This is a genomic window from uncultured Pseudoteredinibacter sp., assembly GCF_947500695.1.
GTDB lineage: Bacteria > Pseudomonadota > Gammaproteobacteria > Pseudomonadales > Cellvibrionaceae > Pseudoteredinibacter.
Genome location: NZ_CANMSS010000005.1, coordinates 57,672 through 173,014, shown reverse-complemented (window position 1 = coordinate 173,014; position 115,343 = coordinate 57,672). Strand labels below are relative to the sequence as shown.

Annotated in this window: 110 protein-coding genes (2 of these 110 cut by a window edge); 50 read left to right on the top strand and 60 right to left on the bottom strand. The window is 46.3% G+C overall.

Annotated elements, in window-relative coordinates:
- Positions 1-219 carry the 3' portion of an amidohydrolase gene (locus Q1A08_RS11415; protein ID WP_299772926.1) on the top strand. It extends 1,503 nt beyond the left edge of the window, so 219 of the gene's 1,722 nt are visible here — the last part of the coding sequence; its start codon lies beyond the left edge, outside the window; it ends in the stop codon at positions 217-219.
- A 52-nt stretch (positions 220-271) separates the two neighbouring features.
- On the opposite strand, the gene rnhB is transcribed toward Q1A08_RS11415, so the two are convergent.
- The 15 genes from rnhB to rpsB form a co-directional block, all read right to left on the bottom strand.
- Positions 272-889, bottom strand: coding sequence for a ribonuclease HII (rnhB, locus tag Q1A08_RS11410; protein ID WP_299772924.1), 618 nt, complete (start codon positions 887-889; stop codon positions 272-274).
- Positions 890-942: 53 nt separating this feature from the next.
- Entirely contained in the window at positions 943-2,097 is a 1,155-nt protein-coding gene (lpxB, locus tag Q1A08_RS11405) for a lipid-A-disaccharide synthase (protein WP_299772922.1), read from the bottom strand.
- A gap of 6 nt (positions 2,098-2,103) precedes the next feature.
- Positions 2,104-2,889 carry an acyl-ACP--UDP-N-acetylglucosamine O-acyltransferase gene (gene lpxA / locus Q1A08_RS11400; RefSeq protein ID WP_299772920.1) on the bottom strand — a complete coding sequence of 262 codons (786 nt, stop codon included), beginning with the start codon at positions 2,887-2,889 and terminating at the stop codon, positions 2,104-2,106.
- Positions 2,890-2,926: 37 nt separating this feature from the next.
- Positions 2,927-3,367, bottom strand: a complete 441-nt coding sequence (gene fabZ, locus Q1A08_RS11395) for a 3-hydroxyacyl-ACP dehydratase FabZ (protein ID WP_299772918.1) — start codon at positions 3,365-3,367, stop codon at positions 2,927-2,929.
- Positions 3,368-3,465: 98 nt separating this feature from the next.
- Positions 3,466-4,515 (bottom strand): UDP-3-O-(3-hydroxymyristoyl)glucosamine N-acyltransferase, encoded by a 1,050-nt coding sequence (gene lpxD, locus Q1A08_RS11390; protein ID WP_299772916.1) that lies wholly within the window; start codon positions 4,513-4,515, stop codon positions 3,466-3,468.
- 211 nt (positions 4,516-4,726) lie between these two features.
- Entirely contained in the window at positions 4,727-5,230 is a 504-nt protein-coding gene (locus tag Q1A08_RS11385) for an OmpH family outer membrane protein (RefSeq protein ID WP_299773171.1), read from the bottom strand.
- Between the two features lie 95 nt (positions 5,231-5,325).
- Positions 5,326-7,932: an outer membrane protein assembly factor BamA gene (gene bamA, locus Q1A08_RS11380; RefSeq protein ID WP_299772914.1), complete on the bottom strand. Its 2,607-nt coding sequence runs from the start codon at positions 7,930-7,932 to the stop codon at positions 5,326-5,328.
- A gap of 125 nt (positions 7,933-8,057) precedes the next feature.
- On the bottom strand, positions 8,058-9,416 hold the full coding sequence (gene rseP / locus Q1A08_RS11375) for an RIP metalloprotease RseP (protein ID WP_299772912.1): 1,359 nt from the start codon (positions 9,414-9,416) through the stop codon (positions 8,058-8,060).
- 22 nt (positions 9,417-9,438) lie between these two features.
- A complete protein-coding gene (gene ispC, locus Q1A08_RS11370; RefSeq protein WP_299772910.1) occupies positions 9,439-10,620 on the bottom strand; it encodes a 1-deoxy-D-xylulose-5-phosphate reductoisomerase in 1,182 nt (393 codons plus the stop codon).
- A complete protein-coding gene (locus tag Q1A08_RS11365; protein WP_299772908.1) occupies positions 10,620-11,447 on the bottom strand; it encodes a phosphatidate cytidylyltransferase in 828 nt (275 codons plus the stop codon). The genes ispC and Q1A08_RS11365 overlap by 1 nt, the downstream gene beginning before the upstream one ends.
- A gap of 62 nt (positions 11,448-11,509) precedes the next feature.
- Positions 11,510-12,259, bottom strand: a complete 750-nt coding sequence (uppS, locus tag Q1A08_RS11360; protein WP_299772906.1) for a polyprenyl diphosphate synthase — start codon at positions 12,257-12,259, stop codon at positions 11,510-11,512.
- An 8-nt stretch (positions 12,260-12,267) separates the two neighbouring features.
- Positions 12,268-12,825 carry a ribosome recycling factor gene (gene frr, locus Q1A08_RS11355; protein WP_299773169.1) on the bottom strand — a complete coding sequence of 186 codons (558 nt, stop codon included), beginning with the start codon at positions 12,823-12,825 and terminating at the stop codon, positions 12,268-12,270.
- Positions 12,815-13,555: a UMP kinase gene (pyrH, locus tag Q1A08_RS11350; protein WP_299772905.1), complete on the bottom strand. Its 741-nt coding sequence runs from the start codon at positions 13,553-13,555 to the stop codon at positions 12,815-12,817. The genes frr and pyrH overlap by 11 nt, the downstream gene beginning before the upstream one ends.
- Positions 13,556-13,731: 176 nt before the next feature.
- Positions 13,732-14,607 (bottom strand): translation elongation factor Ts, encoded by an 876-nt coding sequence (gene tsf, locus Q1A08_RS11345; protein WP_299772903.1) that lies wholly within the window; start codon positions 14,605-14,607, stop codon positions 13,732-13,734.
- A gap of 117 nt (positions 14,608-14,724) precedes the next feature.
- Positions 14,725-15,462, bottom strand: a complete 738-nt coding sequence (gene rpsB, locus Q1A08_RS11340; protein ID WP_299772901.1) for a 30S ribosomal protein S2 — start codon at positions 15,460-15,462, stop codon at positions 14,725-14,727.
- Positions 15,463-16,203: 741 nt separating this feature from the next.
- Between rpsB and map the strand changes: the two genes are divergently transcribed.
- From map to Q1A08_RS11295, 9 genes are all read left to right on the top strand, one after another.
- Positions 16,204-16,974 (top strand): type I methionyl aminopeptidase, encoded by a 771-nt coding sequence (gene map / locus Q1A08_RS11335; RefSeq protein WP_299772899.1) that lies wholly within the window; start codon positions 16,204-16,206, stop codon positions 16,972-16,974.
- A 6-nt stretch (positions 16,975-16,980) separates the two neighbouring features.
- Positions 16,981-19,707 (top strand): [protein-PII] uridylyltransferase, encoded by a 2,727-nt coding sequence (locus Q1A08_RS11330; protein ID WP_299772897.1) that lies wholly within the window; start codon positions 16,981-16,983, stop codon positions 19,705-19,707.
- A gap of 80 nt (positions 19,708-19,787) precedes the next feature.
- Positions 19,788-20,984: a succinyldiaminopimelate transaminase gene (gene dapC, locus Q1A08_RS11325; RefSeq protein ID WP_299772895.1), complete on the top strand. Its 1,197-nt coding sequence runs from the start codon at positions 19,788-19,790 to the stop codon at positions 20,982-20,984.
- 22 nt (positions 20,985-21,006) lie between these two features.
- The gene (gene nth / locus Q1A08_RS11320; protein ID WP_299772893.1) at positions 21,007-21,660 is read left to right on the top strand and encodes an endonuclease III; all 654 of its coding nucleotides are present in this window, start codon (positions 21,007-21,009) and stop codon (positions 21,658-21,660) included.
- A 93-nt stretch (positions 21,661-21,753) separates the two neighbouring features.
- Positions 21,754-22,050 carry a DUF4190 domain-containing protein gene (locus tag Q1A08_RS11315; protein WP_299772891.1) on the top strand — a complete coding sequence of 99 codons (297 nt, stop codon included), beginning with the start codon at positions 21,754-21,756 and terminating at the stop codon, positions 22,048-22,050.
- 155 nt (positions 22,051-22,205) lie between these two features.
- Entirely contained in the window at positions 22,206-22,556 is a 351-nt protein-coding gene (locus tag Q1A08_RS11310; protein ID WP_299772889.1) for an ArsC family reductase, read from the top strand.
- A gap of 49 nt (positions 22,557-22,605) precedes the next feature.
- Complete coding sequence (dapD, locus tag Q1A08_RS11305) at positions 22,606-23,637, top strand: 2,3,4,5-tetrahydropyridine-2,6-dicarboxylate N-succinyltransferase (RefSeq protein ID WP_299772887.1); 1,032 nt, start codon at positions 22,606-22,608, stop codon at positions 23,635-23,637.
- Positions 23,638-23,741: 104 nt separating this feature from the next.
- Entirely contained in the window at positions 23,742-24,887 is a 1,146-nt protein-coding gene (gene dapE / locus Q1A08_RS11300) for a succinyl-diaminopimelate desuccinylase (RefSeq protein WP_299772885.1), read from the top strand.
- 241 nt (positions 24,888-25,128) lie between these two features.
- Complete coding sequence (locus tag Q1A08_RS11295; RefSeq protein ID WP_299772883.1) at positions 25,129-25,338, top strand: PA1571 family protein; 210 nt, start codon at positions 25,129-25,131, stop codon at positions 25,336-25,338.
- A gap of 64 nt (positions 25,339-25,402) precedes the next feature.
- Here the strand turns inward: Q1A08_RS11295 and Q1A08_RS11290 are convergent, their stop codons facing one another.
- Genes Q1A08_RS11290 through Q1A08_RS11275 form a run of 4 tightly spaced genes read right to left on the bottom strand, consistent with a single transcriptional unit; the run spans position 25,403 to position 28,504 of the window.
- The gene (locus Q1A08_RS11290; RefSeq protein WP_299772881.1) at positions 25,403-26,548 is read right to left on the bottom strand and encodes a 4-phosphoerythronate dehydrogenase; all 1,146 of its coding nucleotides are present in this window, start codon (positions 26,546-26,548) and stop codon (positions 25,403-25,405) included.
- A gap of 41 nt (positions 26,549-26,589) precedes the next feature.
- Positions 26,590-27,489, bottom strand: a complete 900-nt coding sequence (locus Q1A08_RS11285; RefSeq protein ID WP_299772879.1) for a 5'-3' exonuclease H3TH domain-containing protein — start codon at positions 27,487-27,489, stop codon at positions 26,590-26,592.
- Positions 27,486-28,052 carry an elongation factor P hydroxylase gene (locus tag Q1A08_RS11280; protein ID WP_299772877.1) on the bottom strand — a complete coding sequence of 189 codons (567 nt, stop codon included), beginning with the start codon at positions 28,050-28,052 and terminating at the stop codon, positions 27,486-27,488. Before Q1A08_RS11280 ends, Q1A08_RS11285 begins: the two co-directional genes overlap by 4 nt.
- Positions 28,049-28,504 (bottom strand): gamma-glutamylcyclotransferase family protein, encoded by a 456-nt coding sequence (locus Q1A08_RS11275; protein ID WP_299772876.1) that lies wholly within the window; start codon positions 28,502-28,504, stop codon positions 28,049-28,051. The genes Q1A08_RS11280 and Q1A08_RS11275 overlap by 4 nt, the downstream gene beginning before the upstream one ends.
- A gap of 258 nt (positions 28,505-28,762) precedes the next feature.
- Between Q1A08_RS11275 and Q1A08_RS11270 the strand changes: the two genes are divergently transcribed.
- Positions 28,763-29,467, top strand: coding sequence for a hypothetical protein (locus tag Q1A08_RS11270; protein WP_299772874.1), 705 nt, complete (start codon positions 28,763-28,765; stop codon positions 29,465-29,467).
- 97 nt (positions 29,468-29,564) lie between these two features.
- Here the strand turns inward: Q1A08_RS11270 and tusA are convergent, their stop codons facing one another.
- Positions 29,565-29,837, bottom strand: coding sequence for a sulfurtransferase TusA (gene tusA, locus Q1A08_RS11265; protein WP_299772872.1), 273 nt, complete (start codon positions 29,835-29,837; stop codon positions 29,565-29,567).
- Positions 29,838-29,971: 134 nt separating this feature from the next.
- On the opposite strand from tusA, the gene Q1A08_RS11260 reads away from it, so the two are divergent.
- The 4 genes from Q1A08_RS11260 to Q1A08_RS11245 all read left to right on the top strand — a co-directional run bounded on the left by Q1A08_RS11260 (position 29,972) and on the right by Q1A08_RS11245 (position 33,869).
- The gene (locus Q1A08_RS11260; RefSeq protein WP_299772870.1) at positions 29,972-30,376 is read left to right on the top strand and encodes a hypothetical protein; all 405 of its coding nucleotides are present in this window, start codon (positions 29,972-29,974) and stop codon (positions 30,374-30,376) included.
- A gap of 138 nt (positions 30,377-30,514) precedes the next feature.
- Entirely contained in the window at positions 30,515-31,612 is a 1,098-nt protein-coding gene (locus tag Q1A08_RS11255; protein ID WP_299772868.1) for a hypothetical protein, read from the top strand.
- Positions 31,605-33,506, top strand: coding sequence for a DUF3857 and transglutaminase domain-containing protein (locus Q1A08_RS11250; RefSeq protein ID WP_299772866.1), 1,902 nt, complete (start codon positions 31,605-31,607; stop codon positions 33,504-33,506). The genes Q1A08_RS11255 and Q1A08_RS11250 overlap by 8 nt, the downstream gene beginning before the upstream one ends.
- Before the next feature lie 81 nt (positions 33,507-33,587).
- Positions 33,588-33,869, top strand: coding sequence for an antibiotic biosynthesis monooxygenase (locus tag Q1A08_RS11245; protein ID WP_299772864.1), 282 nt, complete (start codon positions 33,588-33,590; stop codon positions 33,867-33,869).
- A gap of 74 nt (positions 33,870-33,943) precedes the next feature.
- Here the strand turns inward: Q1A08_RS11245 and Q1A08_RS11240 are convergent, their stop codons facing one another.
- Both Q1A08_RS11240 and Q1A08_RS11235 read right to left on the bottom strand, forming a co-directional pair.
- Positions 33,944-34,171, bottom strand: a complete 228-nt coding sequence (locus Q1A08_RS11240; protein WP_299772862.1) for a YheU family protein — start codon at positions 34,169-34,171, stop codon at positions 33,944-33,946.
- The gene (locus tag Q1A08_RS11235) at positions 34,168-34,989 is read right to left on the bottom strand and encodes a methyltransferase (RefSeq protein ID WP_299772860.1); all 822 of its coding nucleotides are present in this window, start codon (positions 34,987-34,989) and stop codon (positions 34,168-34,170) included. Before Q1A08_RS11235 ends, Q1A08_RS11240 begins: the two co-directional genes overlap by 4 nt.
- Before the next feature lie 75 nt (positions 34,990-35,064).
- Here Q1A08_RS11235 and Q1A08_RS11230 point away from each other — a divergent pair, with 75 nt between their 5' ends.
- Positions 35,065-35,592 carry an ACT domain-containing protein gene (locus Q1A08_RS11230; RefSeq protein WP_299772858.1) on the top strand — a complete coding sequence of 176 codons (528 nt, stop codon included), beginning with the start codon at positions 35,065-35,067 and terminating at the stop codon, positions 35,590-35,592.
- A gap of 39 nt (positions 35,593-35,631) precedes the next feature.
- Here the strand turns inward: Q1A08_RS11230 and Q1A08_RS11225 are convergent, their stop codons facing one another.
- The 16 genes from Q1A08_RS11225 to Q1A08_RS11150 all read right to left on the bottom strand — a co-directional run bounded on the left by Q1A08_RS11225 (position 35,632) and on the right by Q1A08_RS11150 (position 53,344).
- Positions 35,632-38,082, bottom strand: coding sequence for a DUF6701 domain-containing protein (locus Q1A08_RS11225; RefSeq protein WP_299772856.1), 2,451 nt, complete (start codon positions 38,080-38,082; stop codon positions 35,632-35,634).
- Between the two features lie 398 nt (positions 38,083-38,480).
- Positions 38,481-41,129, bottom strand: a complete 2,649-nt coding sequence (locus tag Q1A08_RS11220) for a DUF6701 domain-containing protein (RefSeq protein WP_299772854.1) — start codon at positions 41,127-41,129, stop codon at positions 38,481-38,483.
- 154 nt (positions 41,130-41,283) lie between these two features.
- Positions 41,284-41,691: a hypothetical protein gene (locus tag Q1A08_RS11215; RefSeq protein ID WP_299772852.1), complete on the bottom strand. Its 408-nt coding sequence runs from the start codon at positions 41,689-41,691 to the stop codon at positions 41,284-41,286.
- Positions 41,692-41,743: 52 nt separating this feature from the next.
- Entirely contained in the window at positions 41,744-42,529 is a 786-nt protein-coding gene (locus Q1A08_RS11210) for a prepilin-type N-terminal cleavage/methylation domain-containing protein (protein WP_299772850.1), read from the bottom strand.
- Positions 42,529-43,011: a type II secretion system protein gene (locus Q1A08_RS11205; RefSeq protein ID WP_299772848.1), complete on the bottom strand. Its 483-nt coding sequence runs from the start codon at positions 43,009-43,011 to the stop codon at positions 42,529-42,531. The genes Q1A08_RS11210 and Q1A08_RS11205 overlap by 1 nt, the downstream gene beginning before the upstream one ends.
- Positions 43,008-43,433, bottom strand: coding sequence for a hypothetical protein (locus tag Q1A08_RS11200; protein WP_299772846.1), 426 nt, complete (start codon positions 43,431-43,433; stop codon positions 43,008-43,010). Before Q1A08_RS11200 ends, Q1A08_RS11205 begins: the two co-directional genes overlap by 4 nt.
- Positions 43,434-43,448: 15 nt before the next feature.
- Positions 43,449-43,886: a type II secretion system protein gene (locus Q1A08_RS11195; RefSeq protein ID WP_299772845.1), complete on the bottom strand. Its 438-nt coding sequence runs from the start codon at positions 43,884-43,886 to the stop codon at positions 43,449-43,451.
- A 41-nt stretch (positions 43,887-43,927) separates the two neighbouring features.
- A complete protein-coding gene (locus Q1A08_RS11190) occupies positions 43,928-45,151 on the bottom strand; it encodes a type II secretion system F family protein (RefSeq protein WP_299772843.1) in 1,224 nt (407 codons plus the stop codon).
- Positions 45,152-45,153: 2 nt separating this feature from the next.
- The gene (locus tag Q1A08_RS11185; RefSeq protein ID WP_299772841.1) at positions 45,154-46,887 is read right to left on the bottom strand and encodes a GspE/PulE family protein; all 1,734 of its coding nucleotides are present in this window, start codon (positions 46,885-46,887) and stop codon (positions 45,154-45,156) included.
- Positions 46,884-48,152 carry a hypothetical protein gene (locus Q1A08_RS11180; RefSeq protein ID WP_299772839.1) on the bottom strand — a complete coding sequence of 423 codons (1,269 nt, stop codon included), beginning with the start codon at positions 48,150-48,152 and terminating at the stop codon, positions 46,884-46,886. The genes Q1A08_RS11185 and Q1A08_RS11180 overlap by 4 nt, the downstream gene beginning before the upstream one ends.
- Positions 48,143-49,042 (bottom strand): AAA family ATPase, encoded by a 900-nt coding sequence (locus tag Q1A08_RS11175; RefSeq protein ID WP_299772837.1) that lies wholly within the window; start codon positions 49,040-49,042, stop codon positions 48,143-48,145. The genes Q1A08_RS11180 and Q1A08_RS11175 overlap by 10 nt, the downstream gene beginning before the upstream one ends.
- Before the next feature lie 9 nt (positions 49,043-49,051).
- Positions 49,052-50,680 carry a pilus (MSHA type) biogenesis protein MshL gene (gene mshL / locus Q1A08_RS11170; protein WP_299772835.1) on the bottom strand — a complete coding sequence of 543 codons (1,629 nt, stop codon included), beginning with the start codon at positions 50,678-50,680 and terminating at the stop codon, positions 49,052-49,054.
- 21 nt (positions 50,681-50,701) lie between these two features.
- On the bottom strand, positions 50,702-50,923 hold the full coding sequence (locus tag Q1A08_RS11165; RefSeq protein ID WP_299772834.1) for a hypothetical protein: 222 nt from the start codon (positions 50,921-50,923) through the stop codon (positions 50,702-50,704).
- Positions 50,924-51,061: 138 nt separating this feature from the next.
- The gene (locus tag Q1A08_RS11160) at positions 51,062-51,772 is read right to left on the bottom strand and encodes a hypothetical protein (RefSeq protein WP_299772832.1); all 711 of its coding nucleotides are present in this window, start codon (positions 51,770-51,772) and stop codon (positions 51,062-51,064) included.
- Positions 51,762-52,376, bottom strand: a complete 615-nt coding sequence (locus tag Q1A08_RS11155; protein ID WP_299772830.1) for a PilN domain-containing protein — start codon at positions 52,374-52,376, stop codon at positions 51,762-51,764. Before Q1A08_RS11155 ends, Q1A08_RS11160 begins: the two co-directional genes overlap by 11 nt.
- Positions 52,376-53,344: a hypothetical protein gene (locus tag Q1A08_RS11150; protein WP_299772828.1), complete on the bottom strand. Its 969-nt coding sequence runs from the start codon at positions 53,342-53,344 to the stop codon at positions 52,376-52,378. Before Q1A08_RS11150 ends, Q1A08_RS11155 begins: the two co-directional genes overlap by 1 nt.
- 214 nt (positions 53,345-53,558) lie before the next feature.
- Here Q1A08_RS11150 and trmL point away from each other — a divergent pair, with 214 nt between their 5' ends.
- Genes trmL through Q1A08_RS11130 form a run of 4 tightly spaced genes read left to right on the top strand, consistent with a single transcriptional unit; the run spans position 53,559 to position 57,498 of the window.
- The gene (gene trmL, locus Q1A08_RS11145; protein ID WP_299772826.1) at positions 53,559-54,038 is read left to right on the top strand and encodes a tRNA (uridine(34)/cytosine(34)/5-carboxymethylaminomethyluridine(34)-2'-O)-methyltransferase TrmL; all 480 of its coding nucleotides are present in this window, start codon (positions 53,559-53,561) and stop codon (positions 54,036-54,038) included.
- Positions 54,039-54,045: 7 nt separating this feature from the next.
- Complete coding sequence (fldB, locus tag Q1A08_RS11140; protein WP_299772824.1) at positions 54,046-54,573, top strand: flavodoxin FldB; 528 nt, start codon at positions 54,046-54,048, stop codon at positions 54,571-54,573.
- Entirely contained in the window at positions 54,573-56,666 is a 2,094-nt protein-coding gene (gene mnmC, locus Q1A08_RS11135) for a bifunctional tRNA (5-methylaminomethyl-2-thiouridine)(34)-methyltransferase MnmD/FAD-dependent 5-carboxymethylaminomethyl-2-thiouridine(34) oxidoreductase MnmC (RefSeq protein ID WP_299772822.1), read from the top strand. Before fldB ends, mnmC begins: the two co-directional genes overlap by 1 nt.
- 16 nt (positions 56,667-56,682) lie before the next feature.
- A complete protein-coding gene (locus Q1A08_RS11130) occupies positions 56,683-57,498 on the top strand; it encodes a glutaminyl-peptide cyclotransferase (protein ID WP_299772820.1) in 816 nt (271 codons plus the stop codon).
- On the opposite strand, the gene Q1A08_RS11125 is transcribed toward Q1A08_RS11130, so the two are convergent.
- Positions 57,419-58,570, bottom strand: a complete 1,152-nt coding sequence (locus tag Q1A08_RS11125; protein ID WP_299772818.1) for a sensor domain-containing diguanylate cyclase — start codon at positions 58,568-58,570, stop codon at positions 57,419-57,421. The two genes, Q1A08_RS11130 and Q1A08_RS11125, sit on opposite strands and share 80 nt — an antisense overlap.
- 283 nt (positions 58,571-58,853) lie before the next feature.
- Between Q1A08_RS11125 and yegQ the strand changes: the two genes are divergently transcribed.
- Positions 58,854-60,254 (top strand): tRNA 5-hydroxyuridine modification protein YegQ, encoded by a 1,401-nt coding sequence (gene yegQ / locus Q1A08_RS11120; protein WP_299772816.1) that lies wholly within the window; start codon positions 58,854-58,856, stop codon positions 60,252-60,254.
- Positions 60,255-60,309: 55 nt separating this feature from the next.
- Here yegQ and Q1A08_RS11115 read toward each other — a convergent pair whose 3' ends face one another.
- Positions 60,310-60,870, bottom strand: coding sequence for a dienelactone hydrolase family protein (locus tag Q1A08_RS11115; protein ID WP_299772814.1), 561 nt, complete (start codon positions 60,868-60,870; stop codon positions 60,310-60,312).
- Between the two features lie 159 nt (positions 60,871-61,029).
- On the opposite strand from Q1A08_RS11115, the gene cobB reads away from it, so the two are divergent.
- From cobB to Q1A08_RS11100, 3 genes are all read left to right on the top strand, one after another.
- Positions 61,030-61,746, top strand: a complete 717-nt coding sequence (cobB, locus tag Q1A08_RS11110; protein WP_299772812.1) for a Sir2 family NAD+-dependent deacetylase — start codon at positions 61,030-61,032, stop codon at positions 61,744-61,746.
- Between the two features lie 80 nt (positions 61,747-61,826).
- Complete coding sequence (locus Q1A08_RS11105; RefSeq protein ID WP_299772810.1) at positions 61,827-62,405, top strand: CPBP family intramembrane glutamic endopeptidase; 579 nt, start codon at positions 61,827-61,829, stop codon at positions 62,403-62,405.
- A gap of 195 nt (positions 62,406-62,600) precedes the next feature.
- A complete protein-coding gene (locus Q1A08_RS11100) occupies positions 62,601-63,923 on the top strand; it encodes an aminotransferase class III-fold pyridoxal phosphate-dependent enzyme (protein WP_299772808.1) in 1,323 nt (440 codons plus the stop codon).
- 70 nt (positions 63,924-63,993) lie between these two features.
- On the opposite strand, the gene Q1A08_RS11095 is transcribed toward Q1A08_RS11100, so the two are convergent.
- The gene (locus tag Q1A08_RS11095) at positions 63,994-64,206 is read right to left on the bottom strand and encodes a carbon storage regulator (protein WP_299772806.1); all 213 of its coding nucleotides are present in this window, start codon (positions 64,204-64,206) and stop codon (positions 63,994-63,996) included.
- Between the two features lie 649 nt (positions 64,207-64,855).
- On the opposite strand from Q1A08_RS11095, the gene Q1A08_RS11090 reads away from it, so the two are divergent.
- Entirely contained in the window at positions 64,856-65,065 is a 210-nt protein-coding gene (locus Q1A08_RS11090; RefSeq protein WP_299772804.1) for a cold-shock protein, read from the top strand.
- Between the two features lie 87 nt (positions 65,066-65,152).
- Here the strand turns inward: Q1A08_RS11090 and purU are convergent, their stop codons facing one another.
- Entirely contained in the window at positions 65,153-66,028 is an 876-nt protein-coding gene (gene purU / locus Q1A08_RS11085; RefSeq protein ID WP_299772802.1) for a formyltetrahydrofolate deformylase, read from the bottom strand.
- A gap of 142 nt (positions 66,029-66,170) precedes the next feature.
- Here purU and Q1A08_RS11080 point away from each other — a divergent pair, with 142 nt between their 5' ends.
- From Q1A08_RS11080 to Q1A08_RS11065, 4 genes are all read left to right on the top strand, one after another.
- Positions 66,171-67,529 (top strand): hypothetical protein, encoded by a 1,359-nt coding sequence (locus Q1A08_RS11080; RefSeq protein WP_299772801.1) that lies wholly within the window; start codon positions 66,171-66,173, stop codon positions 67,527-67,529.
- Positions 67,530-67,667: 138 nt separating this feature from the next.
- The gene (locus Q1A08_RS11075) at positions 67,668-68,705 is read left to right on the top strand and encodes a hypothetical protein (RefSeq protein WP_299772799.1); all 1,038 of its coding nucleotides are present in this window, start codon (positions 67,668-67,670) and stop codon (positions 68,703-68,705) included.
- A 20-nt stretch (positions 68,706-68,725) separates the two neighbouring features.
- Positions 68,726-69,913, top strand: coding sequence for a hypothetical protein (locus Q1A08_RS11070; RefSeq protein WP_299772797.1), 1,188 nt, complete (start codon positions 68,726-68,728; stop codon positions 69,911-69,913).
- Between the two features lie 56 nt (positions 69,914-69,969).
- Positions 69,970-71,454 carry a hypothetical protein gene (locus Q1A08_RS11065; RefSeq protein WP_299772795.1) on the top strand — a complete coding sequence of 495 codons (1,485 nt, stop codon included), beginning with the start codon at positions 69,970-69,972 and terminating at the stop codon, positions 71,452-71,454.
- On the opposite strand, the gene Q1A08_RS11060 is transcribed toward Q1A08_RS11065, so the two are convergent.
- Complete coding sequence (locus tag Q1A08_RS11060; RefSeq protein ID WP_299772793.1) at positions 71,405-72,235, bottom strand: transporter substrate-binding domain-containing protein; 831 nt, start codon at positions 72,233-72,235, stop codon at positions 71,405-71,407. The two genes, Q1A08_RS11065 and Q1A08_RS11060, sit on opposite strands and share 50 nt — an antisense overlap.
- A 128-nt stretch (positions 72,236-72,363) precedes the next feature.
- On the opposite strand from Q1A08_RS11060, the gene Q1A08_RS11055 reads away from it, so the two are divergent.
- The 10 genes from Q1A08_RS11055 (at position 72,364) to Q1A08_RS11010 (ending at position 83,006) form a co-directional block, all read left to right on the top strand.
- Positions 72,364-74,451, top strand: coding sequence for an SUMF1/EgtB/PvdO family nonheme iron enzyme (locus tag Q1A08_RS11055; RefSeq protein WP_299772791.1), 2,088 nt, complete (start codon positions 72,364-72,366; stop codon positions 74,449-74,451).
- A 70-nt stretch (positions 74,452-74,521) separates the two neighbouring features.
- Positions 74,522-74,779, top strand: a complete 258-nt coding sequence (locus Q1A08_RS11050) for a hypothetical protein (RefSeq protein WP_299772789.1) — start codon at positions 74,522-74,524, stop codon at positions 74,777-74,779.
- A gap of 71 nt (positions 74,780-74,850) precedes the next feature.
- Positions 74,851-75,657: a MotA/TolQ/ExbB proton channel family protein gene (locus tag Q1A08_RS11045; RefSeq protein ID WP_299772788.1), complete on the top strand. Its 807-nt coding sequence runs from the start codon at positions 74,851-74,853 to the stop codon at positions 75,655-75,657.
- A gap of 14 nt (positions 75,658-75,671) precedes the next feature.
- Entirely contained in the window at positions 75,672-76,745 is a 1,074-nt protein-coding gene (locus Q1A08_RS11040; RefSeq protein WP_299772786.1) for a VWA domain-containing protein, read from the top strand.
- Positions 76,742-77,752, top strand: coding sequence for a VWA domain-containing protein (locus Q1A08_RS11035; RefSeq protein WP_299772785.1), 1,011 nt, complete (start codon positions 76,742-76,744; stop codon positions 77,750-77,752). Before Q1A08_RS11040 ends, Q1A08_RS11035 begins: the two co-directional genes overlap by 4 nt.
- A gap of 146 nt (positions 77,753-77,898) precedes the next feature.
- Complete coding sequence (locus Q1A08_RS11030) at positions 77,899-78,567, top strand: hypothetical protein (protein WP_299772783.1); 669 nt, start codon at positions 77,899-77,901, stop codon at positions 78,565-78,567.
- Positions 78,554-79,231, top strand: coding sequence for a hypothetical protein (locus tag Q1A08_RS11025; protein WP_299772781.1), 678 nt, complete (start codon positions 78,554-78,556; stop codon positions 79,229-79,231). The genes Q1A08_RS11030 and Q1A08_RS11025 overlap by 14 nt, the downstream gene beginning before the upstream one ends.
- Positions 79,232-79,236: 5 nt before the next feature.
- On the top strand, positions 79,237-80,721 hold the full coding sequence (locus Q1A08_RS11020; protein ID WP_299772779.1) for a M48 family metalloprotease: 1,485 nt from the start codon (positions 79,237-79,239) through the stop codon (positions 80,719-80,721).
- A 234-nt stretch (positions 80,722-80,955) separates the two neighbouring features.
- Positions 80,956-82,584 (top strand): long-chain-fatty-acid--CoA ligase, encoded by a 1,629-nt coding sequence (locus tag Q1A08_RS11015; protein WP_299773167.1) that lies wholly within the window; start codon positions 80,956-80,958, stop codon positions 82,582-82,584.
- 158 nt (positions 82,585-82,742) lie between these two features.
- The gene (locus Q1A08_RS11010) at positions 82,743-83,006 is read left to right on the top strand and encodes a hypothetical protein (RefSeq protein WP_299772777.1); all 264 of its coding nucleotides are present in this window, start codon (positions 82,743-82,745) and stop codon (positions 83,004-83,006) included.
- 80 nt (positions 83,007-83,086) lie between these two features.
- On the opposite strand, the gene Q1A08_RS11005 is transcribed toward Q1A08_RS11010, so the two are convergent.
- A complete protein-coding gene (locus tag Q1A08_RS11005) occupies positions 83,087-84,292 on the bottom strand; it encodes a styrene monooxygenase/indole monooxygenase family protein (RefSeq protein WP_299772775.1) in 1,206 nt (401 codons plus the stop codon).
- Positions 84,293-84,526: 234 nt separating this feature from the next.
- Between Q1A08_RS11005 and Q1A08_RS11000 the strand changes: the two genes are divergently transcribed.
- The gene (locus tag Q1A08_RS11000) at positions 84,527-86,107 is read left to right on the top strand and encodes an NAD(P)/FAD-dependent oxidoreductase (protein ID WP_299772773.1); all 1,581 of its coding nucleotides are present in this window, start codon (positions 84,527-84,529) and stop codon (positions 86,105-86,107) included.
- Positions 86,108-86,164: 57 nt separating this feature from the next.
- On the opposite strand, the gene Q1A08_RS10995 is transcribed toward Q1A08_RS11000, so the two are convergent.
- Positions 86,165-86,926, bottom strand: a complete 762-nt coding sequence (locus Q1A08_RS10995) for a head GIN domain-containing protein (protein ID WP_299772771.1) — start codon at positions 86,924-86,926, stop codon at positions 86,165-86,167.
- 240 nt (positions 86,927-87,166) lie between these two features.
- On the opposite strand from Q1A08_RS10995, the gene Q1A08_RS10990 reads away from it, so the two are divergent.
- The gene (locus tag Q1A08_RS10990; RefSeq protein WP_299772769.1) at positions 87,167-88,213 is read left to right on the top strand and encodes an AraC family transcriptional regulator; all 1,047 of its coding nucleotides are present in this window, start codon (positions 87,167-87,169) and stop codon (positions 88,211-88,213) included.
- Positions 88,214-88,492: 279 nt separating this feature from the next.
- Here the strand turns inward: Q1A08_RS10990 and Q1A08_RS10985 are convergent, their stop codons facing one another.
- Positions 88,493-89,299, bottom strand: a complete 807-nt coding sequence (locus Q1A08_RS10985) for an SDR family oxidoreductase (protein ID WP_299772768.1) — start codon at positions 89,297-89,299, stop codon at positions 88,493-88,495.
- 88 nt (positions 89,300-89,387) lie between these two features.
- On the bottom strand, positions 89,388-90,356 hold the full coding sequence (locus Q1A08_RS10980) for a flavin reductase (protein ID WP_299772766.1): 969 nt from the start codon (positions 90,354-90,356) through the stop codon (positions 89,388-89,390).
- A gap of 412 nt (positions 90,357-90,768) precedes the next feature.
- On the opposite strand from Q1A08_RS10980, the gene Q1A08_RS10975 reads away from it, so the two are divergent.
- The gene (locus tag Q1A08_RS10975; RefSeq protein ID WP_299772764.1) at positions 90,769-93,162 is read left to right on the top strand and encodes a TonB-dependent receptor; all 2,394 of its coding nucleotides are present in this window, start codon (positions 90,769-90,771) and stop codon (positions 93,160-93,162) included.
- 367 nt (positions 93,163-93,529) lie between these two features.
- On the opposite strand, the gene Q1A08_RS10970 is transcribed toward Q1A08_RS10975, so the two are convergent.
- The 10 genes from Q1A08_RS10970 to Q1A08_RS10925 form a co-directional block, all read right to left on the bottom strand.
- Entirely contained in the window at positions 93,530-93,979 is a 450-nt protein-coding gene (locus Q1A08_RS10970; RefSeq protein WP_299772762.1) for a hypothetical protein, read from the bottom strand.
- Between the two features lie 8 nt (positions 93,980-93,987).
- Positions 93,988-94,380, bottom strand: a complete 393-nt coding sequence (locus Q1A08_RS10965; RefSeq protein ID WP_299772760.1) for a hypothetical protein — start codon at positions 94,378-94,380, stop codon at positions 93,988-93,990.
- A gap of 96 nt (positions 94,381-94,476) precedes the next feature.
- A complete protein-coding gene (locus tag Q1A08_RS10960) occupies positions 94,477-94,866 on the bottom strand; it encodes a VOC family protein (protein WP_299772758.1) in 390 nt (129 codons plus the stop codon).
- A gap of 60 nt (positions 94,867-94,926) precedes the next feature.
- A complete protein-coding gene (locus Q1A08_RS10955; protein ID WP_299772756.1) occupies positions 94,927-95,331 on the bottom strand; it encodes an AraC family transcriptional regulator in 405 nt (134 codons plus the stop codon).
- A gap of 164 nt (positions 95,332-95,495) precedes the next feature.
- Positions 95,496-96,770 carry a Vi polysaccharide biosynthesis UDP-N-acetylglucosamine C-6 dehydrogenase TviB gene (gene tviB / locus Q1A08_RS10950; protein WP_299772754.1) on the bottom strand — a complete coding sequence of 425 codons (1,275 nt, stop codon included), beginning with the start codon at positions 96,768-96,770 and terminating at the stop codon, positions 95,496-95,498.
- Between the two features lie 11 nt (positions 96,771-96,781).
- On the bottom strand, positions 96,782-97,792 hold the full coding sequence (locus Q1A08_RS10945; RefSeq protein WP_299772752.1) for a glycosyltransferase family 9 protein: 1,011 nt from the start codon (positions 97,790-97,792) through the stop codon (positions 96,782-96,784).
- Positions 97,785-99,014: an O-antigen ligase family protein gene (locus tag Q1A08_RS10940; protein ID WP_299772750.1), complete on the bottom strand. Its 1,230-nt coding sequence runs from the start codon at positions 99,012-99,014 to the stop codon at positions 97,785-97,787. The genes Q1A08_RS10945 and Q1A08_RS10940 overlap by 8 nt, the downstream gene beginning before the upstream one ends.
- The gene (locus tag Q1A08_RS10935) at positions 99,011-100,048 is read right to left on the bottom strand and encodes a glycosyltransferase (protein ID WP_299772748.1); all 1,038 of its coding nucleotides are present in this window, start codon (positions 100,046-100,048) and stop codon (positions 99,011-99,013) included. Before Q1A08_RS10935 ends, Q1A08_RS10940 begins: the two co-directional genes overlap by 4 nt.
- Before the next feature lie 8 nt (positions 100,049-100,056).
- On the bottom strand, positions 100,057-101,169 hold the full coding sequence (locus Q1A08_RS10930) for a glycosyltransferase family 4 protein (RefSeq protein WP_299772746.1): 1,113 nt from the start codon (positions 101,167-101,169) through the stop codon (positions 100,057-100,059).
- A gap of 3 nt (positions 101,170-101,172) precedes the next feature.
- Entirely contained in the window at positions 101,173-102,174 is a 1,002-nt protein-coding gene (locus Q1A08_RS10925) for an ELM1/GtrOC1 family putative glycosyltransferase (RefSeq protein WP_299772744.1), read from the bottom strand.
- Between the two features lie 245 nt (positions 102,175-102,419).
- Here Q1A08_RS10925 and Q1A08_RS10920 point away from each other — a divergent pair, with 245 nt between their 5' ends.
- The gene (locus tag Q1A08_RS10920) at positions 102,420-103,151 is read left to right on the top strand and encodes an SGNH/GDSL hydrolase family protein (RefSeq protein WP_299772742.1); all 732 of its coding nucleotides are present in this window, start codon (positions 102,420-102,422) and stop codon (positions 103,149-103,151) included.
- Between the two features lie 74 nt (positions 103,152-103,225).
- Here Q1A08_RS10920 and Q1A08_RS10915 read toward each other — a convergent pair whose 3' ends face one another.
- On the bottom strand, positions 103,226-105,598 hold the full coding sequence (locus tag Q1A08_RS10915; RefSeq protein WP_299772740.1) for a bifunctional salicylyl-CoA 5-hydroxylase/oxidoreductase: 2,373 nt from the start codon (positions 105,596-105,598) through the stop codon (positions 103,226-103,228).
- A 239-nt stretch (positions 105,599-105,837) separates the two neighbouring features.
- On the opposite strand from Q1A08_RS10915, the gene Q1A08_RS10910 reads away from it, so the two are divergent.
- From Q1A08_RS10910 to Q1A08_RS10900, 3 genes are all read left to right on the top strand, one after another.
- Complete coding sequence (locus Q1A08_RS10910; protein ID WP_299772738.1) at positions 105,838-106,290, top strand: MarR family transcriptional regulator; 453 nt, start codon at positions 105,838-105,840, stop codon at positions 106,288-106,290.
- 27 nt (positions 106,291-106,317) lie between these two features.
- Positions 106,318-106,716 (top strand): VanZ family protein, encoded by a 399-nt coding sequence (locus Q1A08_RS10905; protein WP_299772736.1) that lies wholly within the window; start codon positions 106,318-106,320, stop codon positions 106,714-106,716.
- Positions 106,717-106,806: 90 nt separating this feature from the next.
- Positions 106,807-107,712: an ion channel gene (locus tag Q1A08_RS10900; protein ID WP_299772734.1), complete on the top strand. Its 906-nt coding sequence runs from the start codon at positions 106,807-106,809 to the stop codon at positions 107,710-107,712.
- 1 nt (position 107,713) lies between these two features.
- On the opposite strand, the gene Q1A08_RS10895 is transcribed toward Q1A08_RS10900, so the two are convergent.
- Both Q1A08_RS10895 and Q1A08_RS10890 read right to left on the bottom strand, forming a co-directional pair.
- Positions 107,714-108,046 carry a helix-turn-helix transcriptional regulator gene (locus Q1A08_RS10895; protein ID WP_299772732.1) on the bottom strand — a complete coding sequence of 111 codons (333 nt, stop codon included), beginning with the start codon at positions 108,044-108,046 and terminating at the stop codon, positions 107,714-107,716.
- Between the two features lie 284 nt (positions 108,047-108,330).
- Positions 108,331-109,107 carry an SDR family NAD(P)-dependent oxidoreductase gene (locus Q1A08_RS10890; protein WP_299772729.1) on the bottom strand — a complete coding sequence of 259 codons (777 nt, stop codon included), beginning with the start codon at positions 109,105-109,107 and terminating at the stop codon, positions 108,331-108,333.
- Between the two features lie 284 nt (positions 109,108-109,391).
- Between Q1A08_RS10890 and Q1A08_RS10885 the strand changes: the two genes are divergently transcribed.
- From Q1A08_RS10885 to Q1A08_RS10870, 4 genes are all read left to right on the top strand, one after another.
- Entirely contained in the window at positions 109,392-109,862 is a 471-nt protein-coding gene (locus tag Q1A08_RS10885; protein WP_299772727.1) for an Lrp/AsnC family transcriptional regulator, read from the top strand.
- Between the two features lie 361 nt (positions 109,863-110,223).
- Positions 110,224-110,832, top strand: coding sequence for a TetR/AcrR family transcriptional regulator (locus Q1A08_RS10880; RefSeq protein ID WP_299772725.1), 609 nt, complete (start codon positions 110,224-110,226; stop codon positions 110,830-110,832).
- Positions 110,833-110,853: 21 nt separating this feature from the next.
- The gene (locus tag Q1A08_RS10875) at positions 110,854-111,963 is read left to right on the top strand and encodes an NADH:flavin oxidoreductase (protein WP_299772723.1); all 1,110 of its coding nucleotides are present in this window, start codon (positions 110,854-110,856) and stop codon (positions 111,961-111,963) included.
- Positions 111,964-112,131: 168 nt separating this feature from the next.
- Positions 112,132-115,343, top strand: partial view of a sensor histidine kinase gene (locus tag Q1A08_RS10870; RefSeq protein ID WP_299772722.1) — the 5' portion only. 49 nt of this gene lie beyond the right edge of the window; only the first 3,212 of its 3,261 coding nucleotides appear in the window; it begins with the start codon at positions 112,132-112,134; its stop codon lies off the right edge, out of view.

Genomic DNA, 115,343 nt, shown 5'->3' with positions numbered 1-115,343 from the left:
AACGAACAAGCTATGACCGTTCACGAAGCTTTAAAAGCCATCACTATCGATGCCGCCTACGCTATCCAAATGGAATCAGAAATTGGCAGCATTGAAGTAGGAAAGGCCGCTGATTTCACAGTACTTGAGCAAGACCCCTATGAGATAGCGCCAGAAACACTAAAGGACATCCCTATTTGGGGAACCATCTTTGAAGGTAAAACCTACGCGCTGCAATAAGCCCTTATGGGCGCAGCAGACAATTAAGGGCGCAGCGGCTTTAACTGCGCCCTTAAAACAATTCAATTTGTTCTAGTTTGGCTTTGATTGGCCCATAAGACCGACGGTGAATTGGGCAAACCCCGAGTCGCTCTACAGCTTCCATATGCACCTTGGTTGGGTAGCCTTTGTGGCCAGCAAAGCCATAGCCCGGATACACCGCATCAAAGTCCGCCATCTCTCTATCTCGAGTGACCTTAGCTAATATCGATGCAGCTCCAATGCAAGTCACTCGGCCGTCACCTTTCACTACAGCCTCGGCTTGGTAGCTCCACTTAGGTATTTTGTTACCATCAACCAATACATGTTCTGGCTGTATATCTAAAGCCTCTACCGCACGCTTCATAGCCAATAAGCTAGCCTGCAAAATATTAAGCTCATCAATTTCTGCCACGCTGGCTCTAGCAATCGCCCACGACAATGCCTTTTCCTGAATTTCATCAAATAAAGCATTTCGTTTTTTTTCGCTCAACTTCTTCGAATCGTTCAATCCTTCGATTGGATTATCAGGGTCTAGAATCACAGCCGCGGTAACCACATCCCCCGCAAGAGGGCCACGCCCTACTTCATCAACCCCCGCCACAAGATGCCCTTGATACTGACTGATAAAAGGACCTAGTTCTTGGCTCATGATGCTATTCTCGGCGGTAGATGAAAATTAGTGGGTAAAATAATTTAAAAGGATTATCGTGAAGACAGCAGTTGCTGATCTATGGCCTTAGCAGCAAGTTCACCAGCTTGTTGTCGCAGCAGCTTATGAATATCGGTAAACCGTCGAACTAGTTGCTCACGATGGGCTTGATCTTGCAACTGTTGCCTCAAGGCTTGCACTAGGTTCTCAGCGGTACAGTCTTCCTGAAGAATTTCTGGCACTAACTCTTCACCTGCCAATAAGTTAGGCAACGAAATATACTTGGTTTTAATCAAACGACGAGTTAACCAAGCACTGAACCAATCTTTTTTATACGCAACAACCATCGGCTTCTTAAGCAGCAATGCCTCTAAACTAGTCGTACCAGAAGCCATTAGCACACCATCAGCGGCCGCCATTAATTGTTTGGAATTGCCCAGGTGAAGATCGATCGAGAAGTCCTGTCCAATCTCTCCAGTATTTTTTAGCTCAGCGATTATTTCTTTTAGTTGCTCTAAGCGGTCTTGATTCGCTGCGGGCAGTAAAAAGTGCGTATTATGAGTCTCAGCGTAGATAGCCGCTGCTTTTAGAAAAACTGGGGCCAAGTGTTTTACCTCAGCGCCGCGACTTCCGGGCATTATTGCCACGACATGCTCATCTAAATCCAAGCCCAGCTCTTGGCGCGCTGTTTTTACATCGGTTTCCAAATCAAAATCATCAGCCAGAGGATGGCCTACAAATTGGACAGGGATATCGTGTTGTTTATATATCTCGGTTTCAAAGGGCAGAATAGTTAGCATCAAATCGACTGAGCGCTTAATACCGTGAATCCGCCCTTGCCGCCAGGCCCATACCGAAGGGCTGACGTAGTGCACTGTCGGTATCCCAGCTTCTTTGAGTGTCTTTTCGATGGGCAAATTAAAATCTGGCGAATCAATACCGATAAAAACATCCGGTGGATTACTCAGGAAATGCTGGCGAAGAAACTTTCGAATACGCAGCAGTTCAGGCAGTCGCTTTAAGGGCTCAATAAAGCCCATAACCGCTAAACGATCTTGAGGGAAAAATGATTCAAAGCCTAGTGCCAGCATTCGCTCACCACCGATTCCAGAAAAGCTGGCATCGGGGAATCTCTGACGCAATGCCTGCATTAGATCTGCACCCAGAATATCTCCGGACATCTCACCGACGACAATTGCGATATGCATGATGTATTAGCGGATAATGCCGCGGGTAGACTTTTGTAAAGATTCGATTAAGGCTTCAACTTTACTGCTGTTTTGTTTGAGGGCATTGAGCTCCTCAAGTGCTTCATCAACAGTAAGCCCTCGACGGTAAACCAATTTATAAGCTTTGTTTACAGCGGCAATATCCTCTTTGCTAAAGCCTCGTCGACGTAAGCCTTCGGCATTGATGCTGCGCGCACTGGCAGGCGCACCAGAAACCATCACATAGGCCGGAACATCTTTTCCAATAGCCGACCCCATGCCTGTGAAACTATGAGCACCAATGCGACAAAATTGATGGACTAGGGTATAACCTCCCAAGATCGCCCAATCGTCAACATGAACATGGCCTGCTAGGCTAGCATTGTTGATCAAAACGCAGTTGTTACCGACAACGGAGTCATGGCCTATATGGGCATACGCCATAATCAGGTTATCGTTGCCAATCAGCGTCTCGCCGCGATCCTGAATGGTGCCACGATGAATCGTCACCCCTTCGCGAATAGTATTATTATCGCCAATGGTCAGGGTTGTTGGCTCGCCTTGATACTTTAGATCAGGGGTGTCTTCACCAATACTGGAAAACTGAAAGATTCGATTATTGCGACCTATCTTACTTGGACCCTTAATAATCACATGTGAATGCACTACAGTACCTGCAGCTATGCTCACACCTGGGCCAATGATTGACCAAGGGCCAATCTCAACATCATCAGCGATGTCCGCAGTAGGGTCGATTATGGCCCGGGGGTCAATAAGGCTTGCTTCAGTCAACAATTTCTCTCTCTTTGTATCTGTGACGCTGCGGTATTTATTTTACCGGTCGATCAGCGCACATTATAGAGGCAGATGCCGCTAAAACGCCATCAACACTAGCCTTACAATCGAATTTCCAGATGCCGCGTTTCTCTGAAACAATTTTGGCTTCTAGCTGTAAGCGATCGCCTGGAACAACTTGGCGCTTAAAGCGAACCTTGTCGGCACCGGCAAATAAGTAGATAGAGCCATCTGCTGGGGTTTTATCGAGAGTCTTAAAACCCAATATCCCTGCTGCCTGAGCCATCGCTTCAACAATCATCACACCTGGAAAAATAGGCATTTGGGGAAAGTGCCCATTAAAAACTTCTTCGTTAATGGTGATGTTTTTATAGGCCACAATATAATCCCCTTCCACTAGCTCGGTCACTCGATCGACCAGTAAAAAAGGGTAGCGATGGGGTAGATACTTGCGTATCTCTTGAATTTCCATCATGTATTCACTTCCTAAGGTACTCAGCTTAAAAGCAATGACAGCAATCGCTGTCAGTTTTGCAAGCCCATGCTATTGCCAGATTATGACAATTCGAGCTTTTACTTATCCTTGTTCAATGTCCTAACGGTTCCAGCCAATTTATCAAGCTGGGAAAACCGCACCGCACTGCGGCGCCATTTCTCTGTAGGCATCATTGGCGTCCCTGAAGAGTATGAGCCAGCTTCGGTAATAGACTTTGTCACCATCGTCATGCCGGTAATATGTACTTTATCCGCCAACTCGATATGCCCAACCAAGCCAACTCCGCCCGCTAAGGTGCAATGCTTGCCGATAACGGCGCTGCCGGAAATACCAACACAAGCAGCAATAGCGCTATGCTCTCCAATTCGAACATTATGCGCAATTTGCACCTGATTATCGATCTTTACACCATCACTAATGACGGTATTGTCCAAAGCCCCACGATCGATCGTCGTAGATGCACCGATTTCTACATCATCGCCAATTAGCACACTGCCTAACTGATGGACTTTTAACCAACCCTCACCGGTTGGAGCAAATCCAAATCCCTCTGATCCAATTACTGTGTTGTTATGGATCTCTACCCGATCGCCCATACAAACGGCGGCCTCGATACTGACATTGGAATGTAGGCGACAATCTTGGCCTATATGCACATCCTCGCCAATAAACACTCCCGCCTCCAAACAGCTATTAGCTCCAATTTGAGCACCAGCTTGCACGACACAATTTGGCCCAACCCAAGCACTGTTATCTACCTCAGCGCTCGCATCCACTACGGCACTAGAGTGGACACCCTGGCTCTGAGCCGGTGAGCGCTTGAATAGAGAGGTTAATACTGCAAAGGCGATATAGGGCTGTGCACAGACAATTTTAGGACCACTGAAATGCTCAACTTCATTGGGGTGCAATATAACGGCAGCGGCATCACTGCTGGCAAGATATTTACGATAGTTTGGGTTGGCTAAAAAGCTGATTTCATCCGCTTGGGCAGTCTGCAATGTAGCCATTGCTCTAATCTGCAAGCTTTGATCAGCCCCCTGCAGCTCCACGTACAAATTTTCCGGTAACACGCTCAGCAGGTGGTTAAGTAGCTCTTGCAAGGTGAAAGTTTGATTGTTCGCCACTGGGCTTTCCCTACTCTACTTAAATTTAATATTGAACCATAACAAATTAGGCTTGGCTTTACGATATTCTAGCATTCGACTGCTCAGTTTTAGCGGGAGCTAACGCCTTAACTATAAGCCCCAGAAGTCCGAGCCAAACAGCCATAAAAAAAGCCGCATGCAGCTTTTGCTGATGCAGCTTTTTTGGCCCTCATTTAAAAGGGCTTGGAGATTACTTAGCCTTGTTTAGGCGATCGGTAATCTGAGAGGTAATATCATAACCGGTATCAGCATGAAGTACAGACTGCGGGTTCAATACCAAACCATAACCGCCAGTTTTGATGATCTCTTTGGCAATATCGTTAGCCTGCTTACCATACTTACTGAATAGCTTTTGGTAGATCTCGTTTTGCTCTTGCTGCAACTTCTTAGCAAGCAACTGCTGATCTGCACGCTTGTATTCAATTTCCTTAGCCTGCTTTGCTTTACGCTCATCTGACCAGGTCAAACCTTTGGTTTGCATTTCTTCGTATAGCGCTTTCATTTCAGAGTTTAAAGTTTCAGCTTGTGAAGTCAGAGCCAAATACTCGGGCTTAGCACTTAACGCTTTAAGCTCTTTCTGAGCAGCTTCGCTGCGTAGGATTGCCGTCTGCAAATCCATTACACCAATTTTGCCTTGGGCCAGGGTCACGTTTGAGAACAATACGGCTGCGACAAAAGCCAAAGCGATCTTCATGTTTTTCACTATCTATCTCCAATATTTAACCGTTACGGTTAATCTATGCAGCACGGCTGCTGTTGTTATTGACTGGCAAATGCACAGCCGTGTGATTAAAACTGAGTACCCAATGAGAACTGGAAGAACTCGGTTTCATCAAATTCATTTTCGCGAATCGGCTTAGCGATACTAAAGGTTAAAGGACCAAAACCCGAAATCCAAGTAACACCGATACCGACTGAAGCACTTAGTTTGCTTATATCAACATCAAAGCAGTTTTGCTGACTTGAACCACATTCAGTATCAAATACGTTACCCGCATCAATAAAGAAGGCCGACTGCAATGAACGCTGATCCTTAATAAACGGCAGCGGGAACAAGACCTCTGCACTTCCCTCGATCAAAATATTACCACCAAAGGGGTTATTGCGATCAGAGTTGTTGTTTAATTGGGTAGTAATCAGCTCACCATCTGCATTAATAACGTATGCAAGATTGGAAACCTCATTGGTATTTCGAATACCATCGCCGTTTGTATCGTTCCAAGTTGCATATTGAGTTTGATACACCTCTGCAGGTGTACTCTGCGGACCAAGGGTATTACGTTTAAAGCCTCGAACCGAGCCAAAGCCACCAGCATAGTAATGTTGGAAGAATGGCAACTCAGTGGTGTCTCCGTAAGAATCCGCATAACCTAAACGAGTACGCAGGCGTAAAGTTAAGCTATTGGTAATCGGGCGATAATACTGCGCGGTATAGTTCAGCTTATAGTACTCAAGGTCACCACCTGGTAAGGATACTTCAAGAGACAATCTCTGAGAAACACCACGGGTAGCCAAACGACCTCGGTTTAAGGTGGACTTAGCCCAGTTTACCGAAGTGGTTACCAAATTAAATTCGTCACCATTTTCATCGATAAAACCGCTCGGTGATTGAGCATCCAATAGATCTGTAGCATCACTCAAGCTATTGGCATAGTCATACTCAACTAGAGGTGAGGTACTCAAAATCTCGGCAATCTTATCCGCATCAGCTTGTGTCAAATACTGATCCACTGCGTTGTTTACTCGACGCGGACTGCCAATAATTTCCTGTACAGCAAATGGCCCGGTCTCAATCGATAAGTTTTGATAACCAATATTAAAGCCAATTCTCTCGATCTCAGAAATTGGATAACCAAAGTTTACGCTGGCACCAAAGCTGTCAGTTGAGTAACTGGATACATTGATTCGAGAATAATCACGTGACTGATAAAAGACGTTAAAGCCACGGCTTACACCGTCTGGAGTGAAATATGGATCGGTATAGTTGAAGCTATACGCAGTCTGGTAACTACTGCGGCTAACATTAAAGCCAACACGCTTACCAGTACCTAACCAGTTATCCTGCTGGACATTGGCTCCTAAAACTAGGCCAGAACCCTGGGCATAACCAACACTCGCACCCACGCTACCAGAAGGCTGCTCTTCAACCGTGTACTCAACATCCACTAAGTCTGCCGAGCCAGGAACCTCTTTGGTATCCACTTTAACTTCTTTAAAGAAGCCTAAACGCTCAAGGCGAACCTTAGATTGCTCTATTCGAAGAGATGATGCAGAAGCACCTTCCATCTGGCGCATTTCACGACGTAGAACATTATCTGCCGTGGTGGTATTACCACGAAATTCGATTCGGTTAACGTAGGCACGTTTGCCTGGGTCGATAAAGAAGGTAATTTTTACTTTACCAGTGTCTTCGTCAATATCAGGCATGCCTTTAACTTCGGCGAATGTATAGCCTTCGTTACCTAAACGCTTGGTCATGTACTCTTCGGTAGTGGTCATTAATACCTGAGAGAACTTTTGACCTTGGCGCATCAATAATAGGCCGCGCATCTCTTCTTCAGGTAAAATTGGGTCACCCGCCAGCTCAACTTCACTGACTTCATAAACATCACCTTCATTGATGTTTACCGTAATGAATACGGCTTCTTTGTTGGGGCTCAAACTCACCTGAGTAGAGTCGATCTCAAACTTAAGATAACCGCGATCAAGATAGAAACTTTCTAGGCGCTCAATATCCCCACCCAGCTTCTCTTTGGCATAACGGTCGTCGCTGGTGATCCAAGAAAACCAGCCGGTGGTTTTCAACTCAAACAGATCCCTTAGCTCTTCATCATCAAATGCCGTGTTGCCTACGATATTGATATGCTTAATAGAGGCTACATCGCCTTCGTCCACATCAATTTGCAACTTAACTTGGTTACGAGGTAAATCGACAACCGTTGCCTCTACGTCGGCGCTGTATCGTCCTTGGGCAACATATTGGCGGCGCAACTCTTGGGTCAAACCTTCCAAAGTAGCTCGCTTGAAGATCTGGCCTTCCGCTAGGCCGTTATCATTTAAGCCCTTCATCAAATCTTCAGTTTTAATGGCTTTGTTACCCTCGATGGCAATCTCACTAATCGCAGGGCGCTCTACCACGCTTACCACGAGTACATTGCCATCACGACCAATTTGAATATCCGCAAAGTAGCCAGTTTTAAACAAGGCTCGGGTCGCATTTTGAATAGCCAAGCTGTCTAATTCTTCACCAATTTGAATAGGCAAGGAAGCAAATACAGTACCCGCTGAAACGCGCTGCAGCCCCTCTAGGCGAATGTCATTCACCCGAAATGCTTGGGCATATGCCAATGCTGGCAGTAAGGTGAAGATAAGAATAAGGTCTCTGATACGCTTCATATTATGCTTAATCATTAATTAGTGTTGAGCTTAGCTCTTTATATTTACACCAAAGCCAGTGCCCTAGCCTTAGTTCATGTACCCACTTGATTGGTCTTTAAACAATCGGTCTTTAACAAGCAATGTTAAAACAAACGCATAACGTCGTTGTACAACGCTACACACATGATGCAAAGCACCATAACCATGCCGATCTGGTAACCCCATAACTGCACTCGCTCTGGTAAAGGACTCCCTTTTACCAGCTCGATCACGTAATAGAGCAGATGGCCGCCATCCAGAACCGGAATCGGCAACAGGTTCATAACCCCGAGAAATACACTTAGCAATGCCAGCAAGGTGATAAATTGCTGCCAGCCCGCCTTGGCCGAATCGCCCGCCACTTTAGCAATGGTAAGAGGTCCGCTCAAGTTTTTCGTGGATATTTGCCCAACAATCAGCTTCTTCAAAGAGACAAGTACAAATTTGGATTGTTCCCAAGTTTTATCCACAGCCACGACAAAAGACTGCACAAAGCCATATTGGCGCTTGATAATCATGTCTTTGGGCCATGGAGTTTGACTGGCCCTAACCCCTACACGGCCAATTACGCTGCCGTCATCTAGAGTTATCGCCGCTGGTGTAATGCTTGTATCGATCAACTCACCGTCGCGTTCATAGCTCAGCCTAAAACGTTGATTGGCCCTGGCTTTTACATATTCAACCCACCAATCCCAATCTTCAACGGTCTTTCCGTCGGCCGCTACCAGCTTATCTCCCACCTTTAAGCCAGCTTTTGCCGCTGGGCTATCAGCTTGTATGTAACTTAGATCCATCGCTATCGGCGGGTAGAAAAGCGTTATCCCCAAACCAGCGATAGGGCTGGGCTCCGCATCACCGCGCAGCCACTCATTGAGTTCACCCACCGAGTCATAGCTTAGATCTGAATCTGGGTATTGGACACGGAACAGTATTTCACCGCTTTCCCCTAAGCGATTCAGCAGCTGCTGTACAAATTCTTGGCGGGTAGCGGTTGGCTGACTGTCTACAGCGATAATTCGCTGGCCTGGCTCAAGACCAGCCTCTGCAGCGACGGAACCAGGTTCGACCTTTCCAACCACGGCTGTTAGCTCGCTGTAACCCGGCAGAGTAAGAAACCAATACAATAAGATAGCCAAGATGAAGTTAGCGACTGGGCCGGCAACAACCACGGCAATTCGGCTTAAGACAGGCTTTTGAGTAAACGCTAGGTGCTTTTCATGCTCAGCAACTTCACCTTCACGCTCATCAAGCATTTTTACATAGCCACCGAGCGGCAATGCGGCCAAAGCAAACTCAGTGCCCTCTTTGTTGCGCCAGCTATACAAAACCTTGCCGAAACCAACTGAGAAGCGCAGAACCTTCACACCACAACGGCGAGCCACATAGTAGTGTCCGAACTCATGAACCGTTACCAGCACCCCGAGGGCCAAGATAAACCAAAATACGGTTGCAATAAAACTCAAGTGATTTTCCCCTCTAAGCGACCTAGCACGCCAAAGTTCGAATTAATTGCTGCGCACTTTGACGCGCCTGCGCATCGACAGCTAATACAGCATCTATACTGTGTACTTCGATTACCGAGTGTTGCTCCAAAACTTCACGGTTGATTCTTGCGATGTCAATAAAGCCTATTCGTTCGGACAAGAAAGCCTCGACAGCCTCTTCATTAGCAGCATTAAGACAAGCGGCTGCACTACCTCCAGCTTTACTGGCTTCAATAGCCAAGCCCAAGCAAGGGAAACGCTGCAGATCCGGGGCAGAAAAACTTAGCTCTCCCAGACAGGTAAAATCCAAGCTCTCTACGCCCGACTCAATGCGCTCTGGCCATGCCATGGCATGAGCGATAGGGGTGCGCATATCCGGCTGCCCTAGCTGAGCTAGCACCGAGCCATCGTTGTATTGCACCATAGAGTGCACCACACTTTGTGGATGCAATATCACATCAATATGCTCTGGATCCGCGGCAAATAACCAGCGGGCTTCGATGTATTCCAGCCCTTTGTTCATCATCGTTGCTGAATCGACAGAAATCTTTTGCCCCATCGACCAATTCGGATGAGCGCAGGCTTGCGCCACTGTAACCGACGATAAATCTTGAATAGGTGTTTCTCGAAAGGGACCGCCAGAGCCAGTTAATAAAATCTTACGAACCCCGGCTTCCGCTAGGCTACTCATATTTTCAGGCAAGCATTGGAAGATAGCATTGTGCTCACTATCGATGGGAAGCAGCAAAGCCTCGTGCTGTCGCACGGCGTCCATAAATAAACTGCCTGCCATTACCAAGCTTTCTTTGTTCGCCAATAAAACTTTATTGCCAGCCTTAACCGCAGCCAATGTAGGTAAAAGCCCAGCAGCCCCCACAATAGCGGCCATAACTGTGTCAGCTTCAGCGGAGACTTCGGCTAATGCGGCCCTACCGGCCAACACCTTGGTATTGAGTTTACGCTCTTCAACGGCGTCACGTAGCTGCCCTGCAGCCGACTCATCAGAGAGCACGGCAAGCTCAGGCTGATACTTGATCACCTGCTCTAAGAGAGCTTGCCAATTACGGTTTGCACAAAGTGCATAGATATGAAATTTTTCGGGATGACGTGCTGCAACATCTAAAGTGCTTTTACCAATGGAGCCCGTAGACCCCAATATCGTTAAACGTTCTGGTTTCGACATTATAGCGACCAGCCGCTCAAGCTCATTGCCAATGCGAACACTGGAGCTGCTGCCGTCAAGCTATCAACACGATCCAGCACCCCACCATGCCCCGGTAAAAGGCGTGAGCTATCTTTAATACCACGCTGGCGCTTTACCATACTTTCAAGCAGATCACCCAACACCGACGCTAATCCGGCTGGAATAATAATGGCCAAGGTCAGCAGCAAAGAAACATCAGCCATTAGCGCAACGGTTACAGCCAACAAAACACAGCTAAACATACCACCCCAAAAGCCCTCCCAAGACTTACCAGGGCTAACAGCTGGGGCCAACTTGTGTTTACCCAGTGCCTTCCCCGAAAAGTAAGCGCCGATATCCGCACAAGCCACAATTAAAACAACAATCAGGATCAACCATGCACCCGAGGTTTGAGCGCGCAAATAGGAAAATGCCAGCCATGTCGGCACTAAAACGGCCATCCCCATAATGGCTTTAAACCAACGGCTTCCCCATAGCGCCGCACTACCGGGGTAAGACTGAACCCATAGTAGCGCTATCGCCCACCATAGGCATCCTGCCATTAAAATAGCTTTGGATATATCGGCGTTATGGCCGTCAAAATTATGGGTAACAAAGGCTGACAGAGCTAAAATGGAAGCGATTAGGGCAACATAAGCAGTACGTTGCCAGATTTTGGAAAGACCCGAAAGATTGGCCCACTCCCAAGCCGCAATTAAAACGACTGTGGCTATAAAAGCCGAGAAGAGAGGCAAAGGCAGTTTAAACAAAGCCGCCAGAAACACTACAGCGAGAATAATAGCTGTGATGATACGTTGTTTTAGCACTCGGCCCCCAAATTCATTTAATCGATCTGTTATCGATCAGTTTTTATTATCAATGCCTGCAATCAGGCTTGTTCCGCCAGCACTTGTTCAGATGTTTTTCCAAAGCGACGCTGGCGTTGATAAAAGTCATTTACCGCAGCGTCTACTTGCTCAGGCCCAAAATCAGGCCACAAGCAATCACTGAAATACAATTCTGAATAAGAGCACTGCCAAAGTAGAAAGTTACTAATACGAATCTCTCCACCAGTGCGAATCAACAAATCCAACTCGGGCAAATCGGCCAAGCAAGTGTGCTGATGCAAGCTTTCTTCATCAATTTGATCAGCGCTAATCTCGCCCGCCTGCAGCTTTTCTGCCAGTTTTTTACTAGCTTGCGCGATATCCCAGCGACCACCGTAATCAGCAGCGATCACTAAGGTAGCCTCACCCTGATGGGCAATCGCCTCCGCTTCTGCAATCGCATCTTGCAGCTTAGGGCTAAAACGATCGCGACGCCCGATTACTCTCAGCGCCACCCCCTCCTCGCTAAGCTTACGTGCTTCGCGGCGCAGGTAGGAGTAAAACAAACTCATTAGCGCCTCTACCTCACGCGGAGGACGGCGCCAATTTTCACTACTAAAGGCAAACAAGGTCAGCACTTCTACCTTGTGCTCTCGGCAGGCTTTCAACACCGCACGAATCTTTTCGACTCCAGCCTTATGACCAGAGCCGCCGCCCATGCCACGCTGTTTAGCCCAGCGATTGTTCCCATCCATGATGATGCCAATATGGCGCGGAGACGCCGGCGGCAAATTTTGCTCACTCAAGTGCAATCGCCCTTTTAGATTTCCATCAAATCGGCTTCTTTCACTGATAGCGCCTTGTCCACCTCGGCTACAAACTTATCAGTGATCTTTTGAATATCATCCTGAGCGCGACGATCGTCATCTTCAGTGATTTCTTTTTCTTTCAACAGATCTTTAACATCCGCATTAGAATCGCGACGAATATTACGAATCGAAATACGAGCATTCTCCGCTTCAGCGCGAGCTTGCTTGATATAACCTTTACGAGTTTCTTCGGTCAAAGGTGGCATTGGAACACGAATCAACTCACCGGTAGTCACTGGGTTCAAACCCAAGTCAGACTTCATAATGGCCTTTTCGATTTCTGGAACCATCGGCTTTTCCCAAGGGCTTACAGAAAGCGTACGAGCATCCAAAACAGATACATTAGCCACTTGATTCAATGGTGTATCTGAGCCGTAGTAGTTAACAGATACAGAATCTAGAATACTTGGGTGGGCACGACCAGTACGGATCTTACCGAAATTACTGGCCAGTGCTTCTAAGCTTTTTTGCATGCGGCTTTCAGCATCCGCTTTAATATCATTGATCATCATCTAAAGTCTCTTGAATTAAAGTACCTTCATTGCCACCGCGAACAATGCTAACTAAGGCGCCAGCTTGATCCATACGGAAAACACGTACAGGCATATCATGTTCGCGACACAGACAAATTGCCGTTAGATCCATTACCCCAAGCTTCTTCTCTAAAGCCTCATCGTAGGTCAAGGCATCGTATTTGGTTGCCGTAGGATCTTTCATTGGGTCGGCCGTGTAAACACCGTCTACCTTGGTGGCTTTAAGCACCAATTCAGCCTCAACTTCGATTCCGCGCAAACACGCAGCAGAATCGGTTGTAAAGAATGGATTACCGGTACCCGCAGAGAATATTACCACTTCACCGGAATCTAGAAAGCGAATGGCTTTACGGCGATCATAGTGATCTACCACGCCACTCATTGGAATTGCAGACATAACTCGTGAGGAAATATCAGAGCGCTCTAGGGCGTCTCGCATCGCTAGGGCATTCATGACCGTTGCCAACATACCCATATGGTCGCCGGTTACACGATCAAGGCCAGCAGCACTTAGCGCTGCACCGCGGAATAGGTTGCCACCACCAATTACCAGACCAACTTGAACACCAATACCAACTAACTGACCAATTTCTAAGGCCATTTTATCCAGCACTTTGGGGTCTATACCAAAGCCCTCTTCTCCCATCAGCTCTTCGCCGCTGAGTTTAAGCAATATACGTTTGTATTTTTTGTCTTTGGTGGGCATGGAAGACTTCCTACATTGGCCGTGATTTGGGAGCTTGCACCCAGAATCGACACCTTATTGGCGCACAAGATTCTAAGCGGCTGAATTCTAACAAAAAAGGGGTGGAAGATGCGACTCCCACCCCTTTCTAATCGATGATTTTCATCAACGATGGCTGAAAATCAGCCTTTTAAGACTTATTCGCCTTTAGAAGCAGCTACCTGAGCGGCAACTTCTGCAGCAAAATCAGCTTCTTCAACTTCGATACCTTCACCTACCTCGAAGCGAGCAAAGCCAACAACCTCACCACCAGCTTCTTTAACTAGCTGAGCAACGGTTTGGTCTGGGTTCTTAACGAATGGCTGCTCAACCAAGCTAGCTTCTTTCAAGAACTTCTTAATACGACCAGTCATCATCTTCTCAACGATCTCGTCTGGCTTACCGGCCATATCTGGCTGAGCCTTGATGATGTCTTTTTCTTTCTGAAGTGCTTCTTCTGGCATATCTTCTGGACGGTTAACCTGTGGGTTAACAGCTGCTACGTGCATAGACACTTCTTTTGCAACTTCCATAGCACCAGCAGAAATAGTGGTGATTGCAGCGATACGGTTGTTAGAGTGGATGTAAGAACCCACAACGCCACCGTTAGCTTCAATAACAGCCACACGACGAACACCGATGTTTTCACCGATCTTCTGAACCAAAGCTTCACGAGCTGAATCCAACTCACCTTCCATTAGCTTGGCAACGTCTTCAGTCTTTTCAGCAAAAGCCTTATCAAGAACCTTAGCCGCAAAGCCAACGAAGTTTTCGTCGCGAGCGGCGAAATCAGTTTCAGAGTTAACTTCAACCAATACACCGTAAGAACCGTCTTCAGCAACTTTCGCCGCTACAACACCGTCAGCTGCAGTACGATCAGCCTTCTTAGCCGCTTTAAGACCAGAAGCTTTACGTAGGTTTTCAATCGCCTTGTCGATGTCACCATCAACTTCTTTAAGTGCTTTTTTGCACTCCATCATGCCGAGGCCAGTGCGCTCGCGCAGTTCTTTTACCAAAGATGCAGAAACCGCCATGATTTTTTCCTCATCAATATATTTGAAACATAAATACGAAAGGGGGCGAGCGCCCCCTTTTAGGCTAAGACCAGTAAAAACTAGTCTGCAGCCTTTGTGTTACAGCTGTGCGAGGGCTTAGCTAGCTTCGCCGTCAACCTCTACAAACTCGTCCTTGTTAGGAACGCTCTGGCCATTAGCTGCACCTTCTAGAACAGCGTCAGCTGCTGCAGTGGCGTATAACTTAATAGCGCGGATAGCATCATCGTTACCAGGGATAACGTGATCAACACCAGCAGGATCAGAGTTAGTATCAACAACACCAAATACTGGGATACCTAGCTTGTTAGCTTCTTGGATAGCGATGCGCTCGTGCTCAACGTCGATTACGAAGATCGCGTCAGGTAGACCACCCATATCCTTGATACCACCGATAGAGCGCTCTAGCTTCTCCATCAAACGAGTGCGCATCAGAGCTTCTTTCTTGGTTAACTTCTCAAAAGTGCCGTCTTGGCTCTGAGCTTCAAGATCACGGTAGCGCTTGATAGAAGCACGGATAGTTTTGTAGTTAGTTAGCATACCACCCAACCAGCGGTGGCTAACGTAAGGCTGGCCAGAACGCACAGCTTGTTCTTTGATCACTTTAGCGGCAGCGCGCTTAGTACCAACGAACAATACTTTTTTCTTCTGAGAACCAAGCTTAGTTAAAGCAGCTAGGGCTTCATTGAACGCAGGAACAGTGTGCTCCAGGTTAATGATATGAATTTTGTTACGTGCACCAAAGATGTATTGACCCATCTTTGGGTTCCAGTAGCGAGTCTGGTGACCGAAGTGAACACCAGCTTGCAGCATATCGCGCATGCTTACGGTAGGCATATGTCTATTTCCTTAGGGTTAGGCCTCCATATACCCCAGCCGCTCAACCCTTTCCTGCCAAAGGAAATTGGGCACCCAAACGGATGTGTCGGTATATGTGTGACGTTAAAATCATTAAATTTACCCTGCACTCTAGGTACAGGGGCGCGCTTTATACCATAGACAAGGGGGCGTTGCTAGTTTTTTCGACAACCAACCAAAAAACATGGAGATCTGACCGCCTGCCTTGGTTGTGAAGGAGCTTCCTGGGATCGCAAAAAGCGGCATGGACTCGCACCATCCAGGTGCTCGGCCTTTGGCCAAGCCCTAAACTCTTCCGGGAGTTTAGTCATGCCAGCTCGCGTTCGTTTCCATAACTCACCCGTCCCAGCAAGCCACTCCCCAACCAAGATATTCTGCAGAAAACTAGTACGAACCTAAGGGCGGGACCACCGAACGACCACTGAGCTACCTTAGTAGTTTGAGGGGTAGGTATTACTCTTGTAAGGGCATCTTCGACTTGGAGGAGAAGGTGAGCTTGGACGGACCCAGCTTTTTGCGTCCCGTCAAGAGTGATACCTACCCCTCAAACGGCCAGACCAAGACTTACACTTTATATCTAACAACTTGGAGAAGCACACCATGACGGTTTACAATAGCCGGTCTTTTGCTTGGCCGGCCAAATTGACCAAAACCCTGAACTTTGCAGGTAATTGCCGCCAAAAACGAACAGAATACATAAATGTAGGAAAATACTAGCCGATGTCTGTATCCATCAAGACCCCTGAAGAAATCGCCAAAATGCGCGTAGCCGGCCGCATGGCCGCCGAATGTCTAGAAATGATCGAAGACTATGTAAAGCCAGGGGTAAGCACGGCAGAATTAGATCGAATCATTCATAAACATATTGTCGAAGTGCAAGACGGTATTCCAGCCTGCTTGAACTACCGCGGTTTCCCCAAATCCATCTGCACCTCAGTGAACCACGTAATTTGTCACGGCATCCCCTCAGAAAAGAAAATTCTGAAAGATGGCGACATCATCAATATCGACGTGACCGTGATTAAAGATGGCTACTTCGGCGACACCAGCAAAATGTACTTTGTTGGCAAACGCAGCTCGCACATGGAGCGCCTAGTTCAAGTAACTCAAGAATGTCTATATAAGGGCATCGAACTTGTTAAGCCAGGCACTCGCCTAGGTGATATCGGCCACATTATCCAACAGCATGCCCAAGCCAATTACTACAGCGTAGTACGCGAATATTGCGGCCATGGAATCGGCAGCGAATTCCATGAAGACCCACAGGTACTACACTACGGCAAACCAGACACTGGCTTAGAGTTAAAAGAAGGCATGACCTTCACCATCGAGCCAATGATCAACGCCGGCAAAGCACACACCAAGCTAAAAAAAGATGGCTGGACAGTAGAAACCCGCGACGGCCGCCCTTCAGCACAGTGGGAACATACCTTAGCGGTAACCGCTACTGGTGTTGAAGTATTAACCGCCCGAACTGAAGAGAGCTTCTAAAGCACAATGAGCGATATCGAATCGATTCCCTACTTTGAAAAACCCATATTATTTTTTGAGCAGGGAGCGTTTCGCAAACAGCTACAAAAGCGCAACGCCATTGTCGTTTTTAAAGAAGCTATCACCGAGGTTAACGAACAATTCGACCTGCGCTTTCGTGAAGGCGAAAATATACGCCGCTTAATTTACGATCGCGCAATCTTTATCGATTGCTTATTACATTATGCTTGGCATCTCTTTCAGTGGAGCGACGGAATCGCCCTACTCGCCGTTGGTGGTTACGGCCGGGGCGAGCTGCATCCATATTCCGATATTGACATATTGGTACTCACCGAAAATGACGAGCTGCTGAACCAGGGCCCGCAAAGTAATATCGAGAGCATTCAAAACTTTGTTACCCTGCTCTGGGATTTTGGTTTGGCTATCGGCCATAGCGTACGGTCAATCCCCCAGTGCATTGAGCTTGCCAAAGACGACATCACTATAGCCACCAATTTAATGGAGTGCCGAACTTTAGCCGGTTCCGCCAAGTTGCAACTATTGCTGCAAGCCCACACCAGTGCCGACAAAATTTGGACAGCAGCCGATTTCTTTCGAGCTAAATACCAAGAACAGTATGAACGCCATAAGAAACACAACCATACCGAATACAATTTAGAACCCAATATTAAAAACGCCCCAGGCGGCCTACGCGATATTCAAACGATCAGCTGGGTAGCAAAGCGTTTTTTCGGCGTTAACAACTTCAAATTATTGGCCGGCCGCGGACTCTTTACTGATGAAGAGTACAATATTTTGCTGGCGGGCGAAGAAGACTTATGGAAGGTGCGTTACGCTTTACATATGCTAGCTGGCAGAGCAGAAGAACGCTTGCTATTTGATTACCAAAAAGAAATTGCCAAATTACTAGGCTACGAGGATGACGACTCGAAACTGGCCGTTGAAAGCTTTATGCGCTGGTATTACCGCACCGTTCTGGCTTTACGTGAAGTTAACGACGTCATGCTTCACTACTTGGATGAAGTCATCTTGCAAGCTGGCCAGCACAGCGAAGCCAAAGTAATCAATGACCGCTTCCAGCGAGTGGATAACTATATCGAAGTTACCCATGAAAACGTTTTTCGGGATAGCCCCTCGGCTTTATTAGAAATATTTGTACTACTGGGTCTAGACCGAAGCCTAGTAGGAGTGCGAGCCAGCACTATTCGCTTGATTCGAGAGCACCGTCATTTAATAGATGACGACTACCGCAGCGATCCAGACAATCAACACCTATTTCTAACACTATTGCGCTCCCCAGTTGGCCTAGTTACCCAGCTACGCCGGATGAAACGCTACGGCGTCCTCGGTTTATATCTGCCAGAATTTGGCCGCGTTACCGGGCAAATGCAGCATGACCTCTTTCACATATACACCGTAGATGCTCACACCTTATTGGTGATCAAATTTATGCGCCGCTTTAGACAAGCTGGCGCTGAAGAGCGCTTCCCCATTGCCAGCCATGTCATGAGGCGTCTACCCAAGCAAGAACTACTTTATATTGCCGGCCTATATCACGACATCGCCAAAGGCCGAGGCGGTGACCACTCAGAGCTAGGCGCTGTTGATGCAAGAGAGTTTTGCGAGCGACACGGTTTAAGTAAACGCGAAACCAATTTGATTGCCTGGCTGGTAGAAAAACACCTATTGATGTCGACGGTTTCTCAGAAACAAGATATTAGTGATCCAGATGTAATTCATAATTTTGCTTTGGAAGTCGGCGATCAGACCCGACTCGATTATCTGTACGCTTTGACTGTGGCCGACATGAATGCCACCAACCCAGATGTGTGGAATAGCTGGCGCGCCAGCCTAATGCGACAACTGTATATCGAGACTAAGCGCGCTCTTCGCCGCGGTCTAGAGAATCCAGTCGACGCACAAGATCTTATTGAAGAAACGCGCTACAACGCCCTAGCAAAACTCGAAGATAAAGGTATTGGCGAAGAGCAAGCCCGGAGCTTTTGGCAAGATATGGATGAAGAATACTTCCTCCGTGAAAACCATATTGATATCGCCTGGCAAACAGAAGCCATTCTGCAACACCGCCAGCAAGACAATGAAGACGAAGAACCTTTAATTTTAGTTAGCGAAACTACCAGCCATGGCTATGAAGGCGCCACGCAAGTATTTTTAAGGGTTAAAGACCAAGCCAATATTTTCGCTGCTGCCGCCAATGCCATTAGTCAGTTGGGATTGAACATTGTAGATGCAAGAATTTATACCGATTCCAGTGGCTATACCATCGATACCTTCTACATTCTCGATGAGAATGGCAACTCACTGGGTGATGACGATAGCAGCACCCAAAAGATCGAAGAAGCCCTGAAAGAAGAGCTGGCCTTGGTTGGCGAGTATTCCGACATCATAAAGCGTCGCACCGCTCGCGAGCTAAAGTACTTTGCCATGCCAACGCGCACATCTATCAATACCGACTTTCGCAGCGGCCATACCGTTCTAGAAGTGACAAGCCCAGACAGGCCAGGGTTTTTGGCTATTATCGCTGCAGCCTTTAGTGAATTCGGCATTCAGATTCAAAACGCTAAAATTACCACCTTGGGTGAGCGCGTTGAGGATGTTTTCTTTATTAGTGACGCCAACGGACAGCCATTAAGCGACCCCAAGATCTGTGAAGACCTGCAGGCTACAATTTGCCGGCGTCTTGATAGACAAGTACAAAAAGAAGCAGGCTAAATTTAACAAGCAAGACTGAGCATACTCGAACTTGAGTTTGCTAAAAAGAAAAACACAAAAGCAAATAGACCAGCATAGCTATGAACCCAGATCTCAATAAACTTCAGCCCTACCCGTTTGAAAAACTCGCAGAGTTAAAAGCGGCTGTTAGCCCAGCTAGCGACAAAAGCCATATTGCACTTTCAATTGGGGAGCCCAAACATCTACCTCCCCAGTTCGTGATAGAGACACTAAAAGATAATCTCCACAAGTTGGCAAACTACCCCGCCACCAAGGGTGTACCTGAGCTTCGCCAGGCCATCAGTCAATGGTTAGAAAGACGCTTTAAACTTAAGCCAGAAAGCCTAGACCCAGAGCGCCACGTTCTCCCCGTCATTGGCACACGTGAGGCCCTATTTGCTTTTGTGCAAGCGATCATTGACCGGCAGCAGAAAGCCCCTTTAGTTATGTGTCCCAACCCTTTTTATCAAATTTATGAAGGGGCTGCTCTATTGGCCGGTGCTGAGCCACACTTTCTGAACTGCCAAGCCGAGAACAGTTATATTCCAGATTTTGAGCAGGTCGCAGCAGAGCAGTGGGAGCGCTGCCAACTGCTATTTATATGCACCCCGGGCAATCCAACGGGCTCGGTGATGAGCAGTGAACAGCTACAGAAGCTGATTAAGCTGGCCGATCAATATGATTTTATTATTGCCAGTGATGAATGCTACAGCGAATTGTATTTTGATGAGGAAAACCCACCACCAGGCCTTCTGCAAGCATGTGCCGAGATGGGGCGTCATGACTATAAACGCTGCGTGGTGTTCCATAGCTTATCTAAGCGCTCTAACCTACCTGGCCTACGGTCTGGCTTCGTAGCCGGTGACGCCGAGGTCATGGCACAGTTTCTTCGCTATCGCACCTATCACGGCTGCGCCATGGCCCTTCCCAATCAGATCGCTAGTATTACCGCATGGAATGACGAGGAACATGTATTGCTAAATCGCAAAGCCTATCAAGAGAAGTTCTCTGCGGTGCTGGAGATCTTAGACGGAAAACTTGATGTTAAAAAACCCGATGCAGGCTTTTATTTATGGCCCAACGTGCAGGGCTGCGATAAAGACTTTGCTCAACGACTATTTGCAGAGCAACACATTACTGTTTTACCTGGTCAATTCCTGGCGCGAGATAGCCAAGGTGTCAATCCAGGCAGCGGCCATATACGTATGGCGCTTGTCGCCCCACTTGATGAATGTATTGTGGCTGCAAAAAGAATCGTCGATTTTGTTTCAAAATAAATTGCGAAAGAGTTATCGCTAAATGCTAAAAAAAGAAAGAGCCAATTACATTCTTGGCCGACTTCAAAAGGAATACCCAAAACCACCTATTCCTTTGGACCATAAAGACCCATATACGCTATTGGTGGCGGTCTTACTGTCGGCACAGTGCACCGATGAGCGTGTCAATCAAGTTACCCCAGCTTTATGGGAGCTCGCTGACAACCCATTTGATATGGCCAAGCAAACGGTTGAGGATATTCAAGCTATCATTCGCCCCTGCGGCCTATCACCACAAAAGTCTAAAGCTATCTCCAAGCTTTCGCAGATTTTAATTGAAGAGCATGGTGGTGAAGTGCCCGCCGACATGGAAGCCCTAGAAAAGCTACCCGGCGTGGGACATAAAACGGCCGGTGTAGTCATGGCACAGGCCTTCGATGTACCTAGCTTTCCAGTCGATACTCATATTCACCGTTTGGCACAACGTTGGGGCCTCACCAACGGACAAAACGTTGCGCAAACCGAAAAAGATTTAAAAAAACTCTTCCCCGAAGACTCTTGGAATGCATTGCATTTGCAGATCATCTACTGGGGGCGCGAGTTTTGCTCAGCAAGAGGCTGCGATGGCACGGTTTGTGAGATTTGCACGACTTGCTACCCCAAACGTAAAAACCCTAAAGTAACCTTAAAGCCCTAAGGCAATCCTAAAAAGTTAAGCCAAGCGCTTTCTTTTTAAAGGGCTTTAAAGACCAACAACCCACAAACAAAGCAGTAAAGACACAGTAAAAACATGGAAAACAATCAAAGCAACACCGAAGTAAGCACCCAAGCCATTCCAGCAAAAACATCAACACTGGCCATTGTAAGTTTAGTGTTCGGCATTTTAGGTCTATTCTTTCTGGGCTCCTTAGTCGGAATTATTACGGGTCATTTGGCACGCTCAGAGATTCGTAAAAGCGGCGGCCAACTGCAAGGCGATGCATTAGCCCTTACTGGCCTAGTTACCGGTTACATTGGCTTTATCCTGGCCTTTATCTGGGTTGTGGTATTGGGTGGCTTAGCGTTTTTAATGGCGTTCTTTGGCTAAAGACTGTTGCGCGTCCCAATCAAGAGACCCACTATTATACTGGCCGTAAGTATTTGCTATGCTTAGCGCCTTTTGCGGGCTTCTAAGCCAGTTATAAAACACGGTCTATTTCAGAGCCTAAGAGCAAACAGCAACGTCAAATAGCGAGAGAAATAATGAGCGTTACCCTATATGGCATCCCGAATTGCGATACCGTCAAAAAAGCTCGAACTTGGTTAGAGCAAGCCGATATCAGCTACGATTTCCACGACTTTCGAAAAGACGGCTTAGACAAAGAGCAAGTTGTCGCGTGGATAGATGAGTTGGGCTGGGAGGTGCTGCTGAACAAACGCAGCACCAGCTGGAAAGCTCTCGATGAAGGATTACGCGCGAATATGGACGCGAACTCTGCTCTAACGGCTATTTTAGAGAGCCCCACCCTGATTAAACGCCCCTTGCTTGATGACGGCAAGGCACGCAAAGTAGGCTTTAAAGCGGCCGACTACGAGAACATTTTTAAATCTTAAGGGCTTGCTAGCTAAGGCCCCCAATAACAAAATTGATAAAGGTATCACCATGAGCAATCTATACAGCGTCGGCCTAGGTGTCGGCACTCAGAATCAAAATGGCGAATGGCTAGAGGTATTTTACCCAGCCCCTCTTCTAAACGCCGATAGCACCATGTCACAAGCATTAACTACCGCTGGCTACACAGGCGGCAATGCGGCAATTGCGCTAGACAATGAGGCTATGAGCAAGCTAGCGGAAGCCCTGAACAATGCCGGCCAAACTGAACAAGCAGCTATTGCTAAGTCTTTAACGAGCAGTGAACGCCCCTTAGTGCTAACAGTTTTAGCTGAAGATGACGCTCCCAACAATACGCCAGAAGCGTATTTAAAATTACACTTAATCTCGCACCGCTTAGTAAAGCCACACGGCACGGATTTATCAGGCATCTTCGGTTTGCTACCCAATGTTGCCTGGACCAATGAAGGCGCGATCGACCTAAGTGAACTAGCTGAGCGTCAGCTAGCCGCACGCTTAAAAGGCCAAGTACTGGAAGTTTCTTGTGTCGACAAATTCCCTAAGATGACCAACTATGTTGTGCCTGCTGGTGTACGCATCGCTCACACCGCTCGTGTACGCTTGGGCGCCTATTTAGGTGAAGGCACCACCATCATGCACGAAGGTTTTGTTAACTTTAATGCGGGTACTGAAGGCCCAGGCATGATCGAAGGTCGTGTTTCCGCTGGCGTGATGATCGGCGCAGGCTCGGATCTTGGCGGTAGCGCCTCTACCATGGGTACCTTGTCCGGCGGCGGAAATATAATTATCTCAGTCGGTAAAGAATGTTTGCTTGGCGCAAACGCTGGCATCGGCATTCCTCTTGGCGATCGCTGCACCGTTGAAGCCGGTTTATATATTACGGCGGGAACTAAAGTTCAACTGCTTGATGATAAAGGCCAGCTAGTCGAAGAAGTAAAAGCTCGCGATTTAGCGGCTAAATCAGACTTACTGTTCCGTCGTAACTCAAGCAGCGGTGCCGTAGAGTGTAGAACCAATAAAAACGCGATTGCTCTAAACGAAGAGCTACACGCTAACAACTAAACGGCTTTTGAGCGTATTAGCTGCCACGTTATATCTAGCGTGGCAGCTTCTCGTAGAAAACCATGAAACACATTCCAGCCTGAAGTATCTAGCAAGAGATCATTATGAGCAGCGCCAGCAAGCTTTCACCAACCTTAGAATTAGCAATGGATTTAATTAGCCGCCCTTCAGTCACCCCTGAAGACGAAGGCTGCCAGGCACTAATGTGCGAACGACTTAAAGCGGTGGGCTTCGAGATCCACAATCTACGCTTTGGCGAAGTCGATAATTTCTGGGCAATACGAGGGGAAAAAGGGCCTATATTTGCCTTCGCAGGTCATACTGATGTTGTACCTACCGGCCCGGAAAGTAACTGGCAGCACCCACCTTTCGAGCCTATCATCGAAGACGGCATGCTCTACGGGCGAGGCGCCGCTGATATGAAGGGCAGTCTTGCGGCAATGTTAGTCGCCGTAGAAAATTTTGTAGCCGACTACCCAGATCATAACGGACGTATTGCCTTTCTGATTACTTCTGATGAGGAAGGGCCTGCGATTAACGGTACAGTCAAAGTTGTAGAATGGCTTGAAGAGCGTAATGAGAAAATCACTTGGTGCTTAGTCGGCGAGCCTTCCAGCACTAATGAAGTTGGCGATGTAATTAAAAATGGTCGTCGAGGCTCTTTAGGTTGCGAGCTCAAAGTCAAAGGCATTCAAGGCCACGTCGCTTACCCGCACTTGGCTCGTAACCCAATTCACCAAGCAGCTCCAGCTCTGGCTGAACTAGCGGCTGAAGAATGGGATCAAGGTAATGATTTCTTTCCAGCAACCAGCTTTCAAATTTCCAATATTAATGGCGGTACTGGCGCCACGAATGTTATTCCTGGCGATGTAGACGTAGTGTTTAACTTTCGCTTTTCCACTGAGCTTAGCGAAGCCATTTTACGCGAACGCAGTGAAGCCATCCTTAACAAGCATGGCTTGGAGTATGACATTAACTGGAAGTTGAGCGGCCACCCGTTCCTAACTGCTGAGGGTCCTTTGGTAGAAGCCGCCGTAAAAGCAATTAAAGACCATTGCAAAATTGACACTGAACTTTCCACCGCTGGTGGCACCTCTGATGGGCGCTTTATCGCACCAACTGGAGCGCAAGTCGTAGAGCTAGGCCCGGTCAACGCGACTATCCATAAAGTAGACGAGTGCGTAAATGCTGAAGATTTAGACAAATTACAGGATGTGTACCAAGGAATCTTGAAAAATTTACTGACCTAAAAGCTCTCGAGGTTCAGTGCGCCATCTTATCCATCGAATAGCTTAACAAGCACAAAATTAAACTCCCGGATAAGGTGGCGATAGATACTTTTCTAGATCACCTTTTAAACCGATACTGTCGACCGTCTATCTCCTCTTAAGCCTGGCGCATTAAAATATAGCCCCTAATTACACTTTGTAACATAGCAGTCATATTCCCAGACTATATTAGCCAGCATTGAAATTGAGACAGGAAAGTGAAATGTCTGAGCAAGCAGCCATACAGCCTTGCGCCAAGGTAATTCCCTTTCCTCGCCGCAATTTTCACGGTGCTGCCATCATTAACGATGACGGAACGGAAACGCCCATTACTGAAGAAATGGTTAATCAGGCGGTGGATCAAGCTATTGATCAGCTCATTAACTATTTACCTAATTGGCTACATCCGCTATCGGCACCGGCAAATTCTTAAACCTGATAAACGCAAGTTAGCAGGTTTAGATTTTAGCAGTATCAGTTTTAAACTCTCCTCATACTTATTGGGAAAATCCCAAAGCGGCTAGACTTTGTTCTAGCCGCTGCTTTTCTTTTTCTGTAAGCCCATCAACTTCAGCAAGACGATAATGAAAGAATTCTCGCCTTTTAGGATAGTTTTTCCTTAGAGCATCAAAGGCTTTGGCAAAATTGTCAGATTGCGTTTGCATAGCCTCGCGAAGATTCTTGTCATCCTGAGATATATCATAGCAAGATGGAATTAATTGGCGGAGAAATTCAAAGACCGAATCAGCAGCCAAGCCGGAGACTAACTCAGGCTCTTGCCGTAAGCCCCTAAGATTTATCCAATCCAATGACAAAAACTCAGACAATCGCTCCGCAATCATCCTTGTGCCAGTGACCTTACCATCATAACTATAACCCGCTATATGGGGCGTCGCGATATCGACGGCCGCTAACACATCCGCATGTAAATTAGGCTCGTCCTGCCAAACATCCAGTACCGTTAACAAATCACTTTCATTGTTAATTCGCTCTAGCAAAGCTCGATTATCCAAGCAATCACCCCGTCCACAGTTAAGCAGAACGGCACCTGGCTTGAGTCGCGCTATTTCGGCCTGCCCGATCATTTTATAACTTGGGTATGGCCCAGTACGAGTCAATGGGGCATGCATAGAAACAATATCAGCTGTCAGTACCTCCTCAAGAGAGGTCAAAATAGGGTATCGATCTTGTTCGATAAGCGGATCATAGCCAATGCACTCTATGCCTAGTTTTGAAGCACGTTTATAAAGCGCCGAGCCGACATTGCCCATACCAATGATGCCCAGACGTTTGCCCTGCCAATCGCAATTCAGCTGTGCCAAGGCCGCGAACACATACTCCACTACGGAGTTAGCATTACAAGCCGCCGCGTTTGAATGCACAATCCCTCTCTGATCCAAATAGGCGGTATCGATATGATCCATACCGATAGTGCAACTGCCTACAAATTTTACCGGGCTAGACTCCAGCAGGGATTTATCCACCTTACTCACAGAGCGAACTATTAAGGCATCAACATCCCTTACATCAGCAGCGACAATTTCGCGGCCAGCTTTAAATCGCAGCTCGCCACCGTTTTTTTCTACAAAACGTGAAAAATAACTCTCTGCTTCGGGAATGTTTTCATCCAACAGAATAATCAAGCCATACTCCTAAATTGATTTCGAACCAGCCCTGCCTCTAACTAAGAACCAGAAAACACTTTGTGCATCCGGCTCGCTAAGCGCGAAAAGCCCTGCTGTTGACAGAACTCGTCTAAAGCCAATAGATCGGCTGGCTGCCAATGTAGTTCATTGATTGAACTCACCAAGGGAACATCACAAACAATTGTGGCCAGTGTTTTTGCCATAGCAACCTGCTCCAGGTGCTCTTCTAGCTTAGCCGCCAAGCCTTTGGCTCCGCGAACTGGCAAGCTGTGTAGCTGATCTATATTGGCGTAAACACCTTTGACACTACCATGGGCTTGCAGCAAGGCAGCGGCCGTTTTAGCACCAACACCAGGCACACCAGGGATATCATCAATGGCATCCCCCACCAAGGCTAAGTAATCGGCCATCGCCTCTGCAGGTACTCCCCACTTTTCTTGAATATCCGAAGGGTAAGCACAGACATCCTTAGCAAAGTCCCAAAGATAATCTTGTTCTCTGCGAATTAGCTGTCCTAGATCTTTATCACGACTTAACACAGCGACCGGCTGCTTACTGCGCTTAGCCACAGTCATTAAGCTACCTATTAAATCATCAGCCTCGTAACGCGTCGATCCGAAACAGGGAATCCCCATTAACTCGGCGACCTCCCTACAAGCTTCTAATTGATAAGCTAGGGCTTCATCGGGTAATGCTCGGCTCGATTTATAATCAGGGTAAATCTCCTCACGAAAGCCCTGCCCTAAACTCTCGTCAAAGCACAGAGCAATACGCTCAGGTCCATATTGTTCTTTTAGCTTCAACAAGAAAGTAGAGAAACCATATACTGCTTCCGTTGAAAAGCCATTGCACGCTGTCCAATTTGGAGGCAAGGAAAAATAATATTGAAAAATGTAGATTGAAGCATCTACCAGGCAAGTCGCCGCCAGTGGTTTCATCGCACATCGCCCCTGCGGTAGCTAGTAAGATGATCGGCGCCTTCAGTGCCGTAATAGCTACGTAAGGCCTCAATCAACTTTTGACTACGCTCATTTAAAGCCCCTTCACAATAATTCTGTAGCTGCTTAAAAATAGCATGACAAAACTCTTCACTAGGCATTAATCCTGCTTCGGCATTATCTGCACTCACGCGAAATGGAAAAGCGGCTGCGCGAGATAAAATACACTCCAATGCCTGGGGCTTTGCTTCGACTTTTTCAAACTCGGCTTGCTGTTCTTCGCCTCGACCGTCTGGTGCGTACCAATAGCCATAATCTTCGAGTCGACGGCGCTCCTCACCTGCAACTAGCCAGTGGGCGATTTCATGTAGGCCGCTGGCATAATAGTCACGAGTGAAATAGATTCTGTTTTTTGAACAGTCTTGATCGGCCACCTGGTAGAGAGGCTCTTCAGCTCCAGCAATCAATACCGTATTGTGGCTTTGCTCGAAACACTCAGCGAAGATGTTTACCAAGTCCTGACAACGGTGCTCGATCTCAAGCTTGTTGTTTAAGCTACTCATTCGGCAACGCACTCTACTTGGGTCAATCGCTGATAATAGTCTTCACTGAGAAACTCACGCCCTGCCAGTAGGTGTTCCAAATACCAACGTGCTGGTTTTAAGTCGTCCTGCAACATGGCCTTATTTGCGACGTAGACCCAGGCCGCGATAGGGCCATCGCTACCGTGCACGGTAAATATATCGCGACTGTATAAACGCGGTGCCCCTTCAAAGGGGTCCATCTTCAAGATCTGCCGATGATCCTTAAGCCGGTAAGCCACCCCTTCCACTACCGAACTCTGATGAAAGCCGATATTGGCATAAGAACGGTGGGGAGCATCAGCTGCGCGCTTATTAAATAGCAGCTGCGCCTGAGGTAAGGTGGCAGAGACAGCCATATCAAACTCTAATCCCCGGGTGCGCATTCTATCTGGGTTCATATTAGAACCGTAAGCGAAATAATAACTGTTCAATTTTCAACCTAATCAATCAAAATAAAACCACTACATATAGTGATCATGGGCCCAATAAAAAATATTTTGTCAAAATGTTGTACTTATGCCAATCTAGCTATACTTTATATAGTAAGAATTTTAATGGCACCTCCCCTTCTGCTGTATTTTATGCGCCAAAGGGAATTTTACGCGAATTTGAGTGCCATATAATAATAAGCCTACTCTGAAACTGGGGTGGGCACCTAAGCTGCCAAAACCCAGAAGGGAGGTAGTCGCATGAAGACCATGGAAAACCGCTCTAAAAAGAGTAATGTCATTGATTTGTTCACGGGCCAGAAATACGCGCCTGAGGATGATACCCGCTTTATTCGCCTTGCACCTGAACTCGACGGCCTGGAGATGCTTTATAGCAACGATGCCAGTCCTGATAAGCTGTTCAGTCTTAAGGTGTTGTGCTGGGGTTTGCGTGCTAACGGCGATGTCGTCGGTCTAGTCCCCTGGCTCAATGACATTGTCGCCTGTATCGACATCAAGGACCCCCTCAACGGCCAATGGGAAGGTTATTACGACCCAGGCGTTGATGAAGTCTTTTATGATGCCCCGATTCACAAGGTGGTCGAGCTAGAAACCGCTGCTGAGTATTACGACTACGAGGCTGCCGAGCTCAACGGTGAATTCAGCATTCAGGAGATACCGGACACCATAGGTACCCACGCGGTACTGGCCGACAAAGCCTATGAAAACATTACCCTAACGGAAGTAATAAGCTGGCGCTTATACGGTGACGGTAAGATTTCAGGCATGGTGGCCGATGAGTCTGAGGTCGTCAGCACCCCTGTTTTACCAGGTGATGACTGCTTATATCAGGTACAAAGCCGAGAAGAATTCCGCTATTTCTTCCAGCACCAGATTGCTAATCGTATTAAAGCCGAAGATCCAGAAGCCCTAGCAGCCATCTCGATTTTGGTTGAAGAAAAGTAAGCCAGGAGCTTACTTTTCATTCACTCTAAGGCAGCTACTCAAGCTGCCTTCTGTCTACTTTTCTCTGTAAAAGACAATTTTTCGATGCCAAACAGCACTAGGCATCAGCCCCTTTACAAATCCAATAATGGAACTCATCAGCACTCTCACCCTGCCCATCTAACTGTTTTAACAGCTCATGACCAAGAAAGTTACAAAACTTAGGGATATCACGGGTGGTTGATGGGTCTGTCGCAAGCACCTGTAATACTTGGCCTTGCTGACATTCACGCACATGCTTATGGAGCATCATCACCGGTTCAGGGCATAGCAGCCCACGTGCATCTAGTGTCGAGTCAACGGCTATTGATTCATTGTTTATCGCTGTCATTTCCTGAACTGTGTACCTTTTGTTTGCTCTGTCATCCGATATACGGCAGCTATTTTAACAGCGAAAGCCATCTTGTGGACTACACTGTAACTGTGATTTGCAGCTGATGATTCAGCACAGAGCGAGGAAGTATTTTGTCTCTACTGAAAGATTTAACCATAAACCGTCCAGATATTTTTAGTCGCCATAGTTTGGAGCTTAGCTTCAAGCTTCTGCGCCACCGCGAGCCGAGACTTGCCCTTGAAGTGCAAAATATCCTTGCGGGTAAAACCAATGACGCCCCCTCAGCCAGAACCTTGCCACCTTACCTTAGCCGCAATTGTGAGTTTTTTATGGTGGCTATAGACCCCGTTATCGTCGGTCAGATTATTTCCTCTTTGACTCTTATAGGACGAAATATCATTGAACAAAGCGATGTTCGCCCTAGCCGCAAAGCCATTATCCTGTCTTTACTTGAAGAGTGGATGGGCTTAGTCGAATGGATGATCAGCGAGTCGGAACAGCATTTACCCGCTCCAAGCGCCACTAATTCTGCCTAAACTAAGCCAAGCCTGTATTTAACGCCCTTAACACAGGGACTTCAAGGCTTGGAGCGAAAACCATTTTGACGTATATTGATGCCTCTTTACCGAAACTCTCGGTATTTTAGACCATCGAACAAGGATTAGTATTACGCCATGGGGCCGCGCGAACCAGGAAGTCTTTCAGCAACCAGTGACCAACTCAGCAACGAACCAAGAAAGGACTCATTAGAAGATAAAACCGTTACCCTTAACAAACCCGACTCTACTCTTTTTCTCTTTTTTATCGTATTTTTTAGCCTTAGCTTTTACAGCTGCTTTTGGCTTGTGGCCCGCGCAAGAGATATTAATAAACTGCAGAAATCCAAGCTAACGCCATGGCTTTGGTTTTTTGTACCTCTGATTGCGCTTGCTCAACTTTTCGCCTGGCCAGGCCTTATTAAAAAGCTGCAAAGCACGCAGCAAGATCGAGGAGTCAAGCGCTGGAACGCTTGGAATGGTGGCTGGGTCGCGCTGGTATTTATTACAGCCTTAGTAATTTCTTCATCAGAGCGCGTATTCGGCAATATGAACATTACGTTTCTTGCTCTGCTTTTATGGTCGGGATTTATAGCTATTTTGCATCATCAATTTAGCTTACTGAAACTACAAGGGCATCATATAGATCTACGTAAACAACATATCGCAATCCGAATTGGCAAATGGCTAAGCTTTGTACTGTTTGCAATTATCAGCACATTCACAATTTACGAGCTATCTCTAAAGCCACTCTTTCAAGAAAGCTTACAGAAATTTCAATCCGGCGATGAATACAAAAGCAAAGAAATAGGTCTGCGTTTTCCTTTCACCCAAGATGGGTGGTCTCAGGTTCCTATTGGCAGCTATTCAGATGGTAGTGCAGCTTCAGAATTTTCAGGCCCTCTCGCTGGAAGCTATATTTTAGTATTTAATCATGACTCTAAAAGTAGTTTTGACAGTATCGCCAATTTTCGCCTGGACCAATTTAGTGAAAGTTATGGCCCTAACAAGTGCACACAACAACGTCAGCTACTGGAAGCCGAGCTCAAAGTTTTGCTCGTGGCGAACTGCGAAACAATAGATTTCGGCGAGCCAACAGGAGAGTTCTTTTCTGTCATCAGAAACGGCACAGGCTATGTAGAAGTTATATCCGAAGTTTCTGCCAGTAAGATTCCATTTAAAAGACATAAGGCAGAAATCCAGAATATGCTGTCTCAGGTACGCGCATATGAATAAAATTTCAGGTCTACTTCTTCTATTAAGCTGCTTCTTTTCTACATCCTCATGGTCAGAGCACAAAAATGTTGAGTGGCAATTAGAAAGCTCAGGAGAGCTCGTTGAGCAAGCCCAGAAGTTTATCAACAGATCTAGCAAACCTCAGGGCTTGGCTCAACATCTGTCAGAAATTTCAGCTGTCATTGATGATCACAAGGTTAAAACGAGAATTAAAGCTATTTGGTATTTGGGCGATGCGGATAGCGTTAGTAAATATGGTACAGAAATAATTTATTTCAATGAATTGACCGAATCCATTCGTTTTCACACAGCACTAACAATCGATTCAAATGGCAAGATTCACTCATTTTCACCCAGCTCTGCACAAGTTGTTGACTCAGACAGCTACACGACATTTTCAGATGATAAACAACTCGTTATGGCGATGCCTGGATTAGCCTCTGGAAGTGTGCTAGTTCTTGACTATGAAGTCATACTCGATCGCAGCCAACTAGAAATGAATTGGTCGGAGATAATATACGTTAATAATTTGTACCCAAAGGAAAACCTGCGACTTTCATATAGTTGGCCAGAAGGACAAGAACTCTACTGGCATAGTGATTCAGATCTGCTTCAATGTGAAACTCAGCCCACAGGAGTAATATGCGAAGCCAACAATCTATCAGCATTTAAAGAAGATAATTCAGTGCTTTGGCGCGATGTTTTACCTCAGTTCCAAATTTCAGAAATTAAATCCTGGGAACACGTGCGCAATCTAGCCTATAGAGAATTTCAAAAATCACAACATGACACTTCAGGCCTCAAAGAGCTATTAAGCAGCTTGAGTTTGGACAATTTAACCACTGAGCAGAAAATAAATTCAGTGCATCACTACAGTGCGAGGGATATACGTTACGTTTCTATGTCCGAACACGGCAATACTATCACTCCCCACTCAGTAGCTGAGGTTATCAGAAGAAAATATGGGGATTGTAAAGATAAATCTGCCTTATTGGTTGCACTCTTACGTCACTTAGGAATAGAAGCCCACCCAGTTCTGATTGCAACAGATAGAAAAAATAGCCATAAATTAGCGATTCCTAGCATGAGCTATTTCAACCATATGATTGTTTGCTTCAAACACAACGACCAACCTTTTTGTATCGATGCAACCGACCAAACGACCGGCTGGAAACATATATCAGCCTGGATTCAAGGCGCCGTAAGTTTAGCTCTTCATGAGCAAGCCCTTCCTTCTCAAATGGCTATCAATCCCTATCGCTGGGAGATTGAGCTCGATACTAACTTGGAGTTTGATGACAAAGGCGGTGTCAAGGAAGTCTTAGACCGCCGTTTCAAGGGTGAGTATTCCAGTTATGTTCGAAATCAAATGACAGGAAAGAGTTCGGACGAAAAACACACTTGGTTGACTGAATTATATCAAGAGTTGGTATCTTCAAAATCCCAGCCTCACTTCAAGATTCTTTCAGAAGAAAACATAAATAGTGATTTAAATATTCAATCGGAAACCTACTACCCTCCCTTTACGGACCCCGAAAAGAAATTATCATACACCGAGTATGACTACTGGCTAAAATCGGAGCTTAATTCCATTTACCTAAGCAATAAGCTCTATCCACAGCTAAATCAAGGACTTAAATACAGTTCAAAAATGACAATCAGCCTAGGTGACAATTGGAAGGTAACCCGCCAAACTTCAGAAGTTACATTTGAGCATCTCTTTGGTCGCATGTCCCGCACAGTCGACCTTAACAAACAAGACAAAATGGTAGTAGTCACTAAAATAGAGATCCCAAGTAGAGACCTTCCCGCAGAAGAGATTCCATTGTTTAACGATTTTTTATCGCTTCTATATAAGCACTCCAGCATTACTATTGGTGGAATTACAAAGTAAAGGATGACAAATTTAATCCAATGCTACCTATCTCTAGTAAAATTGATTAACATTTGAAAAACAGCAGTTAGAGTATGTAACATGATTCATGTATTAATCGAGCGCCATATCGGTGCTGACTTAGAATCAACCTATGAAGCTATGGCCCGCTCGACCCTACAGGGGGCGTATCAAGCGGTTGGCTTTATTAATGGCGAAACCTTTTACGATATGAATAACCCTAGGCATCATTATGTGCTTAGTAAATGGCGCACGCTAAGTGATTGGCAACGCTGGTTTCAAAGCGATGAGCGACGTAAAATGATAAGCCAATTGGGCGCGACCTTAGATGGCCCTGAAAAGATAACTTTTTTGGAAAACTGAACCTCAGAAAGTCATGCTTGCATGAAAGGGGCTTGATCAAGCCCCTTAGCACTAAAAATATTTCGGAAGCCTGACTATAACCCCATCTCTCGAGCTTGTAGGGGGGTAATGAGATTAATTGATTCGCTTGGCTCATCAAAACACAGCAACAATTCCCCGCGCTGCAGCTGCCCTTTAAGCTGCTCGAGCTTGCTCTCTAGCCCAACTTCCTGCTCACCATAATCGGTGCCCTCACGCAGCACAAAAGACTCTAAAACCGCGTTTAGAGTCTCGGGTGCTAATTGTTGAAAGGGAACGATCACTTAGCAGGCTTAACAAACTTGAGCGTCATGCGATCACTTTCACCGATGGCAAGATAGTGTTCGCGCTTTTCATCCCCCAAAGCTAGACGTGGCGGTAAGGTCCAAACACCTTTAGGGTGATTCGCGCTGTCTTTGGGATTACCGTTGATTTCACTCGCGGCCACCAATTTAAAGCCAGCTTTTTCAGCAAACTCAATAACCTTAAGCTCGGTGACATAACCCGATTTAATCATGGTGTCTAAATCAGTGCCCGCTTTCGCTCTATGCTCAACAACACCCAATAGGCCGCCAGGCTTTAACATTGCATAAAATTCGTCGAAGGCCTCTTGGGCAAAGTCAGATTTCATCCAATTGTGCACATTACGGAAAGTCAAAACGCGATCGGCGCTGCCTTTTACCGTATTAACCTTATTCGGTGGATAGAAAGCCGTTAACTTGGCTTTGCCATAAATATCGGGATTTGCGGCCATCTTTTCCGCAAATTTCTTTTGGTAACGGGTATAAAAATCAATGCCAGCATTAGGGTCAAAGTGGGCGGCGTAGTACTGCCCCTTATCCATGACATAAGGCGCTAGAATTTCGGCGTACCAACCACCACCTGGCCAAATTTCAACCACCGCTTGATCTTCAGCCAACTCGAAAAATTCCAAGGTTGCCACTGGATTGCGGTATTCATCACGGGCACTGTTTTTCTCGGCACGATGATCTGCAGATACGGCTTTTTCGATACTGTGATCGGCATGGCTCATGCTGTAGGTACTAAAACCGGCGCTAAAGGCTAGCACTAAGCTACTGATGATGGGTTTGGCTGCAAACATATTTTAATCCATACTTGACCTAAAAGAGGGCTAAAGCCTACCCTATATCAGTAGATGTTTAAACGGATAGTTACCATGGATACATGTTTAGTTTTAACCGTAATCAGTGATGATCGCCCGGGGGTGATTGAACAAATAGCCAATTGTGTTGATCAACATAAAGGCAGCTGGCAAGAAAGCCGCATGGCGCATTTAGATGGCAAATTTGCTGGTATTTTGCGGGTCAGCTGCGCTACCGAGCATGTAGAGGCTCTTAGCAAGGCCTTATCTGCGCTGGAATCACAGGGTATTCAAGTATTGCTAAGCCAGGGCCAAAGCAATCAAGCTGTTAATCAACAGAGTATTAACATTAGCGCAATAGGCCCAGATCGCCCAGGTATCGTACTAGAGCTTTCAAGGGCTTTTGCGCAGCGTTCAATAAACGTTGCTCAGCTTGATACCGATTGCAGCAGCATGCCGTGGTCTGGCGACCCACAGTTCGAAGCCCATTACCAACTGCATATGCAAGATGGCTGCAATATGGATGAGCTGCAAGAGCGCCTAGACAGTATTGCTGATGATCTTGCTCTTGATATTCAAATAATTGAAAGTGGCTCGGATTAAAAACGAGCCCCACCTTTTCACAAAACTTGGCGTGTACCACTAGTTGGTTTCACGCCAATAAACAACGCTATCGTGCCCTCTAACTCTGCCAAATTGAAATGCAGCCCTTGGTATCATTCTGTCATTGTGACTTCCGTCTTTATTCCAATCATTTTGCAACCACGGCTTGCGCTCTAAATCGATATCGACCTCAATTACACCACGATTTCCTACACCTGGCGCGGTAAAATATTGCCCAGCGTCACCATCTATAAAATGAATGTTATTCCTACCAAAGTCGCTATATTCACCCAAGCTTTGGCCGGAACCAATACTTACAACTCTATTTTGGTTTCGCGATAGACTACCCGTTTGCACATAGCTTATCCGCCCTCTGCGTATAGTCGTGCAAGAGTCCAAAGTGTTTCGCTGAAAACTGTTTCCCTGCCATGATTCAACGTACAATTTACTTATCAAACTCTCAGTTTCTGGCCCATGCGCACTAGTAAGGTTTAAACGCGAAAAGTAAAAATCATTGATCCCTAGTAAAGCGTGGTCATTATCGGCTCCATTACTCACCTCCAAATCAAGATCTAATTGTGAAGCCAAAATCTTCACGCCATCAAGATCTTCTAGAGCTAAAGCTATTTGAGCGTTGATTATAGGCGCGTCTGGCTGGGTGAGCTTTTCAATAAGTAAATCTGCATTCAACTGTGCCACACCAAGCTCAAACTCTAACTTCTCTTTGGTAATAGACAGCCGATCGTTTAAATTAACAACCTGTAAGCTTCGACCTCCTATAGAGTCGCTCAATTTAGTGTAATCAGCATGATACCCGTCAGTGAGCTGTCCCGACAGATTATGAGCTTCTATTCTTGCTGAAATAGTAAATTCCTGTCCAACATGAGTAAATGCGCCTGCTAGGCAAGCCGGAGTAACCTCTTCTAGCGAAATAGAAAAATGATCAGGTATAAATCGCCCAACGGTACCTGAACGCCCTTGTACCCTAGAGCTTACATTGGCATCAGCTCCAAGATAGGAAACACCCTGCAAACGAACAGAAAGCTCAATAATGCCTACGTTAGAATATGATATTGGTGCTTCAATACTCCGCCCGCCAGTAAAATCAGCGACCGTGGTACTGCCATTCAATTCTTGGTGGCTAATTCCTTCTGGGGCTACGCTCTGCGCACGGAGCTGCACAGCAGTGCGGGAAATAGGGTTAGAAAAACTCGGCAATAGAACGTTATCACTTAAATTAGCTTGATTCAGAGGGTCATCATCATCATGACCATCAGCGATACCGTCGCCATTAATATCATCCGCTGCCTGCCAGCCTACCGCTGACACTGTGACAGGAAAATCTGCGCCTGCCGCAATAAAAACATCCCCTTGTGAGTCTATAGCAGACGGATTTCCAGCTGCGCGAATAGAGAGAGCAAATGGCCTAGAGATCAAAGTGCCGCTATCACCATAGATATCTTGATCGGAAAAACTCTTCGAGCTATCAACTACAGATACGTTAAAGCGGCCTACATCCTTGCTGAGAATTTGAAACTCTGCAACACCGTTGCTAAATCTTAAGGGGACGCTGCTTGCTGTTAAGCTAGCTTCAACTACGCTTCCATTTATAAGCCATTGAGGCGGTATAGCCATACTGTCTGGCGTAATATTACTGAAATTCAATGAAACGCTACTGGACTGATAAGAAGTGGCTACACCGCACTCACCATTATTAGGATCACGCTTGATTAAACTCACTACAACAGTATGTGGCCGGTACGCAACAACATCCCGCCCTTGCTGCCCACCATAATCCAATACAAAACTATTTTCGCTGAACCTAATATCACCAGATATTCCGGACGCAGAACCAGAGTCCTGACTAACATTAACCTTTAGGGTTTCTGCATGCTCATTTGACAGAAGTAAGTCTACTCGCCCCTGATCATTTGCCTGAAATTGATAGCCTGCTTGCCCATTATCAGTTCGAGGGGTATTTAAGTTTCCATTTGGCGTAACCATCGACCAGTTACCATGCCCAGTACTGGTACTCAAGCTTATTCTACCTGTAAAATCACTAATGATATTATTATTAGCATCCCTGACCGCTATAGAAATCTGATTTTTGGTGCAAACACTGGCATTTGATTGTGCCGATTCGACTGAAAAATTATCTGGCCCGACATCCGCAACAACGGTTAGATCATCAATAAAATATCGGCTTATAGAGCCTGAGGTTTGGAAGTACACGTAGTGATCGGTGCCAATTTCATCACCTGAAAACTCAATGGTTCTGAAATTGGCTACCCCGGAATTTTGCTTACCTCGATCGATCGTCTGCTCACGCCAACCCAAAGTTGGGTGCTGCCATCGGAACTTTAAGCGGGCATTATTTGAAACACCAGGGGAAAAACTTTTTTGGCCGACCCGTAACCAGAATCGGATTGTTATTTTTCGTGTGCCGGGAGGAACAGTAAAGCGCTTTCTAGCGTAGGACTTTTCAACCATGCCAAGCCCGCGCCCAGTGTTGGCCTTCCTTCCGTCACGAAGGCCAACTGTTTTATTCTTTTCCCACTCTCTGTTAAAAGTACGATTACTATTAAAATTCGTACTATAAATCTCAACTGCATAACTGTACTGTGGTATCGCACTAAGTAAACAGGCTATTATGCAACTAAAGAATAATGATATCGCTGTAGACCATTGATTCCCCACCATATGCCGTCCCTACCTACTAAAAGTCTAGTTATCCTCTAAGTAATAGGTAGTAATACAGAAACTCTCCAGAAAGAAACGACAGTTGGTTACTTATATGGTTAAGTAGAGAGCGTAGTTGCATAGTCCATTTGGGCAAATTTTATTGCAAATTAGTTCGTCAAAGCACGAAGACCTCTCCCAGTGAGAAATCATCGAACATTCTCACGCCAATACACCACCCTGTCATGACCTCTTATGACACCAAAATTTGCAAAAAAATTGGGAATTTTCTCATCGTCATCAATAGCATTTTGGTTCCAATCATGTGATAACCAAGGGAGAGAGCTGTAATCAACAACTATTTCAACTTCCCCTCGATTTGCTATGCCTGGTGCAGAGAATTCTAATCCAGCTGATCCCGCGACAAAGTTAATATTTTGAATATCCATATCTAAAAAGCCAGCTGTCGTATAAGAACCGCCGATTGGTGCCGTAAGATTAGCAGGAGCATCTAAAGTGCCGGTACTAGAAAATTGAACATCCGCTCGGCTCAGCTGAGTACAATGATCAAATTCATTTTTTACAAATGAGTTTCCAGCCCAAGACTGAACTTCCAGCGGCAGCTGCAAATTTTCCGTCTCAGGGCCATGCCTACTCTCTGCAAATAGACGAGAGTAGTAAAAGTCCGAGCTACCAAGAAGTTTAGCATCGCTATGGCCATTTTCATTTACATCCAAATCCAGGCTGCCATCAGCTAAGCCTATTCCATCTGTATCAAACACGCGCAATGCCAACTGAATATCTTTTAGTGGCGGCTCTTTGTTCTCGGTTTTATTAATCCTCAAAGAAGCATTTAGGCTTGCCTGACCCTGTGTAAATGAAAGTAGCTCTGAGGCGACATCGACCCTTCCCAATAAAGTGGAGCTATTAAGAGGCTTGGCTTCATATTGACGTGAACCTTCGCTGTCACTGAGTTTGGCGAAGGCTCCGCTATAAGCATCTAAAACTCGCCCATCTCTACCACGGGCGGTAATATTGACTGAAACAGGAAATTCCTGGGACAAATGTGTCAGGCTACTGGCACTACAAAAAGGTTCCATGTTCGCGTCTTGCAGAACAAAATGATCGGCCGTAAATCTCCCAACAGGTCCAGAGCGTCCTACAATTCTGTTAGCAGCTTGAGCGGAGCCACCAAGATAACTTGCCCCAGCTAAACTCAAATCTAATTCCATTATTCCGGCGTTTGAGTAACTAAGATCCGCGCTCGCCCTACCATCGCTAAACCCACTGAGATTTATAGCTCCTGACAGTTCTTGATGAACCACATGCGCAGGGGCGACAGAACGGGACGCCAGTTGCACACTATAGCTAGGTGCTTCCGACCCAAAAGCGGGTAACACTGGGTTGTTTGATAGATCAGCATTGTTTTGCGAATTCAAATCGTCATGACCATCAGCCACTCCGTCATTGTTAGTATCATCACTTGGCTGCCAACCAACAGCGCTAACAACTGCCGAAAAATTCTCACCTGCCCTCTTAAACGCTGGAGCATCAGCCTGCAAGCTATTGGAGCTACCCGGCACAGAAGTAGAAAAAGCAAATGGCCTTACCGAAATCTCAGGACTACTGCCATCGATGGTAGAATCACTAAAGCTATTACTTCGATCCTCTATATCTATTCTAAAATGCCCAACATCTCTGGTGAGCAATTGCACACGAGCTTGCCCTTGAGAAAAGCTAATCGGCATTTCTGAAAAACTACCACCCAATGCTTCTGTGGATCCTCCAAGGGCTAATTGTGGGCTAAGCCCGCCAGGGTCATCAGCCATATCAATATTGCGCACATAAACCCCAGTGCGATTGTAATTTTGAGCAGCACCACAGTTACCACTGGAATCACGCTTCATCATGGTAATTTGTAAATCATGATTCCGATAGGCAATCACATCATCATTTAGCGGATCATCGTATTCAAGGATGAAGGCGTTTTCAGAAAAGCGAATCGAGGAACTATTGCTCGAAATAGAGCCTGAGCTTTCTCGCACACGAATGCTTAAGCTTTCTGCATGCTCATTTGATAAGCGCAGCCTCAGCTGCCCATTGTCATCGCTGTGAAATTGATAGCTGGCTTGCCCACTGTCTGCGGGCCCAGCGCTAAAACGATTGTTTGCGTTAGGCATCGACCATGTACCATGGCCACTGCTAGTACTGATGTCGACTAGACCTTGATAATCCGCAAGGAGCTGACCGCTATTATCTTTAGCTTCAATAAGAACGTCTTGCGCTGCACAAACGCTCGCTGTGGTTCCACCAGTACTGATATCAAAGTGATCCAAGCCCTGCTCTTGATTACGGGTAACAACAATATTATCGATATGGTAGTAGCCTGCGCTGCCGGAGTTGTAAAACAGAATATAATTATCACGGCCAATATGATTGGTCGGTATATCAATAGTAACGCTGCGGATGCTGCCCGCTCCAGAAGAGCCTCGATGTAATTCGGTAATATACCAACGATTAGAGACACCAGAGCCATACCAATAAACATAGAAACGAGAGCGCCTGTTGGGGCTCCAGCTAAAATCGTTTCTACCGACACGAAACCAAAAGGTGAGCTGCATAGTATCAGGCGTTTCAGACTGCCTGAAGAAGCGATAAAAATATGAACCTGGGCCGACTCCTATTGCCTGCCCCGATTCAGCGCCTTCACCAGAACGAAAATCCACACTACCGATAAAAGTCCAATTTCTGCGAACCTCAGCTTGGTTGTTCAAATTATCACTGAAAACAACTTCAGCCTGGCTTTGAGTAGCCAAACAAAGGAGTACAAGAACTGTTAATAAAAATCGTGCCAACAAAGCAGTACCTCGAAATCATACTCCGGACTATATTAAAAGTAGCACAGAAGAATCCATAGTTGCTGTATCGGCCGCTAAATGGACAACTAAAGCCTAATCAAGAATTGTTGATAACATTGAGAAACAATGTTTAGGCTTGTTAGAATTTACTGTTCTATGGTTCCCCAGGGATATAGGCGCTAACGGATAGGCTTCTTGATGCATCTAAGGGGGCAGAGCCACAGCTGCCCTGGCTTCGAATGGTGTAATAGCTAGCATCATTGGCTACACCATTTTGAATTTGGCAGCCAATAATGGCCTGGCACTGCTCTAGCCCATTACTTGAAAATGATAAAGTGACGGCACTTAGCTCTAAGCAAGCTGCATCGCCAGCGGTGCGGTTCACTTCAGGATGCAGCAAAAGGTGACTCAAAGCATAATTTGCACCACTTTCAGCGGCATAAAACGCCCGCTGCGAAAATACTTCTTGCAGTGAAACAAAAGGTACCACCGAACTAGATCGGCTAAGTCCTACCGCTAATGCAGCAATAGCAATAATAAGAAAGATGGCTACTGGCAACATAAAGCCTCGCGCTTTCTTTGGCGATATAGAGAGGATAATACTAGGGGCTCGCTTAGGGAACATTGCGTATATAAATCCTATCGCTGCTTATAAACTCTGCATTGCCCTTGGTAAAAACCAAATCGACGTTAAGCTCGGCACCGTTATTGAGAGCACCAGATTGCACATCAAACCCACCACCGCTTGTATTTACCGAGCTATCCACAAGTATACCCATAGCGGAAGGGACAAAAGCTGTAGATGACACCCCTGCGCGATTGTATTCATACAATCCGCCCTGATAGACACAAAATGCTCGGCTTCCTGCAATAAAAAATACGCGCCGGCTCGAAGACGATTGTGAGAATACCGTCGGGCTGGATAGATTAATGGTGCCACTACCTTGGCCTGCAGGCAGAGGAGAAGCTAAGCTGCCAAGTGCTGCACCACTATAGATATCCGCGGTATTCACTGCCGCAATTACCACCGTATTGGCCGTGCCTCGATCAATGCTATAAGCTAAAAGATCAAGCTCTGAGCTTGCCGCGGCTTGATTGCTATTGGTTGCCGGTTCACTTTCCAAGATGCCACCACCAATAACGGGAATAAACTCCACGCACTGGCCGCCTGCCGTCGCGCGCACGCTATTTGGGAGTGCATTCTCTACTTCCCTGGAAATTAAATTAATCGCGAGGCGGCTGCGACTAAATAAATCTATGCGTTGCTGCATAGCTTGCTGGCTGCTTAGATACTGCAGGAAAAAGGAACTACCTAGGGAACCAATAACGGCCACAATAACAATGACTGCGATCAGTTCAACCAATGTAAAGCCAGAGCTTTTTGCAGTCGAAGAGCCCATTAGAAGTTACCCTTGTAGCTACTAAGAACCACTTCGCTGCTGCCAACTACTGCTCGCACCTCTACTCTACGAAGCTGGGCTCCACTGGCCGCTAAGCCCGTTACAGAAACCCCAGCGACCCCTTCACTTACCGACACGCTGATCGAGCAGGCTTCAAAGCTATTGTCACTGTCACCATGGTAATCGCCTATATCATCTTTGACAGAGGAAGCGCTGATTGCTCCACAGGCTTGTGCGCCATCTTGGCCACTTCCGCAGGCTGGCAAACCACCAACAGGGCTGGTGGATGAATAACGTAACAGAGTTATGCTTTCCAATTTTGACTTAGCACACTGAAGTGCCCGATGTTGCTCAATTGGATCGATACTGTCTCGACTCACCTGGCTAAAAGCTAAGCTAAATGCGCCGGCGACAATCCCCAGGAGAACGATAAATACAATTAGCTCTACAAGAGTAAAGCCTTTTGACGTCAGGCGCTTCACTGGCTTGCACCATTTGCCGAGACTGATACCGTCACACTAGCATCGCTTGCACTAATAGAAATCGACCCAGCGGTGGTCCTGCCCATTTTGTCGAAACGAAAGGTAGCATCACTGATTTCGATTCCTTGGCCTAGCACATAAGGATAGTTGGCAGCACCCAAACTGACACTGCTTCCCGCATCCTGCACATCGATGCTGTCGTTCGACGCAAGCGCAACAAACTCAATACTGCGTCCTGCGCCTGCCTTTGCCATGGCTAAATGACGAGCACTACGCAGTGCAAGCAAAACCTGATCTCGGCTTGCTTGCACTCGTTGAGCGTCGCCGCTATTACTAACTCCCATCACAGTGATCGAAATAATAGCCAAAATCACAATTATGGAGACCAACTCAACTAAAGTGAAACCCTCGGGCCGTTTCATTGAGGCCACTAGCTGTTAGTTAGTCGCCTTATAGGCAACAAAAGACTCAGAAATAGCTGTGCCACCAGACGGCGTATAAGTCACATTACAAGTAAACTGCGTGCCTTCAGGGTCCGTTGCTGCAGGAGCGGTGCCATTTACAGCGTAGTTACCATTCGGTAATGAACCACCCTCCAATAAATTTACTACGTTCGCACAAGATGTGACAACCGTGACCGTTCCTGTCGATAATCCCGCATCTGACGCTAAGTTGTTAGCATGATTCAAAGCCGAAGCACTGCTTAACGCACCCGCCACACCTTTAAGCGCTGCCTGTTCTGCAGAATCAGAAAGATCCACAAAGCGAGGCAACGCAGTTGCCGATAAAATCCCTAAAATCACAATTACGGCCACTAGCTCAATCAAGGTAAAACCTGCTTGCGCCTTAGCACTAGGTATTGCGTTCATTTTCATAACATCCTCCAAGCCATAAAGGCTTTTTAACAAAAGTTCTATCAACGTGTTTGAATTGATAACATATCCCACATGGGCAAAAATATTCCCAAAGCCAAAACCATTACAAATGCGGCCATCACTACTATCATTATGGGCTCAATCTTGGCGCTTAAGCGCTTCAGGTCGTAATCGACTTCTTCTTCATAAAACAAAGCCACTTCATCGAGTAATTCCTCGACTCGACCACTTTCTTCACCTACGGCTATCATCTGCAGCACTAGTGGAGTAAAGATACCTACACCTCCGTGAGCTTGTAGCAAACTATCGCCACGCTCGACGGAGCGGCGGATTTGCATAATTTGCTCATTGAGGTACAAATTATCCATAGCCGCGGCCACCAAGCCCAATGACTGATTAATCGGGACGCCGGAACGTAACATCAAAGCCAAGCCTCGAGCGTAACGCGCCATAGATGCCTGCTGAATAATTGATCCAATGATTGGCACCCGCAGCTTCAAACTGCCCCACTGACGTTGCCCTACTTCTGTTTTCAGATGCTGGTGAATCGCAAATGCCAACGCGGCAATCGCAAGCAGCATATGAGGCCAATAATTTACAAAAACATCCGACATGCCGATCAAGAATTTGGTCGTCCAGGGCAACTCGGCATTAAACTTCGCATACATCGATGCAAAGGCGGGTATCACTTTTACATTTACAACGGTAATAGCAATACTTAGAGCAATAATGACGAAACTTGGATACCTTAGAGCTGCCGAGACTCGTTTTTTATTGTCGATATCCTGTTGAATATACTCAGCGATCTGCTTAAAAGTTTGCTCCAATTGACCGCTGTTCTCGCCAGCATCAACCATAGAAACAAACATGTTGTCGAAAACCTTTGGATGATGACGCATAGCATTTGCTAAGCTAGAGCCTGACTCCAATTGCTCAACAATGGCCAAGAGTACTTTTTCAAGGCCACGCTGCTTAGTCGTTGAGGCCAAGCCTCTTATCGCTTTGATCAGTGGAATCCCAGAGCGGCTAATGGTGTACATTTGGCGCGCGAACATAATCAGTTCTTGCTTTTCTACACGCTCAAGCCCGAGAGCCTCGTTGACGCTATCAACAAAGTTCGGCTGTTCTTCTTGTACCTGAATTTCAAGCGGAATTATTCCGCGCTCAGCCAAGCGACTAGCCACAGACTCTGCATTCGCCGCCTCGTAGCTTCCGGTCAGCTTTTGACCATCGGCCGATCGACCAATATAGGAGAAGCTAGCCATAATCAGTTGGCCTCCAGCAGCTGGCTTTCATCGTCTAGCATGGCACAGATGCGCATCACTTCTTCAATGGACGTTAAGCCTTGCAAAGCATAAGCTAGCGCACTGCGTCCTAAAGGAATAAAGCTTTTCTGAGTAATGGCGGCTTTATTGAAACCATCAACATCTCGGCTGCGTAAGGCCTTCGCCATCGCTTCGTTGATATCTAGAATTTCAAATATACCAATGCGACCACGGTAGCCGGTGTGATTGCAGCTTGCGCAACCACGTCCTTTTTTCATGCGACTGGTATCGTGCTGCCCAATACCTAATAGGCTTTCGATGTACTTCAGCTCGGCATCGCTGGCTTGATGCTCTTCTGCGCAAGCTCGACATACGCGCCGAATTAAACGTTGAGCAACAACGGTTTTTAAAGAAGCGGCAACTAGATAAGGGTCGACTCCCATATCTATCAAGCGTAACGCCGAGCTTTGCGCATCATTTGTGTGCAGCGTCGACAGCACCAAGTGGCCTGTCATCGCTGCACGCATCGCAATTTCTGCGGAATCAGCATCGCGAATCTCACCCACCAACAAAATATCGGGGTCCTGACGCAAAGTAGCACGTAGAACAGTTGAGAAATCGAGACCAATTTTTTCGTTAATTTGAACCTGGTTCACACGAGGTAAGCGGTACTCGACAGGATCCTCGACAGTAATAATTTTCTTGTCAGCGCTATTGAGCTCACTCACTGCACCATATAGCGTAGTGGTCTTTCCCGAACCAGTGGGACCAGTTACCAAAATCAAACCATGAGGCCGTTGAATCGAAGCCCGAAAACGTTCAGTGTGCATTCTGGTCATACCCACTTTATCTAGGGGCAGAATGCCTTCGGTTTGATCCAAAATACGCAACACAACTGACTCACCATATTGCACGGGCATTGTAGATAGTCGAACATCGACTTTATGATCCCGCACCATTAGGTGGAAGCGTCCATCTTGAGGTAAACGTTTCTCAGAGATATCCAAACTGGCCATCAGTTTTAAACGGACGACGAGAGCGCCTGCAATACTGTTTTCATTAACAATTTGCTCGTACAGAACCCCATCAATTCTCCGACGAATACGGAGTACATTTTCATCTGGCTCAATGTGAATATCAGAAGCTTTATTCTGTACCGCTTCTTCGAAGAGCTTTTCAAGTAGACGAACAACCGGAGCATCACTCTCTTCGACTTCGCCAAGTAAGCCTGTCACTGAGATAGCGTTTTCAGCTAACTCATCCTCAAGTTCACCAGCAAGGTTGGCAATTTCGTCAGCTTGTTGGTAAGCCTTGTCGAGAATATCCATAATCTGCCCTTCACGGGCAATAACAGAACTTACCGGGCCACCAAAATGCTTTCGTACCTCGTCTAGGCCAAATATATCGCTGGGATCGGCCATGGCGACTTTAACAACACCATTACTTTCTCCTAAACAAAGAATTCTGTAGCGACGAGCTAATGTTTCTGGCAGCTTTTGCACATCGGAAATCGTCAGCTGTAGCTTATCCAAATCTTGATAGGGAATGCTAAGCTGTTCAGACAAAATCTTGAGCAGCTGATCCTCTTTGACCAAGTCCATCTCAACCAGAGTACGGCCTAGTTTACGTCCGGTTTTTTTCTGTTCAGCAAGCGCTTCTTGAAGTTGCCCTTCAGAGATCACGCCTTGCTCAATAAGAATATCGCCAATACGTATTTTGGGAGCTTGCATCGTCATATTGGCAACCCTTCTTCTCGGACAGCTAGGGCGGCGTTATTTGGTTTTTTGCTCAAGCTTCGAATTCGTTGATTAATGTAATTCAACACATTCTTATGCTTACTGTTAAATTGACGAGCTCGCCAATAACTGCTCACAGCCCTAGGACTTTCCAAAGCATCCTGAGCACTTGCCAAGCCGAGCCAATAGGCACCATTTTGGTTGTCAATCAACAGAAGCTGTTTATAAATACGTTCAGCTTTAGAGAACTGCTCTAGACGTTGGGACAGTGTCGCCATATTCTGATAATAGTCGGGCATTGCCGCCAACTTTGGCAACTCACTAGAAAGTAAATCTAGGGCATCTTGGTTTCGCCCTTGAGCCTGCAATAGTTGAGCCGAAGCTAACCTTTGAAGGTTTGGTTTTTGTAGTTTTCTAATCAGTGCCTCGCCATCTTGCCAGCGCTGCTCCTTTAACAGAATTTTCAGCAGAGCTTTTTGGATTGGCCAGTTGTTTTCATGACGACTCAATAAATCATTTAACTGCTGTATGGCGGTATTTTTCTTTCCTTGAGTATACAAGCTTTTGGCCGCTTTTAACTGAGATGCGAGCCGGCTCTCAAGGTTAAACTGAATGTTTAGCGTCTCTGCATCACTATCAGTGAAAGCAACAACATTAGCCTTTGTCTGCGAAGGAGTTTTGTTCGAGGCCCCTTCAGTGATATTCCCTACGACTTTAGACTTTGTAGCGTTTTCCTCCGTTTGCAGAGCAACTTCTGCAATGGCTAACGACGCCTGTTCTGAAATCCCTTCGTTCTTCGAGAGCGGGCTAGGAAAAATCTGCCCCTCAAGCTTCGCAAGGCTTGGGTATTCAGTATTATTAGTTTCAGGTAAAACCAACTCTACTTCTTCAATCAGCTTATAGCTTTGATTGTAGCTGTGAACTTCGTCCAGTAAATCTCGATGAGTAGGAGAGACACTAGCAGAGTGGCTTGCAGTCGCAGGCAGCCCCTGCAAACTGCCAATCAGATCCGCCTCAGTGTCATGTTTCTCCTCGGATTTCGCCAATCCGGCGCGCTGATCAATAGCCGGCACCCTAGGATAAGAAAATACTTTCTGCTGGCTAGCAAGGTAGAAACTCACACTTGCCACCATGCCCAACAACAATAGAAATAGCGATAGTTTCAACCATTTGAGATTCAGCCCACCCAAATTTTGAGCTGGGGCAGCAAAATACTGCTTGGCAGTATGCTGTGACGAGGCGGTTGTTTCTCGAATTACATCCACAGGCCAAATCCCCCAGGAATAATGACAGCCGCTGCCAAGCAAGCCGCTACAGCCCAATTCGGCAGAGATCTTTCCTTCGATCCGATGGCCGCTTTGCTATCTTCAGCTGCAGCTTCAACCTCAGCTTTATCAACTTGTTTTACGCCTTTTGAAAAGGCACACATCAACGCCTTATCAGCCAAGATATTAAGGATCCTAGGATTACCCGAACTAAATTGAAACAATAGGCTTTTGGCTTTCTCTGTAAACAGATCTTCAGTGCCGCCAGCTATCCTTACACGGGTCGCCAAATAGCTCATCGCGTCCACTTTATCCATCGGCCTTAGCTCAGATTGATAAGCGATACGTTGATTAAGCTGGCGCATATCTTGCCTTGCTAATAGCTCATCCAGCTCTGGCTGTCCCAGCAAAATAATCTGAATCAGCTTACGTTTACCTGTTTCTAAGTTACTAATTAGCCTCAGCGCTTCAAGAGTATCTCTAGGCATCGCTTGGGCCTCATCAATAATGAGGACGACTTTTTTGTTCTCGCGGGCTAAATGCACCAGCTGCTTTTGAATATGGAGCAATATTCGGTAGCTGGGCACGTCATGATTTAAGGCTATCCCTAACTCGTGGGCCAACAACAGTTTGAACTCACAGGGATTCACGAAGGAGTTATTAATATGGGCCACATGATAGCTTTCACCCAACATAGCAATCAGCTTTCGGCACAGAGTTGTTTTACCGGTGCCAACTTCACCGCTGATCTTAATAAAACCCTCCCCCTGCTGCAGGGCGATGGCCAGCGTATTTAGCGCCTTTTGTTGAGCATCGCCCAAATAAAACATATCTCTATCAGGGGTGAGGCTAAAAGGCTTTTGCTGTAGTTGAAAATGTTCTAGATACATAGCACTCACCTATAGCGATCTCACTTCTTCACTCAATGCTTGCACATTCAGCTGATTCCGTTTTACTTCCTTAGCCCATGTTTTGTCATCAACCACAATGGGCTTCATTAAGATAACCAACTCGGCTTTAACGCGGTTGTAATTTTTGGTTTTAAACAATGTATCTACGATAGGGATATCACCAACCACTGGACGCTTACCCCGACTATCAACTAGGTTTTCCTTCATAAGTCCGCCGAGCACCACGACCTGTCCATGTTTCGCCCGGACGATACTATCTGACTCACGAACCTCTCGAAGCGCTAGAGGTAGACTGAACTGCTGATCACCAACGGTAATATTCTTGGTTTGATCGGTTACGCTACTCACCACAGGGTGAACATGAAGTATTACGTCGCCATCTTCGGCAATCTGCGGGGTCACATCCAATGCAATTCCGCTAAAGAAAGATGACAACTCTAAGTTTGGTGTATTTGTAGTTGATGCCGCATTCGAGGTTGTTGAATTACTGACCCCAGTAACAAAGAATTCATCAGAGCCAACGCGAATAACCGCCTTTTGATTATTAACCGTCGACACCCTAGGGCTCGAAAGCACTTGTACAGAACCTTGGGTCTGCAGTAATGAAAGTAATTTTGAAATATCACTGACACCCACCACAGAAGAGAAGACTTCACCTACGCCTTCATTTAACTCTTCAATACTAAAGTTGCTGCCAATTTCAGATACATTATTCGCCATAATCAATTGGCCATTAATCGCGCCCCAGTTGATGCCTGCGCTATAACTGTCATTAAGCTGAACTTCTAGGATTTTGGTTTCTAGGATTACTTGACGCTTGACACTTAATTGAGAACGCTCTAAAAACTCCCGTACCAATGCTAATTCTCGCGGCAAGGCTTTAACCACTACCATGCCACCTTGAGAATTCACCATGACCGAGCGACCATTGCCTTCTCCGGATTCAGTCAACATGTCAGCATTAACGATCGATCGAATAGAGTGTTCTAGCGACTGCCAGAAGTCGTTATGAGTTTTGGTCTTTACCCTTGCTCCAGAAACCTCTTCCTCGCTATTGCTCGAATTAGCATTTGCTGTATTACCATTGCCGTTTTGAGTATTGGATTTGATCTTGGAAACAATCACACTGGTATCTGAAACTCCTCGACGATCTACATCTAAGTAGTCAACAGTAAATACCTGGGTCTGCATGGTAGCTGGGAAGATTGTATAAATATTGTTACTCCAACGATATTCATAACCATAGATATCGCGCACAACATTTAAAACTTCCTGAATGCTTACATTGCTAAGCTGCAAGGAGATTTGACCAGCAACTTTAGGGTGCACTACGATATTGGTGCTGGTCCCAGCAACCAGACTTTTAAAGAAATCTTTTGCTGCCGCAGATTCCACCGCAATATCAAAGCGCTCTTCATCTGCTGCCTCTTCACTCATATCGTCGGCCATCAGCTGCTCAGTTAACTCAGCTGCCAACTCTGCATCATAGCTAGCGGCTTCTTCATAGGCTTGCTGCATATGATTTTCCACAGCCAATTGTTCAGGCTGCTTTGCACAAGCCGAAAGCAAAATAGCGCTGGCAAAAAGCAAGCAGAATTTGCTATAAATATTATTCATTCTCAATCCTCAGATGCAGAATTAATGCAGCTTAATCTTGGTAGTTGTTGAAGGCAGCTGAGTCTTCAGCACTAGTGTTTCTTTTGCCGACCTTAAGGTCGCGCTATTCTTACTAATTTCGACCAACTTATAACTGCCCAAGGTATCTCCGATATTTAATAGCTGGCCATTTATCTGTGCTAGCTGACGATTCGGTGAAATCAATACCGACTGCAAGGTATAGCTAGATTTCTTGATTGTCATAGGTCCTATATTGGCGCTTATCGGATGGCTTGGATTTTTTAATATTTCCGGGAGCTGCCCCTGACTTTTTACTTGTCCGCTCAAACAGACCGTCAGTATCAGCGTCAACGTAATTGTGGATAATCGATTCATCGGTATCTACTCCCCGGTTTCCACAGAAGCCATTTCAACTGCATTCTGTAGGGCTGCAGTATCCTTTGAATGAGGTGCAAGGCTGTAGATCTCTAGTTCCATTGCGGCCTTTGGATAGGCAACTAGGCGGTAGTCCATAGAGGACCAAAATATGGGCCATTCACTGCGCTCCAGCCCGCCAATAAATTTGGCCAATGACAAATAATTTCCTTCGAGCGATAGTTTCAGACGATATTTATCAAGCACCTTAGTTTTTTTCTGACCACCTCGCGCCTGTTCTGCTTGCTCACTTTCTCGTGGTAGCTCAGTCAAGTTCAGCAGATTCACGCCTTTGTCGTTTTCTGCAACCCGTTGTAGCAGATGCATAAACTGAGCACGGCTTAACACCTGTTGCTTTAGAGGGCCCAGCTCTTCTTCTAGACGCAGATTCTTCTCTTGAAGATGACGAATGAGGGTTTCTTGCTCTTGATTGCTACGCGATAAATTGCTCGCGGCAAAGATAGCCAACTCAGCTTCAACCTCAATCTGCTCCTGTCTAATCTGTGATAACTGCTGCTCTGCCGTTTTGCTTTGTTTTGTTAGCCAAGCACCCACAGTTGCCTCTAAGGCCATATACAAGAGAGCCAGTAGAGCCAGCAAGATAAGTAAACGTTCTCGAATATTACGCTCTTGATACTTAGCTTTGGCCTTTGCAAAAGTAGTATTCTCAGTACTCATTTTGCATCTCTCCATTGTTCAGAGTGCCCATACTGAAACTCACCATATCGCTTTCTTTGTTGAGCTGTAGCTCTGTAAACAAGGTATTTTTCATGGCTGACTGCTGCTGCAGGCGTCCCAAATACTCTGGAACCGAAGCCGCATCACGAGCACGGCCCGACATACTGAGCTGCCTCTGCTTACCTGAAATAATAATGCGCTCGATGCTAACAGCACTTTCAATCGTATTAGCAATGGCTGCCATCGACTTATAGAAACCGTGTCGTTCTGCCCCTACATTATGTAAATACAATTGCTGGCTTTCCAAGAGTAATGCTCTGCGTTCCTTTTCTCTTGCCAAACGATTTTCTAAACGCTGTTTTTCTCCAGCAGGAACACTAGACTTGAGATTTTCTAGCTTCGACTTCAGTTGTTGTTGATTTAGCCTAGCGACGCTCTGCTCTTTAGAACTCTGCTGTAAATTGCTCCATTGCCAGCCGTATAGCAGCAACATCACCGCAATAAGCAAGCTGACATATAGCTTCAAATGCCCCCAATCCAATGGGTCCTTTTGAGGACGTAGGCGCTGCGGGTATAAATTGATTAGCTGCAACTGCTCATGCATCAGGCAACACCCCGCCCACTATCACTGGCTATCACTAGTCGACCGGACGCAAGGAGCCCTCGCAAAGCTCCCCCTGCCGCCATCAATGCACTAAATTCACCTTCAGCTTCATCTTTGTAAGCTAGCCACTGGGCATCTAAATGCAATAATTCTATTGGTGTATTAAGTGCTTGCTTAAAGGCATCATCAAGTTTCGATTCGTGAAGGTGTTTTGCGGCCAGACGAATTTTCGCAGGTGGCAATTGCCCTAGCTGCCGCTCGTAATAATCGAGCGTTCTTTGAAGTTCCAGCAGCAGCTGGTCGGTCGGTAGCGGCTCATCGACTTCGGCACGATAGGCCAACTCAAACTTTCTCGACATAGCTAACTGGCCTTGTGAAAAGACCAAAAGCTCGCCCTGCCCTGGCTGTAGTATCGCTAAGGCCTCTCCACGCGGATGCGCGCCGCTCATTCTCATTACCGCACCCATGGCCAGCTCAGAAATATCCACACTTTCCAGCTCAAGCCCCAGTTCAGTAACTTCCTTAGCAATCTCTAGAATTTGTGCCTGGGGACTAGCAACGACATTCACCATGGTTTTACCAGCTTTGGCTGTCGATTGAGGCACACTAAAAACATCCACAACCGCTTCTTGCACTGGATAAGGTAATAGATCCTTAATCTGCCAGCCCATAGCCTGAACTAACTCTTCACCCTCTAGCTTTGGCGACTCAAGCAAGAAAAGCTGATAATCCTCATCGGCCAAAACATAGTGACAAGGAAGTCCCTTGAGGCCCATGGTCTTTATCAGCATCTGTAGAGACTTTCGGTCTTCATTGCTCGAGCCACTGCTAGCGAGCCAGCGATAGGCTGATAATTGCCAACGGTCTCCTCCCTGAGCCATCACCTTGGCCACAGCCCAGCCCTCAGCGTGTTTCACTAAGCCTACAGCCAAATTGCGGTTTTTATTTGCGGTATTCCACCAGCTCATCGTACCTTGTCCCAAATATCCCTACTTATTAGGATGTATCTTCGTTGTTAATAACATCGGACAAATTTGACCGATCTTTAACAGTTTTCATAAGATCTTTATCGCTTTGCATAAATAGTAGGATAGGGATTGCAATTTCGCCGGAATAAAGGGGTAGAATGTCGCTTTTATTCCCCTGCAATACAGCTTGCAGTATCGAAAGTAGTATCGAAATATGTTTGAAATTGTTCTATTTGAACCAGAAATACCTCCAAATACCGGAAATATCATCCGTTTAGCTGCGAATACAGGGTGCCAGCTGCACTTGGTAGAGCCCCTAGGATTCGCCATTGACGATAAGCGCCTGCGCCGTGCTGGTTTGGACTATGGCGAGTATAAAGATATGAAGGTGCACGCTAACTGGGAGGCATTTCTCGATAGCTGCCAGCCTAAGCGATTATTTGCCATGACAACTAAAGCGCATAAAGCGCCAAGTGAATGCAACTTTGAAGCCGGCGACTTTTTTGTATTTGGCCCAGAGACTCGAGGGTTGCCCGACGAAATTCGCTACCACGAGCGAATTACTGAAAGATTGCGGCTTCCTATGTGCGCTGGCAGCCGCAGCATGAACCTATCTAATGCAGCTTCTGTCCTCATTTATGAGGCTTGGCGACAGCTAGGTTTCCAGGGCGCTACTGACTGGACAGGTGAGTAAAAGCAAGATGACTATTGAAATCGCACTTTTTTATGGCAGCTCCACCTGCTACACAGAGATTGCTTCTGAAAAGATCCAAGCTGAACTCCAAGACAAATTCGCTGCCAAGGTAGCATTATTCAACATAGCCGATGAAGATATTCAGCAAGCTCAAGACTATGAACTCCTGTTATTCGGGATTCCCACCTGGGATTACGGAGAGCTTCAGGAAGACTGGGAAGACTGCTGGGATAATATTGATGATATCGATTTTACGGGTAAAAAAGTTGCCATCTTTGGCTTGGGGGATCAAGTTGGGTACCCAGAGTGGTTCTTAGACGCCATGGGTTATCTTCATGACAAGGTTGCAGCTCTAGGCGCTCAAATGTGTGGCTACTGGCCAAACCAAGGTTATAGTTTTGAGGGCTCCACCGCACTGACAGAAGATGAGAGATTTTTTAAGGGCCTGGCACTCGACGAAGAAAATGAATTTGAACAAACCGAGGCCAGAGTAAGCCAATGGTGTCAGCAAATCATGGCGGAATTTCAAGCCTAATGACACAAACGCAGCAACCCGATACAAAAGCAAATATTCAGAAATCACTAGCCGACATTCGCTGGGAAGAAGATCAGCATCCAATATGCCAACGCTTTGATGACTATTATTTTTCCAGTGACAATGGCTTAGAAGAAACACAGCATAACTTTATTCGACCAAGCCAACTTGAAGCTCGCTTCGAGCAACTCGACGAAAATGAGGTCTTTCGATTGGCGGAGACCGGCTTTGGTACCGGCCTTAACTTTCTAGCCACTTGGCAGTTATGGCAACGGAGTAATAACAATTCAAAATTGGAATTCTACAGTTTTGAAAAATACCCACTAAACCGCCAACAACTCTCTAAAGCCCTGGAGCAGTGGTCTAGCTTAAGCGCGGAAGTGAAGCTGCTTTGTGAAGCCTATCCCAGCCTGACGAGCCCTGGCTGGCACCGCTTAGAGTTTCCCTCGGTAAGCTTAAATTTGTTTATCGGTGATGTTGCACAAGGCCTTAAAGACCTATACCACAGTCAACACCCTCGCTTCGCTCAATATAATCGTAAAATCAATGCTTGGTTCTTAGATGGCTTTGCACCAGCTAAAAACCCAGATATGTGGCGAGCAGAAGTATTGCAGGGTATTGCAGAGCTAAGCATGGACGGTGCAAGTCTAGCAACATTTACAGCTGCCTCTGCTGTTCGTAAAGGCCTCATTGCCCTAGGCTTTGATATGCAAAAAGGCTCCGGCTATGGTCTTAAGCGCGAGATGATGTCCGGTACTTTTCATGAGCCAGAGGTAGAACAACAACATTGGCAAGAGTCTGCACATAATTGTCCACATGAAGCACCTTGGGCCTTAGCGCTGGGTAAGAACACCCTCAACAAGCAAGTTAATATTATTGGCGGAGGCATAGCTGCGAGCTGCACGGCACGTTCGCTGGCCGAAGCTGGCTATCAAGTTCGCATTATTGAACGCCATCATGCCTTAGCACAGGAAGGCTCAGGCAACCCCCAAGGCGTGCTCTATGCCAAGCTGTCTCATCGAGCCGAGAATCTAAGTCAGTTTAATCTTCAGTGCCTACATTACGCTCAAAGCTTTTATCGCACGCTTAAAATACAACAGGGGATCGAAGCTGAACTCTGTGGGGTCGCCCAACTAGCGACTACAGGAAAGCAAATTCAACAGCAAGAGAAACTCATCGCTTATCTCAGTCAATTTGGCTTCACTACTGATTTTGTCCAACAACTTGATAAACAGCAGTTATGTAAAGCTGCAGGGGTTAAGCTAGAGCATAGCGCTTTGTATTTTCCTTTAGCCGGCTGGCTAAATCCCGCAAGTGCCTGCAATACATTATGCCAACATCCCAACATCACTGTTTATACCCAGCAAGAAGTGCAAACTATAGAACGAGTGGATGGACGCTGGGAGTGCTATGACGAAACCAAATCCCTAATACACAGCTCAGATATATTGATAATCGCCAATGCCAATGAGGCAAAACGTTTCGAGCAAACAGCCGGGCTACCTTTAAAACCTGTACGTGGGCAAGTCAGTTACCTCCCTGCCACTACAAGCAGTAGTAAGCTTAAAACCGTTATCTGCGGGCAAGGTTATATTGCGCCAGCCAACAAGCAACAACATTGTTTAGGGGCTAGCTTTAATTTAAAAGAGCAATCGTTAGAGCTCAGTGAACAAGAGCAATACAGTAATTTGAAACACCTAGAGGATGATTGCCCTAGTATTTTTAAAGCCTTGGAAATTGGCCGCTCCCCAGAGCATAGCACCGCTGAGCTGAAGGGGCGCGTAGCACTACGCTGTACCAGCCCCGATTATCTTCCCTTATTGGGCCCAGCGCCTAAGCAGCAAGATATGCAAAGCAGGTTTAGCTTATTATCACGTAATGCCAAGGCTGCCATTCCCCATGTAGGCAGCTACCACGAAGGTCTTTACGTCAGCTTGGCATACGGATCTCGCGGGCTCTGTTACGCACCATTAGCCGCAGCGGAGCTGCTTAGCCAAATACAGGGTAGCCCAAGCCCCATGGGTGCCAAATTACGCAAAGCGCTAAACCCTGCGCGCTTTATTATTCGTGATATGATTCGCCGCAAAGCCTAACATTAGGAATATTGTTTTGTTGAAAAGAACTGTGAGTGGAAAATTGTTTGTGCGCCTGCTTAGTTTTATGAGCACGCTGCTAAGCACTTACTGTTTGGCAGAGCAAGAGTCCACCGCTGCGCTTCTTGATTTTGAAATATTGGAAACAGCCAGCCACGATAAGCTTAGCTTTACTCAAGGCTGGGAAATTTCAGACGGTTTTATATATGAAAGCAGCGGAGGTTATGGGCGCTCTTTTATCCGCAAAAGTAGTTACCCCGAACATAAAAAGACCTTAGAAAAGCGTCTACCCGCGAATTGGTTTGCCGAAGGGTTGACCGTTCAAGGAGACAAGCTCTTTTTATTGAGTTGGCGCCAGCAGCGTGGCCTGGTACTAAATACAGAAAACCTGCAACCCATGGCTCAATTTAAATACCGAGGCCAGGGCTGGGGCATATGTAGCTTTGGCGACACACTTTTTATGAGCAATGGCAGTAATACGCTTCAGCTTTTCAATAAACGTTTCGAACTGCAAAACGAGTTAGCAATCACCAGTTCTAATAATCAGAAGTGGCAAAATATTAATGAGCTCGAGTGTGCAAAAAATTTAATTTGGGCCAATATTTGGCAGGAAAAGAAAATAATTGCTATTAATCCAGAAAATGGCCAAGTTATTTACCAATTAGATCTAAGCCAATTGGATAGTGGCAATAGTCACCCTGAAGCCGTTTTAAACGGTATTGCTTACGATGCAGAGCGAGATGCCTTTTGGATTACCGGGAAGCTTTGGCCGAAGCGCTATCTACTTCGTTTGAAGATGCCGAAGGCTGCAATAACTCATAGCGCTGACTGAGAACTTGGTTGCGCCCACCACGTTTGGCCTGGTACATAACCTCATCGGCGGAAGCCAATAGGCCATGACCAACTAGCTGTAAATCACAACGCCCCTGCTGCTTCGGGCACCAAGTTGCTAAGCCCACTGATACCGTCGGGCGCACTTTTTTACTGCCACAGACGTCAATGGCCATCTCTTCGACAGCCACGCGAATTCGTTCAGCCAAACGCTCTGCATGAGCTTGTGGGCAGCGTGGCGCCAATACAACAAACTCTTCCCCACCGTAACGGGCCAAGAAATCGGTTTTACGTAATTGTAAGGAAACTTCGTAAGCCAAGTGCTTCAATACCAAATCACCCGCCTGGTGACCGAACTGATCATTGATCTGCTTAAAGTGATCAACATCAACAAACATACAGCTTAAAGGTTCTTGATTGCGCTGCGCTCGCTCCAATTCACGCTCCAGCTCGGCTTCAAAGCTGCGGCGATTGTTCACTTGGGTCAACATATCAACCTTACCCTGTCGGCTAAGGTGTTCTCTACCTATGCAATTTTCCAAACAAAGTGAAACTATAGACGCTAAATGAGATAGGAAATCAGTCGCCATATCTGGCTGGAAGCGCTCGGTGGAATCGCTGGCAAAGTGCAGGCTACCAACCAGTTTGTCTTGCCTCACAAGCGGCATACAGGCACTAGAAACAACCCTGCCGGAGCCTGGGAAGATTCGCCCTGCGGTTAATACATCCATATCACCTAAGGTGACTTCAGATTGCTGCGGATAAAGAGTAGCGAGAAAGTCCACGCCATTGCGCATTTGTAGGCAGGAGCCATAATCGGTCAGGTCCAGTTGCTCCATTAGCTCACGAATGGAGTAGTCCGAGTCAATAATGACTAAGCTAACGGCAGATAGATTGAAATGACGCTGAGCTTCAACGAGTAGTAAATCCAATAAATCACGCAGGCACTGGCAGGCCAGCAGCTTAAATTCAAAAGCATGAAAGTGCTGCTGAATACCGTGATTTTGCTCAATGCGTCGCAGCAGTAACTTTACTGTACCCTGCAATCGCTTGTTTTCTTGCTCTAGATTCATCGTCGCTGTTGCTTGCTACCGATTTTTACACAGATCGCCTTGCAGCCCCAACACCAAGCTTGGGTCGCAATCTGCTTATCGACAGTAGATAACAATTCTTCAAACAAATCCGTCAAAGCTGACAACAAACCGATCAAAGGTAGGGTTATTAACCGCTCCGGGAAGTTTAGCTGCCTGCACAATATGCGCAGACAGAGGCAAATCTGCCGATTCAGGTGATGAAAATCTAGCCAGCTTACCGTACAATGCGCGCCCGAATTAACCCAGATAGAACTAAGGCTTTATGAGTACCCCGTTTACCCCTGAACTATTGTCGCCAGCCGGCACCCTAAAATCCATGCGCTACGCCTTTGCTTATGGCGCTGATGCCGTCTATGCGGGCCAACCCCGTTACAGCCTGCGCGTGCGCAACAATGAGTTCAATAAGTTGGATAACCTGGCCGCCGCGGTAGAAGAAGCACACGGCATGGGTAAACAATTCTATTTAGCCTCAAACCTGTCGCCCCACAATGACAAGGTTCGCTCTTATATCCGCGATCTAGAGCCAGTCATCGAAATGGGCCCGGATGCGCTCATCATGTCGGACCCTGGCCTCATTATGATGGTAAAAGATCGCTGGCCAGAGCAAGAAGTGCACCTGTCCGTTCAGGCCAATGCAGTCAACTGGGCTTCGGTGAAATTCTGGGAGCGCCAGGGAATCAGCCGAGTGATTCTTTCCCGTGAATTATCACTGGATGAGATCGAAGAGATTCGCCAGCAGTGCCCAGAAATGGAAATCGAGGTTTTCGTCCATGGCGCACTCTGCATTGCTTACTCTGGCCGCTGCCTGCTCTCCGGCTATATGACCCACCGTGATTCCAACCAAGGTGCCTGCACCAATTCTTGCCGCTGGGAATACAATGCCCACAGTACCAAAGAAAATGAAACCGGCGATCTTATCGCAGTCGACCAGCGACGCGATGTGCGTGGCAGCGAAAATCCAGTGAACACCGATGACCTATCTGCGGTTTATACACCTAAGGATTACGACCCAAGCGGCGTCAATGAAGTAGAACCGGTACTGCTACAAGAGAAGAACCGCCCAGGCGAGTTAATGCCGGCTTATGAAGATGAGCACGGCACCTATATTATGAACTCAAAAGATCTTCGCGCTGTACAGCACGTTGAGCGATTGGTGAATATGGGCATTCACTCTTTGAAAATTGAAGGTCGCACCAAGAGTCACTATTACGTAGCACGAACCGCACAGGTTTATCGCCGAGCTATTGATAATGCGGTTGCCGGCAAGCCTTTCGATAAGAACCTAATGGCTGAGCTTGAGCATCTTGCCAATCGCGGTTACACCGAAGGTTTCTATCGCCGTCATGTGCCCGCTGAATATCAAAACTATGAGAAAGGCGTTTCAACCAATCCAAACCAGCAGTTTGTTGCGGAAGTCAACGGTAGCGACAGTAATCGTTTGCACTTGGAAGTGAAAAACCGTTTCAGTGTGGGTGATAAATTAGAGCTGATTACCCCGCAAGGTAACCATAGCTTTACCCTAGACCACATGCTGGATAAACACGGACAGGATACTGAGACAGCGCCAGGTTCTGGCCATCAAGTAGCCATTGATTTGCCAGAGCACATTCAGTTATCTGAAAAAGATGCAGATTATACTTTGTTGATGCGTTATACCGCCTAAGCCTTTTCTAACTGGGCTTGGCTAATTAAGCTAAGTCCAGCGACCTCCACTTCGCTCAGCACATCTCATTAATTTTCTGCTTAAGCTTCTGCAAATAGATTTCATAAGCCTCAGCATTAAAGTTTGCCGAGCGTCGATTCATAAAACCATGAAGATAAGCTGATCGCTCGACCGATACAGTCTGGTATTTCGACACATCTTTAATCAGAGTATTCACACAAAAATGCTCTTCTGATTCAGGAAAGACAAGATGAATTGGGAAGCTGGGTTCAACCTCTCTAGCATGCCGAATCTGCGAGCCATAAAAGCCTATGCCAGAAATAACATTATTAAGATTATTGTGGCCTGCCAGATACCACACTGCCGCCGCTCCGACACTAAATCCGATTAACATCACAGGCTCAGATGATTCGAGAATATGTTTTAGGAGACGATTTGCATAGGTTTCGATACCAACATATTCAGAGAAATAGTCGTAGCCTTCCTGCTCATCGTGAAATTTCAACTCAGAATCCGTATAGGGAGAAATGACCTCAGTTGCAAAAGGCAAGGAAGCAGCTAAATCGCCTAAGGCATCTGTTTTCCCAAAAATATCAGCAGCAATAATGATACGCATTTATTGTTAACTTTCTCAACATTATTAAATTCTTCGCTGTTAATAGAACAGGAATTTTAAGGTAATAGTAATAGCTCTTAGTAAACTCATTCGATACGTCGTAATATAGCGCTCTGACCTGCCATAAGAACAAAAGCTAATATCAGCGGATTTTCTATTATGCATCAAAAAGACAGCCGCAACATTGTCGTGTTAACCGGCGCCGGGGTATCGGCAGAATCTGGTTTAGATACCTTTCGGGATAACGGCGGCTTGTGGGAGCAACATCGCGTCGAAGATGTCGCCACACCCGAAGCCTTTTCTCGTAACCCAGAATTGGTACAGCGTTTTTATAATATGCGACGTAGCGCCTTATTAGAGAAGGCAAAACCCAATGCGGCACATTTCTCACTGGCCGAATTCGAAAAGAGCTATCGTAAGGCTGGCTTGGGTGATTTCTTGTTAGTAACTCAAAACGTCGATGATCTGCACGAAAGAGGCGGTAGCGAAAAATTGCTGCATATGCACGGCGAGCTCTTGAAAATACGCTGCCAACAAAGCGGCAAGGTCTACCCTTGCAAAGAGGACATCAGTGCCGATCGCCCCTGCCCTTGCTGCCAAAGCCCTGGGCAATTGCGCCCAGACATTGTCTGGTTTGGTGAGATGCCCATGTTTATGGATGAAATAGAGCAAGCACTATTGACCTGCGATATCTTTGTTTCTATTGGTACCTCTGGCCAAGTTTACCCAGCTGCAGGCTTTGTACAATTAGCCAAGGCTTATGGCGCCCACACAATTGAGCTGAATCTCGAAGCTTCTGGCGGACAATTTGATGAAGGTCACTATGGGCCAGCTACCGAGGTCGTTGCTGAATATTTTAAAACGCTTTTGCCCTAGAGGTTTAAATAATAGCCACTTAAATAACAGCTAGCTAACAGACATTTTATTAATAGCGAACGAACGGGAAAATAATTGCAATGGATGACATCGCCAAGGACAAGGTGCCTTATAGTAAGGTAATTCGCAGCCAGCTCATTCTATGTGTACTGGGCCTACTGCTAGCTCGCTGGCAAGACAAATTAAATAGCTTTTCTGGCCTTGAGGATATTCTACAAGGACTGCTCCTGGCCGGCGCCATGATGCTAGCACTGCTGCTCATAGAGAAGTGCCTGCCATTTCTTAAAGAAGCCATCAATCGCGATCTAGCAAAATACCAAAGCCTTATCGGCCATTTCGGCTACCTGCAACTGGCTTTAATTGGGGTATTAGCCGGCGTTTCTGAAGAATGGCTGTTTCGCGGATTCTTGCAAAACTGGCTGGTAGGCTTACTCGACTTTGAGGGCTGGACACCCCATCTAGGTATTATTCTCGCTGCTATCTGCTTTGGAGCCCTGCACGGTCTTTCTTGGGTGTATTTCCTGATGACCTTTGCAATGGGTCTACTGTTTGGCTATGTCTACCAAGCTAGCGATAGCCTGATGTTGGTGGTTGTTTGGCACGGCTTTTACGATGTGCTGGCGCTGTGCTGGCTGAAGAAAAACAACTGGCAACTTTAATTCCTAATTCATACTCACACTTGATATTTGCAGACCCTATATAGGTTCGCATTTACTGCGGTCATTAAGTCTAGAATACCCAACCTTTAAATAGATAAATAGTAATTTACCGACGCAATAAACTTGCCTATGCTGCCGTGGTTTACTAATTTGTTATTAGGCTAGATAAGCCACTATATAGAGAGCGAGAATGCTATGAGCACCATTAACACTGAGCACTATTGGCTGCCTTTCACCCCAAACCGTGCTTTTAAAAAGAACCCCAAGATTTATACCAAAGCTGAAGGCATGACCATGACTTTGGCCGACGGCCGCGAGATTCTAGATGCCACGGCCGGCTTGTGGTGCACCAACGCTGGTCACAGCCGCCCAGAAATCGCCGAAGCGGTACACAAACAGCTATTGGAGATGGACTACGCCAACCCATTTGGCTTTGCCCATGAGCAAGCATTTGAACTAGCCACCCGCTTGGCAGAAGAAATTGCTCCTGCCGGCGTAAACCGTGTCTTTTTCACCAACTCTGGCTCAGAGTCTGTCGATACTGCATTGAAAATGGCTCGCGCTTACTGGCGCAAACGTGGCCAAGGTGGCAAAACCCGCTTTATTGCCCGCCAGAAGGCCTACCACGGAGTGAATATGGGAGGTGTTTCTGTTGCCGGCCTTACCCCTAACCGTGCGGTATTTGGTCAAGGCCTAGAAGTCTCGCATCTTAGCCACACTCGCCTAGAAGAGAATGCCTTTAGCCGCGGCCAAGGCGAACATGGCGCCGATAAGCTGGCCTATGAGCTAGAGCAACAAATCGCCATGTACGACGCCAGCAATATTGCCGCCGTAATTATCGAGCCAATGGCCGGTGCTGGAGGCGTGATTATTCCTCCTAAGGGCTATTTAGAGAAGGTTCGTCAGATCTGTGATGACAATGACATCCTATTGATCTTTGATGAAGTGATTACCGCTTACGGCCGTCTGGGTGATGGTACTGCGGCACGTGTTACGGGCGTAACACCTGATATCATTACTACTGCTAAGGGCCTAACCAATGGCGCGGTCCCAATGGGAGCCGTATTGGTCAGCCAAGAAGTTCACGATGCCTTTATGCAAGGCCCTGAAAATGCACCGGAATTCTTCCACGGTTACACCTACTCGGCGCACCCAGTTGCTTGTGCGGCAGCCTTAGCGACGCTGGATATATACAAAAACGAGAATTTGTTCGAACGCGCTGCGCAGGTTTCCTCAGCGTGGGAAGACGGTATTCATCGCTTGGATGATAGCGAGCTGACCACTGATGTTCGCAATTGGGGATTAGTGGGCGCCATTGACTTCAAGAGCGGCCCTGCGGCGAATGGTATCGAGGGTATGACAAGAGCTCAAAGCGTTGCTGCCAAAGCCTTGGAAAAAGGCATCACGGTGCGCGCTGCTGGTGACACCATTATGATGTCACCTCCGCTGATTATCGAGCAAAGCCATATCGACCAGATATTCGACTCCCTACTTGAAGCTATTGCTGAAGTCCAATAGCGCCAGCTAAGGCTTTGGAATCTATCTGATGAGGTAGATTTGCTGAATAAGAGGGGTAGCTGAGCTGCCCCTACTTATTTCCATTGCTCGCTTTTTTCTTATGCAAGCTGTCCATGATGCTATCAAGCAGGCCTTCCGGTGCAATTTCTTCGCGGTAGATTCTCACTGAATCGGGGGCGCTAACACCCACAGCGACCTGGCGACCTGATATTGACACAATTTCTATACAAACATCATCGCCAATGATCAATTTTTGGCCGGCCTTTCGTGTCAAGGTAAGCATGATTAAAGTCCAATATTACTGCGTTGTTCCTCAGCCAAATTCCCCATCCATGAAGTACCGTTTGGCTATCCTCCCAATGGCCACTACTCAACTGATCAGCTGCTGATACTATTCCTTGTGTAAAGCCCCAAGTTTGCTGGTGCCCTGCCGTTAGCGAGCTATCAAAATGCGTAGCGCTGTGACGCCATCAGAAGGTTAACTCTGTCACAAAAAAGGGGGGTTTTGACTCATGCGTTAGCATGGAAAGGGTCCAATGGTGAACAAATCCCGTAAAATCACACTGAGGTCTGAGAATTAGTCAACTACTTGTCAGCTAAGAAAATGTCGTTATTTGTTGACGAAGTCATCGAAATGAAACATTGATCTGGCAAAAATCTTTCTTGCATAGGCAGAATGAGTTTCCCAGAGGGAAATTATATGTCAGAATCTCTGCATCAAAGTAGTCGTTGTGCAACTGAGATCCTCTCTGATCGCAGCAGCCATAACCACAATAATAAGGTGCGAGTACAAAGTATTTGTTGAAAGCGATTTGCATTAATCCATTCGTCTATCGTTTTTACACGAATCCAGCCAATCCAGGTTGGTAAATGCCTCAATGATTGGGGCCCTGGATCCGCGCATGCGGAGCAACACGAAGAAAGAGAGAGATATGTCCAGTCCAGTTGAAGGAACCGTAAAGTGGTTCAACGATGAAAAAGGCTTCGGCTTTATTGAGCAAGAAAGCGGTAAAGATGTGTTTGTTCACTACAGTGCTATTGAAGGCACTGGGCGTCGTAGTTTGCAAGACGGCCAACGTGTGAGCATGGTAGTAACTCAGGGCGAAAAAGGCCCTCAGGCAGAAAACGTAGTTCCGCTTTAATTCAGCTGGAAATTTTCGTTTCAAAACGATTGGCGCCCTGCTTTCAGCTTGGCGCCGTTTGTTTGTAAGCTTATAGCAAAGCGATGACTAGCGGCTAAAGACTACGGTCTTGTTGCCATTAGGCAGGATTCTTTGCTGCGCAAACCAGCGCACTGCTCTCCCCAGCACACGCGATTCAATATCACGCCCTATTTCAACCAACTCTTCTGGTTGATTAACGTGGCTCACCCTCTCTACGTCCTGCTCAATAATCGGACCTTCATCCAAATCCTCTGTTACAAAGTGCGCCGTAGCGCCAATCAACTTAACGCCCCTTGCATAGGCTTGGTGGTAAGGTTTTGCTCCCTTAAAGCCTGGCAAAAACGAATGGTGAATATTGATTGCACGCCCCCTTAAGGCACCAGTCATTTTAGGCGACAAAATCTGCATATAACGCGCCAAGACGAGTAAGTCTGCAGATTCAGTATCAATAAGCTCCAGGATTTGGGCTTCTTGTTCTGATTTATTGTCGGGACCTACCGGTAAAAAATGATATGGCACCCCGTACCACTCTACCAATTCACGCATGTCTTCGTGATTGGATACTACCCCCACGATATCCACCGCCAAACTGCCGCGTTTCCAGCTATTTAGTAGGTTGTTCAAACAATGCCCCCACTTAGACACAGCGATAACAATTTTTATACGCCGATGCAGGTCACATAAAGACCACTCCATGCCATAGCGTTCAGCGACAGCTCTAAAAGCGGATTTAATATCCTCTATGGGTTTTTCCCCTTCGGCCGTTTCAAAGACCGTGCGCATAAAGAAGCGCTTACTATGCACATCTTCAAATTGAGAGGACTCACGAATATTAAAGCCTTGCAAGGCAAATAGGTTGGCCACAGCGGCCACAATACCGGGCTTGTCATCACAACTAAAGGTCAAAACAATTTCCGATACTAACTCGTTTTGCTGATTCATTATGTAATTCTTAATTTATCTAGCGAAAATGTAACAAGCACATCTGCGCTGCAATTTGCTATAGTGCTACAGCAACCACCTAATTTGGGGCTACTTGAAAACAAGCCCCCCAAAACAACACTAAATTCGTTGTGGAGCGCTTATGTTTCCTGCCATGAAAAGCAAAATAGGCAGCCCTGCTATAATTTTAATATGGGGCCTATTGTGCTCGGCCCTTAGCCTAGCACAATCTGATTCCAAGGATGCTACTGCAACGACAAATATCTCTTCAGCTGAAGCAGAACAGCCAGCAATTAATGCCACTAGTGAGCAAGCACCAGGTTCGCAAGCTAATCCAGAATCAATATCTAGCCCACAAAAGGAAAAGACAAAACTAGCAGCCAAAAAATTCACTCACAGGCTTTCAGCGCAGAGCCTAGAACAAATCAGTTTTTTAGAAAGTAAATTATGGAAGCTACAGGAGCAACATGGCAATTTTGCTTCGGCAAGTAGCGAAGTCTTAGCCGATATGGCCGTCATTTACCAATCTGCCAGGCAGTATGACGAGGCCAGCAAATTACTTCGCCAAGCCATGCAGGCACAAAGGGTCAATCATGGATTGTACAGCGAGCTGCAAGAACCCATTGCCAAACAACTGGTCACCAACCTGGTCGCTGCAGGTCAGTGGCGAAAAGCGAGAGAACAACAAGAGTTTCGACACTGGCTAGCAAATCGATCCTTGCTGGACGACAAGAAAAAACTGTTAAAAACCTTAATGGCACTTGGGCAGTGGCAACTACATGCGTATGTATACAATGGCCGAAGGGATTTTGCTCACTTGAGCGCTGCAAGTGACCTGTATCTGCAATACATAGGCATTTATGGACAAAGCCCTGAACTTGATCGGCAACACGAAGATCTCTCGAAAGTTCTACAAGGTTTTATTGCGAGCAATTACTTTAAACTAATAAATCTCGAACAAGGTCAACAAAGCAGCGGCTTTTCTGTAACTACACTTCGTCAAGACCCATTGAGCCAACGGGAAGCAAATAACGAGTTCCAACAAGAAAAAAATTCCATCTTTGTTACCGGAAAAAAAGCCCTTGAGAGCATGTCTGCAATTGAAACCGACGAGGCGGATCAACAAAGACTCTCCATTCTTAAAGGTGACTGGCACCTGATGTTCGGCAAATACAGTACAGCCAAAAAATACTACCGCGAAGCTCTGGCCTTTAGCGAGGAGTCTCAGCGCTCTACACTGCTCGCCACCCCAGAAGTGATTCCAATATTACCGGAGTGGGACGAAAGTTTTTCAGAACTGGAGCCACGGGTGCATATCAAAGCTAGTTACGATATTGGTAGAGACGGTAAAGCCCGAAACCTTAAAGTAGCCTCCGAAGATAAGAAGTATCGCGGGAAGATAAAGCGCCAACTGCGCAAAACTCAGTTTCGCCCAAACATCAATTCTGACGGCAATTTCCAAAACAGCAAGAATATTCAGCAGAGCTTTAGTTTTCCATAATACTATAAGAGAATCTTTCCTAGATTCACTTATTCAACCACATATAGAGCAAGGGCATTAAGGCAGATGACTCGGGAACTTGCACAGTTTGATTGACTCAAAAACCTACGCTCTACCAATAGTGATTCAGGCGAACATATGAAACTACGTTTTTCTAGTAACAGTCAAATCTCAGCCCGCACAGCCCTGCTAAGCCTAGCACTGTGTATCAGCTTGAGCGCCTGTAAAACGCAATCTACAACCAGCCAAAGCTCTAGTGGGATGCCGGCCAGTAAACCACCCAGTAGCAGTCCATCAGCAAGCAGCCCCTCGTCTAGTCCTAGCAGCATGCCTAGCGGCGGCAATACAAGGCCATCTAGCCGAGCGCCAGGCAGCACGACTAGCGCTGATAGCGGCCAACAATCCTCATCAGGATCAAATAACGGGCAAGACCGTGAGCAAGGCTCATCCTCTGGCCTGCCTAGCAGTCCTGGGCCCCAAAGTTCGGGTCCTCAGAGCTCAGGCTCAGGGCAGTTTGAAGATGGCAGTTTGGAGACTAGTGACAGTGGTGCGGGAGCGGCAGACAGCCCGCTTTATGAGCAATACGACCCCGCTGGTGACGGTGATGCCGATGTTAGCGATGCCAGCACATCCCCCGGAGCTCGTGCAGAAACCGCTGACATCAGCTTTGATGAAAGCACTGCCGCAGCCGGCGGCAACAACCAATCTACCGCCGAAAGACAAGCCAGTCTGGAAGCTGAACTTGAAGGCTCATTTGGTCGCTATGACGGTATGATCCTGCGCGAGCGCGATAAAGTGCTGGCTGATGGCGCCGCTAGGGGCGCAGAAGACCAGCTGGAACAAGAAGATCCTGGGTTTGGCCAAGGTGGAGAAGGTGACGGAGCTGGAGAAGGCGGCAATAGCCCTTACGGTGCACCTAACACAGAATCCGGCGCAGACTCGTCTAATAGCGGTGATGGCCAAAGCCCTGCCGCTAGAGGAGAAAACAACGGCGATTATCAGGGCGCGAAAGGCAAACCGGCGAATAACGGTTTACCACCGGTTCCCGATGACATTCCTGATGGCAGCGATGACGATATTGTCGCCCGCCAAATTCGCGAAGCGGCCATGGCAGAAAAAGATCCAAAACTCAGAGAGAAGCTCTGGGAGGAATACCGTAAATACAAGCAACGCTAGTCAGATTAATAGGATTTAATATGTCGCTTTCAAATAAGCCCTGGCCTGCACTATGCACTATTCTTTGTAGTCTTTTATTGGGTGCTTGCGCTTCACATACGGTGAAGACAACCCGCTATGTACAACTACAGCAAGAAACGGCTGAGATACCTGAAAGCCAGCTATTGGATGTTGGGGTCGAAATTCTAGATCCCAATTTAGAGCAAATCGAGGATGACGATGCCCTAGTTTTTGCGGAAGTTCGCAAAGCTGAATCCCATTACATGGCTGGCCATATTCGTGATGCCATTCAAGCCAGCTCAGCTTGGGGCGCAGTTCGGCTCATTCCTGGCGCAGCAACCTTAGTTGATGTTCAACTCAGTGGCCGTATTCTTCACTCAGATGGTGAAACCTTACAACTTGCCATTGATGTTAAAGATGTGACCGGCCAACATTGGTATAGCAAGGAATACAAAGCAATAGCTAGTCGCTATGCCTATCGCCGCGAAACCGCGAGCAAGGCCGACCCCTTCCAAACGATTTACCATCAAATATCCAATGATCTATTGCAATATCGCCAACAACTCGATGCCGAATATCTCCGCCGCACACGCCTAGTCGGCGAGCTACGCTTTGCAGAAAGCTTTGCCCCCCAGTCTTTTGCTGGCCAGCTACAGCGAGACAAAAAAGGTATCTACCAGATCGAACGCCTTCCCGCAGAAAACGACCCTATGCTGGAGCGCATTAGAACCATTCGAGAACGCGATCATTTATACATCGATACCCTACAAGATTTTTACGGTAGCTTTATTCAGCAAATAGATAATCCTTACAGAGATTGGCGTAAACAAACCTATCAAGAAGTTAAAAACCTACGAGAAGTCAAAGAGCAGGCTCGTAATCAAACCATTGCTGGCATTGTTTCCGTACTTGCGGGTATCGCCGCTGCAACAAGCAATAATAGCGCGGTGCGAACCGCTGGCGCAGTGGCTATTGGAGGCGGTGGCTTTTTGGTAAAAGAAGGTTTTGGAAAACGCGCTGAAGCCGATATGCACAGCGAAACGATTCGAGAGCTAGGTGATTCTTTAGAGGCTGCCATTCAGCCACAGGTTATCGAGCTGGAAGATAGAACGATTACCCTTAGCGGCTCGGTGCAACAGCAGTATCAACAGTGGCGACAAATCCTACGTGAACTTTATGAAGTGGAAAATGGTCAATTAAGCCTTTAAGAAGCCCGCTACCAAATTAAGCCGCTAACTAAGAATTCGAGATATTCATTAAAACAATGCCAAACAAAGCAGAACAAACCTTCGCCAGCTTAGCACCCGCTCAAGAGCCAGGGGTTTTGAAACAAAAGCGTTTTCTAATACCTGTCTTGAGCATTTTGGCAATAGTATTACTAAGCGTCGTGTTTTGGCTGCCCAGTATTGTTAAAGAGCCTTATGCAGAAACTATAAACCCACAAATCAATGCAAGCCCTGCATCAGCAAACAAGCCTATTCAGCAATCCCCATGGCAAGATGCACAATTGGGCAAACAACGTCGCGCCGCCCAAGACATACTTGCCAAACTGCTTCAGAGTCAAGAAGCTCTTGAACAGCAGGCGGTTAAACAATGGGCTGAGCAAGATTTTCAAAGCGCCTTAGATTTCGCTCAATCAGGTGATCAACTCTATCGACAACAAAGTTTCGAGCAAGCTATGGGGCAATATCAGGCCGCTTTAAACGCAATGGAAGATCTACTAGGGCAAGTCGACGATATTTATCAACAATACATGGACTTGGCCAAGCAAAATTTGCGTGAACAAAAGCTAACACAGGCCAAAGAACAAGCAACCTTAGCGAGCAAACTCAAAACCAGTTTAGCGGGCAACGTAGATGATGCACAAAAGCTGCTCAATCGAATAGATATTGCTGATGAAGTCAACGACCTTATACGCAAGGGCAAGCGATTCGAGCGCCAACAAGATTGGCCAAATGCCGAAAAGCTCTATCAGCAAGCCCTACAACTTGATCCTGAAAGTGAAGTCGCCAGTGAAGCCGCACAACGTATGGACAATGCGACTACGGAGCAGCAGTACTCGCAAGCGATGAGCAATGGCTATTCAGCCTTGGAAAACAAGCAGTACAAGACGGCTGAAAACTGGTTCAGCAAAGCCCAAAAATTAAAGCTTGGAGATAGCTCGGCTAAATCAGCTTTGAGTGAAACCAAGACTGCTCGACTACAGGCATCGATACAAAGCCATTTAAGCCGCGCTGAAAAAGCGGCCCAAAATGAAGACTGGCAGCGCTCAGTGGAGCAATATCAGAAAGTACAATCAATGGCACCTGCCGAAGTGAGCGCAAGGGTCGGTTTAATCAAAGCCAAAGTCCGCTTGGATATCGATCAAAGATTTAAAGCCATTCTTGAGAAACCCAGCACCTTACAAGACCAGCAAATAAGGCAGCGAGCGCAAGGGCTTATCAAAGAGGCGAGCCAACTTAAAAGCAATGATGATAATCTTAATCGCCAAATAGCCGAGTTAAAAGTAGCACTGATTAAATCCCAAACTCCAGTGGAGATCACCCTGCAGTCCGATGGGCACACCCAAGTTAGCCTATTACGGCATAAACGCTTAGGCTTATTTTCACAGCTTCAAATGGATTTACCGCCCGGTAGCTACACGCTACTAGGACAGCGAAAAGGCTATCGAGATGTACGAATAAACTTTGAAGTTAAACTTAACAAGGACATTCCGCCGCTTGAGGTGGCCTGCCGGGAACTGATTTAACATACAACTGGGCGCAATCAAGATATTTACTGGTGATCTGCTTGTAAATACCGCGCTGTTTGAGTTTTTTTAAACCTCGATTAAAGGCATCACGCCAGCCATCGCGCAAAAAACCGACATGATATTGGTTCACCGGTAATAGATCATGGCTGCGTATTTTTTGCGACATGGCTTCTTGGGGAGATTTATTATAGTAATATTGAAAAATGTGCTTATCCATGACGACTAGCTGAGTGCGCTCTTTTAGCAACATGGATACCTGCTTTGCTTGATTATGATGTTCCTGGTATAGCTGATTATCTTTTACCAAATCACTAAAGTGATCACCAAGATAGTGTTGAGCGTTTTGAAAAGCGACTAAAGATTTGCCTTTAATATCATTAATCGAATTCAGCTTGATATCAAATTTATCAAGGCTGAAAAAGGCATTTTGGTAGCTAATATGAGAATCCGAAAGGTAGACATGCTCTAAAGGTAGATCGGGGCTCAGGGTCAGCGCGCCATCCGCCTGGGCAGCATTTAAAGCACGAGGAATTCTGGCCAGTGGCATGCGCTTGGGGATTACACGATACCCCTCGATCGCCAAGGCCATACGAACCAGCTCAAGCTCTAAGCCCTGTTCATTATCAGGACAGATATACGGTGGCATTGCCTGCCCCACGAGCAAGGTGAGATCTTTAGTAGCTTCAGCGCGAATCGAAGTAGCGTTGAGAACACTAGCAAGCGAGGCTAGCACAAGGCATATGCGATTGATTAACTTATTCTCATTAAACAATAGCATCTTGGCCTCCAGCCAGCTGACGGTAAATAAAAATATTTTATATGTTTAAATGCAACTTTATGCCTTTGCAGCTAACAAATAAAGTCATCTTCGACCAATAGTTAGCTTATTTAAAGCGAGACAAAGAATTGAGCGACCAAAACACACAGGCCAACGCAGCCAAAGAACTATTTAAACCTATACAAAAGCAGGCGCGCTTTAGCCGTAAAAAGCAGCTATTAATTGTAGTTTTCTTTATCTTAGCCGCCCTAATTGCTTGGTTTATTAGCGCAGCGAGCGCGGTGTTGATTCGACCAACGCCCGCTTTTGCCCAAACTCAGATTGGGTATTGGTTAAAACTGCCTTTTGGCCAAGATGTATTGATGCTGCCTGGAAAATACACGGTGAGTGCCACTGCGCCCGGCTATCATCCCTACGAAGAAAGCTTCGAGCTTGGCGATGAAAGCTTAGAGCTCAATATCAATATGAAAAAGTTGCCGGGTCAACTTAAACTAAATGCCAAAGACGGCTGGACGCAACAAGCAATAAACGGTGAGCTGAAGAGCACCTTAATCCAGTCAAGTCCGCTTAAGGAGAGCTACTCAGCAACAACAGATTTTCCAAGTGTAGAAGCAGGTCAATACCAATTGAGTGTTGAACACCCCCTGTATCTTCCGCTAGCGCAGAGCATTGAAATCACCGGAATGGGCAAAAGCCAAGAGCAAGACCTTGTCCTACAAGCCAATTATGGCTTGATCCATGTTGCTCACAAAAACCCTGGGGCCCAACTGCGAATCAATGAAAAAGAAGAAAATCTTAACGAGGAAAGAATCGCTCTGGCTGTGGGTGATTACGATGTATGTTTAGAGCAGGAAGGCTACAAAAGCCAATGCCATTGGATAGAGCTGGCCGCAAAACAAGAACTGACAGTTGATTTCGCTGAACTACTACCAGCCGACGCCAGTTTGACTTTGAGTTCAACACCTAGCGCTGCCAATGTGCTAGTCAACGGTCAGTTCCGAGGGCAAACTCCAATCACCCTAGCCCTTAGCCCTGGTGAAGCTCAAAGCATCAAGCTCTATAAAGATGGCTATCAACGTTTCAGCAAAACCGTGACGCTAAAAGAGAAGGAGCAACAAACATTACAAGCCTCTCTATTACCGTTTTTAGGCAAAGTAAGCTTGAAGCTTTTCCCCAGCAACACAAAAGTTTTCTTAAACAATAAAGCCTTAAAGCTAAACAAGGGGGTCGTCAATTTGGTCAGCCATCCACAAACTCTTCGCTTTGAGGCTCCTGGTTATGCTAGCCAGAGCCATCGAATATCACCAAGTCAAAACAGGCCACTGCAGCTCGATATTCAATTACTCACCTTGGCCGAGCAAAAGTTTGCGAACCTAAAACCGGTGTACCGTAACAGCAATGGCGAACAGCTCAAGCTATTTAAGCCTAAACACAGTTTTACCATGGGTGCGTCCAGGCGTGAGCAAGGACGACGCGCCAATGAAAGTCAGCGTAAGGTTAAATTAAATAGAGCTTTTTACCTGGCCACCCATGAAGTGAGCAATAAAGCCTTTCGTCAGTTTAAAAACAGCCATAACTCAAACCACAGTAAGGGCACCAGCTTAAACAATGATAAATATCCGGTAGCCAACATTAGCTGGCAAGATGCAGCCCTATACTGCAATTGGCTGTCTCAAAAGGAGAAGTTAAAACCGTTTTATAACGTGCAACAAGGCAAAGTCAGCGGCTTCGATGAAAGCGCCAATGGCTATCGCTTACCAACAGAAGCGGAATGGGCCTGGATTGCGCGATATGATGCCGGAAAAATGAAAAAATACGCTTGGGGCGATCGAATGCAGCACTCTGCCAGCAAAGCGAGCTATGCAGGTAATTATGCGGATCGCTCCGCGGCCACTCAAGTTGGCAGTATTCTCAACAACTATGATGACGGCTTTGCTGCCAGTGCACCCAGCGGAAAATTCCCTGCCAATAAGCACGGAATCTATGATCTGGGTGGCAACATGGCCGAATGGGTACATGATGTTTATGGCATCAGCACGGGCCTGAATAGGACTGAACTTGAAAACCCTATGGGTAAACAAAGCGGCCAACACTATGTTATTCGAGGCCCTAACTGGACCAGTGGAACAATGAGTGATTTACGCTTGGCCTTCCGTGACTATGGCAATGCAGGCAAACGCCATGTTGGCTTTAGAATTGCTCGCAATGCACTTTAGCTGCAAATGATGGGTCAAACCAAAAAGCAACAATGAAGCCATATTTAAAGAACAGCAACGAGTAAAGCTAATGTTTTATACCACCAGAACTGTATACATACTGCTATTGAGCTTAGTCCTAACAAGCTTTGCCCAAAGTCAGGATTCTCAAAAAGCGGAAGGCAACTTGCAAAAACAAGAAAAACAGAGCACTAAAATCGAAAAGCAAGCCGTAAAAAACAAAGACAAAACCAGCAAAGCGGCCAGGGACGCTAAAAATGAGCAAGTATTTAAGCCGACTGAAGAGATATCTGAAGATCTACCAGTCGCCTTCCCTGTCGACATCTAAATTTAGTCTGCCAGTAAAACAGAAATTAACAGCTGCAAACAACAGCATTAAACAACAATAGGACAAGCCAAATGCGCAGAAATGGTTCTGAATTTTTATTTCAGCTTTTTGCTTTAATCATTGCCAGCATTATCGTGCACGCTATCTTCGTCACCGTTATTCGTCCAAATGCCGACGCCATACTGCAAGCCCAAGCTGCTATGCAAGCCAGCGGTCAGACCGTCGTCGTAGAGCGTTCGCTCTATGTGGTACTGCGCGATTACGAACAGGAAGCCTGTTTTATTTTGATGCTCTGGGCTATGTCCATCATGGCCTTTAAAGCCTGGCAAGGCCGAAAAGAGAGACAATTCTTACAGCTGGATCTATTAGGCATTAGCGAAAATAGCGCTATTCGCGTAGAGGATTGTGATCGCCTTATTGCTCCGCTACAGCAACTTCCAGAAGAGCAACAACGCTTCTTGTTACCAAGGGCACTACTGCAAGCCTTACGTCGTTTTGGCTCCAGTCATACCATGGCCGATGCGGCAACTGCCGTGAAGGAAGCCTGCACCACCGAATCAGATCGCTTGGATTCTGAATTGGCCATGGTTCGCTATATTGCTTGGGCCATCCCCTCAATTGGATTTATCGGTACCGTACGGGGCATTGGCGAGGCGCTTAGCCAGGCCCATAAAGCCGTTGAAGGTGATATTGTCGGCGTTACGGTTAGCCTTGGCGTGGCTTTTAACTCAACCTTTATTGCGCTGGTTATCAGTATCATCATCATGTTTTTTACGCATCAGTTACAGCTCATGCAAGAACGCTTGGTATTAGATACTCAAGATTACGCCGATACACATTTGCTACGTAATTTACAACTTGGCCAACGTGAGCAGTAGGCGAATAATTTAGCATGGCTCGTAAACGCAAGTTCACTACTTTCAATTTATCCTTTTTGGATATTATGTCCTGCGGCTTTGGCGCGGTGGCACTGATCTTTCTAATCATCAAACATGATATGGATCGACGCCAACTGGAAAATCCAAACGAGCTCAGCGCCGAAGTTAATATGCTTAACGAAGATATACAGGCCGCGAAGGCCTTACAAGTTAGAGCCCGCAACAGCCTATCGGATGTTGACCAGCAACTGCTGGAAGCCCAGGGTTTAGCGCGACAAGTCAATGAAGATATTAAAGCCACCCGCACTCGCCTTGCGGACATTGGCAGTGCTGACAAAAACACGCTAGAAGAACTCAAGCAGGAAATTCAGAACCTTCAGCTACGAAAGTCCGAGCTTGAAGAAGAAAATAAGCGCGGCAACGATTTGCGGGAGATTACCGGCCAAGGCAATCGGCAATATTTAACAGGTTTAAAACTCGGCGGCCAGCGTATTGTGATTTTACTCGATGCATCAGCCAGTATGTTAGATGAAACCATTGTTAACGTTATTCGTCGCCGCAATATGAGCCCAGAGCAACAACGCGCAGCCGCCAAATGGCAACGCGCGGTTGCTACCGTGGAATGGCTAATCGCCAAATTTCCGGTTAACAGCCAGTACCAAATTTATACCTTCAATACTGAGGTGAGTCCATTAATTGCCAACACTAAAGGACAGTGGCTCGATGTCAGTAATCGTCGCCAACTACAACAAGGGCTAGATGCGCTTAATCAGCTCACGCCTAAAAACGGCACCAGTTTAATCAGAGCCTTTGAAAGTCTATCCAGCTTTCAACAGCTTCCTGACAATGTCTTTCTAATTACCGATGGCTTGCCAACACAAGGGAAACAAGCACCACGCAAGAAAACAGTAGATGGCAATGAACGTATGCGCTTATACAATCGCGCGGTAAACGCTCTTCCCAGTGGCCTGCCGATCAATATTATTTTGGCACCGATGGAAGGCGACACCATGGCAGCGGCCGCTTATTGGCAACTCGCCCATCGCAGCAAAGGTTCTTTTATGAGCCCATCAAAGGATTGGCCATGAGCAATTCAAGAAAACGCGATCGCCAAGGCGACGATTTTAACGTTTCCTTTCTAGACGTAATCTGCTGTGGTTTTGGTGCCATCGTCTTGCTACTAATGATCACCAAGAGCTCTTTGCCTGGAGCACTTGAAGTCAGTGACGTTCAACAGCAAGGGCAACTGAAAAGATTGCAGCAAGAGCTCTTTGAGATTCGCGGGGAGACCCGTATCTTAAATCGTGAGCTCACCGCCAAGACCGAGCAACTTGATGATGAAGCTCTGCGTTTAGCTATTTTAAAATCTAGACGCCAGCAACTGCAAAGTGAACTGACCGAGCTCGCGAATGCTTCGGCCGCCGACGATAAAATTCGCGCCCGCCTGCAGCTCGCGCTGCAGGATCTCAATGAAGAGATGGAGCGCCTATTGGGGCGCAGTCACTCGGCTAAAAACAGTCTAGTTGGTGGTATCCCGGTCGACAGTGAATACATTATTTTTATTATCGATACCTCGGGCAGTATGTTTAATTATGCCTGGCCTAGGGTCATGGATGAGTTAATCGCCACTTTGAACATTTACCCTAAAGTGAAAGGCATTCAAGTAATGAATGATATGGGTAACTATATGTTCAGTAGCTATCGTGGACAATGGATACCCGACTCTCCTTCACGCCGCAAAGCAATTATTAAACGCTTGCGAACTTGGAATCCTTTTAGTAATTCCAGCCCTGTTGAAGGTATTCAGGGTGCTATCCGCCGATATTATGCGCATGATAAGAAAATTAGTCTTTATGTGTTTGGTGATGATTTTTCTGGTGGTTCGATTCGCCGGGTTATTAAAACTGTCGAACGTCTAAACGCCAGTGATAACAAAGGCGAGAGACGCGTTCGCATTCACGCTGTAGGCTTCCCTGTTTTACTTGCAGAGGCGAATCCCGCAGAACAACAAAGCGCCTATCGATTCGCCGCCTTGATGCGTGAGCTAAGCTACCAAAATGGCGGCACCTTTGTAGGATTAAATGATTATCGATAATGCTTTGCTTTATGATATTGCTGCATTGATTTGATCAAATATGTCACGACAGTGAATAGATGAATAAATCATGACAGGCCAGACAAGAAAAGCGAAGTGTGCTATTAATGTGTAATCGGACTATACAATAATAGAAAGAGTCTTATATGAGAAAACAGTACAGCCGATCATTACTGATGCTAGGCAGTCTGATTTTAGCAGCTTGCTCCAGCCAGCTTACCGTAAAGGGCCAGTTCCCCAGCCCTTTAACAACCGCTATGCCACTGCATGGCGCGGCCTACTACAGCCCAGAATTAACTTCACACAGCTATGTAGAAGACGACAAAGACCGCGCCAAATGGAATATACAAACAGGGGTGGCACAGCAGGAGTTTTTCGAGAGCCTACTTCCTTCACTCTTTCAACAGTGGGCAGGCCAAAGCCCAGACCCTGAAAGTGAGGCCTTCAAATTGCCTGGGGTCGATATTATCGTTAAGCCAACATTGAGCGACTTCCAATATAGCTTACCTCGAGAGACCCGCAGTAAAATTTTTGAGGTTTGGATTAAGTACAATATGCAGCTTTACCAAAACGACGGACAGCTCTTGGCCGACTGGTTTATTACTGCCTATGGCAAAACCCCTTCAGGTTTTATGCAATCAGATGAAGCCGCTATGAATGAAGCGATCATCGTCGCGCTACGTGATCTCGGGGCCAATCTCACGGTGAACTTTTCCCGCGTACCAGAATTGCAAGACTGGATGGGAAAGCGTGACTCAAGTATTCACCAACAACAAGCTGCTGATCGAGGGGGAGTGCAAAATGAAACACCCTAGTTATCTATTGGCTAGCCTTTGCCTACTTAGCTTAAGTGCTTGCACATCGGTTACCATCGATGAATATCAGCGAGCTGAAACCAACCTTGCCAGCGGGGATCGCATCGTACTGCTGGGTCGTAGGCATTCTCCAGATTATGAAACTGAGCCCGACCTGATCAATTGTGTTGGCAAAGTAATCAGTGCCAATCAAAGCGGAATATCTGTCATCCCTGAAAAACAATTTGTCGATGAGCTCTACCCTTGGTTCGAACCTCGTATGGCACCGATGCGTCCAAAGCGCCTTGCACACCTAGTAAAAAAACCTCAAGTGAGAGAGAAGATCGAAGAACTCAAATTGCGCTACGTAATCTGGATTGATGGCAGCACCCAGCAAACCGGCTCGGCGGGATCTGTTGGCTGCGCCGTTGGTCCAGGTGGTGGCGGTTGTTTTGGCTTTGGAACCTGGGATGATAAATCAGATTACGAGGCCGAAGTGTGGGATTACCAAAAACAGGACCTAGTGGCCAAAGTCAGTGCCGACGCCAAAGGAACCAGTTATATGCCCGCGCTTGTGGTGCCTATCCCCCTACTTGCAAGGGTACAAAGTAATGCCTGTAAAGGCTTAGGTGCACAACTTCGAGAAATTTTCGTTCCCGATTCTTCCGCTAACGCAGGAGCATAAGGTTCATGTCCAAATCTATTTTTTACAAACTAAGCATAAGTCTATTGCTCGGCGGCGCTCTGTTGCAAACAACATCTTGCTCGGTTAATCCAGCGACCGGGTCCCCCGATGTAGTGTTTCGTTCCGAGTCTTCCGAAATAAAGAAAGGCCAAGAAGTACACGATAAGCTTTTGCAGAGCACGCCTTTATACCAAGATGAAAAACTTAATCGTTACGTAAACGAAGTTGGCCAAAAGCTAGCCGCCGTCAGCGATCGTCCAGAACTTAACTACCAGTTTTTTATTGTTGATAGCCCCGATGTAAATGCTTTTGCGGTTCCTGGCGGCTTTGTGTACATAAATCGCGGCTTGATCGCCTATCTTGAAAATGAAGCGCAACTCGCTGCAATCCTTGGCCATGAAATTGCCCATATAACAGCGCGTCATTCTGTACGACAAGAAAGTGCAGCCACGGGTGCAAAAACCCTATCCATTTTAACCGCCATACTCACCCGTAGCGCCGAAGTCGGCGAGGCAACTGGTCTTTACGCCAGCGCTGCCGTTCAGGGTTATGGTCGTGATATGGAGCTCGAAGCTGATGGCCTGGGCGCAAAATACCTTAGCGCTGCCGGCTACCCGGCTAAAGCCATGTATGAGGTTATTGCAATCCTAAAAGATCATGAGGTCTATCAAAAACGTTTAGCGCGAGCCTCGGGTCGCAAAGCCACGGCTTACCATGGAGTGTTTTCTAGCCACCCACGCAATGACAAGCGCCTGCAAAAGCTCATCAATGTTGCCGAAGCTGATCAAGGCGAGCGTAAGACAAGCGCTTTTCGCCAAGCGGTAAACGGGATGGTGTTTGGGCACAATAGCGAAGCAACAGTCGGTAAGCTTAGCCAACAAGACGAGTCATCATCAGAGCAGGAAAAAGAGCAGCGCTATCGCCACAGCAGCCTTGGCTTCAGCTTTGCCTACCCGGCCGGCTGGGATGTAAAGCAAGGCAGCAAAAGTATCAGTATCAATAACCCTGAAGGCCAGACTGTGCTAAGTGTGGGTATCAATAAATTTTCAGGCGCGGCGGTAGAAGAATGGTTGCGTAAACATTACCAGGTAAAGCTGTTGCGACAATCTGAGCCTCTATATTTAAAAGGTTTGTCGGGTCACACTGGAATCATCGACGATAACAATAAAGGCCAGCAAAGAATCGCCGCCATTGCTCGTGGACGCCTCATGTACACCTTGAGCAGTGAATGGCAATCTCCAAAGTTAAGCGGCGAGTTCGATAGCCAAGTGATGGATATTATCAGTAGCTTCCGTCCAGAGCGCCGGCAGCTGGCCCAGAAGGGCAATAAAACCCTGCATTTTGTAAAAGCCAATAATCGTACTCGTTTTGAAGATTTAGCCCGCCAGGCCCGTTTAGGGCGCAATGGCGCCGATCTGCTTCGCATCATCAATGGTTACTACCCATCAGGCGAACCTCGCCCGGGTGAAGTTATAAAAATCATTCAATAAAAGCATATCTGCAAGCGGTCGTTTTCAAGGGCAGCTCCAGCGCCATTATTCTGTGGCGCCCTAAGCAAAAGGGCGTAATATGTAAAACAATTCGCCCTTTTCAGGCTAGCATCAAACAAGCGTTTGAATTTATACTTGAGCCCGTCCCTCGAGGCTAAAGCCTTGGTGGTCATTGTGGTTAGCGATAAACCACATTGGCCCAGGCACCGCGATGAAAATAAAATGGAGCATCCCATGCAAAGCACGATGATGAATATGCCGCTAAACATCACTTCTGTGATGAACTTTGCGGACAAAGTTTACCCAAATGTCGAAGTGGTCTCAGTAACCGCTGATAACCCTCGCCACCGCTACACCTATAAAGACGCCTTTGCCCGCGTACGCAAACTAGCCAATGCATTAGAGAAACTTGGCGCCAAGCAAGGCGATGTCATCGGCACCTTGGCCTGGAATGACTATCGTCACCTAGAGCTGTACTACGCGATCTCTTGTTCTGGTATGGTTTGCCACACAGTAAACCCGCGTTTGTTTGATGAGCAGATCGACTACATTATCAACCACGCTGAAGACCAGTGGGTATTTATCGATGTGGCCTTTGTTGGCACCATGGAGCGCCTACAAGATCAGCTAAGCGGTGTAAAAGGCTATATCGTGCTTACCGACGAAGCCCATATGCCAGAAACCAGCCTGCGCAATGTACATTGCTACGAAACTTTGCTGGAAGGCGAGTCGGATAGCTTTGATTGGCCAGAACTGGATGAAAATTCAGCATCGGCTATTTGTTATACCTCAGGTACCACAGGTAACCCTAAAGGTGTTGTCTATAGCCACCGCTCTACCGTTTTACATTGCTATGCCAGTTCATTACCTGATGCCTTCTGTTTATCACGTAATGACGTAACCATGCCTATCGTGCCTATGTTCCACGTTAATGGCTGGGGCTTGGTTTACTCAGCCCCAATGGCAGGTGTGAAAATGGTAATGCCTGGCCCTAAGATGGGTGACGGCGAAACTCTATGCGACTTAATCAATTCTGAGAGCATTACTTGCTCGGCAGGCGTTCCAACTGTTTGGCTAGCGCTACTTCAGTACCTAGAGAAAACCGGCAAAACCGTCGATACGCTGAATCGTGTAACCGTTGGTGGCTCAGCTTGCCCACTATCCATCTTCGATGCCTTCCGCGAGCAGTACAATGTTACCGTGCAGCACGCTTGGGGAATGACGGAAATGAGTCCGCTAGGAACCTATAACCGTGTTGCCGAAGATGCCCATGAAAACATGAGCAAAGAAGAGTTCGATACTCACCGCTTGCGTCAGGGCCGCCCAATTTATGGTGTAGATCTGCGTATTGTGGATCCAGACGGCAATGAACTGCCTTGGGACGGAGAATCTTCCGGTGCAGTACAGGTACGCGGCCCATTTATCACCGAGCGCTATCATAAGCTTGATACTGGCGGTGCTGAAGACGGCTGGTTTGAAACCGGTGATGTATCCTTTATGGATGAAAACTCACTGATGCAAATTACCGATCGCACTAAAGATGTTATCAAATCAGGCGGCGAATGGATTTCTTCCATCGAGCTTGAAAACTGCGCGGTGGATAACCCTAAGATTGCCGAAGCGGCGGTTATTGGTGTATCTCATCCGAAATGGACCGAGCGTCCTCTTCTGCTAGCCATCGTTAAAGAAGGCGAAGAAATCAGTAAAGAGGAAATGCTGGACTGGTTTGAAGGTAAGGTTGCCAAATGGTGGATTCCTGCAGACTGCGTTTTCGTTGAGCAATTGCCTCATACCGCAACAGGTAAACTGAGCAAGAAAGATTTACGCGACGAATACCAGAACTTTAAGTGGAGTGATGTGTAAAGCATCTTTCGCGAAAACAAAAAACGGGCCTTAAAGGCCCGTTTTTTGTAGCTTGTTTTATATTGTTAAATTCGCCGCTTAACTTATTTATTAATGGATTGAATTTTTTAGCAATTGCTATAAATTGGCAGCAGGAAGCACAATAGCGAGGCAGGCCATTGGCCAATCAGAATACACAGTGGCGTAAATTTCGCGTTATCGGCGTTGTCGAGCAAGGACGCGTTGTTCCCAATGTTCAACACCTCAATCAAAGCGACACCCGCTGGTATGCCCTACTTGCGTTAGATATAGACCCCGCCATTCAGATAAAAGTACCAGCTTATCTTATCGACGAAAATGCACGCTTTGAAGGCTCAATTGTCGAAGCAGCCTATATAGATGGTCAGCTTCGTGGCCGTTATGTTTTACCAATAGCCAATTAGAGAAAAAGCGCTGACTGTTTTCAACCAGCGGCCATTCCTCTTTTTACTCAATCATTGAGTACAGATGTTAATAACAGCTATTAAGCCCAATTACCCGCCACATCAACTTGGTTTGGCTCCATAAACCAAGGATAGTAATCACGTGGATCATCAAAACCGTTCACAAAGCGCTGAGCCATAGCTTCGTCCTCGCCACAGGCGGCCAATACCTGTACCATTTTTTCAGTGGGCGGCAACAATAACGCATTGGTCCAAGACACAACCCACTGTGCGTAACTCCAATACTTATCGAAGGTTTTTAACATCCACTTTTCATCGAAGGGCTGATCAGCATTGGCCAAAATGCTGGCTAGATGAACAGCGACACATTTGCTGGCATTGTTCGAACCTTGCCCGGTAATAGGGTCATTCAAACAAACTGTATCAGCAATGCCGTAGGCAATTCGACCGGAAGGCAAACGACCAATTGGATTGCGAATGGTAGGAGGGAAGCGCCCAGCCAGAATACCGTTATCATCAGTTAGTTCGATATCTTTAATGCGCTCCATGTCTTGCGGAACGAACTCTGCGATAATATCCTTGCTCACCTGCAAATGTTGATCAGGTGAATCCACTCCTTTCCAGCAATCCAGAGGGCCACCTGGCACACCTTCAAATACCATAATGTCACATGGGCCGCTGGTAGTTAGCGCAGGAAAGGTAAAATACTCACCCACCCCAGGAATAAGATTAAAGTCTACCGCCGAAAAATCTTCACGAGCTTTCATGCCTTTTACGTAGGTCAAACCTAAGGCACGCATAGGTTTATCGAAAGATGAACGCACGGCATCACGCTCAAACATCTTACCGATATCACCTTTACCCGAAGCGACCAGCAACAAATCACACTCAGCCGACAAGCGGTCCAAATCAGCAACGTCTACTTCATCAATCACTAGCTCACCGCCAGAGTCTGTGAAGGTTTTCATCCATACTGGCATCTTTACGCGTTGATCTACCGATTGGGCTGGCTTATCTAGACGGTGCTGCCAAGCAATAGGGGTATCTTTAATTTTAAAACCAATACCATCAACCCAAGGACAATCATCGTCAAAGAAATTCAATCCGAGATCGCGCTCATTTTGCAAGGCCATATCAAACATGCACTGACTAGAAAGCACTCGACCAGCAGCAACTTCTTCTGCCGTCTTATTGGTGACAAGCTTCACCTCATAGCCATGCTTCAGCAAACCAATACCCAACTGCAAACCGCTTTGACCAGCGCCAATAATCGTTATTTTTCTCATCACTTTATCCTCTATGTTACGGCCAAGAAGCGCTTATACACACTCTTCCACCGCGCTTATTTCCACGCTTATTTTTATTTAACGTGTCACCGAGCGCGAAAACTATGCGACTTACGCAGCACCTGTACAAGCCGCGCATAAATCCCTAATTACAGATAGATATCGGTTCTTTGAACGCTGGAGTCGGGTTATGTTGGAGCAGTAAAAATAACAATATTGAGTGAGGAACCTTCTATGCACAGCAGTGACTACATCATCATTGGCAGCGGCATGAATTCATTAGTTTGCGCAGCACTGCTGGCCAAAGCTGGGCATTCTGTAACGGTATTAGAGCGAAACGATCATTTTGGTGGCTGTATTAAAACCGAAGAAATAAGTCTGCCAGGTTTTAAGCACGAAGTATTTTCAGCGGTACATCCATTAGTGGTTTCTTCACCCGCTTATGCTGAATTAGGGGACGACTTGCATCGCCTAGGGCTAGAGTATTGCAATAACGACAGCCCTACCGGCGTCGTGCTTCCCAATGGGGACAGCTTAGTACTGCAGCGTGACCGCCAAAAGAACATCGACGCCATGAATCAGCTTAGCCCTGGCGACGGTGATCGCTACCAAGCCGCCATGCAAGATTTAGAACAGAAAGCCGAATTGGTTTTTGGCTTACTAGGCTCTTCACTATGGAGCTTTGCAACGGTAAAACTGTTACTAAAATATACTTGGAAACTTGGACTGCAAGGCATTCTAAATTTTGCAGCCCACGCCATGGCCAATACCCGTAGCTGGCTGGAACGTGATTTCAAATCCCCACTATCACGTGCCATGCTAGCGCCATGGGTGCTACATGCGGGCCTAGGTCCAGAATCTTCGTTCTCCGGCTTAATGAACCAAGTGATGGCCTTTAGTATTGAACAAACCGGTAACCCGGTTGCTAAAGGAGGCAACCAAGGGATTGTTGAAGCCTACAAAGCACTTATCGAAGAAAATGGCGGCAAGCTTATCGCGCAACAAGATATTAGCGAAATTATTGTTGAGAACAATAAAGCTACTGCGGTACTGAGCAAAGATGGAACACGTTTTGCTGCCAACAAAGGCGTAATCGCCAATGTAACCCCCACCGCTTTATACGGCCAGCTCTTACCACAAGCCAGCATCCCAGCTGAAGTAAAACAGCAAGCAAAAGACTATCGCTACGGTCGCGGCATGATGATGATCCACATCGCTATGGATGAACCTGCCCAATGGCAAGATTCCAAAATGAAAGATGTGGTTATGCTTCACGTCACCCCTGGCCTAGATGCAGTATCTAAAGCCGTCACCGAGGCCGACTGTGGATTACTACCTGATAAAGCCACCATTGTCGTATGCCAACCGGTAGCCCTTGATCAGAGCCGAGCTCCAGATGGCAAGTGGATTTTATGGATTCAATTACAAGAAATTCCTCAACTTATCAAAGGTGATGTTCGAGCCGAAATTGAATGTCCAGCTAATGGGCAATGGAACGAAGATATTCGAGAGGCCTATGCTGATCGAGTGATTGAACAGCTTAGCGAAAATATTCTTAACCTGAAAAGTGCCACACTAGAACGTGTGGTTTACTCGCCGAAAGATTTGGAAAGCGCCAATATTAATTTGCTGCATGGTGATGCTTATTCCGGCGTTTGTAGTTTGGATCAGTTTTTGTTTTGGCGCCCACTGAAAGCCCTTAAAAACCACCAAACGCCAGTGAGTAATGTTTATCACATTGGCGCCTCCACACACCCGGGGCCTGGGCTTGGTGGCGGATCAGGTTATTTAGTCGCAAAATCAATTACAGGATAAACAAAAAAAGCCCTGCTAGGAAAACCTAAGCAGGGCTTTTAGCTCGTAAACTAAGTCTTACAAAGAGCGAACGTCACCGCTACCATTATCTTTAACAGAAACCTTAGGTGATCCTTTGTAGCGAATATCACCACTTCCAGAAACAGCTGCACTAAGCTCTTCAGTCGCATGCAACACAATATCGCCCGAACCATTGACTCTAGCTTGAGCATTACGTGCTTCCAGTGAGCGCGCATCAATATCGCCACTACCATTAACTTTAATACGTAGATCTTTTGTTCGACCATCGACGACGATATCGCCGCTACCGTTAACCTCAAGCTCAAGATTACTCACTTCAATATCGTCAAGTGCAATATCACCAGAGCCATACACCCGAGCAGCAAAATCTCGCATATGCTCAGCGCCTTCTAAATCTATATCGCCAGAGCCATATACTTTTACCGCATCCAACTCAGGTACTTCGATATCAATTTTGGTGCCCAGCTTGGTGCTGTAGCTTTTATCGTTAGAGATTACCAAGGTATCGCCTTTGATAGTGAAGCTAACGTTGCTGAGCAGGTTATCGTCCGTAGTAAGGGTAATCTGCTGGGACTTGCCAAGGCTGATCTGAACATCAGCGGAGGAGTTTAAGCGCAGATTTTCGAAACTGCCGATATCAATACTCTGGGTAGATTTCACACCAGAACCCTTAATTCGACCCGAGCTGTAGGACCAATCACCGTCGCCATCTTCCAAATCCAAATGAATATGACAAGCCGATAGAGAAGCGGTAGCTAGAGCAATGGCGGCAAGCTTAGTGTAAGAACGTAGGTTCATAATGTGTGTCTCGATCTCTTATTTTGTTGGTTACAAACTTAGACGAGCACTTTTCTGAAAAGGGTTACATCAAGTTAAAAATTATTTACTTTACATGTAACACTAAGATATAAGCAGACAACAGCTAATAACCTTTAGTAACTAAAGGAAATCTTGGCTATTCAAAAAACGCAGACATTATTCAAAACCTCCCCAAAACCACGATTTCTATGCGCTAGCATCTGGTCAGGGCCAGTTTGGATGGGTATATTCAGTGAAAAGCACCCTGCTAAAAGCAGTATTGTAAAGAGTGCCTTAGACAATAATAAGACGGCTGCCGAGATGATGATTCTGCCCAAACACAAGTTATTTCACTCTGATAACCTCGACTTTGTACGAGCCGAAGTGGCCAAGGTCTATTGTGACCATAAGCTGGGCATGGCTCGAGGTAGCCGCTTAAACGCTCAACATCACCATGCCAAAATGAGCAATATCTCCCTCAACTACATGCGTTATGGCAATGAGGTCGAGATAGAACCGGGCGAACTCGATCGCTTCTTCCTCATTCAGTTGCCCCTAAGCGGCTGGGCCGAGATTAATTCAGGTAAAGAAAGCGCCATCTCCACTGAGTGTTGTGCGTCTATTCCCTCGCCCAATAAACACCTGTCTATGCGCTGGAGCGAAGACTGCGAGCAATTAATGGTGCAGATTCCGAGACAAGCCATCGAACAAAAGCTCTCAGCAATGATCTCACGCCCGCTTAACCAGCCTTTAGAGTTTGATTTACTGATGCAGGGTGACCAACCTAAAGTTAGGGCTTGGTGGCGTCTGATCGACTATATGCTGACCGAATTTGAATCCATATGCCCCATCACCAATAGCCCGGGTGCTGAACATATGGAGCAATTGATTATTACCCAACTCTTGCACGCGCAAGGGCACAACTATAGTGATGCACTGCAGGCCAAAGGCCAGTCTATTGCTCCAGCCCATGTTAAAAAAGCTGAAGAGTACATTCGCAACCACATTACCCAGGCGATCACTATTGATGATTTGGTGCAAGAAACGGGCGTAAGCCCACGCTCTTTGCACGAAGGCTTTCGTAAATTTCGTGGCCAAAGCCCGCTTAGCTATCTACGTGCGCTGCGCTTAGAGCACGCCCGCAACGATCTATTGTCGGCTAACGGCGATAGCGTGACCAATATCGCCACTCGCTGGGGCTTTACCCAGCTAGGCCGTTTCTCAGTTACCTACAAAGAAGTGTACGGCGAATCGCCTTCTGAGACCTTTAAGAAGGCTTTGTATTAAAAGCTCTGTACAAAACCTTCGAAAAAAATAAACCCTACTTAGCTGAAATTGAACAAGCTAAGGGCATGTACTGATTTTTCATGACTCTTTAATTGAGCTCCTTGTTTCTCATCGGCGCCGTTTTTCTTATCAATATTTTTTCCTTATCAGAATTGTTCATGGCCTTTTTTATAGCCATAAAAAAACCCGCTCAAAAGCGGGTTTGACAAACTGTCACAATAAGCACATTGACTTTCAATTCACTGTAATAAACTCTTCAAAGAGTCTAGCCAGCGGCCGTTATTTAGCCGCCTCAACTGCTCGCATCATCGCTACCATGCAAGATTCTGCTGCCTCTGGCCCTAGGGCAGAGTATCCACCGTCTACTGGCAACTCGGCGCCGGTAATAAAGGAGGCATGATCGGAGCATAGGAACAATACTGCGTCTGCTACCTCTTCAGCTTCAACAACGCGCCCTAAAGGTTGATAATTTGCACAGACCTCATCGGCGATATCACGGTTGTTTTCCGTCAGCCCTGCCACTGGCACACTCCAAGTGATGCCCGCCATAATGGTATTCGCGCGAATTTTATCCTTCGCTAAATCCAAGGCCATATTGCGGGTTAACTGATGGATAGCTGCTTTAGATACCGGATAGGTCCAGCGATCTGCTTGAGCGATATTGGAAGAAATGCTGCCAAAGTTAACAACCGCCGCGCCCTCGCTTTTACATAAATGCGGGTATGCTTCACGCACCAAAATTGCATGACCATTAATATTGGTATCGAAGGTATCGCGCCATTGCTCACGCGTTGAATTCATGCCATCGTCGGCATATAAGGCCGCCACGTTGATGACAAAATCAATTTGGCCAAAGCTTTCAACAGTAGCGCTTACAAGCTTTTCAATATCACTGTCTTGCTGTAGATCTGTCGCGGTAAATGCCGCCTGCTCACCCAGCTCTGCTGCCAAAGCCGTACCAACATCGGCGCTGCGCGCCGCTATCATTACTTTTACACCAGCATTAACCAATGCACGACTTACAGCTTCACCAATACTCGCTGCTCCGCCGGTTACAATGGCCACTTTACCTTGTAGTCCACGCATAATTCTTTCCTCATTATTCTAAATATATTTATCTAAAGTCTTTAAGATCGATTTACCAACTGAGATTTTCTAGATCTCGCCAACAACATTACTCACCTGTCCAGGCGATCAATTTACGTAACGATGCTTTTAGCTGGCATGCCTCTTCAGCAGTGAAAACGCCCAGAGCATCCGCCTCATTGGTTTTGGCAGCTCTCAACATGGGCTCTAGCCGCTCTTCTCCAGCCTTAGTGAGATGAATATAGGTTTCGTCTTCTTTGTACTCCCGGCTAAGCAAGCCCATGGTTTCCAAATGGCGTAAACGATCGTTCACCTCATCCTCAGATAAAATCGCGTTATGAACTAGCTCCGACAGAGTACAGCCTGACAAGCCGCCTAGAGAGGCCAATACGCGAAATTCATTTTCATCCAACCCTTGGCCACGCAGTACCACTTCAAGCTTATCCATAATTTGGCTAAAGCTCTTACCAACTAGGTAGTGAAGATAATCGTCAACAAAGGCTTTGTTTTCCACAGATTCGGCAGAAGGATCTTGATTGCAAGGGTGAAAGCTAGAGACTACATAACGCCCCGAATGAAACATCAAACCTTTACGGCCAGTGGTATCAAAATCAACCACTTCTCCCACAATAATAAGATGATCACCGCCCTCATAAATATGCTGGGTGCGACACTGAAAACGAGCAGCACAACCTTTTAAGAGCGGCGCGCCACCGACTCCGTTTTCAAAATCAATGCCCGCAAATTTATCCTCTTGCTGGCGCGCAAAGTGGTTTGATAAAGACACTTGATCCGCAGCCAATACATTGACAGCGAAGTACTCTGCATTTTCGTACACCGGTAAGCTACGGGCTTTTTTATCAATGCTCCAAAGTATCAATGGCGGATCTAGTGATACTGAATTGAAACTACTGGCAGTGGTGCCCACATAGCTGCTTTTAGAACTATCTGAATCATCTTTTGCGGTAACCACCGTTACACCAGTGGCGAAACTTCCCAAGGCCTGGCGAAAGGCCATTGGATCGATACCCTGATTGGCTTGTGCAGTATTAGGCATAATATTTATCTCTTTTATGTGCACTTTTTTGCTAGCTGCAATTCGATATAAGTGCTGACTTATTTCTAATTACTTGCTGCTACTCGGTTAGACATCGTTCTTTACGTCGATGGAACAATGCTATTTTGAGCAGGCACTGCTTAGATATGCGGAAAAAGACATTGTTATGCACTGAGGGCAGATAGTTCATCTAGACCACTTTCATGAAAGAAGATGCAACGCTAGTCAAAACCTCTCCATGCCTCCTCACTCGTTTCTGCTTTTACAAATATCTCCGTTTATTCAAATCTTTCCCCATCGCCTAGCACTTTCTGCATACAGGCTGCAAAAAGCGAATAGTTAATTACATGTAACCTATTCAAACTCAAGCTCAAGAAAATAAACAATAATGATATTGCCCGAGGATATGAATATGAGCCCACGGCCACAAAAGCTTGCCCACTCCATTCAACAAGCCTGTAAAAGTAAAAGAGCCGCACTACCTATAAGCCTACTGTGCGGCAGCGCTTTACTCGCTACTGCCCTGCCCGCTACTGCCCAAGAAGGCTCTGGCTGGCAAATCGAAGAAGTTACCGTTACTGCTCGAAAACGTGAAGAAAGTCTGCAGGATACGCCGATTGCCGTAACAGCCTTTAGCGGTGAAGGCATGGAAAAGCGTGGCATGACCAAGCTCAACGGCATAGCCGCTTATAGCCCTAATATGAGCTTTCAGAGTAATCCAAGCTTTGGCGGTGCCTCCAACGCTGCATCGATTTATATCCGTGGTGTTGGTCAAAAAGAATTCTTACCGACCACAGAGCCAGGTGTAGGTCTTTATGTTGACGGTGTGTATATCGCCCGCAGCGTAGGCGCTATCTTGGATCTTGTGGACATCGCCCAAGTAGAAGTGCTGCGCGGTCCACAGGGTACGCTGTTTGGCCGCAACACCATCGGTGGTGCCATCAGCATCACTAGCCAAAAACCCAGCGAAGAGTTCTCCGGGAAAATAAGCGCCACAGTCGGCACCGATAGCAAACGCGTTATAAAGGGCAGTGTAGATATCCCGCTATCTGACAATTTACTAAGCCGAATTTCCTTCGCGGACATGCAGCAAGATGGCTATGTTCATCGCACAGACGGCATCGACCTAGGTGATGACAACACTCAAACCGGCCGCCTAAACCTACTGTGGACACCAAGCGACAGCAGCGAAGTGAATTTCTCTCTAGAGTTTTCAAAAGATCGAGAAAACGGCCCTGCTATGAGCCTACTGGGCATCAACCTTGGAAACCCTATCGACCCAGAAACTCCACCAATGGCGGTAATTCATAACGTTGGCGCTAATGCAGCTGCGGGCGCGACCAATGGAGCGCCTTGTGCTAATCCTGGCATGCCGATCAATTTAGCTGTACCTGGTTGTTACGATCTACGTTATAAAGTGGGTGATGATCAGAACCTTGGTACTGCACCGGCATTTTCCAATAGCGATTTTATGGCTAGCAACTTAAACGTTAGCTTAGATCTAAACGATAATATCAGTTTTAAATCCATTACTGCATGGCGTGATCTTGACGCTGAATTTGCCCGCGATGGCGATCACTCGCCCCACCGCGTTTCTCAGTTTCATGACACCTTAGAGCAGAAGCAATTTACTCAAGAATTCCAGCTTTTGGGCAATCACTTTGATGACTCCTTAAACTGGATTTTTGGTTTGTACTACTTCAAAGAAGACGGTAATAATGTAAATACCCTAGATTTTGTCATGTCCAACTTTACCAGTGGCGGTCGCTTTGAAAATACGTCCAAAGCGGCATTCGGCCAGGCCACGTGGAATATCAATGATTGGTTTAGCCTAACCATGGGGCTTCGTTACACAGAAGAAGATAAGTCTTTCTCACCTGACCAGGTAATTTTAAACAACTACTTTGCAGGCTCCGGTCACCCACTATTAGATGCGCCGTTTATGCAAGTCGGCACCCGAGTACTGCCATTCGCTACCGATAGCCAATCTATCTCTGAGCTGACCCCAATGGTCAATGCCAGCTTTCACGTCAATGATGAGTTGATGGTTTATAGTAGCTATTCAGAAGGCTTTAAGTCAGGTGGCTTTACCCAGCGTGTATTCCCCCCACAGATTGCCGGATTTACTGCGCCGGCTGGCGCAACAGATCAGGAATTAATTCCAGACTTCGCTCCAGAATTCGTAGAAGTCTATGAACTGGGCGCCAAGTACACCGGCTTGGATGGTCGCCTTCGAATCAATGGTGCCGTTTTCCATACCGTTTACGATGACCTGCAAGTACAAGTATTTACCAGCGTAGCACCGGTAACCAAAAACGCCGCTTCGGCGAAAATTACCGGCTGGGAGCTGGAAACCCAATGGCTGCCTGCTGAAAACTGGCTTATTGAAGCTAGCTACGGCTGGCTAAATGCTCGCTATGATGACATTTCATTCGAAGAAACATTTATTCGTGCGGACGATGAATTTGAACGTGTACCAGAACGAACCGCCAGCATCGCCATCAACCATGACTGGGATTTAGGCGAAGCAGGTACGTTAACGGGTAGACTAGATTGGTCTTACCGTTCAAAGGAATATATGGATTCCTTTAATACGGAACTGATTGCACAACCTAGCTATGATCTCCTTAATGCTAATTTAAACTGGACCAGCGCCGACGAGCAATGGGAAGTGTTATTCGCACTGAAAAACCTTAACGATGAGAAATACCTAATGACCGGCATTATTGGTGATGCTTTTCAAACCTATGAAGGTATATACAATCGCGGACGCGAGTTTAGTTTGACGGCGCAGTATCATTTTTAAGATACTCTGCTAGTCTCCAAAAGCCCGGATAATTCCGGGCTTTTTTATAGGGATTTAGGGTCCTTCAACAAAAACTATCAAAATCTTTGCAGAGGCATATGCCATCCAAAGAAAAACACCCGCAACCACTAGGTTCCAAACCTTTTCAAACTTGGAGTAGCTTTTTTCCTTTAAGGCAGAGACCAAAAATTTTAAGCTCAAAAACACTGCGGCCAGGCAAAAAATGGTCCCTCCAACTGACGAATTGATAAAGGCCGCTACCAACCAGCCTATAAGCAATACAATAATACATATTCCCTGAACACTCACACCTCCCTCTCCATTGACAATATCACTTTACTGAATCAATAGGTTTAAGAGTAGCCAGCTAGTTTTTATGGTTCTCTAGACGAAAACTACCAACCAAGCCCCCACCGGAATAGTTTACTAACTTTACATCCCCCGACGAATCGGTTCTGAAAACCAAATAAAGATTTGAATCCGAGGTATCTGGATTCAGAGAAATCATGATTTCACCTCTCTTCCACCCTTGAAGCGGATGATCGCCCTCGAAACCCCATTTACCGCAAAACTTATCCTTGCTCAAAAACCCTTCTGGAAGATAGATCTTGTGGATTTCACTCGTCCATTTATCTCTGTGGAAATCGAGATAGAGTGCGTATTCTTCAAGCTCCGTATTGCAAGGTTTATACTGAAATTGATTGTTCTTAGCCTGTTTAATTTTTTCCAATAAAGAAATCAAATTTTCAGTAGACGCATTGATATTTTCTGTGAAGCCTAATAGGAAAACAAACAAGAAGGCCAGCTTACTACCCACGCCCCCCCCTAAATCTCAACTTCGAAAATCAGTGTGAGCACACAATTTTTTTCATTTACTTCGCTCTGAAACGTGCTTTTCTCAATAGCGGTTACCGAAACGGAATCAAATACTCTACAGCGTTCTTCACCTCTGACAGCCCTGACATTGACAGGCCGCCCTTCCTTTAACATAAAAGCCAGTTTTATTCTGCAAGCACCATTGTTTAACAACGTTTTTCCAGCAAAAGAAGAGTTAGGGAACTTGGGTGGTTCTATCGCGAGTACATGCTGTTCACAATCAACTTCTGCAAGGGTGCTCCCTGAATTAAAGACCAAAAGTATCGCCACTATTGCTCTCAAGACTGGCTCAACAAATGCTCTCCTGTAGAGCTTCAGAAAGCCTCTAATCTGCATGTTCATCATAATTCCTTGTTAAACTATCAACTTATCCAATACTAAGTTCAAATAGTAGCGCTCTCCAAGCAAGTAGATTTACCCCCAAGCATTCACGTGTTATCATAGCTCTTGCATCAACTGAACATAATTCCCACAAGTATCATCAAGCACTGCGATCTTTACCGTACCCGCTTCTCTAGGCGTTACCGAGAATTCCACTCCGAGATCCACAAGTCTCTGATACTCGTCATCGATATCATCTACTTCGAATGATGTACAAGGTATACCGGCATCTTTTAATGCCTTGTAGTAAACCTTTGCTGGTTCAAAAGCCATTGGCTCTAACAACAACTCTACTCCAGACTGCTCCGCCGGCGAGACCACCGTTAGCCACTTATGCTCACCTAGTGGAATTTCCTTCTTTTTGATAAAGCCCAATATCCTAGTATAAAAGTCTAAGGCTTTTTCCTGATCTTCTACTGGAATACTAGTTACGTAAATTTTAATCATAATGATAACTCCCCAAGCGATATTCAAACCCCGAGAATAGCTTAACTGCGGACTATATACTTATTCTAGATTGCTATGTTGATTACTTCGATACTCTCTTGGAGTGTATCCGGCACATTTTTTAAAAGCTGAAGAGAAGCTTGGCAGGCTCTCATAGCCAACATTGAGACAAACATCAGTAACTGAAAACCCCTTTTGCAACAGATGCTTGGCCTTCGTTACTCTCAAATCGCGTAAATAAGTCATGGGGCTTATTCCATACATTGACTTAAAAACTCGTATAAAATGAAAACGAGACATAGCGGCTTTATCTGCCAAATCATCAATCACAAGCTTTGAGCGGTAGTGCTTCTCCATAAACACTTTTGATTGTCTGAGCTGCACAAACTGCTCTTGGCGAAATGGAAGCTCATGATAGGTTCGCTCTAACTCAGCTTCATAGAATGATGGCGATGTTTCTGACATATGCTTGGCTGTTTTCGACCTTTGAAGCCAACTTAGCATATAGAACAGGGGATGCGCTACTTTTCCAAAGCTGACAGTGTCACCCTGCGCTACTGAATAAATAGCGGGCAATAAAAAACCCAGCTATTAACTGGGCTTTTGAGGATTAACTTGAGCACCTGAGATTACAGGCGTAAATCACTCTTCTCTTGCGGCAACACATATTTTAGGTCATATACCAAACCGTCTTTGGTACACAGATTACGTATCTTATCACCGCCCATTTCGATAAATTGCTCATGAGCGACAGCCAAAATAACGGCATTGTAAAACCCTTCTTTCAGCTGAGCGATTGGGCGTAAGCCATACTCAGCATCCACTTCATCGTGATCTACCCATGGATCATAAACATCGACGTTTAAGTGGAAATCTTCCAAGCCCTTTACCACATCATAGACTCTAGAGTTACGCACATCAGGGCAGTTTTCCTTAAAGGTGAAGCCCATAACCAAGACATTACCCTTAGCAACAGGAACGCCCTTGCGTAACATTTCTTTGACTAATGTGTCTGCCACATAGCCACCCATACCATCGTTAATGCGACGACTCGCGATAATAATGTCTGGAATATAACCAGCAGCCTGGGCCTTATGGGATAGATAGTAAGGATCAATACCAATACAGTGGCCACCCACCAAACCTGGGCGGAAAGGTAGGAAATTCCATTTGCTTCCAGCCGCTAGCAGTACTTCTTCCGTATCGATATCCAGAGCATTGAAAATTAAAGCCAACTCATTTATTAAGGCGATATTGACATCGCGCTGGGTGTTTTCAATGACTTTTGCAGCTTCTGCAACCTTAATCGAACTGGCCTTGTAAGTACCTGCAATAATGATTTTGCCATACATGGCATCAATTAGATCAGCGATTTCTGCTGTTGAACCCGAAGTGATTTTACGAATATTTGGCAGTCGATTGACCTTATCGCCTGGATTAATTCTCTCTGGGCTATAGGCCGCAAAAAAATCTTGATTAAAGACTAAACCAGAATCACGCTCCAGTACGGGCACACAAACTTCTTCGGTTGCACCAGGGTAAACCGTCGATTCATAGACAACGACATCCCCTTTTGAGAGAACCTTTGCAACCGTTTCACTCGCTCGGCGCAACGGGTTGAGATCAGGGTTTTTATGATCATCAATAGGGGTAGGCACTGTCACAATGTAAACATTACATTCGGCCATGGCCTTAATATCAGTACTGAAACTAATATCCCCCGCAGCGGCCATTTCTTCATCTGAAACTTCTAAGGTCGAATCGTGCCCATTACTTAACTGTCCAACGCGTAGGCTGTTAATATCAAAGCCAATAGTTTTAAAATGCTTAGAAAGCTCAACGGCCAAAGGCAAGCCTACGTAGCCAAGGCCAATAACGGCGATTTTCAACTGCTCTAATTGCACTATTCCTATCCTCAAAGATTCTCTAATGCCAGCCAAACTTGGCTCGGGCTAACTTTGGCCATACATTGTTCAGCTGGGTGCTGGGCGAAACATTCCATCGGAGCTTGCAAAGTAGCAACCCGCTTACCGATAGGGTGCACCCTTGACGCATCCGTTGGCCCACATATTATCACCATGGCAATATCTGCTGCAGCGGCCAAGTGTGCTGTACCAGTATCGTTTGACACCATGTATTGGGCTCGCTCAGCAATTACGGGAATTTCTAGCAACTGAGTTTTACCACATAGATTTACTGCTTTTTCACCAATGCTATCTGCCAACTGGCTACACAGCTCAATCTCATCCGGCCCGCCTAAAATCGCACAACTTTCCACGCCCTGCTCAAAAAGCAGCTCAGCCAAGGCGGCATAGTTTTTAACACCCCAGCGTTTTTTAGCCCCACTCAAACTGCTACCTGGCACTAAAACGGCAAAATTCTTAGCTTGTAAGCCATGTTCTTGCAATAGCGCTTCAGCCGATTGCTGATATTCATTAGGAATACTCAAAACTGGCTGCCCGGTTTGGCAATCAACTCCCAAGCCTTTTGCTGCTGCTCTCAAAATCTCTAAGGCATGTACCTTTTCACCGTAAGGCGATGCGTCTAGGTTGTAGGCCAAGCCCGATTTTGTACCCATTCGATATTTTGGCGCTACACCCAACAAGCGTGCTAAATTCAGCAATATCATACTGCGATCGTTACACTGCAAATCGATAATGAGATCAAATTTCTCACGACGTAACATAGATAGCCAAGCCCGCGTAGAACTCAATCTCGGTGCTTTACGAACTTTAATATTATGAATTTTGGAAAAGCGGGTATCGTCTTGGAATAATTTATCCCAAGGGGGCTCTACGTTCAGCTGTATTTCAACATCTCTAAAGTGCTTACAAATATCGTTAATGACCGCAGAACAGATGGCCAAATCACCCATACTGCCCCAGCGCATAATTAGTATCTTTTTAACGTCTTTTGAATTAAACACTAGTAACGCGCCCTATCTCGTCCTGACTTCCGCTCTCAGATTTAAGGTGAGGCGTAGACTTCTTATTCAGCTCATACAAGCTATACGCCAAACCCGCCAAGGTAAACAAATAGAATCGAGCGAATATTGAATGCAAGCTCTTGTCAAAAAATAGAACAACGACAGTCGCTGCTGCACTGGCTAAAATCACCGCAGCTTGTCGCCGATCAGCTTTAGGCCAGTGCTTACTCTTACGTACTGCCGGCAAAAATGCACAAGCCATAAAACAGAAGATAGCGAGCAAGCCCAAAATACCGGTTTCATAAACAATTTCTAAAACGATATTGTGAATATGCCGGATATCATTGGGTAAGAAATCAGCTCTAACACTGCTATATAAACCGTGACCGTACAATAGTGATTCTTTACACGCTTCTATGGCTGAATTCCATATCTCCATGCGGGAAGAACTAATTTGATTCAAACTGGCGAAACTGATGTTCTCTGACCTGCTGCTGGACATTAGCTCCGGTAATAACACCAGCAACAACAGCAACGGAACAAATAATAAAAGCCAGCGCAAACTCTTCCAGCAACAAAGCTGATAAACACACAAAGCAACTAATAAAGCCAATACTTCTGTACGGCTGTCCAATAACATTAACAGTCCCATCAGAGAGATCATTAGAAACCACTTTTTAAGCACAGACCAGGCACTATGAATAAATATCCAAGGCGCCAATACTGCGGCAACCGGGCCCGTTATTTCACGTGCTATTTGTAACTCTTTTAGGCCAACTACCCATATAAAGTACAACCAATGAACCGCTAAAGCTGCGACTGCCAGCAATGCGATTTGAGCAGCTCCATCTCTCTGCTCACGAAAGTCTGGAGGATAAAGCTGAAGGCAAAAGAAAACCATTGCGCTACAAACAGTACTCAACCAATATTTTAATTCCCAGGGCGGGAAGGATTCAGCAGTACTAATTCCCGCAGTACTGAACAAGATAATGTACGCAGTTAAAGACAAGCCAAATACCGGCAGGCGAAGCAACTGCTGCCAGTTGCTTAATAACGTCAAGGCGCAAAAGATCGCTAACGGCCCCCATAGCATATTGCCAGGCCCACGGCCGAACTGAAACAAAGCGACGGCCAATAAAGACCATAGCATCAAGTTTTTAGTAAGAAGCTCTCGAAGCCTTGGCAAGCTTACAAATAGGCGTGACTGGTTTGGCAAGCTCAAGCACCCACCTTTTTCGTTTGTACTGCAGTTAATACTTTTACTGTAGCTTGAGACATATACTCAACGCTCAAGACAGCCCCCGCCCAGGCAAACAGCTTTTCCAGATCACTCTGGTATTCCCCGCCTTCAGCGATAAAGTGTTTAACCTTGTCACCTAGCTGCTTAGAGTCGCCCAAGGAAACCTGCAGGCTTAAAGGCAGCGCCTCTTTTGCGGCCGCTACCTGAGTTGAAATAACTGGCACCTTAGCACAAAGAGCTTCCACCATAGCATAGGGAAAACCTTCCCGATCTGAACTGATAACCATGAAATCGGCACCAGGCAGTAACCTCGCGGCATCTTTTACAAAACCGCAAAAGTGAACACTCCCTTGCTCAATCAAACTCTTGCCTTGCAATTCTAAATCGCTGCGCAATGGGCCATCACCAATGATCAATAAATCAGCATCAACACCCGCCCAAGCCTTTAATAAGACATCAATCCTTTTTACTTCCACCAAACGCACCAAGGCCACTGCAATGGGACGCTCACCCTCTATGCCAGCGAGCTCCTTTAATTCTTTTCTGCAGTTTTCAGCATCTAGGGATAAACTCTGATCCACACCGTTATAGATACAGTGCTTATTACTGTGATCAACGACTGAACAAGCACCCTTACTGACACCGATCACGGCATCCATTGAGCGGAACATCGCGGATTTAGATTTCTGATTGTGGATAGTGCCAACACATGGCACAGATAAAAATCTTTTTACTCTACTCAGTAGGCTAGCTGCTTTATTGGCTTGGGCGTGCACCACATCAGGGTTAATGGTCTTTATCAGCTTCAAAAGCTGCCATAAGAGCAATGGATTATTTCGGCTACGCTGCATGTTTAAGCAATGCACAGTTACAGCCGCATCAAAACGTTCAGCGAAGTATGGATCGACAATAACATGAACTTCATTGCCCATGGCAGCCATGTTATTGCATAAATCCAGCATGTGCTTTTCTAGCCCGCCTTCACCCGTGCTAGCTAATATTTCACAAATTCTCATATTCAACTCTAAGACCTACCAAGCAACTCTTTATAGACAGCAAGGGTTTGGTCTAGCATTTCTTCTTTTAGGTATAAGGTATTTTTAATTGGCTTAACGCCAGTTTCCAATACTTGAGTAACGGTTTTAATCAAAGCCTCCTCATCAAAGCAAGGCACCCTGCCCTGAGGAAACAAGTTCGCTAGCTGTTCTCCAACGCCGCCATGGTCGAAAGCGACCACAGGCACCCCCATACTCAGGGCCTCGGTAGTTGTTCGGCCGAATGACTCAGGCTTGCTCGATAAGGACAGCACTACTGCCGCCTGACTGTAGACTTCACGCATATCAGAGCGAGCCCCACAGAAAGTAATATTATCCTCTAGTCCCAAATCTCGAACTTTTTGCCTTAATTCTTCAGCATAGGCCAAGCGCTTTGGATCTTCACCCCCAACGATAACCGCATGCAGATCTTCGAACTGATTCTTTAAGGAGCCCATGAGATTCAACAAATATTGATGGCCTTTCAAACGGGTAAGCCGACCGGGAAGGCAAATCAGTCGTTTACCTATTAGCTCCGGAAATTCATTGTGCCATTGCGCTTGCCATTGCGGCGAGGCCTGATAGCCCCAAGGATACTCTGCAGGACTTATTCCTCGATTAATGACCTGCACCTTGCCCATATTGATTCGGGGATAGTTTTTCGCAATATACTGCTTTACGGTTTCAGATACGGCGATAACCTTCTCGCTGCGACACATGATTTCACTGTAGGCAGATACCGAATGCAAACCATGCATGGTACTCACCAAGTGGGGCCTACGCTCTTTAGGTAAACCACGCCAAGCTAAATACACCAACCATGCTGGCATACGCGAGCGAACATGCAATATATGAGCGTCTTGAGCGACAATCCATTTACGTAAACGCCAAATATGGCGAAAGGTAAAAGGGGACTTCTTGCCCAAATCCCAAAGCACGTGAGTTGAGCCATCAGCCCTTAATCGCTCTACCATCGGGCCGCCTGCGGACACCACTATAGACTCATGCCCAGCTTCTACTAGAGCTTTTGCAAGTTCTAAAGTGCCGACCTCGACACCGCCGCCACGCAAGCTGGGTAAAAACTGAATCACTTTTAACGGCATCAACTAAACCACCCGATCTACAATATTTAAAGCCAAAAGTTTACGGGCTATTTTATCCGCCTGATTAAAAGCTTCGCTATTGGCTTTAAGCTCACCTTTACCACGCTCACTCCAAGCAGGGTAATTATCGACTCGCGCTTGTTCAGAAAGTTCTTGCACACCTTTGGCCACTCGACTTACCGGCAAATTGACCGGCATATCAAATATAGCGACTTGTGCCTCGGCCGTTAGGGCTTCATAAACCATAGAGACGCTATCTGGACTTACCCAGCAAAGCGAAGCCATAGGAAGCTGTTCGGCAAGCCAGCCGCTGGGAACATCATCAGGGTGAATAAGCTTGACCGTGGCGGCTGCAAGGCCGCCATTTCCAACCCCATTTGATAACAAGTTTTGTAGCGCCTTCTTAAAACTCTCTGGAGTACGTCTGGAGGTCAAAATCATCCACGGCTCGGCTTTATCGGGGCCAGCCTCGCTTAGAATATCTTTAAGCTGTCCTAACAAATCCTCTTCCAACCATTCGAAATGTTTAGAGGGGCCACCGAGCAATATCATTTTAAGGCGTTTCTTTTGGCCTTGGTAATAAACAGGGTTTAAAGCGCCTAGGCTTAGCAAGGTATTGCCCTTCTCCTCCAAACCGTCATGTTGGGGTACTACACAGAAGTCGAAAAGTGTTCTGGGCAAGCTCGGCTTCATCAGCACCACCGATTTAGCACCATAGTATTTTGATGCTGCAAGAATGGTTAGATGGCTTGCATGCCCGGCGCCAATCACGATATCGGCTTGTTCAGGCCAATCAGCAGGCTTGCTTCCAAAACCTAAACCAAGGTTTTGAAAAGGCGATAACGGTGGCTGAATTGAACAGCTGCAAGCAAGCTGTTTCGGCAAAGACCTTTCAAGTGCGGCCTGCAAACCTAAGCTCTGATTCAGGTGCCCAGGCTTACCATCACTGACGATTAGCAGATTCAGCTCTGACAAGGATGGATTGGTAGCCCCCGAATAGCTCACTTAGGTCTCCAGATAGAGTTGCCAAGGCGCTCTGCGGGCCTTTTGGGCAGGTGAAATCAAAAGCGCAAGACTAACAAATCTGGGGGCTTGAAGCCATGAATAAAAGCCTTACTCCGCTAGGCCTGCCGGGCTGATGGAACAACGGATCTCATCGCTTTTGAGCGGCAAGGGTTTTATACTGACCGCCTGAACTCTAGTAGAGAAAGACAAAGACAAAAGCTCTTTAATTAGGCCTCATAACACACATGTCTGAAAATCAAGCTTCAACACCGCTTCAGTTGCTCGCAATCGGTGACTGTAATACTGGCGGGACCCGTGAACATGGCACCCATTTTAATGTTCCCAAGCAGTTAAAAGAAAAACTACAGCGCCAAGGAATTGACTGCGAACTGTACAACTACGGCACCACCATGAGTACCTGTCGTGAAGGTTTACAGATGTCTAAGGACCATCAGCAGGCTGCTGATTACCTGCTGTTAAATTTTGGTTTAGTAGACGCATGGAAAACCAGCATACCGCAGATTTACATCAGCTATTACCCAGATAACAAATTAAAAAAGTTTGCCCGAAAGCTACTTAAATCACTTAAAAAGCGCCTTCGTGGCCCAGCTCGTAAAGGCTGGGTAAAGTCTGGATTTGCCGTTGAGCCAGAAGAATATCAATCAAAGATGCGGTCAATTATTGAGCTTCAGCTACGCTTGAACCCGAAATTAAAAGTTATTGTTTGGGGGAGCGCACCGACTGACAATGAAGAACGCAATGCTTGGCTGGCAAGCTATGACGAATATCTGAAGGAAATTGCCAATGGTAAATACCATTATTTAGATACCGCAGGCCTAATTAAACAGGCGATCGACAATGGCGCCGAACGAAATGATATATATGACGATAGCGTACACCTTTCAGCTCAAGGCGCCAGCCTGATTGCATCCGCTATGCAAAGTATCATTGTTGAGGATATGAAACAGCCTACTTAGTGTCAGCTGTCCTTGTTTTAAGCAGCATATAGCCAGCCCCTTAGGGGCCGGCTATATAATTCAGCTCTTAGAGCTTAAGAATGACGAAAATCATCCGTACGGTCAGTCGCATGACGCTTTGGCTTAGCTTTGCGCTGCAATTCTAGCTGTTGCTCGCGAGCCTTACCCTGTACTGAATAGGCTTGGGCCTGGCCACTAAGGTATTGTTTCTCCCAGCCTTGATCCACTTCCACACCATAGCGCGCGGCTTCATGGCGAGTGAAGTACGGGTTCCATAAGTGCGGACGCCCAATCGCCACCAGATCCGCTCGACGGGTATGCAATACCGTATTAACTTGGCCACCATCAGTGATATTGCCCACCGCCATCGTCGCCAAGCCGGTTATATTACGAATGGCTTCTGAGAACTGCACTTGGAACATGCGACCATAAGTTGGTTTTTGCTCAGCAACCGTTTGCCCAGCAGAAACATCAATTAGATCACAGCCAGCCGCATTAAAGGCTTTAGCAATCTCGACGGTATCCTCTTCGCTAATACCGCCTTCTACCCAGTCACAGGCGGAAATTCGAATCGCCATCGGCTTGCTTTCCGGCCATACATCGCGAATCGCTTTAAAGACCTCTAATGGGAAGCGCATGCGATTTTCCACACTACCACCATACTCATCACGGCGCTGGTTCGTTAACGGTGATAGGAAACTTGCCAACAAGTAGCCGTGGGCACAGTGCAGCTCCAACATATCAAAGCCAGCGCGATCTGCACGGGCGGCTGCCTGCACAAAATCCGTGATAATTTGATCCATCGCCGCACGATCAAGCTCAGCAGGCACCTGGGAAATACCATCAAAGTAAGGTAAGGGAGATGCGGAAACCAGTGGCCAGTTTGATTCGCTATCGGCGATTGGCATATCCATCTTTTCCCAACCCAACTGGGTAGAACCTTTACGACCGGCATGACCAAGCTGCATACAGATTTTAGTTTCGGTATTGTTGTGTACAAAATCGACAATACGCTTCCACTGAGCTTCATGCTCGTCGGTCCACATGCCGGGACAACCCTCGGTAATACGCGCGCCAGCAGACGGACAAGTCATTTCGGTGTACATCAAGCCCATGCCGCCAGTGGCTCGGCTGCTGTAGTGAATATGATGCCACTCGCTGAGGTTGCCATCCTTATCCGCCGAGTATTGCGCCATCGGTGACATCACCACGCGGTTGCGCAGCTCCATGTCGCGCAATTTATAAGGCGTAAACATTGGAGTCGGGCGAGATTCACGCACATCAACGCCCGTTTCTTCAAAGTAGCGCTGATACCACTCGGTATCGGCTTTTTCCACAAAGCCTTCATCGCGCAGAATCAAGTTGTCATAGGTCACCGACTTGGCACGGCACATGACCACCATGGCAAACTGCATTGGGTCCATATCCCATGAACGATCCATATGCTCAAACCAAGCCAAAGACACATCAGCATTGTGCTGTACAATTTGTGCCGGGGTACGACGTAATTCGTCATAACGCTTAAAGCAGGCCTCTACGCCCTCTTCATGTTTCTCCATCACCGCATCATGTAGGCCAATGGCACACTCCATCGCCAGCTTAGTACCCGAACCAATTGAATAGTGGGCTGAAGCCTTCGCATCACCCAAGATAGTGATATTTTTGTGGTACCAATTGTTACAGAAGATACGCGGGAATTGACGCCACCAGCTACGGTTTAGGATCAAACCATGACCTTCCAGCTCTTCTTCGAAAATCTTTTCTAACTTGGCGCGGCTGTCTTCTTCATTTTGCTCTTCAAATTCAAAGCCCTGATAACACTCATCAGACATCTCAAAGATCCAAGTCGACATGCCCGGCTCATATTGATAGGTGTGGGCACAAATCAAGCCATGCTCAGTTTCTTTAAAGAAGTAGGTAAAATCTTTTAGCGGACGCTTCGAGCCCATCCAAACGAAGCGGTTAGATTTGATTTCAGTGCTAGGATTGAAACCTTCTTTGAAGTACTCTCGGGTAGCGGAAGCAATACCGTCAGAGGCCAAGATCATATCGGAATCCGCAAATCGAGTTTCATACTCGGACGGATCAATACGTGCCTCGAAGTGCATCTTGATGCCTAATTCTTGGCAACGCCCCTGCAGCAGGTTCAACAAACTAACGCGGGAAGTACCGCAAAAACCATTACCGGAGCAGCGAATCTTCTCACCCTTGTAACTGATTACGATATCATCCCAGTAAGCAAAATCATCGCGAATACGATCATAGGATTCAGGGTCGCGAGACAGAAACTCATCCAAGGTATCATCAGAGAAGACCACACCAAAACCAAAGGTGTCATCACATTTGTTCTGTTCGTAAATCTCAATATCCCAATCTGGATGCGCTTTTTTGGTAAGCAGCGCAAAGTACATTCCGCCTGGTCCACCGCCGATCACTGTAATTTTCATGGCCATAACCCCTTCTTGTTAAGAGTATCTTGTTAAGAGCATTTGTTTACTTTGAGCCCGTTTTAACCAGCTTGTGAAAGCCAGCAAACGCACCCAGATTTTAAGCTTTATGCCGTCAATATATATTACACGTAATATATAAACAAGTCATATTTTGCCCTGGTGAATAATTACCCTTAAAATACCTCCCCAGACGCCTACAAAAACAACAGCAAGGGCGAGGAAGGAAATCCAGCCGCATGAGCAGTGATAAATACCTAAAAGTTTGGCTACAACTAGCGAAAAGCTCTAAATCCATTGAGCAAGAGATGGAGACGCGCTTTCATCAGCGTTTTAAGCAGAGCATGTCTCGCTTTGATGTGCTGGCACAGCTATACCGCTATTCCCCTGAAGGCCTGCCCATGGGCAAAGTTGCAGAGCAACTATTAGCAAGCCGAGGCAACATCACTCGATTAGTCGATAGAATGGTCAATGAACACCTTATTGAGCGCAGCGCTAGCCCTCTGGATCGACGCGTAATCCAAATTCGCATTACCGATAAGGGTCTACAGCTGTTTGAAGAAATGGCCCAAGCTCATGCAGACTGGAGCCAGGAGTTACTTGGCGACCTCACCCCACTAGAAATCGATCAACTCTTACATTTATTGAAACGTGCGAACAGTGCCTTTAAGGTAGCCACCGAACCCGAATAACCATTAACCCAATCGGCAGGAAGCCCCGTGCGCTTTTGGACCCACCCTAAAAATAGCTCCTTAGTTCGTTATACCCGCTACCTGCGCTGGTATCTGTTTGGGGTTCTGCTAGCTATCGCCCTGTTCTTTAACTTGAGCCCAAGCCCCGGTGAAGGCTTCACTATAATCTGGGATAAAGCCCTTCACTTTTTCTGCTGGGCAGCCGTCACCGGCGCACTAGGTTTAGCTCGCTACCCAAATGTTATTAAAAACCTGGACACCATCGCTATCGTGTTGATTTCCAGCGCGGCGGAAATAGGTCAGCTCTGGGTGCATGGTCGTAGCTTTGATCCCGCTGACCTCCTCGCCAACAGCTTCGGCATTGCTTCGGCATTGCTCATTTGGCGAACCATAAACCATTTACGTAAGCACTATAGCCCCAACTAATTTCACTTTTTACGTTTAGCAAAGCTGGAAGTTTTGACTATGCTCAAATGAGCAGTGATGACATAGTGAACTTACAATAAGGGGCCATGGGTGTTCGAAGATGATAGTAAATGGCAGCAAGGTGAAATGCTGTCTAACGACGAAGTGGCCACACTCTTGCAACAGCGCGCAGGTACCGGCCAAGCCATGCGCAACTTCAAATTAAAATCTTGCAATCTCGAAAATATCAATCTTGTTAATCGACACTCAAAGCATGGTCATCGATTGATCGACAGTGATTTATATCGCGCTAATATGCGCGGCGCACACTGTTTTATGCTGGATCTCAGTGGCAGTTCTTTAATGAAAGCTGACTTTACTGGCGCAAATTTGCATTGCGCAAATCTCAGCGATTGCAATCTCCTGGGCACCAAGTTTCATGACGCCAAGCTTGAAAATGTTAATTGGGGCAATAAGGTTATCCAAGAAGAACAAGCCGACCAAAGTCAGAACCAAGAAGAGAAACTTGATCTGTACGAGCAAGCCGAAGAAATCTATCGTCACTTACGTAAGGTTTTTGAAAACCAAGGCCTGTTTGAAAACGCTGGCTACTTTTTTGAGCGGGAAATGGTGGTACGGCGCAAGCAAATGCCAAAATATTCCACCAAACGTTTGATATCCAAAATCGTAGATTTATTTTGTGGCTACGGCGAGCAGCCGATTAGAGTCGTGGTCTTTAGCAGCATTACTATCTTAGGCTTTGCCACGCTTTACTTTTTTTCCGGGGTAAACTTTTCTGGTGAAGAAGTAGCTTTTAACTCCTCTCTTAGCGCTAAAGCTAACACACTCGCCTATTTAGAAAGCATCTATTTCAGCATTGTAACCTTTACCACACTAGGCTATGGCGATATAACACCTACAGGCCTATCCAGACTATTTGCCGCCATAGAAGCTTTAATGGGCAGTTTTACACTGGCTTTGTTTGTGGTGGTTTTTGTTAAAAAGATGACCCGCTAAATTAATAACTAACAGCAAACGCGATAATAAAAGCCACTATAAATGCAATGGCTGAATATTTAATAGCAAGTGGATTCAACCACGGCCTTGCAATAGCTATCTCACCCCCAAAAGCCGTATTGGAAACAATACTCTGTTGCTCCAACAAATCGGCAACATCAATACTATAGCTAGCGCAAATCGCCTTAACAGTTTCTGGGGAGGCGACACCGCTTTTCTCAACCCTTTGAATCGTTCTTAAACTCACTCCTGCAACATCTGCAAGGTGGGACTGACTCCAGGCTCGGTGTTCACGTAGCTGTTTCAATTTTTCTGTATTTAACTGCATATCCATAATTGTATCCTCGGCAACAGACCACTGGGATGATTGCCGAGATACACCTTTTTAGAAACGTCTTGTGTATGACATACCATGACATAGATACGACAGCATTGCGACACAAGGCAAACCAGGCTCTACATGTACATTTGGTTCAAACGTCATGTTCAGGGAAAGAAGAGAAAATAGAGGTGCTTAAAGCGAATGTCTTTTGCTATTGGTGCCAAGAGGCAAACAGGATCGAAACCTTAAAGGTTTCGATCCTAAGTGCAATATAAATGCACTATACGCAATCCGAATTAACGCGGTTGCATGCGAATACCACCATCCAAGCGAATGGTTTCGGCATTCAGATAAGCAGTCTGCGCGATACTCACCACCAAATCACCAAACTCAGATGGCAAACCCAAACGCTTAGGAAATTGAACATTGGAGATTAAGGCATCTTTTACATTGTCTGGTAGAGACTCCAACAATGGGGTTCCCATAATGCCAGGAGCGATAGTATTAACTCGAACACCAACACCCGCCAAATCACGCGCCATTGGCAAAGTCATACCAACAATACCGCCTTTACTCGCCGAGTAAGCGGCTTGTCCCATTTGGCCATCAAAGGCTGCAACCGAAGCGGTATTGATGATAACGCCACGCTCAAGCGCTTCACCCATAGGCTCATTTTTAGCCATTTGCTCAGCAGCTAAGCGAGCCACATTGAAAGAGCCAACAAGGTTTACGCTGATCACCTTGTTAAAGTCGCCAAGATCCAAGGCCTGACCTTCACGGTTAAGCACTTTACCGGCAGTCGCAATGCCGGCGCAGTTCACTAGAATATGAATCGCACCAAAGGCATTCATGGCATCGCTAATACCCGCTGCTACCGAAGCCTCATCGGCAACATTTACCACGCTAAAGCAAGCGCGATCACTGCCTAAATCGGCAACTGCCTGCTGACCTGCTTCTTCGTTCATATCGAAGATGGCCACTTTAACGCCAGCAGCAACCAGCTGATCACAAGTAGCTCGGCCCAAACCAGAGGCACCGCCCGTTACAATTGCGACTTTATTATTGAGTTCCATAAGATCTCCAAGGATTATTTTCTTAGTAGCCCAGCTCAGTACTAGGCGATCACAAATTGGTGAGCAGTTATACCATAAAGATGGCCATCTCCCCCTGTCCGATTCTTACAATTGGCTTGATCAGCCTACTTGGCGCCCTAATCAACCACATCTCGAAACAACCGACTATTTTTCGCACAGGTTACGCTCGTCTAATTTGTCGGTAAATTTATTGGCATTTAGTGACAGATCCAAATATCTGACTAGACTTAGGACATTAAACTAAAAGTTAGAGAGATATTAGGATGTCGGATACCTTTGCCTTGGATGAATTTGATCGCAAGATTCTGCGCGCCTTGCAGGAAAATGCTGATTATTCTATGGCCGAGCTGGGAGAGGCGGTTGGCCTTTCACATACCCCCTGCTGGCGCCGCATCAAGCGCCTAGAGAAGGAAGGGATAATTCAGGGACGAGTCACTTTGTTGAATCCTGACTCACTCTCGCTTGGCGTCTCAGTCCACGCTTATATCACCATGACTAAGCATGATGAAGACTCATTGACGGCTTTTGAAAATGCCGTACAAGAGTTTCCAGAAATCGTGGAGTGCTATTCCACCAGTGGTGAGAAGGACTATTTACTCAAGGTGGTTGTTGGCAGCGTTGATCACTATGAAACGGTGTTGAAAACCCGCTTAGTACACTTGCCAAATGTGGCCTCGGTGAATTCTACCTTTGCATTGAAGCAAGTTAAATTCACAACTCAGCTGCCAATCTAGCACTATCCTCAATCGCTTAGGGAAGAGCAGCTTAAACCTTCCCTAAGTTTTCAGCCGTTATACTACACTCGCACAACAGCAGGCTTTCTATATAGAAGCTAAACCACACGACTTTATTACAGGCAAAAAAAACCCGCCTGTTAAGACGGGTTAAGTATTCAATATAGGAGGAGAGCAATTAACTTGCTGTCTTCTTAGTCTGCCAGTCCCCTATTTAGTTCCACGCCCTGACAAAATCTGGGGAAATTAACCGTAAAAGTCTACCCAACGGTCAATTAGTACGGGGGAAGGTCATTTTTGACCATATTAACTTACCTACTAGTAGGTTAATTTAAGCAGTATTAAATAGTGGAAAACCCCTATGTCAGCGCAACTCAGTCCAATCAAGCAGGTTCGTAAGAAGAACCGCAAGCAAGAGATTATTCAAATCAGCCTTGAGTTGTTGCAAACCCATGGCTATGAAAACTTCAGCTATCAAGACATCTCCAGTGCTCTGGGCATTACCAAAGCAAGTATTCACTACCACTTCCCCAAAAAAGAAGACCTAGGGCAAGCGCTGTGTGAAGCCATTAAGCAATGGCATGAAGATCTTTTTCGGCAATTGCGAGCCAACGACATTAGTGCCCATGAAAAATTACACGCCTTTGTACAAGCCTTACTCAGCTATGCCAAAGGCCCAAATAAAGTCTGTCCTTTAAGTTCGCTGCAAGCCGATGTCGCTAAACTGCCCATGGCCTTATTGCCAACCCTACAAGACTTAGACCGGCATGAACTCGACTTTATCAGCCAAGTATTGGAAGAAGGTCGCCAAAATGGTGAGTTTAGCTTTCCAGGCGATGCCAATGCCCAAGCGAGCATTTTTGTTTTAAGCCTAAAAGGTGCGCTGCAGTATTCCAGAATTCATGGTGGCGAGTGGATCGCCCCTGTCTTACAACAACTTGATCAATTGCTGCTAGCAGGCGATCACTAACCACCCTTCAAAGAGAGCATTATGAGCCACTCAGAAACCTTATTTCGCCCCGCCAAGCTGGGTAACTTAGAATTGCCAAACCGTATCGTTATGGCTCCCATGACCCGTACCGCATCACCAGGTAATGTGCCTAATGATATGGTCGTTGACTACTATCGTCGCCGTGCTGCTGGCGGCACAGGTTTAATCATTACCGAAGGTACTTGTATCGATCATAAAGCCGCCAACGGCTACGAAAATGTACCTTACTTTTATGGCGAGGATGCTTTAGCTGGATGGAAAAAAGTTGTCGATGCCGTTCACGCTGAAGGTGGCAAGATCGCGCCACAACTTTGGCATGTCGGTGCTATTCGCCGCCCTGGAACCGAGCCCGACAAAGAAGTACCAGGTTATAGCCCAAGTGGCATGGCCAAAGAGGGTAAAGTTACCGGTCACGCCATGAGCAAAGAAGACATTGCTGATGTTGTCGCCGCTTTTGCCCAAGGTGCGAAAGACGCAAAAGCCATCGGTATGGATGCCATTGAGCTACATGGTGCCCACGGCTATCTTATCGATCAGTTTTTCTGGGAAGGCAGCAACCAACGCGATGATGAATACGGTGGTAGCCTTGAAAACCGCTCACGTTTTGCAATTGAAATTATTAAAGCCTGCCGCGCAGCCGTAGGCCCAGATTTCCCAATTATCTTCCGCTGGTCCCAGTGGAAGCAACAAGACTACCCTGCCCGCTTGGTGAACACTCCAGAAGAGCTTGAGCAGTTCATCCAGCCTTTATCCGAAGCAGGCGTGGATATCTTCCACTGCTCCACTCGCCGTTTCTGGGAGCCGGAATTCGAAGGTAGCGATCTAAACCTTGCCGGCTGGGTAAAGAAAATTACCGGAAAACCCACTATCACTGTCGGTAGCGTAAGCTTGAACCAGGACTTCCTACCGGTTGATGGCACACCAATGTTCCGTGAGGCAGAGCCTGCAAGTCTAGACAACTTGATTCAACGTATGGAGGCGGACGAATTTGACTTGGTTGCCGTGGGTCGCGCCCTTATTGCCAACCCAGATTGGCCTAAGATTGTTCGTGAAGGCCGTATGGATGACATGGCCGCTTATGAAAAAGACATGCTGTTCAAGCTAGTCTAATTCAGCAATAGGCTAGAGCCGAAACAGCGGCTCTAGCCTATATTTGAGATATATCGAGAAATCACTCACGCCATTAGGCCAAACCTTCATTCTAAGCTATAACTATTCTATACAGCAGTTTTTCCTTGCTAACTTCCAACTAAAAGAAAGGCAGGCAAGCCCTATTCCATGCGACAACATTATCGCTTGATACCTCTATTAACACTCTGGCTGATGGGCAACGCTCTATTCGCGGAGAGTAGCAACAGTGGCAGCGACTATGAGGGTTTATTTCAAAGCGGCTCACCCTACTTTCACGAGCTAAAGCGTGATGGCTTTGAGACTACTTCAATTCTCAGTTTCGCCAAAGACCACCATGGTCGCCTATGGATGGGAGGGCGCTATGGTATCGTTTGGTATGACGGCTTTGATTACCACAGAATAAAGAGTGGCGACAAAACTGTCGGCGGACAATCTCCCATTTATAAATTGATTAGCGCCAATGAAAAAGGGATGTGGTTTCTAACTCACCGAAAAACCGTTTCTTTTTATTCTTTCTCTGCGCAAAGAGAATTTAGTGACATCACCCTTAAGCGTTTTCAAGCTGAGGATATAATCGCTTACCAAGGCAATGATTTACTCGTTGCCAGCGATACAGGTATATACAAAGTCGCTTTTGACAATAAAAGTAACAACTTTAATATCACAGAAATTTACCTCAGCAAGAACCCCGTCTCTTACATTTCTAGCTTTCAAGATCAGATATTTTTCAGCACTCAAGATGGATTGTTTCAACTGAATAGCAAAGGAGAGCTCAGCGCTCTTGGCTTCACCGGAAAGATAAGCTCCAAATTAATTACTGACCCTGAAGGTGGGCTATGGTTTTCCAACGAAGGGAGTTTGCTGCGCCTTAAAGACCAGAATATAGACCGTCGAGTGGATAATATTGGATTGATTACCGAAATGGTCTTCAGCGTGGATGGTAGCCTATGGGCTGGTACTCGAGGTAACGGTGTGTGGCAGGTAAACCCAATTGATGGCAGCGTTATCAAGCAACACCCAATCAATTCCGTTCACGGGCTGGCGTTAGGCGCCGACACCATCAACGCGATTTATGAAGATAATGCCGGAATCATTTGGCTGGGTCGCTTTTCAAAACCTTCTATGTTTATTAACCCAGAACGACAGGCCATTCGCAATATTGCCAATAACCCCTGGCAGCCAAATCAAATACTGAATAACTCGATCTTTTATATATTAAAACACAGCTCTGAACGAATTTGGCTTGCCCATTCGCGTCAGGGAATCAGCATATTGCGAGCTGACGGCGGCTTGTATGCGAAGCTCGATAGCAGTAATGAAGAGCAAGATGAGACACTACCCAAAGGATCTGTTTACGCTTTAGCCGAAGATAATTCAGCGAGTGTCTATGCTTCTATCGGGGAAAAAGGCGTCTATAAAATAAGTCCTGATCTAGAATCCGTTCAAGCTTTGGGCGATAGCAAGCATGAGATCGGGAGAAAATACTTTAACCTTGTCTTCGATAAGAAACAAAGGTTATACGCATCAGGGAGCCATGGAATTTTCAGATACTCCAGCGAGCAGAATCAATTTGAAAAAATTGATCTAGGAAAACTGGGGCCATACTCCTCGAGAACGAACCACTCCTTCACAGATAAAGACCACAATCTTTGGTTTGCTGGCAAAGACTATATTGCTGTCATTAAAGCGGGTGGTGACTCAATCAGTGCTCTATTGCATGCGGGGCATATCAAGAAAATTTCCGGCGACACTCGAATTCGATACGCATTTCCAGCACGCAGCCAACAAGCGATGCTATCTTTTGGAGGTAAACTCTATCAAGCCAATTATCACAGCAAGAAGCAGACTATATTCTTGCAAGAGGTTCCACTTGAACAGTCGATATCAGGTCGCTTTTTTGAAGATGATAATGGCCAGCTGTGGTCATCTCATGAAAACGTAAACATACATTCTGGAAAGTATCGGAAACTCGGCCGTGCGGAAGGTCTGCTACCACATATTGATCGATACTTTGCTCAAGTGGAACTCACTAACAATCGTCAACTTCACGGTAGCGCCGAGGGTTTAGTTTTTCTTAAACGTGATCAATTAAGGTCTTGGCGCTTCGATACACCCACTGTGGTTTCTAAGGTGACTATTGATGGTCAGCCTATAGATTTAACAGCCAATGCCATAAATCACTCTATCTCGGTGGCAGCAGATACACAGCTTGTCGAGATCACTGCGGCGGCCTTAGATTACAGCGCTCCAAATCAAAATCGCTATGCCTACCGAATCAAAGGTTATCAAGACAACTGGATTGAATCGACTTATCAAGGGCGCCGCATAAGCTTAAGCAAGCTTCCACCAGGAGCCTATCTATTGGAAATCAAAGGTAGTAACCGTGTAGGCGAATGGGGCCGCCAAACTTTAAAGTTGTCACTGAAGATACTTCCTGCTTGGTATGAGACGTATTGGTTTCTCATTGCACTCATTATCCTTGCTCTGTTACTTCTCTATTTACTTTATCGTTGGCGTGTTCAACAACTAACCAATAAGCAAAAATGGCTCGAAGAGACGGTAAAAGAGCGTACTAGCGAATTAAATGAATCTTTAGATAACTTACAAAAAACGCAGAACCAGCTAATCGAAAGTGAGAAACAAGCTTCTCTCGGACGATTAGTAAGAGGCGTTTCCCATGAGCTTAATACGCCGATTGGAATATTGAAGAGCAGTAATAGTGGACTGCAACATTTAGCAAAAGATACTCAAAATTCATTTGATAGTGGCCAGCTCACCGAACAGAAACTAAAATCGCTAATGAAAAACACCATCAGTAGCAGTGATCTTATGGCCAAGAATATTGAACGTATGGCCCAGCTGACTAGCCGTTTCAAACAAAGTGCGGCTGAAGAGTTGCCGGTGGAAAAACAAGCTATTTATTTGTATAAAATACTCGAAGCAAGTCTTGCTTCAGTAAAAGGCAAGCTTGATGCTCACAATGTAGATGTGCATATCGATTGTGATAAAACTCTATTGCTAGATAGCTATCCAGTGGTACTAAAAAATATTATCAGCGAAATCCTGAGTAACAGCTTGTACCATGGCTTTAGCGAGCTGAGAAAAACTACGGAAGACATAGATAGAGAGAACCAAGAAAGCCCTCATTCCACCATAAAGATTCGAGTAAGACATCATAGCGATAACTATAAAATAACCATCTCCGATAACGGCCGAGGAATGTCTGCAAGTGAACGAGAGCAGATATTTGAACCATTCCATACCAGTTCCCAAGAAGCTGAGCGTATCGGTCTAGGAATGCACTCGGTGTTTAATTGGGTCAACCAGATATTAAAGGCTAGAATTATCTGTCGCTCACT

What these genes read in the sequence shown, in the direction of transcription:
- rnhB (WP_299772924.1), bottom strand. Translation starts at nt 889, where the DNA reads ATGAGCCAAGAACTAGGTCCTTTTATCAGTCAGTATCAAGGGCATCTT.
- lpxB (WP_299772922.1), bottom strand. Translation starts at nt 2,097, where the DNA reads ATGCATATCGCAATTGTCGTCGGTGAGATGTCCGGAGATATTCTGGGT.
- fabZ (WP_299772918.1), bottom strand. Translation starts at nt 3,367, where the DNA reads ATGATGGAAATTCAAGAGATACGCAAGTATCTACCCCATCGCTACCCT.
- Q1A08_RS11385 (WP_299773171.1), bottom strand. Translation starts at nt 5,230, where the DNA reads ATGAAGATCGCTTTGGCTTTTGTCGCAGCCGTATTGTTCTCAAACGTG.
- bamA (WP_299772914.1), bottom strand. Translation starts at nt 7,932, where the DNA reads ATGAAGCGTATCAGAGACCTTATTCTTATCTTCACCTTACTGCCAGCA.
- ispC (WP_299772910.1), bottom strand. Translation starts at nt 10,620, where the DNA reads ATGTCGAAACCAGAACGTTTAACGATATTGGGGTCTACGGGCTCCATT.
- frr (WP_299773169.1), bottom strand. Translation starts at nt 12,825, where the DNA reads ATGATCAATGATATTAAAGCGGATGCTGAAAGCCGCATGCAAAAAAGC.
- pyrH (WP_299772905.1), bottom strand. Translation starts at nt 13,555, where the DNA reads ATGCCCACCAAAGACAAAAAATACAAACGTATATTGCTTAAACTCAGC.
- tsf (WP_299772903.1), bottom strand. Translation starts at nt 14,607, where the DNA reads ATGGCGGTTTCTGCATCTTTGGTAAAAGAACTGCGCGAGCGCACTGGC.
- rpsB (WP_299772901.1), bottom strand. Translation starts at nt 15,462, where the DNA reads ATGCCTACCGTAAGCATGCGCGATATGCTGCAAGCTGGTGTTCACTTC.
- map (WP_299772899.1), top strand. Translation starts at nt 16,204, where the DNA reads ATGTCTGTATCCATCAAGACCCCTGAAGAAATCGCCAAAATGCGCGTA.
- Q1A08_RS11330 (WP_299772897.1), top strand. Translation starts at nt 16,981, where the DNA reads ATGAGCGATATCGAATCGATTCCCTACTTTGAAAAACCCATATTATTT.
- dapC (WP_299772895.1), top strand. Translation starts at nt 19,788, where the DNA reads ATGAACCCAGATCTCAATAAACTTCAGCCCTACCCGTTTGAAAAACTC.
- nth (WP_299772893.1), top strand. Translation starts at nt 21,007, where the DNA reads ATGCTAAAAAAAGAAAGAGCCAATTACATTCTTGGCCGACTTCAAAAG.
- Q1A08_RS11315 (WP_299772891.1), top strand. Translation starts at nt 21,754, where the DNA reads ATGGAAAACAATCAAAGCAACACCGAAGTAAGCACCCAAGCCATTCCA.
- Q1A08_RS11310 (WP_299772889.1), top strand. Translation starts at nt 22,206, where the DNA reads ATGAGCGTTACCCTATATGGCATCCCGAATTGCGATACCGTCAAAAAA.
- dapD (WP_299772887.1), top strand. Translation starts at nt 22,606, where the DNA reads ATGAGCAATCTATACAGCGTCGGCCTAGGTGTCGGCACTCAGAATCAA.
- dapE (WP_299772885.1), top strand. Translation starts at nt 23,742, where the DNA reads ATGAGCAGCGCCAGCAAGCTTTCACCAACCTTAGAATTAGCAATGGAT.
- Q1A08_RS11295 (WP_299772883.1), top strand. Translation starts at nt 25,129, where the DNA reads ATGTCTGAGCAAGCAGCCATACAGCCTTGCGCCAAGGTAATTCCCTTT.
- Q1A08_RS11285 (WP_299772879.1), bottom strand. Translation starts at nt 27,489, where the DNA reads ATGAAACCACTGGCGGCGACTTGCCTGGTAGATGCTTCAATCTACATT.
- Q1A08_RS11280 (WP_299772877.1), bottom strand. Translation starts at nt 28,052, where the DNA reads ATGAGTAGCTTAAACAACAAGCTTGAGATCGAGCACCGTTGTCAGGAC.
- Q1A08_RS11270 (WP_299772874.1), top strand. Translation starts at nt 28,763, where the DNA reads ATGAAGACCATGGAAAACCGCTCTAAAAAGAGTAATGTCATTGATTTG.
- tusA (WP_299772872.1), bottom strand. Translation starts at nt 29,837, where the DNA reads ATGACAGCGATAAACAATGAATCAATAGCCGTTGACTCGACACTAGAT.
- Q1A08_RS11255 (WP_299772868.1), top strand. Translation starts at nt 30,515, where the DNA reads ATGGGGCCGCGCGAACCAGGAAGTCTTTCAGCAACCAGTGACCAACTC.
- Q1A08_RS11250 (WP_299772866.1), top strand. Translation starts at nt 31,605, where the DNA reads ATGAATAAAATTTCAGGTCTACTTCTTCTATTAAGCTGCTTCTTTTCT.
- Q1A08_RS11245 (WP_299772864.1), top strand. Translation starts at nt 33,588, where the DNA reads ATGATTCATGTATTAATCGAGCGCCATATCGGTGCTGACTTAGAATCA.
- Q1A08_RS11235 (WP_299772860.1), bottom strand. Translation starts at nt 34,989, where the DNA reads ATGTTTGCAGCCAAACCCATCATCAGTAGCTTAGTGCTAGCCTTTAGC.
- Q1A08_RS11230 (WP_299772858.1), top strand. Translation starts at nt 35,065, where the DNA reads ATGGATACATGTTTAGTTTTAACCGTAATCAGTGATGATCGCCCGGGG.
- Q1A08_RS11225 (WP_299772856.1), bottom strand. Translation starts at nt 38,082, where the DNA reads ATGGTTGAAAAGTCCTACGCTAGAAAGCGCTTTACTGTTCCTCCCGGC.
- Q1A08_RS11215 (WP_299772852.1), bottom strand. Translation starts at nt 41,691, where the DNA reads ATGTTGCCAGTAGCCATCTTTCTTATTATTGCTATTGCTGCATTAGCG.
- Q1A08_RS11210 (WP_299772850.1), bottom strand. Translation starts at nt 42,529, where the DNA reads ATGGGCTCTTCGACTGCAAAAAGCTCTGGCTTTACATTGGTTGAACTG.
- Q1A08_RS11200 (WP_299772846.1), bottom strand. Translation starts at nt 43,433, where the DNA reads ATGAAACGGCCCGAGGGTTTCACTTTAGTTGAGTTGGTCTCCATAATT.
- Q1A08_RS11195 (WP_299772845.1), bottom strand. Translation starts at nt 43,886, where the DNA reads ATGAAAATGAACGCAATACCTAGTGCTAAGGCGCAAGCAGGTTTTACC.
- Q1A08_RS11190 (WP_299772843.1), bottom strand. Translation starts at nt 45,151, where the DNA reads ATGGCTAGCTTCTCCTATATTGGTCGATCGGCCGATGGTCAAAAGCTG.
- Q1A08_RS11185 (WP_299772841.1), bottom strand. Translation starts at nt 46,887, where the DNA reads ATGACGATGCAAGCTCCCAAAATACGTATTGGCGATATTCTTATTGAG.
- Q1A08_RS11175 (WP_299772837.1), bottom strand. Translation starts at nt 49,042, where the DNA reads ATGTATCTAGAACATTTTCAACTACAGCAAAAGCCTTTTAGCCTCACC.
- mshL (WP_299772835.1), bottom strand. Translation starts at nt 50,680, where the DNA reads ATGAATAATATTTATAGCAAATTCTGCTTGCTTTTTGCCAGCGCTATT.
- Q1A08_RS11165 (WP_299772834.1), bottom strand. Translation starts at nt 50,923, where the DNA reads ATGACAATCAAGAAATCTAGCTATACCTTGCAGTCGGTATTGATTTCA.
- Q1A08_RS11160 (WP_299772832.1), bottom strand. Translation starts at nt 51,772, where the DNA reads ATGAGTACTGAGAATACTACTTTTGCAAAGGCCAAAGCTAAGTATCAA.
- Q1A08_RS11155 (WP_299772830.1), bottom strand. Translation starts at nt 52,376, where the DNA reads ATGCATGAGCAGTTGCAGCTAATCAATTTATACCCGCAGCGCCTACGT.
- Q1A08_RS11150 (WP_299772828.1), bottom strand. Translation starts at nt 53,344, where the DNA reads ATGAGCTGGTGGAATACCGCAAATAAAAACCGCAATTTGGCTGTAGGC.
- trmL (WP_299772826.1), top strand. Translation starts at nt 53,559, where the DNA reads ATGTTTGAAATTGTTCTATTTGAACCAGAAATACCTCCAAATACCGGA.
- fldB (WP_299772824.1), top strand. Translation starts at nt 54,046, where the DNA reads ATGACTATTGAAATCGCACTTTTTTATGGCAGCTCCACCTGCTACACA.
- mnmC (WP_299772822.1), top strand. Translation starts at nt 54,573, where the DNA reads ATGACACAAACGCAGCAACCCGATACAAAAGCAAATATTCAGAAATCA.
- Q1A08_RS11125 (WP_299772818.1), bottom strand. Translation starts at nt 58,570, where the DNA reads ATGAATCTAGAGCAAGAAAACAAGCGATTGCAGGGTACAGTAAAGTTA.
- yegQ (WP_299772816.1), top strand. Translation starts at nt 58,854, where the DNA reads ATGAGTACCCCGTTTACCCCTGAACTATTGTCGCCAGCCGGCACCCTA.
- Q1A08_RS11115 (WP_299772814.1), bottom strand. Translation starts at nt 60,870, where the DNA reads ATGCGTATCATTATTGCTGCTGATATTTTTGGGAAAACAGATGCCTTA.
- cobB (WP_299772812.1), top strand. Translation starts at nt 61,030, where the DNA reads ATGCATCAAAAAGACAGCCGCAACATTGTCGTGTTAACCGGCGCCGGG.
- Q1A08_RS11105 (WP_299772810.1), top strand. Translation starts at nt 61,827, where the DNA reads ATGGATGACATCGCCAAGGACAAGGTGCCTTATAGTAAGGTAATTCGC.
- Q1A08_RS11100 (WP_299772808.1), top strand. Translation starts at nt 62,601, where the DNA reads ATGAGCACCATTAACACTGAGCACTATTGGCTGCCTTTCACCCCAAAC.
- Q1A08_RS11095 (WP_299772806.1), bottom strand. Translation starts at nt 64,206, where the DNA reads ATGCTTACCTTGACACGAAAGGCCGGCCAAAAATTGATCATTGGCGAT.
- Q1A08_RS11090 (WP_299772804.1), top strand. Translation starts at nt 64,856, where the DNA reads ATGTCCAGTCCAGTTGAAGGAACCGTAAAGTGGTTCAACGATGAAAAA.
- purU (WP_299772802.1), bottom strand. Translation starts at nt 66,028, where the DNA reads ATGAATCAGCAAAACGAGTTAGTATCGGAAATTGTTTTGACCTTTAGT.
- Q1A08_RS11080 (WP_299772801.1), top strand. Translation starts at nt 66,171, where the DNA reads ATGTTTCCTGCCATGAAAAGCAAAATAGGCAGCCCTGCTATAATTTTA.
- Q1A08_RS11075 (WP_299772799.1), top strand. Translation starts at nt 67,668, where the DNA reads ATGAAACTACGTTTTTCTAGTAACAGTCAAATCTCAGCCCGCACAGCC.
- Q1A08_RS11070 (WP_299772797.1), top strand. Translation starts at nt 68,726, where the DNA reads ATGTCGCTTTCAAATAAGCCCTGGCCTGCACTATGCACTATTCTTTGT.
- Q1A08_RS11065 (WP_299772795.1), top strand. Translation starts at nt 69,970, where the DNA reads ATGCCAAACAAAGCAGAACAAACCTTCGCCAGCTTAGCACCCGCTCAA.
- Q1A08_RS11060 (WP_299772793.1), bottom strand. Translation starts at nt 72,235, where the DNA reads ATGCTATTGTTTAATGAGAATAAGTTAATCAATCGCATATGCCTTGTG.
- Q1A08_RS11050 (WP_299772789.1), top strand. Translation starts at nt 74,522, where the DNA reads ATGTTTTATACCACCAGAACTGTATACATACTGCTATTGAGCTTAGTC.
- Q1A08_RS11045 (WP_299772788.1), top strand. Translation starts at nt 74,851, where the DNA reads ATGCGCAGAAATGGTTCTGAATTTTTATTTCAGCTTTTTGCTTTAATC.
- Q1A08_RS11040 (WP_299772786.1), top strand. Translation starts at nt 75,672, where the DNA reads ATGGCTCGTAAACGCAAGTTCACTACTTTCAATTTATCCTTTTTGGAT.
- Q1A08_RS11035 (WP_299772785.1), top strand. Translation starts at nt 76,742, where the DNA reads ATGAGCAATTCAAGAAAACGCGATCGCCAAGGCGACGATTTTAACGTT.
- Q1A08_RS11030 (WP_299772783.1), top strand. Translation starts at nt 77,899, where the DNA reads ATGAGAAAACAGTACAGCCGATCATTACTGATGCTAGGCAGTCTGATT.
- Q1A08_RS11025 (WP_299772781.1), top strand. Translation starts at nt 78,554, where the DNA reads ATGAAACACCCTAGTTATCTATTGGCTAGCCTTTGCCTACTTAGCTTA.
- Q1A08_RS11020 (WP_299772779.1), top strand. Translation starts at nt 79,237, where the DNA reads ATGTCCAAATCTATTTTTTACAAACTAAGCATAAGTCTATTGCTCGGC.
- Q1A08_RS11015 (WP_299773167.1), top strand. Translation starts at nt 80,956, where the DNA reads ATGCAAAGCACGATGATGAATATGCCGCTAAACATCACTTCTGTGATG.
- Q1A08_RS11005 (WP_299772775.1), bottom strand. Translation starts at nt 84,292, where the DNA reads ATGAGAAAAATAACGATTATTGGCGCTGGTCAAAGCGGTTTGCAGTTG.
- Q1A08_RS11000 (WP_299772773.1), top strand. Translation starts at nt 84,527, where the DNA reads ATGCACAGCAGTGACTACATCATCATTGGCAGCGGCATGAATTCATTA.
- Q1A08_RS10995 (WP_299772771.1), bottom strand. Translation starts at nt 86,926, where the DNA reads ATGAACCTACGTTCTTACACTAAGCTTGCCGCCATTGCTCTAGCTACC.
- Q1A08_RS10990 (WP_299772769.1), top strand. Translation starts at nt 87,167, where the DNA reads ATGGGTATATTCAGTGAAAAGCACCCTGCTAAAAGCAGTATTGTAAAG.
- Q1A08_RS10985 (WP_299772768.1), bottom strand. Translation starts at nt 89,299, where the DNA reads ATGCGTGGACTACAAGGTAAAGTGGCCATTGTAACCGGCGGAGCAGCG.
- Q1A08_RS10980 (WP_299772766.1), bottom strand. Translation starts at nt 90,356, where the DNA reads ATGCCTAATACTGCACAAGCCAATCAGGGTATCGATCCAATGGCCTTT.
- Q1A08_RS10975 (WP_299772764.1), top strand. Translation starts at nt 90,769, where the DNA reads ATGAGCCCACGGCCACAAAAGCTTGCCCACTCCATTCAACAAGCCTGT.
- Q1A08_RS10965 (WP_299772760.1), bottom strand. Translation starts at nt 94,380, where the DNA reads ATGAACATGCAGATTAGAGGCTTTCTGAAGCTCTACAGGAGAGCATTT.
- Q1A08_RS10960 (WP_299772758.1), bottom strand. Translation starts at nt 94,866, where the DNA reads ATGATTAAAATTTACGTAACTAGTATTCCAGTAGAAGATCAGGAAAAA.
- Q1A08_RS10955 (WP_299772756.1), bottom strand. Translation starts at nt 95,331, where the DNA reads ATGTCAGAAACATCGCCATCATTCTATGAAGCTGAGTTAGAGCGAACC.
- Q1A08_RS10935 (WP_299772748.1), bottom strand. Translation starts at nt 100,048, where the DNA reads ATGAGAATTTGTGAAATATTAGCTAGCACGGGTGAAGGCGGGCTAGAA.
- Q1A08_RS10930 (WP_299772746.1), bottom strand. Translation starts at nt 101,169, where the DNA reads ATGCCGTTAAAAGTGATTCAGTTTTTACCCAGCTTGCGTGGCGGCGGT.
- Q1A08_RS10920 (WP_299772742.1), top strand. Translation starts at nt 102,420, where the DNA reads ATGTCTGAAAATCAAGCTTCAACACCGCTTCAGTTGCTCGCAATCGGT.
- Q1A08_RS10915 (WP_299772740.1), bottom strand. Translation starts at nt 105,598, where the DNA reads ATGAAAATTACAGTGATCGGCGGTGGACCAGGCGGAATGTACTTTGCG.
- Q1A08_RS10910 (WP_299772738.1), top strand. Translation starts at nt 105,838, where the DNA reads ATGAGCAGTGATAAATACCTAAAAGTTTGGCTACAACTAGCGAAAAGC.
- Q1A08_RS10895 (WP_299772732.1), bottom strand. Translation starts at nt 108,046, where the DNA reads ATGGATATGCAGTTAAATACAGAAAAATTGAAACAGCTACGTGAACAC.
- Q1A08_RS10890 (WP_299772729.1), bottom strand. Translation starts at nt 109,107, where the DNA reads ATGGAACTCAATAATAAAGTCGCAATTGTAACGGGCGGTGCCTCTGGT.
- Q1A08_RS10885 (WP_299772727.1), top strand. Translation starts at nt 109,392, where the DNA reads ATGTCGGATACCTTTGCCTTGGATGAATTTGATCGCAAGATTCTGCGC.
- Q1A08_RS10880 (WP_299772725.1), top strand. Translation starts at nt 110,224, where the DNA reads ATGTCAGCGCAACTCAGTCCAATCAAGCAGGTTCGTAAGAAGAACCGC.
- Q1A08_RS10875 (WP_299772723.1), top strand. Translation starts at nt 110,854, where the DNA reads ATGAGCCACTCAGAAACCTTATTTCGCCCCGCCAAGCTGGGTAACTTA.